The organism is Actinosynnema sp. NPDC037264, assembly GCF_055603705.1.
Genome location: NZ_JBVJVK010000002.1, coordinates 283,929 through 395,611, shown reverse-complemented (window position 1 = coordinate 395,611; position 111,683 = coordinate 283,929). Strand labels below are relative to the sequence as shown.

Here is a 111,683-nt window from a genome sequence, read left to right as displayed (position 1 = left end):
GCTGCGCCCGTGAGGCGTTATCGTCCGACCATGATCCGCTTTCGGTGGTTGCCCGCCGTGGCGTTGCCGGCGGTGTTGGTGGTGGGCGGGTGCGGCACGGCCTCGGACGACCTGGCGCGGCGCGCGGCGGAGGAGTTCACCGCGGCGGTCGCCTCGGGCGACACCGACCGGGCCTGCGGGTTGCTGACCGAACGCGCGCGCGAGGACGTGGAGTGCTCCTCGCTCGACGTGCCCGGCGGGGCGGTGCGATCAGTCGAGGTCTGGGGTGACGCGGCACAGGTCCGCACCTCCGACGACGTGCTGTTCCTCCGGGACCTGACGGACGGGTGGCGGGTGTCGGGCGCGGGCTGCGAGTCGCGGGGTGAACGGCCCTACGAGTGCGAGGTGGGTGGACCGTGACGCAGCGCGGGATGTTCTACGCCTACCTGCTGGGCGTGCTGGGCCTGCTGGTGTACTTCAGCGTCATCGGGCTGGTGGGCCTGTGAAGAGGTTCCTGCGGGACAACGGCTTGGGGCTGGTGTTCGGCCTGCTGTGCCTGGCGACGCTGGTCGGCCAGGCGTTCTCCGGCAACGCCGACCTCAACGACCACCGGCTCACTGACGGCGGTGACCCGATCGGATTCTGGCAGTACGTGACGTCGTCGGACTTCGCCGTCGACGTGGCCGAGAACTGGCAGTCCGAGTACCTCCAGTTCTTCCTGTTCATCTTCGCCACGGTGTGGTTGATGCAGCGCGGCTCGCCCGAGTCGAAGCCGGCCGGCCGCATGGGCGCGGAGTCCGACGAGGACCAGCTGCTGGGCGCGCACGTGAAGGAGCAGTCGCCGCCGTGGGCGAAGGCGGGCGGGTGGCGCACGGCGCTGTACTCGAACTCGCTCGGCCTGGTGATGCTCGGCCTGTTCGTCGGCTCGTGGCTGACCCAGTCGATCGCCGGGCGCAGCGCGTACAACAACGACCAGCTCAACACCTTCCAGGACCCGGTGACCTGGTGGGACTACGTGCTGTCGGCCGACTTCTGGAACCGCTCGCTGCAGAACTGGCAGTCCGAGTTCCTGGCCATCGGCTCGATGGTGGTGTTGAGCGTCTACCTGCGCCAGCGGGGATCGCCGGAGTCCAAGCCCGTCGGCGCGCCGCACGACCGCACGGACGAGACGGGCTGACCGGACCCGCTCACTCGATGCGGTCCTCGTCGTCCACGTCGTCGTCCGCGATGGTGTCCCGGCTCCGCTCGCGCCACGGCCACGCGAACCACAACGTGCCGAACAGCACGGCCGCGAACGCGCCGAGCACGATGGCCGGCCAACCCCCGACGATGACCTCGGCGAGCAGCAGTATCGTGCCCGTCATGGCGACCGCGAGGCACGCCAGCCCGATGATGGCGAAGCGGTTGGCCACCTCGATCACGTCCTCCCGCCTGCCGCGGCGGAAGAGCAGCCGGTGCCAGGCGGCCGGCGCGGTCAGCAGCGCGACGGCGCACGCCGCGAACAGGACGGTGATCAGGTGGGTGGCGCGGATGTAGCCGCCGGCCGACGCGTAGCGCTCGGTGAACGCGATCGACAGCAGGAAGCCGAACAGGATCTGCACGCCGGCCTGCGCCACGCGCAGTTCCTGCAGCAACTCGTTGAGGTTGCGGGCCAACCTCCGCTGGTGTGATTCCTCAGCCTGACTCACCGCCACCACGTACCCAACGGAGGAGCGGTTCAACCATTACTACGGGTGATGAAGGACAGCCCGAAGTGGTTCAGCGTCACGGGCAGCGGCGCGCGCAGCGTCGGCACGTCCAGGTGCTCGCGCAGGGCGTCGAGCATCGTGCCGCCGGCGACCAGCACGAGGTCGCGCCCGGGGCAGATGCCCGGACCGCCGCTGAACGGCACCAGCCCGGGGTCGTTCGGCGCGGGCCAGTTCTCCGGCGCGTAGGAGTCGGCGTAGGGCAACCGGTCCGGGTCGCGGTGGAAGTACGGCACGAACACGACGAACGTGGTGCCGGCCGGCAGCCAGGCGCCGTGCCAGCGCGTGGGTTCGGTGCTCTCGCGCAGGATCACCGGCGTCGTCGGCCACAACCGCGCCGACTCCCAGATGCCGGCCTCGCCCTCGCCGCCCAGCGCCAGCGCCCGCATGGTCACGATGCCCGCCGCGTCGAACGCGAACAGCCAGTGCGGCGCCTGGCCCAGCAGCTCCTCCGGTGAGCCGAGGCTCGCGAGGCTGCCCGGCTCGCGGCGGGCCAGGTGCGCGCGCAACCGCCGCTCGAACCGCTCGCGCGGCGCGTCCCGGCGCGGGTGCAGGTAGGCCCAGTTGGCGTTGCCGCGCAACGTCTTCAGCAGGTCGGTGAGCTCGACGTCCTCGCGCGCGAACGACCCGAGCACGATCCGCCGCGCCGCCCGCCACCACGCCTGCGCGAACGCGTCCCAGGTCAGCACGCCCGTGCTGCGGACGTGCCGCAGCAACAGGTCCGCCTCGTCGGCCACGATCCCCGGCACGTCGATCTTGTCCGGCCGCAGCACGTCCTCGTTCACCGCGCGCCGCCGCGCCCGCTCCTCCCCCGTCGAGATCAGCACGCCGTGCGGCTGGAAGTGCGCCAGCGCGGCGGTCTTCTCCCGGGTGGCCAGGGCGAACGGCGACGGCGAGTCGGCCAGCAGCCGCGCCACGTCCACCGGGTCGAGCAGCAGCGCGACGCTGCGGCCCGTCACCCGCAGTCGCAAGGGCTCCGGGCCGTACCGCGCGCGCAACCGCCTCATGGTGGCCACCGCCGCGGCGTCCACCCGCGCCTTCTCGGCCATCGCCGTCACCGCCGGCCGGCGCACGATCACGCCCTTGGCCAGCGTCGGCAGCAGCACCTTGGCGAACACCCGTCCCGTGTCGAGCCGGGACGCTACGGCCACGACCCCTCCTCGGCGTGGGCGACGACGAGCTCGCGCACCTCGCAGCCCTCGGGCTGGCGCAGCGCGAACACGATCGCGTCGGCGACCCGCTCGGGCGGGTTCAACTTGCTGTCGTCCGGCGGCCGGTACTGCTCCGCGCGGTCGTCGAAGAAGTGCGTGCGCATGCCACCGGGGATCACCAGCGTGACGCCGACCCGCCCGGCGGTCTCGGCGGCCAGCGCCCTGGTGAAGCCGACGACGCCGAACTTCGAGGCGCAGTACGCGGTGGCGTCGCTGACCGCCTTGATGCCGAGCGTGGACGCGATGGTCACCACCCGGCCGCCCTCCAGCAGGGGCAGCGCCGCCCGCACCACCGCCGCGGTGCCGAGCAGGTTCACCATCACCACCCGGTCCCAGTCCGCGCCGGGCACGTCGTCCAGCCGGCCGCACGCGTCCGTGCCCGCCGCCGTGACGACGGCCCGCAGGCCGCCGTTGCGCTCGGCGATGGCCTTCACCGCGCGTTCCGCCGCCCTGGTGTCGGACAGGTCGACCGACTCGAAGTCGGCCACCTCCGACGACGCCGGCGCGGCCTTGTCCAGCACCAGCGGCTGCCCGCCCAACTCGTGCACCGCGTGCACCACGGCCGCGCCCAAGCCGGACGCGCCTCCGGTCACCAACACCTGGCCGAGCATCAGCCCCTCCTCGACAGCATCTCGGTGGTCGAGCGGCCCCGGTGGTAGGGCACGACGACGGTCCGCCCGCCCCAGCCCCGCACCAGGTCCGCCTCCGGCAATGAATCAACGGTGTAGTCGCCGCCCTTGACCCACACGTCCGGGCGCAGGGCGGCCAGCACGCGCTCCGGCGTGTCGTCCTCGAACACCACCACGTCGTCCACGCAGCCCAGCGCGCGCAGCACCTCGACCCGGTCCTGCTCCTTGGTGACGGGCCGGTCCGGGCCCTTGAGCCGGCGCACGGACGCGTCGGAGTTCAGGCACACCACCAGGCAGTCGCCGAGTGACCGGGCGGCGCGCAGGGTGCGGACGTGGCCCGCGTGCAGCAGGTCGAAGCACCCTCCCGTGGCGACGACCGTGCCGCCGCGCGCCCGGATCGCGTCCACGGTGGACAGTCGGTCCACGGGCCGGAAGCCCGACGCGCCGCCGCAGCGCAGGAACTCGGCGGCGGAGGTCACGGCGTCGGCGACCGCGTCGTCCATCGCCGCGCCCTGCATGAGCCGTGCCGCGGCCGTCGCCGCGAACCGGTCGCCCGCGCCGCACGGGTCGACCACGGGCACGCGTGGCGCGGGCACGGCGACCGGCGTGCCGCCGCCGTGCAGCAGCGCGCCGTCGGCGCCGAGCGTGACGACGACGGCCCGTGCCCGCCACCGGGCCCGCAGTGCTTCCAGGGCGTCCATCGGGTCGGAGAGGCCGCTGAACGCCTTCGCCTCGGCGGCGTTCGGCGTGACCAGGCGGGCGCCGGGCACCGGGTCCGGGCCGCGCGGGTGCGGGTCCCAGACCACCGGGCGGCGGGCGAGCACGGCGCGCAGCCGTTCGTCGCGCACCAGTCCGCGGCCGTAGTCGGAGACGAGCACGCAGTCGGCCTCCAGGACGGCGTCGAGCATGTCGTCGGTGGCGTGGGGCGTGCCGGGGCCGCCGCCGCGGTCGAGCCGGGCGATCGACTGGTCGCCGCAGCGCAGCCGGGTCTTCACCGGGGTCGGCGTCGGCGAGGGGCCCAGCACCGACGGCACCCGGGCCAACTCGTCACGCAGCCGGTGACCGTCCTCGTCGTCGGCGACGGCGGTGACGAGCGTGACGTCCACGCCGTCGGCGGCGGCCAGGGCGGCGGCCAGTCCCGCGCCGCCGGGTCGGGCGCGTTCCCCGGTCACGTCCAGGACGGGCGCGGGGGCGTCCGGGCACAGGCGCTCGGCGGTGCCGAGCACGTCCACGTCGAGCAGCGAGTCGCCGACGACCACCAGCTTCACGATCTCTTCACCTCCAGGTCATTCCCACCACCGCGAGGTCGCGTCTGTCGTTCGCGACTCGTCTCCCGGTGATCACGCTCTCGATCGTCGGGGAATCAGGCGCCGGCGGCCTGCCCGCCGCGGAGCGGCCACTCCGGCTCCAGGCAGGCGACCGAGCCAGCGACCCCGGAGGCGGCGCCATCCAACGCCGCCTCGAACGCGGCGCACAGCGCGTGGACCGCGACCAGTTGGGCCTCCTGCACGTTCGCGGGCTCGCCGGGCAGGGCCAGCACCTCGTCCACCGCCTCGGCCAGCGGGTTCGGGGCGGGGCCCGTCATCGCCCACACGTGCGCGCCCGCACGCCTGGCCGCCTTCGCCGCCCGGATGAGGTTCGGGCTGCGCCCGCTGGTCGACAGCAGCACGACCACGTCCTGCGGCCGGGCGTGCGCGGTGACCTGGCGGGCGAACACCTCCTCGTAGCCGTAGTCGTTGCCGATCGCGGTGACGCTGGAGGACTCCGCGCACAGCGCGATCGCCGAGAACGGCCGCCGGTCGTCGCGGAACCGGCCGACGAGCTCGGCGGTCAGGTGCTGCGCCTCGGCGGCCGACCCGCCGTTGCCCGCCGCCAGCAGCCGCCCGCCGTCGGCGAGCCGGCGGGCCAGCACGCCGCCCCAGCGGGTCAGCCGCGGCGCCTGGGCGCGCAGCCCGGCCAGCGACTGGGCCAGCCCGTTGAGGTGGGTCTCGACGCTCATCGCGCACCTCCCACGGCCACGGCCCGCGGAGCCATGACCCGCTCGTAGACGCGTTCGGTGTCCTCGGCGATCCGGCTCCACGTGTAGCGGACGCCGACCCGGTCCAGGCCCGCCAGCCCGCACGCCTCCCGCCGGGCCTGGTCGGTCAACAGCGCGTTCAGGGCGCGGGCCAGCGCGGACGGGTCGCGCGGCGGCACGAGCACGCCGGTGACGCCGTCCACCACGGTGTCGATCAGGCCGCCGACGGAGCTGGCCACCACGGGCACGCCGCACGCCATGGCCTCCAGCGGCACGATGCCGAAAGGCTCGTACCAGGGCACGCACGCCACCACGTCGGCCGAGCGCAGCAACTCGGGCATGGCGTCCCGCGAGACCTGGCCGGCCAGCCACAGCCGAGCGCGCACGCCGACGCGGTCCGCGTGCTCGGCCAGCCGCCGCGCCTCCAGGTCGGACTCGACGTCCACCGGGCCGCCCGCGATGACCAGCTCGGTGTCCGGCAACGACCGCAACGCGGTGATCAGGTCCTGGAAGCCCTTGCGCGGCACCAGCCTGCCGACGGAGACGATCCGGTGCGGGTGGCGGCGGCGGGCGGCCGGGCCGTCGGGCCGAAAGCGGGCCGGGTCCACGCCGCACGGCACGACGGAGATCCGCGACCGCCGCACGCCCATGCGCATCAGCTCGGTCACCTCGTCGTCGCACGTCGCGGCGATCCGGTCGGCCTCGCGGCCGATCATCCGCTCGATGCCGATCCGCTCGGCCGGGCTGGTGTCGTCGGCGCCCTGGTGGCGGCGCTTCACCGTGCCCAGGGCGTGGTAGGTCTGCACGACGGGCACGCCGACCTTGCGCGCCGCGAGCACCGAGGCCAGGCCGGACATCCAGAAGTGCGCGTGCACGACGTCGGGCCGATCCTCGTACCACCGCTGCTCCAGGAAGCGGGCGAACTCGCCCATGTGCGGCAGCAGCTCGTCCTTCGGCACCGTGCGGGCGGGACCGGCGGGCACGTGCACGACCTCGTAACCCTGCTCGGCGCGCACCCGCTCGGGCAGGCCGGGGTCGTCCCGACGGGTGTACACCACCACGTCGTGCCCCAGTGCCGACAACGCCGACGACAACGCGGCGACGTGCACGTTCTGCCCACCGGCGTCGACACCGCCCAGGGCGGCCAACGGGCTGGCGTGCTCGGACACCATCGCGATCCTCATCCGCTCACTCCTGTCAGCAACCGGTCCCAACTCCGCAGGAAGGCGTCGAGCCCGTACCGGGCCAGGGCGAACTCCCTGGCCTGTTTTCCCTTCTGCCTGGCCAGCGCGGGGTCCGCGACCAACTCGGACACGGCCCGCACCAGCTCGTCCACGTCGGTGGACACCACGCCCGCCTCCGGCGGCACCGCGCGCACCACTTCGGTGCACGCCAACGCCACCACCGGCATCCCCAGGTGCATCGCCTCGATCAGCGACAGCCCCAACGACGTCCACCGCACCGGGTGCAGGTAGAGCCGTCGCAGGGCCAGTTCCCGGTGCAGCGACTCCAGGTCGTGGTCGCCGCGCCCCATCGCGCCCAGCTTGCGGGTCTTCATGCCGTAGACGTCCACCGGCGCCGCCTCGGCGAACCGGGGCAGCAGGTCCGTGCCGACCACCCGGCCGCGCCGCACCGGCTCGTTGACCACGACGGCGGCACGGGGCAGCTCACCGGTGTACCGGGGGCCGGGGTCGACCACGCCGTGCTCGATCACGACGGTGCGCGTCGCGCCGCAGTCCCACATCAGGTCGTTGAAGTGGGTGACGTGGACGATCGTGCCGGACCAGTCCTTGAGCGGGTGCGCCTGGTTCGGGTACTTGGGCGTGTTGTGCTCCAGGTACACGACCGGGATCCCGGCGGGCACCAGGCCGACCTCCGCCGGCCGTTGCAGCACCGCGATGTCCGCGTCGGCTTCGGACACGTCGACCTCGCGGGCGGCGGGCCAGTCGCGCCCGGACAGTCCGATGCCCTGGGGCGGCCCGGGGATCAGGTACTCGTGACCGCCCCGGACGAACGCGTTCGTCCACGAGCCGTGCACGTGCCACAGCAGGATCTTCACGTCCGCACCCCCACGAGTTCGGCGACGGCGGTGACGACCTGGTCGGCCGTCACCCGGTCAAGGCACGGGTGGCCGGGCACCGGGCACTCGCGTGCGCGCGAGTCGCGGCACGGGGCGCCCTGGTCGCCCAGCAACACGTGCGGCCCGTGCGGCGCCCACCGGCCGGCGGGCACGACGGGTGAGAACAAGGACACGACCGGCGTGCCGACCGCGGCGGCGAGGTGCGCCGGTCCGGTGTTGCCGACCACGACCGCGTCCGCGCGGGCCAGCAGCCCGGCCAGTTCGGCGAACGTCGTCCGGCCGCCGAGGTCGACGCCGCGCGTGCCGGCCACGTGCCTGGTCAACGCGGTCTCGCCCGGTCCGCCGGTGACCAGGACGCGGTGCCCGGCCTCGGTGAGCGCCGTGACGGCCTCGGCGCACCGGTCGGGCGACCAGGCGCGGGCGGGCACGGAGGCTCCCGGGTGCAGGACGACGTACGGCCCGATCTCGGCCGGTTCCGGTGGGGTGGTGATCGCCAACTTCCCGTCGTCGCCCGGCGGGAGCTCGAAACCGGCGGCGCGGGCGACTTCCAGCGCACGTTCGGCTTCGGGGAGGTCGGGGTCGTCGCGCAGCCGGACGTCGAGGAGGGAGCCCGGGTAGTCCGTGGAGCGGGCCACGACCTTCGGCACGCCGGCGAGCTTGAGGAGCAGGGCGAGCGGCAGCGGGCTCTGGTGGAAGGAGGTGAGGACCAGTGCCACGTCGGCGCGAATCCCCTTGAGCAGGGCGACGATCCCCTCGACGTCCGGGGTGCGGACGTCGGGCGCCGGGTAGGCGATCCACGGGCAGTCCCACCGCACGACGCGCCGCACGCCGGGCAGCAGCTCGGCCGCCTGCGCGCCGGAATGACCGCACAGCAGCACGACTTCGCCCGCGTGCGCGGCGGCGCGCACGGCCGGGCCGGCGAGCAGCACGTCGCCGTCGCTGTCGAGTCGGGCCACCAGTGTCCTCATAGGACCATCGCCACCGCGGACCGCAGATCGGGTGCCGTGTGGGGCGCGCGGTCGACCTCGTCGGGCAGGGTGGCGGGCGTGGGCACGAGGATCGGGGTCGCGCCGGCGGCCAGGGCCGCTTGGACGTCCGCCTCGATGTCGCCGATGAAGTAGGTGCGCTCGGGGCGCGCGCCGAGGGCCGCGCAGGCGCGGAGGATCATGGTGGGCGCGGGTTTGCGGCACTCGCAGCCGTCGTCGGGGTGGTGCGGGCACACCTGCCACGTGCCGAACCGGCCGAGCCGGGCCTCGACCTCGGCGTTCACCGCGTCCACTTGGGCGCGGGTCAGCAGACCGCGGCCGATGCCGGACTGGTTGCTGACGACCCCGGTGCGGACCCCGTGCGCGCGGAGCACCCGGAGGACGTCTCGCGCACCGGGCATCGGGCGCACCCGCTCGGGGTCGCCGTTGTAGGGCACGTCGGTGATGAGCGTGCCGTCGCGGTCGAAGAGAACCGCATCGGGGTACTGGTCCACAGAGGAGACTTAGCCGGTAGCAGGAGAAGCAAACACTTCTCCGAGAGGCGCTACTCACGGTCACCCTTCGGGGGAGCGAATGTGTGTGAGGCCGCCCGGACGGGTAACCGGATGTCGAACTCGATTCCCCGAGGAGAGGTTGTTGCAGTGACGACGATCGAGAAGTCCGTGGACGTCGAGGTCCCGGTCACGACCGCGTACAACCAGTGGACGCAGTTCGAGTCGTTCCCGCGGTTCATGGAGGGCGTCGAGCGCATCACCCAGGTCACTCCCACCCGGACCCACTGGGTCACCAAGATCGGTGGTGTGACCAGGGAGTTCGACGCCGAGATCACCGAGCAGCACCCCGACGAGCGGGTCGCCTGGCACACGGTCGACGGTCCGCCGCAGGGTGGTGTGGTGACGTTCCACCGGCTCGACGACCGGCGGACGCGAGTCCACGTGCAGATGGAGTACGACCCGCAGACGCTCACCGAGAAGGCGGGTGCGGCGGTCGGCGTGGTCGGCCACCGCGTCTCCGGTGACCTGGAGCGGTTCAAGGAGTTCATCGAGGGCCGCGGCCTGGAGACGGGCGCGTGGCGGGGTGACGTGAGCCGACCGCCGCAGGCCGGCGAGACGCGCCACGACCTGCCGGACGCCGGTCGCCCGGGTGATCCGCTGCGATGAGCCCGAAGGCGGTTCGGGAGCCACGGGATCGGAGCCGGTCACACCCTCCGATCCCCCACCCCCGGCCGCCGGTCGACGACGGTTGACCGTCCCGGTCGACCACCGTCGCGACCGACGTGAAGCGAAGGCCCCGCCGACTCCGGTCGGCGGGGCCTCTTCGTGCCCAGTGCAGTTCTTCGTGCCCAGTGCAGTAGTGGGGGTGGGAGCGCAGCGGTGGCGGTCGGGCTTCTGGCCTGGAATGCGAAAGGCCCGCGGGTGCGTGGTACCCGCGGGCCTTTCGAGGGGTTCCTCCAGGCGGCATTCCTCAGCCGTGTCCTCCCGGCCGTGTCCTCCCGGCCGTGTCCTCCCGGCTGTGTTCTGCCGGCTGTGTTCTGCCGGCCGTCCTAGCCGTTCTTCAGTCGTTCGAACAGCTGTCCCACCGACCGTCGCAGTGCCGAGGCCGCGTCGCCGAGCAGCGAGCCCGACTCGGGAGGGCTGCCGTTCACCGGCCGGTCGGTCCCCTCCGCGCTCTGCGGCTCCACGTCCTGCGCCAGCAGCTCGCGCAGCACCTCCAGCACCACCTCCGGGTGCCCGAGCGGCACGGGGGCGGCGAACGTCTGGGCGGAGCTGATCAGGTCCTGGTGCCGCCGGATCAGCTCCCCGACGCCCGCGCCGGCCGCCGCGCCCGCCACCAGGTGCACCGGCACCTCGCGGTCGGCGAACTCCGACAGCACCTCGTCCACCTCGTGCCACGGCTCGTCCGCCGCGGGCAGCCGGCACCACATGACCTGCAGGTGCTCGGTCAACGGCCGCCACGTGCCCGGCAGGTCGCCGTGCCTGCCGACGCCGGCCGGGTCGAGCACGATCACCGCCGGCGCGTCGGGCGGGCCCGCCCACACCACGGACGGACCGCCGGCCCTGGGTTCCTCCTGCATGCGGCTACACCTCCACCACGGCTGGTTCCACGCAGTAGACCGTGTACGCCGACCGGATGACCGGCTGCGCGACGTTGCGCACCCGCACGCCGCCGGGTGTCATGCCGTGCTCGTTGCCGAAGTGCGCGTGCCCGTGCACGGCCAGCTGCGCGTCGTTGGCGTCGATCGCCTCGCCGAGCAGGTACGAGCCGAGGAACGGGTAGATCTCCGGCGGCTCGCCGCGCAACGTGTCCGGCACCGGCGAGTAGTGCGTCAACGCCACCTTCACGTCGGTGTCGAGGCTGCCGAGGGCCGCCGCGAGCGAGTCGGCGATCTCGCTGGTGTGCCGGATGAACGCCTTCATCTCCGGCTCGCCGAACGCGCTACCGCACTTGCCGGCGAACCCGCCGCCGAAGCCCTTCACGCCGGCGACGCCCAACGTGTGGCCGTCCACGCCGATCGTGGTCGCCTCGCCCTCCAGCACGGTGATACCCGCGTCGCGGAGCACGGAGGTGACCTCGTCCGGCTTGTCGTCGTGGTGGTCGTGGTTGCCCAGCACCGCGACCACGGGCACGGCCAGGCCGCCGAACTCGTCGGCCACCACCCGCGCCTCGGACACCGTGCCGTGCCGGGTCAGGTCGCCCGCCAGCAGCAGCACGTCGGCGCAGCCGCCCAGCTCGTCCAACGCGGGCCGCAGCCGACCGCGCGCGTCTTCGCCCAGGTGCACGTCACCCACCGCGGCGATGCGGATCATCGAAGCTCCTCTCGGCCGACCGGCGCGTCGGACGGCACCACCTTCACGTCGTCGAGCACGGTCAACTCCGGCGCCACGTCGTGGATCACGGCTTCGAGCTCGGCGCGGCGCTCCGGGCTGGCCACGTCACCGGACAGCAGCACGTGGTCACCGCGCACGGTGACCCGCACGCCCAGCTCGGTGGTGCGCGGGTCCTCGGCCAACGCCTGGCGCAGCCGGGCGGAGAGGTACTGTTCAGCGGTCATCAGGCGCTCCTGGTCATCGGTGAGGGCAGGAGGTCGAGGCGTTCGGCGAGCACGAGGAACGCCTCGGCGTACGGGGAGTGCTTGGTCGCCGCGCGGACGTGCTCCCAGTCGATCTGCTCGCGCAGCGCGCGGGCGAACGGCAGCAGCTCGCTGAAGTCGCAGCGGTGGCCGTCGAGGACCAGCAGCTTGCCGATCAGGACCTCGGTGGCCGGCATGACCGGCAGCACCACCGAGCCGACCTGCAGCTCCTCGGCCCGCGACAGCGTCGCGTCGGTCACCGGCACCTCGTTGGGACGGAACAGCAGGTCCACGAGCGAGTCGCCGTCGTAGACCTTGAGCAACCAGTCCTCGGGCGGCGTCGCGGCACGCATGCCGACCGAGACGAGCGCGCTCACCGCCGCACTGGCGTCCTCCTCCCGAACCAGGATGTCCACATCGTGCTCCGTCGCGGGACCGCCTCTGGCGTACACCGCGCACCCGCCCGCCAGGGCGAAGGGGATGTCGTGCGCGCGCAGGGCCTTGGCGACTTTCGTCAACGTGCGCAGCAACTCGTCTTGGACACCGCTCATGCGTGCTGATTACCCGTACGGCTGGGTCTTCACACGGCCGCGGGTAGCGCCGTCCACACGGGGTAGTCCACTCGGCATGACTGCCACACCGCCCGACCCGGACCCGGACCGCACGCCCGGTCTCGAGCCCGGTGGCGGGGTCGCGCCCGGCGAGACACCGCCCGACTCGGGTCAGACCTCCGGCCTGTCCCACCCGCAGCCGATGCCCTCGCGGCGCGGCCCGATCATCACGCTGGTGGCCGTGCTCGTCGTGACGCTGCTGGCGCTGGCGTTCGTCGTGGCCCAGGTGATGGGCTGGACGAACCTGTTCGAGGGCTACTGACGAGGTCGGGCGGTCAGGGCTTCAGCGGAGGGCTCGGGCGCAGGCCCTCCTTCCGGCCGAGGCCCTCCAGGAGTCGGGCCAGGGTGTCGCGGGCGTTGTGCCGAGGTGCCCAGCCGAGCCGGGCGAACGCCTTGGTGGCGTCCAGCAGCGGCGCGGTGAGGGCCAGGTCGACCCAGCCGTGCGAGGTGGGTTGCAGGCGCAGGCGCCAGCTGATCCGGGCGGCGTTGCGGAGGACGGCCGGCGGGATCGCCACGTGCCGCGTGCCCATGACCTCGGCGAGCACCTGGGGCGTCACGACCGGCTCGGAGACCAGGTTGAACGCGCCCTCGGCCCGCGTGGTGAGGATCTTCACCAGGGCGTCGGCCACGTCGTCGGCGTGCACGAACTGCAGCACCATCGTGCGAGGCAGGGGCAGGACGGGCAGCTTGGCGAGGACGCCGGGCCGGAACAGGGCGTGCGGGACCAGGGGCCCGAGGAAGTACCGCTTGATCTCGGCGGCGGCCGCCGGTTGCAGCACCAGGCCGGGCCGGACGCGGGTGACGACCAGTCGGGGCTGTTCGCGTTCGACCTGGTCGAGCAGGTGTTCGACGGCGGCCTTGTGCCGGCTGTAGTAGGAGTTCGCGAGGCCGTCGGTCGGCCAGGTCTCGTCCACGGTGTGGTCTTTCGAGGCCGGCGAGTACGCGCCGACCGACGACATGTGGACGAGGTGCGGGACGCCTGCCTTCGCGACCGCGGCGAACACGCGCTCGCTGCCGGCGACGTTCGTCCGGTAGAGGAGGCGCTCGTCGTGGCCCGGTTGGATGCGCCAGGCGAGGTGCACGACGGCGTCGGCGTCCCGGAAGGCCTCGGCGAGGGGTTCCTCCGCGCCTTCGCGGCTGAGGTCGACCGGGGTCCACGTGATGGTGTCGTAGGGCGGTTCGACGCCCGGCGGACGGCGGGAGGTGCCGTGCACGGCGATGTCCGGTTCGTCGGCGAGGCGGCGCAGGAGCGCGGTGCCCAGATTGCCGGTGGCGCCGGTGACGACGATCCTCATGGCGGTCGGGTACCCGCGCGGGCCGGGTGCGACACGGGGAGGCCGGGTGTTGCAGGCGGCGGGGTGGGGGTTGCTGGCCGGGTCGGCGCTGGTGCTCGGCGCGCTCGTGGGCTACCTGGTCCGGGTGCCGCGAGGTGTGGTCGCCGCGGTGATGGGGTTCGGCAGCGGCGTGCTGATGTCGGCGGTGTCGTTCGACCTGATCGACGAGGCCCACGAGCTGGGCGGACTGCTGCCGACGGCGTCCGGCGCCGCGCTGGGCGCCCTGGTCTACACCGCGGCGAACGTGGCGCTGGCCAAGCGCGGCGCGCGCCACCGGAAGCGGTCGGGCGGGTTGCAGCCGTCGGAGTCCGAGCAGAGCGGGTCGGGTTCGGCGATCGCGGTCGGCGCGCTGCTGGACGGCATCCCGGAGTCGGTGGTGATCGGGGCGAGCCTGCTCGGCGGCGGCGGGGTGAGCGCGGTGACCGTGGCGGCGGTGTTCGTCAGCAACGTGCCGGAAGGGCTGTCCTCGGCCGCGGGGATGCGGCAGGCCGGTCGGTCGCGGACGTACGTGTTCGGCCTCTGGATCGCGATAGCGCTGGTGAGCGGCCTGGCGGCGATGGCGGGCCGCGGCCTGCTCGCCGACGCGCCGCCGCAGTGGCTCGCCGCGATCACGGCGTTCGCGGGCGGCGCGATCCTGGCGATGATCGCCGACACCATGATCCCCGAGGCGTTCGACGACGCCCACCTGCTGGTCGGCGTGGTCACGGTGGCGGGTTTCCTCAGCGCGTTCGCGCTGTCGCACATCTGAGCGGCCACCACGTGCACGAACGTTCGTGCACGTGTCAGCCGCTCGACGGCGGGGCCGGGATCGGGGACTTCGCCAGCGCCTGGGCGACGGCGTGGAGGTTGGCGGCCATGGCTTCACCCGTGCTCTTCGACCAGTCGTGGCCGTGGACGGTGTCCGGGTAGCTCGGGCCCGGCCCGGGACCCATGTTCCAGTAGGTCCACGCCTGGCCCGGGATGGTGTAGCCGATGTCGCCCAGGGCGCCGGCCACCTCGCTGATCACGTGGTGCGCGCCGTCCTCGTTGCCGGTCACCACGACGCCCGCCACGCGGTTGTACGCGACCGGCCGGCCCTCGTCGTCCTGCTCGGAGATCATCGCGTCCATCCGCTCGATCACGCGCTGCGCGACGGACGACGGGTGGCCGACCCACGTCGGCGTGGCGACGACCAGGATCTCGGCGTGGAGCAGCGCGTCGTGCAGCACCGGCCACTCGTCGCCGTCCCCCAGGTCGGTCACGACGCCCGGCGGCACGTCGTGGTCCACCACCCGGAACGTCCGCACTTCCACGTCCCGCTGTTCGAGGGCTTTGACGACGACGTCCGCCAGCATCTGCGTGTTGGACGGGTCGGGCGACTTCTTCAACGTGCAGTTGAGCACCACGGCCCTCATCACGGGCACCTCCGCATCCGGTCGGCCAACCGCCGGGATACCCGCGCCGAACCGGAAAATGCGTTGCCCGGCACGCGGGGTGATCGGGAGGGTGGCGGGATGGTGGACATCTCCCCGCGCGACGGTCGTGCCGGTATCGACGCCGGGCTGGTGCGGCGGCTGATCGCGAGCCAGTTCCCGCAGTGGGCCGGACTGCCCGTGACGCCGGTCGAGGTCGACGGGTGGGACAACCGCACGTACCGGCTGGGTGACGGCATGACCGTGCGGCTGCCCACCGGCGAGGGTTACGCGCCGGCCGTGGAGAAGGAGCACCGGTGGTTGCCGGTCCTCGCGCCGGCGCTGCCGGTGCCGGTGCCCGTGCCGCTGGCGCTGGGCGCGCCGGGTGAGGGCTATCCGTTCCCCTGGTCGGTGCGGCGGTGGTTGGCCGGGCGGACGGCGTCGCCGGAGCGCGTCGAGGACCTGGTGGCGTTCGCGGAGTCGATCGCCGAGTTCCTCCGCGCGTTGCAGCGGGTCGACGCGGCGGAGGGGCCGCGGGCGGGTGCGCACAGCTTCTACCGGGGCGCGCCGCCGGGCCACTACGACGACGGCACGCGGCGGGCGCTCGCCGTGCTGGAAGGGCGCGTCGACACCGCACGGGCAGCTGCGGTGTGGGACGACGCGCTGAACGCGCCGGGGTGGTCGCGGCCGCCGGTGTGGTTCCACGGCGACATCGCGCACGGGAACCTGCTGGTCGACGGCGGGAAGTTGACCGCGGTGATCGACTTCGGCACCTCGGGGGTCGGGGATCCGGCCTGCGACCTCGTGATCGCCTGGACGATGTTCTCGGGCGAGAGCAGGCGGGCCTTCCGCGAGGCGGTCGGGCTGGACGACGCCACGTGGGCGCGTGCGCGTGGTTGGGCGTTGTGGAAGGCCCTGATCACGCTCGCCGACGGCGACGACCGCGACGACGGGCCGCGGCGGGTCGTGGCGGAAGTGCTCGGTGACTCGCCGTGGTGAAAGGGGGCGCCCCCGCGGCCGGAGGCGCCCCCTTTCACCCCTTGCGTCAGCGGTTGACGGTCAGGTCGCGCGCCGAGGCGTAGCGGTCCCGGACCCACGGGGTCGGGTCGGCTTCGACGGAGGTCGAGGCCAGTTCCGACCAGTGGGGCGGGGTGTCCGCGCCGCCCGCCGCCCACGCCGCCTGCCTGGCGGCGCCGTCGGCCACGTACTCGCTCGGCGCCGGTACCAGGACCGGGCAGCCGAAGATCGCGGGCGCGAGCTGCCGGACGGCGGGCATGCGCGCCCCGCCGCCGATCAGCAGCACGCGGGTGACCGGCATGCCGAGCGCCCGCAGTGCGTCGATCGCGTCCGCCAGGCTGCACAGCAGGCCCTCGACCGCGGCGCGCGCGAGGTGCGCCGGGGTCATGGTGTCGAGCCTCATGCCGTGCAGGGCGCCGGTGGAGTCGGGCTTGTTCGGCGTCCGCTCCCCCTCCAGGTAGGGCACGAAGACCAGGCCGTCGGCGCCCGCGGGCGCGGTCAGGGCCAGGTCCGACAGGTCCGCCAGGTCGACGCCGAGCACCGACGAGGTCGACGTGAGCACCCGGGACGCGTTCAGGGTGCACACCAGCGGCAGGTGGCCGCCCTCGGCGTCGGCGAAGCCGTTGACGATGCCGGTGCCGTCGGCGACGGGGTTCGGCCAGCGCGCGAACGCCGTGCCGGACGTGCCGATGGACACCACCACGTCACCGGGCTGCGCCTGCACGCCGAGGGCCGCCGCCGCGTTGTCGCCCGCGCCCGCGCCGAACCGGCCGTCGACCAGTTCCGCCGGGCCCACCACCCGCGGCAGCGCGACGACCTTGCCCAGGGCCAGTTCGAGCAGGTCCGGTCGGTAGTCCTCTGTGGACGGAGACCAGTACCCGGTGCCGCTGGCGTCGCTGCGGTCGGTGGTCAGCGCGTCCAGCGACGTGCCGCCGGCCAGCTTCCACGTCAGCCAGTCGTGCGGGAGGCAGACCGCCGCGGTGCGGGCGACCGACTCCGGCTCGTTGGCCGCCAGCCACCGCAGCTTGGTCACCGTGAGCGAGGCGACCGGCACGCTGCCGATCGCCTCGGCCCACCGGTCCGGACCGCCCAGCTCGGCGGTGAGGTCGGCCGCCGCCGGCGCGGAACGGGTGTCGTTCCACAGCAGCGCCGGCCGGACCACCTCACCGGCCTCGTCGAGCGTCACCATGCCGTGCTGCTGCGCGGCCACCGACACGGCGGCCACGTCGTCCAGGCCGCCCGCGTCCGCGATGGCCGTCTGGAGCGCGTCCCACCAGGCGGCGGGATGCACCTCGGTGCCCGTCGGGTGCGTCGCACGCCCTTGCCGAACAAGGGCGCCGGTGTCCGCGTCGCGGACCACAACCTTGCAGGACTGGGTGGACGAGTCGACGCCCGCGACGAGCGCCATCAGCGCGCGCCCAGCAGGTGCTCGGTCGCCAGCTGCGCCAGGCGCACGAAGCCGAAGCCGCGCTCGGCAGCGGTGTCCGGGTCGAAGTCCTCGCCCTTCAGGAAGTCCTCGATCGACTCACCCGGGTTCAGGGTCGGCTCGGCCAGCTCGTACACGCCGCTGACCTTCATCGCCTCCTGCACCTCGGGGTCGGCCCGGAACGCCGCCGCCCGCTCGCGCAGCAGCGTGTAGGTGCGCATGTTGGCCGCCGCGCTCTCCCACACGCCGTCGAGGTCCTCGGTGCGCAGCGGCTTGTAGTCGAAGTGCCGGGGCCCTTCGTAGCCGCCGTTCTCCAGCAGGTCGACCAGGAAGAACGCGGACAGCAGGTCGCCCTGGCCGAACACGAAGTCCTGGTCGTAGCGCGGGCCCTTCTGGCCGTTGAGGTCGATGTGGAAGAGCTTGCCCTGCCACAGCGCCTGGCCGATGCCGTGCACGAAGTTGAGGCCCGCCATCTGCTCGTGGCCGACCTCGGGGTTCACGCCGACCAGCTCGTGGTGCTCCAGCGTCGAGATGAACGCCAGCGCGTGGCCGATCGTCGGCAGCAGGATGTCGCCGCGCGGCTCGTTCGGCTTGGGCTCCAGCGCGAAGCGGAAGCCGTAGCCCTGGTCGACCGAGTACTGCGCGACCGTGTCGACGGCCTCGCGGTAGCGGTCGAGGGCGGCGGACACGGGCTTGCCCGCGTCGACCTCGGAGCCTTCCCGGCCGCCCCACATCACGATGGTCTCGGCGCCGAGCTCGGCCGCCAGTTCCAGGTTGCGCAGCACCTTCCGCAGCGCGAACCGCCGGACCGTGCGGTCGTTGCTGGTGAAGCCGCCGTCCTTGAACACCGGGTGGGTGAACAGGTTGGTGGTCACCATGGGCACGACCATGCCGGTCTCGTCCAGCGCCGCGCGGAACGCGGCGACCCGCTTGCCCACCTCGGCCGCGTCGGAGCCGAAGGGGAACAGGTCGTCGTCGTGGAACGTGATGCCCCACGCACCGAGCTCCGAGAGCTTGCGCACCGCCAACGGCGCGTCCAGCGGCGGGCGGGTCGCGTCACCGAACGGGTCGCGTCCCGGCCAGCCGACCGTCCACAGGCCGAAGCTGAACTTGTCCACGAGGGCACCTCCAATAAGTTTGATGCCTGAACTTATCGCACTCAGCCGCTAGGATCCAGTGGTGTCCAGACCGCAGCCCGCGAGCCAGCACACCGTGCGACGGCACAACTCCGCCCTCGTGCTCGACGCCATCGCCGAGGCGCCCGGGTCGTCGCGCGCGGCCGTGGCCGCCCGGACGGGCTTGACCAAGGCCACCGTGTCGAGCCTGGTCGACCGGATGATCGGCGCCGGGCTCGTGGCCGAGGGCGAGGCGCAGGCCAGATCCGGTCCCGGGCGGCGCGGCACGGCGTTGCACCTCTCGCCGACCGGGCCGCACGGGCTCGGGGTGGAGGTCGGGGTCGACTACCTGGCCACGTGCCTGGTCGACCTCACCGGGCGGGTGCGGGCGCGCTGGGTGCGGCCCAGCGACAATCGTGCCTCCTCCCCCGCCCGGGTGCTGGCCAAGGTGGCGACGGCGGTGCGCACGGCGGCGAAGCAGGACGTGCCGATCGGCGGGGTCGGCGTGGCCGTGCCGGGCCTGGTGGAGGTGGCCGGCGGGTCGCTGCGGGTCGCGCCGAACCTGGGCTGGCGCGAGGTGGACGTCCGGGGCGAGCTGACCCGCCGGGTCGAGCTGGACGTGCCGGTGCTGGTGGGCAACGAGGCGAACCTCGCCGCGCTGGCCGAGCTGTGGCACGGGGACGTGGCGACCGACTTCCTGCACATCTCGGGCGAGATCGGCATCGGCGCGGGCCTGGTGGTGGGCGGCGCGCTGTTCGAGGGCGTGTCCGGGTTCGGCGGCGAGATCGGGCACCTGTCCGTCGACCCGCGCGGGCCGCGGTGCGCGTGCGGGTCGCGCGGGTGCCTGGAGCGGCTGGCCGGGCAGGACGAGATCGTGCGCGCGGCGGGCGTGTCGGGGGTGGACGAGCTGCTGGTCAGGCTGGCCGCGGGCGAGCGGACGGCCACCACCGCGGTGCGCTCGGCGGCGCGGTGGCTGGGCGTGGCGCTGTCGGGCGCGGTGAACCTGCTCGACCTGCCGACGGTGGTGCTGGGCGGCACGTACGCCCGCCTGGAGCCGTGGCTGCAGGAGCCGTTGCACGCCGAGCTGGACCGGCGGGTCGTCAGCGCCGAGTGGTCACCCGTTCGGGTGGTCGCCTCGTCGCTGGGCGCGGAGGCCGCCATGCGCGGCGCCGCGACCACCGCCGTCCGCGCGATCCTCGCCGACCCCGACCCCTACGTCACCACCGCCCTGACCTGACCCCGCGCCTGCCCTGCGTCCAGAACGGCCAGGAGCGCCTCATAGGTGTGAGCCGGGTCACCTTCGACGGAGCGGATGAGGGTGGGGCCGCGCGTGGCGATGACGGCTTGCAGGTTGTCGTACATGGCCGAGAGCTCGGCCGGGGTGGCCTGGATCGTGCCGCGCTCGGTGAAGCGGCGGATCGCGTTGTCCTTGGTGTCGATCAGGACGACCTCGTAGTAGGCCGCGCCCACCTCGGCCGCCAGGGCGGCGAGGCGGTCCAGGAACTCCGGGCGGCCGAGGAACTGGGGCACCACCACGTCGTGGCCGGACGTCAGGTGCACGCGGGCGGCGGCGACGGCGATGTCGCGCGCCAGGCGGCCGGCCTCGCCGAGGTCGCCCGCGATCAGGTCGCGCACCCGGTCCACGTCCAGCGCCAGCGCGGGCGGGTGGTCGTCGGCGTAACGGCGCGCGATGGTCGACTTGCCGCACCCTGGCGGACCGTTCAGAGCGATCAGGCGAGGCACTCCGCCGAGCCTAGCCCCGGGTGGCGACCGGGACCGCTTCCAGGCCGTAGACCTGCACCGGAGCACCGGACACCCGCCCGCGAGCCCACCCCGCCGCGCCTCAGGCCGGAGCCCGCACGCACACCGGGCGACCTGCCCCGGACCGCTTCACCCGAATGCAGTCCCCCGAAGCGGGCGCGCCGCGGGACCTCGCATGACAGCCTGGACGGCACGTTTGTCACTGCGGACAATCGTGGTGAGACTGCCAGGGGGGTGGACCGGTTGCCGCGCGGAGAACGCCCGTTGGACGTCGGTGACAGCCCGCTGCTGAAGTTCGCCGCCGACCTGAGGTCGTTGCGGGACAAGGCGGGCGGGCACAGCTACCGGCAGTTGGGCGCGCGCGCCCACTACTCGGCGACCACGTTGTCCGACGCGGCGGGCGGGCGCAGGCTGCCCACGCTCGCGGTGACGCTGGCCTACGTGCGCGCCTGCGAGGGCGACGTGGCCGAGTGGGAGGACCGGTGGCGGCAGGTCGCCGCCGAGGTCCTGCCCAGCTCCGACCCCGCCCCCGACGAGGGCCACCCGCCGTACGCGGGCCTGGCCGCCTACGGCACCGAGGACGCCGAGTGGTTCTTCGGCCGCGACCACCTGCTGGACGACCTGGAGCAGCGCCTGGCGCACCGCCGGTTCATCGCGGTGTTCGGCGCGTCGGGCGCGGGCAAGTCGTCGCTGCTGCGCGCCGGCCTGGTGCCGAGGGTGGCCGGCCGGGTCGTGGTCACCGCGCCGAGCGAGACCGCCGACCCGGACCTGGACGCCGACCTGCTCATCGTGGACCAGTTCGAAGAGGTCTTCACGCTGTGGCCGGACGCCGACCGGCGCACCGCTTACGTCGACGCCCTGCTGGCCGCCCGGTGCAAGGTCGTGGTCGGCGTGCGGGCCGACTTCTACGGTCACTGCGCGCAGCACCCGGCGCTGGTCGAGGCGCTGGCCGACGCCCAGCTGCTGCTCGGGCCGATGGGCGCCGAGGAACTGCGCCAGGTGATCATGCAGCCCGCCGTGAAGGCGTCGTGCACGGTGGAGACGGCGCTGGTGTCCCGGCTCATCGCGGACGCCACCGGTCAGGCGGGCGTGCTGCCGCTGATGTCGCACGCGCTGCTGGAGACGTGGCGGCGACGGCGCGGCACCACGTTGACGCTGGCCGGCTACGAGGCCGCGGGCGGCGTCCAGCACGCCATCGCCCAGACCGCCGAACGCACCTACACGTCCCTGGAACGGCACCAGCGCGCGGTGGCGCGGCAGGTGTTCCTGCGGCTCACCGCGCTCGGCGACGGCACCGAGGACACCAAGCGCCGGCTGCCGCGCGCCGAGCTCGACCACGACGTGGACGTGGACGTGGTGCTCGACCGGCTCGCCCACGCCCGGCTGCTCACCCTGGACCGCGACAGCGTGGAGATCGCGCACGAGGCGCTGATCCGCTCCTGGCCGCGGCTGCGCGGCTGGCTGGCCGAGGACCGGGAAGGGCTGCGCACCATGCGCCGGCTCACCGAGGCCGCGGCCACCTGGGAGTCGCTCGGCCGCGACCCGGACGCGCTGTACCGGGGCACGCGGCTGGACACCGCGGTCGAGTGGACGCGGCGCGACGGCGTGCGCACCAGCGCGCAAGAGCGCGACTTCCTGGCCGAGAGCCTCCAGGCGCGCGACCGGGAACGGCTGGTCACGCAGCGGCACACCCGCAGGCTGCGCCAGCTCGTGGCGCTGCTGGCCGTGCTGCTCGTGCTCGCCGGCACCGCCGTGGTGATCGCGATCAGCGCGCAGAAGGAGGCCGCGGCGGGCTGGAACTCCTCGGCCGCCTGGTACGTGGCCAACCAGTCGCAGAGCCTGCGCAGCAGCGCCTCGGAGCTCGCCGACCAGCTCGCCCTGGTCGCCCACCGCCTCAACCCGAACGACGAGACGCGGGACGGCGTGCTCAGCGCGCGGGCGAGCAGCGAGCTCAACGAAGCCGCGCGCGCCGCCTTCGCCTCGGCCCTGGCCCGCAGCCCGGACGGCGAGCAGCAGACGACGCCCGCCCGGGTGCTCGGGCCGGCGAACGAGACCGTGACCTCGATCGCCGTGAACCACGCCGGCCAGGCGTTCGCCACGACGCTGGTGGACGGGCCCGCGAAGGTCTGGGACGTCACCGACCTGACCCCGGAGATCGTGCACACCTTCGACCCCCGGGTCGACCGGATCGTGTTGGACCCAGCCCGCGCCCGCACGCTGGTCACCGTGTCGGAGCCGTCCGGTGTCGCGGTGTGGGACTGGTCGGACCCGGCCGAGCCGGTCGAGGTGGCACGCCTGACCGACCACCCGAACCAGGTCGTCGGCGTCGCCTACAGCCCGGACGGCCGCGACGTCATCACCTTCGACGTCATGGGCGTGATCCGGCTGTGGGACGTGTCCGACCCGAAGAGCCCGAAGCCGGTCACGCGGCTGGACACCGCGCGGGACGTCACCGCGGTCGCCGTGTCGCACGACCACCGCACGCTGGCGTACGGCACCGCGAAGGGCGAGGTCCGGCTGTACGACGTGACCGACCGGGCCAAGCCCGCGGAGCTGTGGTCCGGCCGGGCGCACCGGGGCGCGGTGCAGGCGCTCGGCTTCGACAGGTCCGGTGACGCGCTCGCCACGGTCGGCACGCAGGACGTGGTCGCGCTGTGGGACGTGTCGGACCCGCGGCGGACCTCGGGGCGCGGCCGGATCAACGGGGTCACCGAAGGCGTCTACGCGGTGCGGTTCGACGACACCGCGACCAGGGTGGTGACCTCGAAGTCCAACGGCACGACGCGCGCGTGGGAGTTCGACTTCGACACGGCGGTGCGCGAGATGTGCGCCGGCGTCACCGCACCCATCACCCAGGAGGAGTGGCAGCTCTACGTCGGCGCGCTGGAGTACCGCCGCCCGTGCGGTTGATTGGCGGGCCGGCGCGGGCGGGCAGATAATCACCGCGTGACCACTCCGCGTGACGACGACCGCACCCAGGCGCCGCCGACGAGCCCGATCCCGGGCGGTCCGCCGCCGGCGGGTCAGCCCGGACCGGGCGCGGTCGAGCCCTCGGTGACCGACGTGCCGGAGCGGAAGGCCGGGCCGCAGGCCAAGCTGAAGCCGACCAGGATCAGCGGCACGTGGGTCGCCGTGCTGGCGTCGATCGTGGTGCTGATCGTGCTGCTGGTGTTCATCCTGCAGAACCTCGCCGACGCCACGATCCACTTCTTGGGCGCGGCGGGCACGCTGCCGCTGGGCGTGGCACTGCTGTTCGCGGCGATCGCCGGCGCGATCCTGGTGGCCCTGGTCGGCGCAGCCCGGATAATGCAGCTGCGCCGCCAGGCCAAACGAGGGCTGCGGTAGTCGACGGCGTCACCCTGCGAGGCAGGGCCTGCCGTTCAGCGTGAAGCCGGTGGGTGCGACGTTGCTGCCCTGCCAGCTCGCCTGGAATCCGAATTCCACCGTGCTTCCCGCCGCGATGGTCCCGTTCCAGCCCTCGTTGCTCACGGTCACGGCGGCGCCGGTCTGCGACGCCTTGCCGTTCCAACTGTTGGTGATCTTCTGGCCGTTCGCGAACGACCAGCCCAGGTTCCAGCCCGTGACGGCCCTGGTGTCCCGGTTGGTGATCCTCACCGATCCGGTGAAGCCACCTCCCCACTGGGAGGAGACCCGGTACTGCACCGAGCAGCCGGGTGGCGGCTGGTCGGTGACCGTGGTCGTCCCGGAGGTGGTGCTCGACGTGGTGTTCGGGATCGTGGTGGTCGTGGTGGGGAACGGCTCGGTGGTCGAGATGTTCCCGGCCGGGTCGGCGACGAGGATGCCGCGGCCGTTGGTGCCCAGGTAGACGCGCCCGTAGACGCGCGGGTCACCGGTGATCGCCTCGCCCATGTTGCCGTACTGCTGGTTCACCCCGGTGTTGATGTGCACGAACCCCGCGGCCAGGCCGTCGAAGCCGAAGCCCTCCATCCGGTAGACGCCCAGGCGGCCGTCCTCGAAGGCCAGCACGGTGTACATGGCCGGGTAGGTCTTGCCCTCGGCGGCCTTGCCGAACCCGACGCTGACCGCCTTGGTGACCCACTTGTTCTTCCGGACCGTGGCGCCGGAGTCGGTGGACCGGAACAAGCCGTCGCCGGTCAGCCAGAGGTCGCCCTCGTGGCCCGGCACGGCCTTGAGCCTGGTCGCCGCCACCTCGGGCCCCGCGGTGAACGTCGCGCCGCCGTCGGTGCTGGCGTAGAGCCGGCCGCCGGCCAGGCCGTAGAACTTGTTCGGGTTCACCCGGTCCGACTCGACGACGGCCCCCGCCGGGATGCCGGTGGACGGCGCCCAGGTGGTGCCGAAGCCCACCGAGTGGTGCACGGCCGCGCCGGCCGGGCTCCACACGAACCGCGAGCCGTCCGCCGACGCCGCGACCGTGCCGCCGCCGGTGACGCCGCCCGGTTCGGAGCCCGCGAACCAGTTCGCGCCGCCGTCGGTGGAGAACGCCACGTGCGGCGAGCCGTCCACGTTGCCGGAGCGGACGATCACCGACGGGTTCTTCTCCGCGTAGTCCAGGCTGGTGGTCGTGGTGAAGTTGGGCTGCTGGAACATCAGCGGCGGCACCTTGGTGATGTCGGTGTGCCGGAACCCGCCGATGTCGCCGAGGCCGCTGATCAGCGGCGCGCCGGTGGGCGGGCTGATCAGGTCGAGCACCGCGGTCTCCTCCAGCCCCGCGGCGGTCGGCTTGATCGTGATCTTTCCGCCGTCGTCCCACTTGAGCAGGTCCGTCGTGCCGTAGATGGTGGCGCCGGTGCCGTACATCATCCGGTTGGAGTCGAACGGGTCGATCTCCAGCGACTCCACCATCCAGCCGAGCTTCGGCGAGGTCTCCGGCGGCTGCGGGTTCGCGCCCCAGCTCAGCCACGGCGAGGAGCCGATGTCCATGGTGTAGCGGAAGCTGCGCTCGGGGTAGCTCGTGAAGTCCCACGCCCGCGTCCACGTCGCGCCGCCGTCGGTGCTGCGGAAGATGATGACGTCCGGCCACCAGGAGATCTGGGTGGCGACCATGAGCGTGTCCGGGTTCTGCCGGTCGATGGTCAGGCCGCTGTAGCCGAAGTAGGCGTCGGAGCTGGTGGACGGGACCGGGCTGATCCGCGTCCACGCGCCGGTGGCGGTGTCGTACTTCCACACGTCGCCCTTGCCGCCGTCGTACGGGCCGCCGGTGTCGCTGGTGGCCAGGTAGAGGAAGCCGCCCTCGGCGTCCAGCTCGCCCTGGTGGGCGAGGTAGCCGGTGGGCTGGCCGGCCAGCCGGGTCCAGGTCGCGCCCGCGTCCGTGCTGCGGTAGACCGTGTTCTCCTTGTCGGCCACGCCGACGTAGATCGTCCTGGACGGGCTGCCCGCGGTCGAGGAGCGCGGGTCGTAGGTCACCCAGACCACGCCCTGGATGTCGTTGGAGTAGCCGTTGGGGTCGTTCGGGTCGGCGACGTAGTTGCCCGGGTTGGGGAAGCTCGTCACCTGCGCCCAGGTCACGCCGCTGTCCGCGCTGCGCCACAGCCCCTTGCCGCTCGGCGCGCCGAAGTACAGCACCCGCCCGTCGTTCGGGTCGACCGACAGCCGCTCACCCATGCCGCGACCCGGCATGTTGCCGCCGACCTTGAACGGCAGCTCGGTGCGCTGCCACGTGGCGCCGCGGTCCGAGGAGCGCAGGATCGCGCCGTTGTTCGGGTCCCAGCTGTTGGTGTACATGCCCACGGCCGCGTACACCTTGTCGGCGTTCTTCGGGTCCGGCGCGATGCTCGCCACGCCGTTGTAGCCCCACTTGTCCCAGCCGACCCAGTCCAGCAGCGGGACCCAGCGGCCGGTGGCCTGGTTCCACCGGTAGGCGCCGCCGATGTCGGTGCGCGCGTAGACCAGGTCCTTCTCCGCGGGGCTGAACACGATGCCCGGCACGAACCCGCCGCCCGCGATCTCCACGTTGCGCCAGTCGTGCGGCTGCACGATGCCCGAGGCGGACAGCGGCGGCGAGGACGCGGGACTCGCCGCGGCGGTCACCAGCACCACACCGAGCGCGGCGACGGCCGCGGTGGTCAACGCGAGAAGGCGCTTCATGACTCCACTCCCCCATTCGTGACCGGCGCGGCCGTGACCGGCGCGCTGGTGATCGGCCGGACCCGCCCGACCTGTCCGAACGCACCGGCCCCGACCGGGTTCGCGGTCGAGGTGGCGTCGGGGTGGTTCCCGGCACGACGGCCCGCGACTCCCACCGGGCCCGGCGGGGCTGCCGCCGTGAACGGGGTGCGACGGGCCATCGGTGCTGCGCTCCTTCGCGCGGGGTGGGAGGAGGCGGTGGGCGAGAGGGATCCGCCTCCCCCCTGGCTGGAAGTCGGGGTACTGGAGGTCGTGCGGTCCGGGCGCGCGGGAGGCCGTCCGGGTTACCAGTTCTGGGAGCGCTCCCAGATCGGGCAGGATTGGACCGTAGCCAGGCTGATCGACTCACGGCAAGGGTCGGGGCTACGCCATCCGAGTGAACTGTGCGCTCAGGCCCACCGGATTGGGTCGAACGCGTCGAACGAGACGTCGAATCGCTTCGAAATACCGCGACCCGGACCGAAGGCCCGGGTCGCGGCAGTGTTCCTCCGAGAGCGACTCAGGCGCTCGAACGGGTGACCATCGAGGTCGGGAGGAGCAGGAACGGCGGGAGGTTCTCCTCGCCGGCCAGCTCCGCCATGAGACGCCACGTCATGGTGCGACCCAACTGCTCCACGTCCTGCCGGATCGTGGTCAGCGGCGGCACCGCGGTCGAGGCGATCATCAGGTCGTCGAACCCGACCACGGCGACGTCCTCGGGCACCTTCTTGCCGTGCGCGTGCAGGGTCTGCAACGCGCCCAGCGCCATGATGTCCGCGCCGACGAACACCGCGTCCAGGTCCGGGGCCTGCTCGAGCAGGTCGGCCATGGCCGCGGCGCCGCTCTCCGGCGTGAAGTCGCCGTACGCGACCAGGCCGGTGTCGACCCTGGCCTGGCTCAGGCCGCGCTTCCAGCCCGACAGGCGGTCCATGCCGACCGCCATGTCCCGGGGGCCCGCGATGGTGCCGATGCGCTTGTGACCCCGCGCGACCAGGTAGCGAGCCGCTTCCATCGCGCCGTTGAAGTTGTCCGAGTCCACATAGGGCACTCCACCGGCGCCGAGGGGCCTGCCGCAGACCACGGTCGGCAGGCCCGCGTCGGCGAGCGTGCGGGGCAGCGGGTCCTGGCCGTGCAGGCTGATCACCAGCACGCCGTCCACGTGGCCACCGCACAGGTAGTTCACCAGGTCCTGCTCGTCGCCCTCCTTGCTCATCATGAGGACGAGCTGGACACGCTTGCCCGCGAGCTCGGCGTGCACTCCGCGCAGCACACCGGCGAAGAACGGGTCGTTCAGCACCCGGCTGCCCTGCTCGGACACGACCATGGCGATGCAGTTCGCCCGGCTGCCCGCGAGCGTCCGGGCCGCCTGGTTCGGGCTGTACCCGAGCTTGCCGATGGCCTGGTGGACGGCTTCACGCGCCCTGGAGCTGACGTACGGCTCGCCGTTGATCACCCGGGAGACGGTCGACTTCGACACCCCGGCTGCCCGAGCGACCTCCTCGAGCCGGGTGTTGGGTCGTCGCGCCTTGGGCGGGTCAACGGCATCTGTCACGGAGCGACCGTCGCCGCGAGAACGTTGCCACGGGCAACCTGTGAGTACCACATGGCACTCATCTTAGGCGTCCGCACCTGGGTCTCGTAGTCGACATGCACGATCCCGAACCGCTTGGCGTAGCCCTCGGCCCATTCGAAGTTGTCCATGAGCGACCACGCGAAGTAACCGCGGAGGTCGACACCCGCCTCGATGGCCGCGTGCGCGGCCCTGAGGTGCGACTCGATGTAACCGAGGCGCTCGGGGTCGTTGATCGACCCGTCGTCGTTGACGGAGTCGACGTAGGCCGCGCCGTTCTCGGTGACGTACAGCGGAATGCTGGGGTAGTCCTGGTGCACCCGCATGAGGACCTTGAACAGGCCGTCCGGCTGCACCTCCCAGTCCATGTCGGTGCGCGGCAGGCCGCGGCTGGGGAACGACACGTGCTCGGCGCCCACCCAGGGTGACCCGGTCGGGCGACGCCCGTTGGTCTGGACCTCGACCTCCGGCTCCGGCGTGCCGCTCACGAAGTGCTCGGCGTAGTAGTTGACGCCCAGCTGGTCCAGCGGCGCGGAGATGATCTCCAGGTCGTTCTCGCGGATGTGCTTCGAGAAGCCGTACGGCTCCAGGTCCTCCACGATGTCGGCCGGGTACTCGCCCTTGAACAGCGGGTCCAGGAAGATCCGGTTCTGCAGGCCGTCGAGCCGGCGGGCGGCGTCGAGGTCGGCCGGGTCGTCCGGGTTCGCCGGGATGATCGGGTACATGTTGAGCGTGATGCCGATCTTGGCGTTCGGCGCCTGCTCGCGGATCGCCGAGGTGGCCAGGCCGTGGGCCAGCAGCAGGTGGTGCACGGCCGCGACGGCGGCCTCCGGCTCCTGGCGGCCGGGCGCGTGCACGCCGGCGGCGTAGCTGAGCAGCGACGAGCACCACGGCTCGTTGAGCGTGGTCCAGTTGTCCACGCGGTCGCCGAGGGCGCCGACGACCGACTCGGCGTACTCCGCGAAGCGGTACGCGGTGTCGCGGTTGGCCCAGCCGCCCTCGTCCTCCAGCGTCTGCGGGAGGTCCCAGTGGTAGAGCGTCAGCCACGGGGTGATGTTGTTCTCGAGCAGCTTGTCGACCAGCCGGGAGTAGAAGTCCAGGCCGGGCTGGTTGACCGGACCGGCGTCCGGGCGGATGCGCGGCCACGCGGTGGAGAACCGGTAGGCGTGCAGCCCGAGGTCGACCATCAGCTGGACGTCCTCGTCCACGCGGTAGTAGTGGTCGGCCGCGGGATCACCCGTGTCACCGCCCACGACCGCGCCCGGAAGCTGGCAGAACGTGTCCCAGATGGACGCGGTGCGACCGTCCGCGGTGGTCGCGCCTTCGATCTGGAACGCCGCGGTCGCGGCGCCCCACACGAATCCCTCGGGAAAGGAAATCGACTCCACAGCTACCCCTTCACAGCACCCTGCATGATCCCGGCGACGATCTGCCGACCGAGTACGAGGAAGACGATTAGAATCGGGACCGTGGCCATCGTGGTCCCGGCGAGCACGAGCGTTTTGTCGACGTAGTAGCCGCTCTGCAACTTCTCCAGGGCGACCTGCATCGTCGGGTTGTCCGCGTTGAGCACGATCAGCGGCCAGAGGAAGTCGTTCCACGACATCATGAACGTGAAGATGCCCAGCATGGCGGCCGCCGGGCGCACCGCGGGCAGGCACACGTGCCAGAACGTGCGGATCATGCTGCACCCGTCCATGCGGGCCGCCTCGATCAGCTCGTCCGGCACGGCGTCGGCGATGTACTGGCGCATCCAGAACACGCCGAACGCGGTCACCAGGTTGGGGACGATGACCGCGCCGAGGGTGCCTGACCAGCCGTACTCCGCCATCACCATGTACAGCGGGATGATGCCGAGCTGCGTGGGCACGGCGAGCGTGGCGACCACGAACACCATCAGCGGACCGCGGCCCTTGAACCGCAGCTTGGCGAACGCGAACCCGGCCAGCGTCGAGAGCACCACGACGGAGATCGTGACCGTGCCGGAGACGATGATGCTGTTGCCCAGCGCCTTCCAGAACGGGATCGTGTCCAGCACGCGGCTCGCGTTCTGGAAGAAGTTCCCGCCCGGCAACATCGGCGAGTCCTTGGTGAAGGTCGCGTCGTCGTGGCTGGCCACCAGGAACGACCAGTAGAACGGGAACGCCGAGCCCAGGATGAAGGCGATCAGGATCCCGTAGACGACGAAGCTCGGGCGCCGCTCGGAGAGCGACACCGCCTTCGAGCGCCTCCGCTTGACGGGCTTGGACCCGGCCGCGCTCGGCGCCGGGCGATCGGTGATGGTGGCCATCACGCCTCCCCACTGGACGCGAGCTTGCGGGTGAGCAGGAAGTTGATCCCCGCGATCGCGATGATGACGATGAACAGGATCCAGGCCATCGCCGAGGCGTAGCCGAGGTCCTGGCTCTGGAAGCCGGCTTGGTACATGTAGAGCACGACCGTCTGGTACTGGTGGGTCGCGCCGCCGTTGGCGCCCGCCGAGGGCGAGAACAGCAACGGCTCGGTGAAGATCTGCAGACCGCCGATGGTCGACGTGACGATCACGAAGATCAGGGTGGGGCGCAGCATCGGCAGCGTGATGCTGACGAACTGGCGCACCTTGCTCGCGCCGTCGACCCAGGCCGCCTCGTAGACGTCGCGCGGGATGGCCTGCATGGCGGCCAGCACGATCAGGGCGTTGTAGCCGGTCCAGCGCCAGTTGACCATAGTGGCGATGGCCACGTGGCTCCACCAGCGGTCGGCCTGCCAGTCGATCCGGTCGAAGCCGAACAGCTCGATGATGTTGTTGACGCTGCCGTACTGCACGCCGAACAGGTCGCCGAAGATGATGGTCAGGGCGACGAGGCTGGCCACGTAGGGCAGCAGCACGCCCATGCGCCAGCCGGTGCGCCCGCGCAGGGCGGTGTTGAGCAGCGCGGCCAGCAGCACCGCGATGATGACCTGCGGGATCGTCGAGATCGCGAAGATGCTGAACGTGTTGACCATCGCGTTCCAGAACTGCGAGTCGGCCAACAGGTTGGTGTAGTTCTCGACGCCGATGAACGGCTGCTCGTCCGCGCCGAGCTCCCACTCGAACAGGGAGATGTAGGCCGTGTAGAGCAGCGGGAACAGGCCCACGACCGCGAACAGGACGAAGAACGGGGCGATGTACAGGTAGGGCGAGAACTTCACGTCCAGCCGGTTCAACCGGTAGCGCCAGCTCAGCTTGCCCGTGCCGATGTCATCGTTGTCGTCGCGCCGCGGCGGGCGGGGCTCGGCGCCCCGCCCGCGCGCGACCGAAAGCTCGGTCGTCATTACTTGGCAGCCTTCTTGGCTCCCTCGACGACCTTCGCCCACGCCTCGTCGGGCGACGTGCCCTGCTCGACCGAGGTCAGCGCCGGGGAGACCACGTTGTCCTGGATCTCACCGTCCTGCGGGCCCTTGTACTGGGCCGCCGCGACCTTGTTGGCCTGCTCGGCGAACAGCATGCCGACCTTCTCGCCACCGAAGTACTCGCTGGTCTGGTTGAGCAGCTCGGGGGAGATCAGGCCCTCGGTCTGGCTCGGGAAGGTGCCCTTGGCCTTGAACGCCTTGATCTGCTGCTCGGGCGCGGTCAGCCACGCGGCCAGCTTGGCGGCCTCGGCCTTGTTCTTGCCCTGCTTCGGGACGGTCAGGTACGAGCCGCCCCAGTTGCCGCCGCCGCCGGGGAACGCCGCGGTGACGGCCCACTTGCCCTTGTGGTCGGGACCGGCGTTGCCCTCGATGACACCCAGCATCCAGGACGGGCAGGTCTTGGTGGCGAACGCCGACTCCTTGAAGCCGGTCTGCCACTCCGGGCTCCACGCGGAGAGCTTGGCCGACTGGCCGCGCGCGACCGCGCCGGTGACCTGGTCCCAGATCTTCTTGTCGTCGTTGGTCTCGATCACGAGCTTGTCGTCGCGGTCGAAGTAGCCGGTCTCGGCCTGGTTGTGCATCGGGTTGAAGATCTGCGCGGCCGAGTCGAACCACGGCTTGCCGGTCGCCTTGACGTACTTGTCACCGGCCTCGAAGTACGAGTCCCAGGTGGCGAACAGGGCCTTGACGCCCTCGGGGTCGGCCGGCAGGCCGGCGGCCTCCAGCATGTCCTTGCGGTAGCACATGGCCAGCGGGCCGATGTCGGTGCCGTAGCCGATGAGCTTGTTGTCCTTGGTCGTGACGGCGTCGACCTTCCACTGCAGCCAGCGGTCGTCGCGGACGTCCTTCGGACCGATCTCCTTGAGGTTCTCGAACTGGCCCGACTTGGACATGACCTGGCTCAGGAAGCCCTCTTCGACGGCCTCGACGTCGGCGAGGCCGGAACCCGCGCCCAGCTTGGTGAACAGGTTCTGGTGGTGCGGCGCGGCCTGGCCGGTCTTGCGCTGCGTGACCTTGACGTTCGGGTTCGCGGCTTCGTACTCCTTGAGGAGCTCCTCGTACCCGAACTCGTTGAAGGTCGCGATGGTCAGCTCGACCTTGCCGTCGGATGCCCCTCCGGAACCTCCCGAGCCACAGGCCGTGGCGACAGCGGCAAGCACTGCGGTGCAGGCCAGGACTTTGGCCAAGCCTGCTCGACGGTAGCGCACGAGAACTCCTCAGTTGATCGGCGGTGAACGTTCTGGGAGCGCTCCCAGGTTTTGGGGGAGTGTGGTTCGCGCCACGGAGTTGTGTCAAGCTCCCGTGTCCGCGCTGTTACCGACGTTGCGTCATTTGCCTTGCTGGACCGATTCTGCTAGCCGCTGGTCCAGTGGTCCGTTCAGGCACTGTTCGTAGACCGGTCGGACACGCTCGGTTCATCTCCGCGCCGAACGGCCCGAAAAGATTCCCGAGTCGCGAACCCGCTCACCCGCCACCAGTCTGCACCGGAAGTGCGCGCGTGTCCGGCACCGCCCCACGGCGAGTCGCGGGGAGTGGCGCGCCGAGTCGTCCGGACGGGTAGCGCGAGTCGGCCGACCGGGTGGCGTCACCGGCCGGCCGAGTCACCTCCGGACGTCCCGCGGCGCGCGGCGGGACGTCCGTTCCGGGCCAGTGATTCACCGAAGTGTTTCGTCACGCGCGCGGCGCCCGGGGATATAGGGGTACCCCTCATGATCGACGCGTTTCCGCGACGTTATAGACGGCGTCGTGGACCGCGGGCGGGCGGCCCGAAGGCTCAGCCGCCGTCCTCCAGGTCGCCCTCGGTTTCCAGGTACGCCTTTCGCAGCGCTTCCAGCGTCGCGGGCTCCGGGTGCTCCCACATACCCCGCTCGGCCGCCTCCAGTAGCCGTTCGGACATGCCGTGCAGCGCCCACGGGTTGGACCGGGCCAGGAACTCCCGGTTCACCGGGTCCAGCACGTAGCTCGCCACGAGCTGCTCGTACATCCAGTCCGCGACCACGCCGGTGGTGGCGTCGTAGCCGAACAGGTAGTCGACGGTGGCCGCGAGTTCGAACGCGCCCTTGTACCCGTGCTCGCGCATCGCGGCCAACCACCTCGGGTTCACCACGCGGGCGCGGAAGATCCGGTTCGTCTCCTCGTTCAGCGTTCTGGTGCGCACGGCATCGGGCCGCGTGCTGTCGCCGACATAAGCGGCGGGCGCTTTTCCGGTGAGCGCGCGCACGGTCGCGATCATTCCGCCGTGATATTGGAAGTAGTCGTCGGAATCGGCGATGTCGTGTTCACGCGTGTCGATGTTCTTCGCCGCCACCGCGATGCGCTTGTAGGCGCTCTCCATCGCCGGCCGGGCTTCGACGCCGTCGAGTTCGCGGCCGTAGGCGTAGCCGCCCCACACCGCGTACACCTCGGCCAAGTCGGCGTCGTCGCGCCAGTTGCGGCTGTCGATCAGCGGGAGGAGGCCGGCGCCGTACGCACCGGGTTTGCTGCCGAAGATCCGCATTGTCGCCCGGCGCGGGTCGTTGTGCTGCGCGAGATCGGCTTGGGCGTGCGCCCGGACGTAGTTGTCCGAGGCCGACTCGTCCAAGTTCGCGACCAGTCGCACCGCGTCGTCGATCAGTGCCACGACGTGGGGGAACGCGTCGCGGAAGAAACCGCTGATCCGGACCGTGACGTCGATTCGCGGCCGGTTCAGCTCGGCGAGCGGGATCACTTCCAGTCCGGTCACCCGGCGGGACTGCTCGTCCCATTCGGGCCGCACGCCCAGCAGGGCCAGCACCTCGGCGATGTCGTCACCCGCGGTGCGCATCGCGCTCGTGCCCCAGACCGACAGGCCGACCGACGGCGGCCACTCCCCCGTGTCGGCGCGGTAGCGCTCCAGCAGCGAGTCGGCCATGGCCTGGCCGGTCTCCCAGGCCAGCCGGGACGGCACCGCCTTGGGGTCGACCGAGTAGAAGTTGCGGCCGGTCGGCAGCACGTTCACCAGGCCGCGCAGCGGCGAGCCGCTCGGACCGGCCGGCACGTACCCGCCGTCCAGGGCGTGCAGCACGTTCGCCAGCTCGTCGGTGGTGCGGGCCAGCCGGGGCACGACCTCCAGCGCGGCGAACTCCAGGATCCGCGCCACGTCCTCGTCGTCGGTGAGCGTCCGGGCCGCGTTCACGTCCCAATTGGCGTCTTCCATCGCCTGGACGAGCGCGCGGGCCTGTTCCTCGACCCGGTCGGTGGCGGTCCGGTCGTCGCCGGACTCGCTCAGGCCCAGCGCCTCGCGCAGGCCGGGCAGGGCGGCGACCCGGCCCGCCCACATCTGCTTGGCCTGCAGGATCGACAGCACCAGGTTCACCCTGGTCCCGCCGGTGGGCGCCTGGCCCAGCACGTGCAGGCCGTCGCGGATCTGGACGTCCTTGATCTCGCACAGCCAGCCGTCGACGTGCAGGATCAGCTCGTCGAACCCGTCGTCCTCCGGCCGGTCGGCCAGGCCGAGGTCGTGGTCGAGCTTGGCGGCCTGGATGAGGGTCCATATCTGGGCCCGGATCGCCGGCAGCTTGGCCGGGTCCATGGCGGCGATGGTGCCGTGCTCGTCCAGCAGCTGCTCCAGCCGGGCGATGTCGCCGTAGCTGTCGGCCCTGGCCATCGGCGGCACGAGGTGGTCGACCAGGGTGGCGTGCGCCCGGCGCTTCGCCTGGGTGCCCTCGCCCGGGTCGTTGACCAGGAACGGGTAGATCAGCGGCAGGTCGCCCAGCGCCGCGTCGGGCCCGCAGCCCGCCGACAGGCCGACGGTCTTGCCGGGCAGCCACTCCAGGTTGCCGTGCTTGCCCACGTGCACCACGGCGTCGGCGCCGAACTCGTCCTCCAGCCAGCGGTAGGCGGCCAGGTAGTGGTGGCTCGGCGGCAGGTCCGGGTCGTGGTAGATGGCGATGGGGTTCTCGCCGAAGCCGCGCGGCGGCTGGACCATGACCACGACGTTGCCGGAGCGCAGGGCGGCCAGCACGATCTCGCCGTCGGGGTCCCGCGACCGGTCCACGAACAGCTCGCCGGGCGCCTCGCCCCAGTGCCGCTCCATCTCCTCGCGGGTGTCCTCGGGCAGGGTGGCGTACCACTGCCGGTAGCGGGCCGCCGGCAGCCGCACGGGGTTGCCCTGGAGCTGCTCCTCGGTGAGCCAGTCGGCGTCCTGGCCGCCGGCCGCGATGAGGGCGTGGATCAGCGCGTCGCCGTCGAGGTCGGCCACGCCCGGCAGCTCGTCGCCGATGTCGTAGCCGTGCTCCGCCATGGCGGTGAGCAGCCGCACGACGCTGGCCGGCGTGTCCAGGCCGACCGCGTTGCCGATGCGGGAGTGCTTGGTCGGGTAGGCCGACAGCATCACCGCGATGCGCCGTTCGGCCGGCTGCACGTGGCGCAGCCGGCCGTGGCGCACGGCGATGCCCGCGACCCGCGCCGCGCGCTCGTCGTCGGCGACGTAGACCGTGAGGCCGTCCTCGTCGACCTCCTTGAACGAGAACGGCACCGTGATGATCCGGCCGTCGAACTCCGGGATCGCGACCTGGGTGGCGGTGTCCAAAGGGGACAGCCCGTCGTCGTTGCCGTCCCACGCGGCCCGGCTCGTGGTCAGGCACAGGGCCTGCAGCACCGGCACGTCGAGGGCGGCCAGCGCGCCCACGTCCCACGCCTCGTCGTCACCGCCGGCCGACGCGGAGGCGGGCTTGGTGCCGCCGGCCGCGAGCACGGTCACCACCAGGGCGTCGGCCTGGCCGAGCACGGCCAGCAGCTCCGGCTCGGCGGTGCGCAGCGAGGCGCAGAAGACCGGCAGCGGACGGCCGCCCTTGGCCACGATCGCGTCGCACAGCGCGTGCACGAACGCCGTGTTCCCGGCCACGTGGTGGGCGCGGTAGTACAGGACGGCGATGGTCGGGCCCTCGCCCGCGTCCTGCCGTTCGAGCACGCCCCAGGTGGGCGTCGGTGCGGGCGGCGCGAAGCCGTGGCCGGTGAGCAGCACCGTGTCGGACAGGAAGTGGTGCAGCTGGGCGAGGTTCGCCGCGCCGCCGTGCGCCAGGTAGGCGTGCGCCTCGGCGCAGACCCCGCCGGGCACGGTCGACAGCTCCATCAGCGGCGCGTCGGGGTTCTGCTCACCGCCCAGCACGACGACCGGCAGGCCCGAGGCGAGCAGCCGGTCGAGCCCCTCCTCCCACATCCGGCGTCCGCCGAGGATGCGCACGACCACCAGGTCGACGCCCTCCACCAGGGCCGGCAGGTCGTCGACGGCGGTGCGGGCGGGGTTGGCCAGGCGGTAGTCGGCGCCACTCGCGCGGGCGGACAGCAGGTCCGTGTCGGAGGTCGACAACAGCAGGATCACGTGCGGGCTCCATCCCTCGGGGGTCCTCGCCCCGGTCGTGGGTACGGCGAGCGGAGTTCCTGACTCCCGGGGCCTCCCCCGGTCACAGTGGCGGGACCGCGCCGGATTCACACCGGCTTCCTCCTGCTGCTTCGCCGTTCGGAGGTCACCCTAACGGCAGTTAGCATCCAGTCCATGCCCACGGATCGAACTCACCCGGACGCCTGCCCCGGCGCGGTCGACGTGCACCGGGCCGCCGACGGCGGGCTGGCGCGCGTGCGGGTGCCCGGCGGGACGTTGGAGGCCGGGCAGGTCGACGTGCTCCGGTCCGCCGCGATCGAGCTGGGCGACGGCGTCCTGGAGTTGACCTCGCGGGCGAACCTGCAGATCAGGGGCTTGGCGCCGGGGGCGGAGCACGAGCTGGGCGCGCGGTTGCGCGACGTCGGCCTGCTGCCCTCGATGAGCCACGAGCGGATGCGGAACATCGTCGCCGCGCCGTTGGACGACAACCAGGCGCTGGTCGACGAGATCGACGCGGCGTTGCTGGCCGTGCCGGAGCTGGCGTCCCTGCCAGGGCGTTTCCTGGTCACGGTGGGTGGCGCGGTCAGCGGCCTGGGAGGTGACGTCGGGCTGGTCGGCGACGCGTTGTTCCTGGCAGGCCACGATTCAGGGCTGCGCGTGGCCGATCCGGTCGCGGCCGTGGTGACCGCCGCGCGGCTGTTCGGCGAGCTCCGCGGCGACGCGTGGCGGCTGTCCGAAGTGGACGGCGGTGTGCGGAAGATCACGGCGGCGTTGGGCGTTCCGGGTGACGTCCGGATCGAGCCGGATGTGACGCCCGTCGCACCGGGGCCGCACGGTTCCGCGGTCGTGGCGGGCGTGCCGTTCGGGCGCTGGGACGCACGGCTGCTGGCCGGCGTGCCGGTCCGGCTCACGCCGTGGCGCAGCGTGGTGCTGCCGGCCGGGAGCGACACCGGCGGCCTGTTCACCTCGCCGGACTCCCCGTGGCACGGCGTCAGCGCGTGCACCGGGCGGCCGGGCTGCGCCAAGTCGCTGGCCGACGTGCGCGCCGACGCGACCCGCTGGCTCGACACCCGGTCCACGCCGGGCCGGGTGCACTGGTCGGGCTGCGCACGCCGGTGCGGCAGGCCGGCCGGCGACGTGGTGGAGTTCGTCGCGACCGGCGACGGGTACGAGGAGATCAATTGACCAGCTACGTCAAGGACGGCGCGGAGATCTACCGCCGCTCCTTCGCCACCATCCGCGCCGAGGCAGACCTGGCGCGGTTCCCGTCGGACGTGTCCCGGGTGGTGGTGCGCATGATCCACGCCTGCGGGATGGTCGACCTGGTCGCGGACGTCGACTTCTCGCCCCACGTGGTGCGCGACGCGCGGGCCGCGCTGGTGGCCGGTGCGCCGATCCTCTGCGACGCGCAGATGGTCGCGGCGGGCGTGACGCGGCGGCGGCTGCCCGCGGACAACGAGGTCGTCTGCACGTTGGGCGACCCGCGCGTGCCGGACCTGGCGGCGGAGCTGGGCACCACGCGCAGCGCGGCGGCGTTGGAGCTGTGGCGCGACCGGCTGGACGGCGCGGTGGTCGCCATCGGCAACGCGCCGACCGCGTTGTTCCACCTGCTGGACATGATCGCGGCGGGCGCGCCCCGGCCCGCCGCCGTGCTGGGGGTGCCGGTGGGGTTCATCGGCGCGGCCGAGTCGAAGGACGCGTTGGCGGACAACGACCTGGGGTTGGAGCACCTGGTCGTGCGCGGTCGGCGTGGCGGCAGCGCCATGACCGCGGCGGCGCTCAACGCGATCGCGAGCGAGGAAGAATGACGGGCAAGCTGTACGGGGTCGGGGTGGGTCCGGGCGACCCGGAGCTGGTGACCGTCAAGGCGGCGCGGCTGATCGGCGAGGCGGACGTGGTCGTCTTCCACAGCGCGCGGCACGGGCGCAGCGTCGCGCGCCGGATCGCCGCGCCGTACCTGCGGGAGGGGCAGGTCGAGGAGCAGCTGGTCTACCCCGTCACGACCGAGGACTCCGACGACTACCAGGGCGAGATCGACGCGTTCTACGAGGAGTGCGCGGCGCGGTTGGCCGCGCACCTGGACGCCGGGCGCACGGTGGTGGTGCTGGCGGCCGGCGACCCGTTCTTCTACGGCTCCTACATGCACCTGCACAAGCGGCTGGCGCACCGGTACGAGGCCGAGGTCGTGCCCGGCGTGACGTCGGTGAGCGCGGGCGCGGCGGTGATCGGCCGGCCGCTGGTGGAGCGGGACGAGGTGCTGACCGTGCTGCCGGGGACGTTGTCGGCGGACGCGCTGGTGGAGCACCTGGCCGGCGGCGACCCGGTCGCGATCATGAAGCTGGGGCGGACGTTCCCGCAGGTGCGGGAGGCGTTGGCGCGCGCGGGGCGGTTGGACGAGGCCTGGTACGTGGAGCGGGCGACGACCGGCGCGCAGCGGACCGCGCCGCTGTCCGAAGTGGACGCCGAGGGCGTGCCGTACTTCTCGTTGGCGTTGCTGCCGAGCAAGCCCGCGGCGCGGCCGGCGCCCGAGGGCCGGGTGGTGGTGGTCGGGCTCGGCCCGGCCGGGCCGGAGTGGTTGACGCCGGAGGCGCGGCGGGCGCTGGCGGAGGCCGACGACCTGGTCGGCTACGTGACCTACCTGAACCGGGTGCCGGTGAACCCGCGGCAGCGGCGGCACGCGTCGGACAACAAGGTGGAGGCCGAGCGGGCGGCGTTCGCGCTGGACCTGGCCAAGCGCGGGCGGCGGGTCGCGGTGGTGTCGTCGGGCGACCCGGGCGTGTTCGCGATGGCCAGCGCGGTGCTGGAGGTGGCGACCGAGGAGCAGTTCGCGGACGTGCCGGTGACGGTGCTGCCGGGGTTGACCGCGGCGCACGCGGTGGCGAGCCGGGTCGGCGCGCCGCTGGGGCACGACTACTGCGTGGTGTCGTTGTCCGACCGGCTCAAGCCGTGGGACGTGATCGAGGAGCGGCTGGAGGCGGCGGCGAGGGCCGACCTCGTGCTGGCGATCTACAACCCGGCCTCGCGCAGCCGCACGTGGCAGGTGGACAAGGCGCGGGACGCGCTGCTGCGGCACCGCTCCCCCGACACGCCGGTGGTCGTCGGGCGCGACGTCGGCGGGCCGGAGGAGTCCGTGCGGGTGGTGCGGTTGGCGGACCTGGACGCGTCCACCGTGGACATGCGGTGCCTGTTGCTGGTCGGGTCCTCGCAGACGCGGGTCAGCGCGCGCGGCACGGTGTTCACGCCGCGCCGCTACCCCGGGTGAGCCAGTCGACGGCCTCGGCCACCGTCTCCACCAGCGGCGCCGGTGGCGGCGGTGGTCGGCGCACGACGACGACGGGGATGCCGAGGTGACGGGCCGCGGTCAGCTTGGCCGCCGTCATCGGACCGCCGCTGTCCTTGGTGACCAGGACTTCGATCCGGTGCTCGCGCAGGAGCGCCAGTTCACCGTCCACTGTGTACGGTCCGCGGTCCAGCACGAGGTGCACGTGCGGGTTCGGCGGGTCGGGCGGGTCGACGGTGCGCGCGACACCGCTGGTGAACGCGGCCAGCTCCTGGCGGCCGGTGGTGATGAACGCGCGGCGGCCGGCGACGAGCGCGGCGGCTTCGGCGACGCTGTCCACGTAATGCCAGTCGTCCTCCGGCGGCCAGCCGGGGCGGCGCAGCACGAGGAACGGCGTGCCGGTCGCGGTGGTGGCGGCGAGGGCGTTGGCGGTGATGCGGTCGGCGAACGGGTGCGTGGCGTCGACGACGGCGTCCACGCGTTCGGCCCGCAGGTAGGCCACGAGCCCGTCCACGCCGCCGAAGCCGCCGATCCGGACCTCGCCGGCGGGCAGCTTCGGGTCGGCCACCCGGCCGGCCAGCGACGAGATCACGCGGACGCCGGTGAGCGCGGCGGCCAGCGCGCGGGCCTCGCCCGTGCCACCCAGCACCAGCACGGTCCTCACGGCTGTTGCATCCTGTCGTCGTGAGCACGAACCTGCGCTTCGGCTGGACCACCGGCGCCTGCGCCACCGCCGCGACCACGGCGGCGTACACGGCGTTGCTCACCGGCGAGTTCCCCGACCCGGTCGGGATCGTGCTGCCGAAGGGTCAGACGCCGTCGTTCGCGCTGGCCCGCGAGGAGTTGGGCGAGGGCCGGGCGTTCGCCGCGATCGTGAAGGACGCGGGCGACGACCCGGACGTCACGCACCTCGCGCTGGTCGGGTCCACCGTCCGGCACGGCGCGCCGGGCAGCGGCGTGGTGTTCGAGGCGGGGCCCGGTGTCGGCACGGTGACCAAGCCCGGCCTGCCGCTGGCGGTCGGCGAGCCGGCGATCAACCCCGTGCCGCGGCAGCTGATGCGCGAGCACGTCGCGCGGGTCGCGGCCGAGCACGGCGGCAGCGGCGACGTGGTCGTGTCGATCTCGGTCGAGCACGGCGAGGAGTTGGCGCGCAAGACCTGGAACCCGCGGCTGGGGATCCTGGGCGGGCTGTCGATCCTGGGCACGACGGGGATCGTGGTGCCGTACTCGTGCTCGGCGTGGATCGACAGCATCCGGCGGGGCATCGACGTGGCGCGGGCGCAGGGCTACGAGCACGTGGCCGGGTGCACCGGGAGCACGTCGGAGAAGGTCGCGGCGGCGCTGCACGGGCTGCCGGAGGACGCGTTGCTGGACATGGGCGACTTCGCCGGCGCGGTGCTGAAGTACCTGCGCCGCCACCCCGTGCGCCGGCTGACCGTGGCGGGCGGGATCGGGAAGCTGTCCAAGCTGGCGGACGGGCACCTGGACCTGCACTCGGGGCGGTCGCAGGTGAACCTGGGCTTCCTGGCGTCGCTCGTGGCCGACCCGGCGCTCGCCTCGGCCGTCCTCGAAGCGAACACGGCGCTCGGCGCGTTGCAGGTGTGCCAGGCGGCGGGGGTGCCGCTGGGCGACCTGGTGGCCGAACGCGCCAAGGCGACGGCGGACGACGTGCTGCGCGGCGCCCCGGTCACCGTGGACGTGATCGTGATCGACCGCGCGGGCGCCGTCGTCGGCCGGGCCTGACCCCGTCACGACCGGCTGCGGGTGGTCGAGTAGAGGTGGCTGTCCGGGAAGCCCTCGGCGGTCAGCACCCGGCCCACGACGATGACGGCGGTGCGCTTCACGCCCGCCGCGCGCACCTGGTCGGCGATGTCGGCCAGGGTGCCGCGCAACACCAGCTCGTCGTCGCGGCTGGCACGGGCGACGACGGCGACCGGGCAGTCCGCGCCGTAGTTCGGCAGCAAATCGGCGACCACCTCCAGGATCCGCTGCACGGCCAGGTGCAGCACGATCGTGGCGCCGGGGCGGCCGAGCGTCAGCAGGTCCTCCCCCGGCGGCATCGCGGTGGCGCGGGCCGCGGTGCGGGTCAGGATCACCGTCTGCCCGACGCCCGGCACGGTCAGCTCGCGGTTCAGCGACGCGGCGGCTGCGGCGAAGGCGGGCACGCCCGGCGTCACGTCGTAGGCGATGCCCAGGGCGTCCAGCCGGCGCATCTGCTCGGCCATCGCGCTGAACACCGACGGGTCGCCGGAGTGCAGGCGGGCCACGTCCTGGTCGGCGGCGTGCGCGGCGGCGAGCTCGGTCGTGATCTCGTCGAGGTCCAGGTTCGCGGTGTCGACCAGGCGCGCGCCGGGCGGGCAGTGCTCCAGCACCTCGGCCGGCACCAGCGCGCCCGCGTACAGGCAGACCGGCGACTCGGCGATGAGCCGCGCCGCGCGCAGGGTGAGCAGGTCGGCCGCGCCGGGCCCGGCGCCGATGAAGTGGACGGTCACGAACGCTCCTTGGTCACTAGCCACGTGGTCACGGGCATCTGCGGGCGCCAGCCGGTGAAGCCGCCGATGGCGGTCGCCCGGCTCACCTCGATCCGGCTCAGGTCGCCGCCCAGCCTGCCGTGCCACCGGGTCAGCACTGCCTCCGACTCCAGCGTCACGGCGTTGGCCACCAGCCGCCCGCCGGGCTTGACCGCGTCCCAGCAGCGCTCGACCACGCCCTCGGCGGTGAGGCCGCCGCCGATGAACACCGCGTCAGGCGCCTCCAGGTCGAGCGCGCCCGGCGACGAGCCGACGACGACCTCGATGCCCGGCACGCCCCACTTGGCCGCGTTGCGGGTGATGCGCGCGGCCCGCTCGGGGTGCCGCTCCACCGCGATGGCCCGGCAGCCCGGGTGGGTCCGGCACCACTCGACGGCGATGCTGCCCGCACCCGCGCCCACGTCCCACAGCAGCTCGCCGGGGCGCGGCGCGAGCAGCGCCAGCGTCACCGCCCGCACCTCGCGCTTGGTCAACTGCCCGTCGTGCTCGTACTCCTCGTCCGGCCGGCCCGGCGTCAGCGACGCGCCGTCCGCGCCGCACTCGACCGCGAGCACGTGCAACGGGTCGGCGTCGTCGAGCGAGTGGTGCACCCGCTCCCCCGGCCCGCCCAGCTGCTCCAGCACGGTCAGCCGCGCGTCCGGGGCCAGGGCCGCGACCTCGCGCGGGTTCCCGCCGAGCACGAGCACGCGCCGTCCGGGGTGCAGGTGCGGCACGACGAGCGCGGCGGGCTTGCCGACCAGGCTCACCACGGCCACGTCGTGCAACGCCCACCCCAGGCGCGCGCACGCCAGCGACACCGACGACGGGTGCGGCACGACGCGGACCCGTTCGGCGCCCAGCAGCCGCACCACGGTGGCGCCGATGCCGTGGAACATCGGGTCGCCGCTGGCCAGCACGCCGATCCGCCGTCCGGCGTGCCGGGCCAGCAGCCCCGGCAGCGCGGGCAGCAACGGCGACGGCCACGGCACCCGCTCGAACTCCCCCGGCACCAGGTCGAGCTGCCGGGCGCTGCCCATCAGCACCTCGCACGACGCGATCTCGTGCCGCGACGCGTCCGGCAGCCCGGCCCAGCCGTCGGCGCCGATGCCGACGACCGTGACGCTCACACCGTCCCCAGCACGCGGGTGACGGCGATCTCGATCACCACGCGCCGCGGGTTGGGCCGGGGCGTGCGGTAGCGGTCGGCGTAGCGCCGCTCGGCGTCCCTGACCACCTCCGGCTCGCGGCGGACGACCGCGTGCCCCTCCAGCGTCGACCACCGACGTCCGTCCACTTGGCACACCGCCACGGGAGCGCCGCCGGCGGCCAGGATCCGCCGCGCCTTGTGCGAGTCACCCGAGGTGATCACCCTGGCGGTGGCCGTCTCCACGTCCAGCGTGACGCCGACCGGCACCACGTGCGGCGTGCCGTCGGGGCGGATCGTGGTCAGCGTGCACAGGTGGCGCTCGGTCCAGAACGCGCGGAAGTCCTCGCCCTTGCTCGACAACATGCGTGCATCATGCGGCACGCGCGGGCTATCGTGGAAAACGTGACGCGCCGATTTAGCCGCCCCCGGCCGGGAGACCCGGCCGCTGGGGCCTGCGGCGTGCGCTAGTTCACGCGGTCCCGGTGGCGGACCGGCTCGGGGGATTCCCCCTCCAGCCGACGTCCACCACCTCCGAAGGGACCACCCGCCGTGCCTCGCGACCTCAGCGACCTCAGCGACCCCACCTACGGGCCGCACGCCATGCAACTGCTGGTCGACGACGTCCTCGCCGCCCTGCCGGGTGAGCCGCGCGTGCTGCGCGACCACCCGGAGGTGTCGGTCGACGACAACTACACCGCGCTGGGCTACCCGCCCGACGCCGTCACCCGCGACGCCCGCTACACGCGCTACACCGGCGAGAACCGCATGCTGCGCAGCCACACCACGGCCATGGTGCCGCCCGCGTTGCGGCTGCTCGGCACGCAGGACGGCTGGGACGACGTGCTGCTGGCGTGCGTGGGGATGGTGTACCGCCGCGACGCGGTCGACCGGGTGCACTCGGGCACGCCGCACCAGCTCGACCTGTGGCGGATCTCCCACCACCGGGCCGACCTGGACGAGTTGATCGACGCCGTGATCACCACCGCCGTGCCCGGTCTGCGGTACCGGACGACGCCCGCGACCCACCCGTACACCACGGCGGGACGGCAGGTGGACGTGCTGGTGGACGGCGAGTGGCTGGAGGTCGCCGAGTGCGGCCTGGCGGCCCGGCACGTCCTGCGCCGGGCGTGGCTGCCCGACGACGTGCACGGCCTGGCGCTGGGCGTCGGCCTCGACCGGCTGCTGATGCTGCGCAAGGGCGTCCCGGACATCCGGCTGCTGTCCTCGGACGACCCGCGCGTGGCCGCCCAGATGCTGGACCTCACGCCCTACCGGCCGGTGTCCAGGCACCCGCCGGTCATGCGGGACATCTCCGTCGCGGTCGGCGCGGACGCCGATGGCGAGACGATCGGCGACGTCGTGCGCGCCGCCGTCGGCGACCTGGTGGAGGAGGTCACCGTGGTCGGCGAGACCCCGGTGTCCGACCTGCCGCCGGCGGCCGTGGCGAGGCTGGGCGCGCGACCGGACCAGAAGAACGTGCTGCTGCGCCTGGTCCTGCGCCACCCGACCCGCACCCTGACCGACGACGACGCCAACGCCGCGCGGGACGCCGCCCACGCGGCCGTGCACGAGGGCAGTCAGCCCCTGACCTCGTTGAGGTAGTTGTAGATCGTGTACCGGGTCACGCCCAGCACGCCGGCCAGGTAGTCGATCGAGTCGCGGATCAGGAAGAGGCCCGCCTCGTCGAGCACCCGCACCACCTGGGACTTGTGCGACTTCTTCATCAGCTCCACGGGCACGCCGACGGCGGTCACGGCGCGTTCGACCAGGAGGCGTTGGAGGGTGTCGACGTCACCCGGGAAGGCCTCCACCGCCGGTGCACCCGACACCGCCTGCTCCGGGCGCCGGTTCGGACCCGGGTCGCTGTTCACGCACAGGCAGCCGACCGCCACGCCGTCGGCGTCGCGCAGGAACACGGTGGACGAGTGGATCACCCGCCCGTCCGGCGCGTAGGTCTCGTAGCCGGCGAGGTCCTGCGTCGTGCCGCGGCGGACGAGGCCGAGCAGCAGGTCGGTCATCGGGCCGCCGACCTTGCGGCCGGTCAGCTCGCCCGCGATGGCGATGATCGAGTTGGGCAGGGCGCCGAGGTCGTGCAGCACGACCTCGGTGCCCGGTCCCAACGCGGTGGCCAGGCTGTTCACCGTCGGGATCAGCGCGGTGAGCACCTCGGAGGTCACCGCCGGAGCGGGCGCGGGCACTTCGACGACGACCGGCTTGCGGATCTCCTTCAACGCGGTGGCGAAGCGGGCGACGGTGTCGGCCGTCGTGGAGGCGTGCGGCGACAGGCGGACGTGCTCCGGCCGCACGGTCGCCGCCACGCCCGCGTCCGCCAGCGCCGCGCCGATCACCGACGGCGCGTGCTCGGGCAGCGTGAACGCGAGGATGCCCGCCCGGCGGTCCGGCGCGGACACGACCTCCCCGCCGGCCGCGCGGATCGCCTCGGCCAGTTCGCCGGATCGTTCAACGATCCTCGCGTGGATGGCCTCGACCCCGGCCACCTCGACCAGCTCCAACGCCGCCGCCAGCGCACCCGAGGCGATCGGGCTCAGGTTGGTGATCGACCAGCCCGCGGCCCCCTCGCCGACCGGGTGGATGCCGTTGTCGAACAACCCGGGGTCCTCGGCGCCCGTCCAGCCCGACAGCACCGGGTCGAGCCTGCCCAGCGCCCGGTCCGACAGCGTCATGAACCCCGTCGACCAGCCCGCCCGCAGCCACTTCTGCCCGCCGACCACCAGCACGTCGGCCACTTCCCACGGCTCGTCGACCACCCCGAAGCCCTGGATGCCGTCCACGACCAGCAGCCGATCGCCGACCACCTCGCGCAGCGCCGCCAAGTCGGCCCGGTAGCCGGTGCGGAAGTCCACCGCGCTCACGGACACGGCGGTCGTGCGGGGCGTCAACGCCTCCCGCACCACGTCGGCCGTCACCGGGCCGGGCGGCAGCCACGACACGTCGACCGACGGCGACCGCGCCCACGGGTAGGTGTTCGCCGGGAACTCCCCCGACGACACCAGCACCTCGCCGGTCACCCCCAGCGCGGTCTGGAACAGGCCGGTGCTCGTGTTCGGCAGCAGCGTCACGTGGTCGGTGTCGCCGCGGCACAGCCGGGCCACCGCGGCCTTCGCGCGCAGCTCCTGGCGCATCAGGTCGTCCACCGTGGACGGCCCGGCCGACACCGAGGCCTCCACCAGCCGCGTGGAGGCGTCCACCACGGCGAACGACGGCGGCCCGAAGCGGGCGAAGTCCAGGTACCCCTCCGGCTCGTGGAACTGGACGAGGTAGGACGACGGGATGCGCATGACCACCTAGAGCACCTTCGCGAGGAACTGCTGCGTGCGTTGCTGTCGCGGATTGTCCAGCACCTGACCCGGCGGCCCGGTCTCGACCACCGCGCCGTCCACCATGAACACCACCGAGTCGGCGACCTGCCGGGCGAACCCGATCTCGTGCGTGACCACGATCATGGTCATGCCGTCGCGGGCGAGGTCGGCCATCACGTCCAGCACCTCGCCGACCAGCTCCGGGTCCAGCGCGGACGTCGGCTCGTCGAACAGCATGAGCTTGGGCCGCATGGCCAGCGCCCGCGCGATCGCCACCCGTTGCTGCTGGCCGCCGGACAGCTGGTGCGGGTAGGAGTCGGCCTTGTCGGCCAGCCCCACCCGGTCCAGCAACGCCCGCGCCTCGTCCACGGCCGCCTTGCGTGGCGTCCGCAGCACGTGCACCGGGCCCTCGGCGACGTTCTCCACCGCCGTGCGGTGCGGGAACAGGTTGAACCGCTGGAACACCATGCCGACACCGCGCCGCTGCCGCGCCACCTCCCGCTCGCGCAGCTCGAACAGCTTCCCGCCGCGCGCGGTGAACCCGACCGGCTCGCCGTCCACCCAGATCCGGCCGGCGTCGATCGTCTCCAGGTGGTTCACGCAGCGCAGGAACGTCGACTTGCCCGCACCCGACGGCCCGAGCAGGCACACCACCTGCCCCGCGGCCACGGACAGGTCGATCCCGCGCAACACCTCGGTGGACCCGAACGACTTGCGCACGCCCACCGCCCGCACGAGGGTCACCGGGCCACCCCCTTGCCGTAGTAGCGCTCCAGGAAGTGCTGCCCGACGCTCGCCACGCTGACCACGACCATGTACCACGCGGCGGCGGCCAGCAGCGTCTCCATGATCTGGAGGTTGCGCGAGGCGATGTTGTTGGCGGCGTGGATCAGCTCCAGGAACCCGATGACCGACGCCATGGACGTGCCCTTGAGCATGTTGATGAAGTTGTTGCCGGTCGGCGGGATGATCACCCGCATGGCCTGCGGCAGCACGACGCGCCGCAACGTGGTCGCGGGCGTCATGCCGATCGCCTTGGCCGCCTCGACCTGGCCGTGGTCCACGCTGTTCAGCCCGGCCCGCACGATCTCGGCCATGTAGGCGCTCTCGTTGAGGCCCAGCCCGAGCAGCGCGGCCACGAACGCGGTCACCAGGACGTTGGTCTTCTCCTCGAACACCCCCGGGATGGAGATGTTCTCGAACACCAGCGCCAGGTTGAACCACAGCAGGATCTGCAGCAGCACCGGCAGGCCGCGGAACAGCCACACGTACCCGGCGGCGAACCAGCGGGCGACCGGGTTGGCCGAGCGGCGCAGCAGCGCGATCAGCACGCCGAGCACGATCGCGCCCGCCTGCGCGGCCAGCGCCAGCACGACCGTGTTGACCAGGCCGCGCAGCATGATGTCGTGGGTGAAGAACCCCGGCACCGCGGCGTAGTCGATCTTCGCGCCGGCCAGCGCCCAGACCAGCGCGCCGAGCACGGCCAGGATCGCCGCGCCGACGACCCACCGCCCCCAGTGCCGCAGCGGGACGACGACCAGCTCGTCGGTGTCACTTGCCATTGACGGTCGCCTTCGTGACGGCGCCCTGCTCGACGTCCCAGGCTTCGAGGATCTTGCCGTAGGTGCCGTCGTCGATCAGCGCCTGCAACGCCTTCCGCAACGCCCCGGTCAGCTCGGGGGTGTTCTTGTTGACGCCGATGCCGTACGGGCCGCCGTTGATCGGGGCCAGGTCCACGACCTCGAAGAACTCGCCGTCACCCGCGGTCTTGGCCACGTACACGGCGGTCGGCAGGTCGTTGAGGATGGCGGCGACGCGGCCGGTGCGCAGCTGGTTCTGGTTCTGCGTGTCGCTGTCGGTGGCGGTCACCCCGATGGGTTCGCCGGACAGGCACTGGAACTCCTTCGCGTAGGTCTCCTGGCTGGAGCCGAGGTTGACCGCGACGGACTTGCCGCACAGGTCGTCGGGGCTCTTGATGCCCGCCGGGTTGCCCTTCTGCACCATGATCGTGATGCCGGAGGTGAAGTAGTCGACGAAGTCGATCGCCTGCTGCCGCTCCGGGGTGTCGTTCATCGCGGCCATGGTCACGTCGATCCGGCCCGCCTGCAGGCTCGTGATGAGCGAGCCGAACGCCATGTCCTGGTGCTCGACGGTCAGCCCGAGCTTGGCGCCGAGCGCCTTGGCCAGGTCGACCTCCGAGCCGACCGGGGTCTTGCCGTCGGCGGCGTAGAAGTTGTTCGGCGGGTTCTGGATGTTCGAGCCGACGCGCAGCTTGCCCGATCGGGCGATGGCGGCCGGCAGGGTCGCGGCCAGGGCGTCGTCCTTGGTGACCGCGTCGACGATCGCCGAGGACGACGGCAGGTCGTCGCCGGCCCCGGCCGGCGGGTCCTCGGCGGGCGAACCGCACGCCACCAGCGCGAACAGGGACAGGGCGAGGGCTGCGGTCCTGCGCACGGGCACCTCCTGCATTCGGGTGAACCGAAAGCTACAACGTTCTGTTGAAGGCGTCCACTGCTTGTTGAAGGGAATTGTCGGGGAGTGGTCATCGTTGCTCCGGGTACAAGGGGGGCGACCCCCGTGTCCACAGCAAGGAGGACCTATGGCCACCGTGGAGCTGACCGCGGAGAACTTCGACGAGGTTGTCGGCGGCTCCGAGATGGTCCTGGTCGATTTCTGGGCGGGCTGGTGCGGGCCGTGCGTCCAGTTCGCCCCGACCTACGAGAAGTCCGCCAAGAAGCACACCGACATCGTGTTCGGCAAGGTCGACACCGAGGCGCAGCAGCAGCTCGCCGCGGCGTTCCAGATCCGGTCGATCCCGACCTTGATGATCGTGCGCGACGGCGTCGTGCTGTACGCGCAGCCGGGCGCGCTGCCCGAGGCGGCGCTCGAGGACCTCATCGAGCAGGCGCGCAAGGTCGACATGGAAGAAGTGCGCAAGCAGGTCACCGAGCAGCAGGCCTGAGCCCACGCGGGTAGGTCGCCGGCGGCTCAGTCCATCGCAGCCGTGTCGCGGGGCGGGGCCACCGGGTCCCGCCCCGCGGGCTGTCCGGCCTCCATCCGCCTGCCCCGCTCCAGCTCCGCGTCCAGCTCGGCGCCGAGCAGCAGGGCGAGGTTCGAGATCCACAGCCAGACCAGGAAGATGATCACACCGGCCAGCGAGCCGTAGGTCTTGTTGTAGGAACCGAAGTTCGCCACGTAGAACGCGAAGCCGAGCGAGGCCGCGACCCACACCACCACGGTCAGCAGGCCGCCGGGCGTGATCCACAGGAAGCTGGGCTGCCGCACGTTCGGCGAGGCCCAGAACAGCAGGCCGATGGCCAGGCTCGCGAGCACGAACAGCACCGGCCACTTCGCGATGTCCCACACGGTGACGAACGTCGAGCCGAGCCCGAGCACCTCGCCCAGCCACTCGGCCACGCCACCGGTGAGCGTCACGCCGAGCGCCGTGAGCGCCAGCAGCACCACCACGCCGACGGTCAGGCCCAGCCGCAGCGGGATGACCTTCCAGAACGGCCTGCCCTCCTCGACGTCGTAGATCGAGTTCGACGCGCGCATGAACGCGCCCACGTAGCCGGAGGCCGACCAGAGCGCCGTCACCAGGCCGACGATCGCCAGCACGCCGCTGGCCTGTGACTTCCGCAGGTTCTCCAGCGCGCCCGCGACGGTGTCCTTGGCCTCGCCCGGCCCCAGCGCGTCCAGGCTGTCCACAATGGACTGCGTCGCGTCCGGGCCGAGCAGGCCCAGCAGCGCGGTCAGCAGCAGCAGGCCGGGGAACAGCGACAGCACCGCGTAGTAGGTGAGGGCGGCGGCCCAATCGGTGAGGTTGTCGTCGTCGAACTCCTTGACCGTCCGCTTCAACACGGCCCACCACGAGCGCTTCGGCAGCTGGGTGGGCGCCTCCGGTGCGTGCGACATGGGCGACGGGTTTCCCCCGAACACGGTGCGTACACCCACGCGTTTCCGGGTAGTCGGAGGGCGAGTGGAGAGAGGAGACGGCCATGAGTCACGTCGCCGCCACCCGCGCGGCTGACGCGGGCACCGATCGGGTTACGGCGGGTGCCGCCGCGCGGGAACCGTCCACCGCGGAACTGGTGAACAGGCTGTCCGAGCAGGTGAGCAGGCTGGCCAGGGACGAGATCCGGTTGGCCGTGTCCGAGATGCGCACGAAGGGCAAGCGCGTCGGCACGGGCGCCGGGCTGCTCGGCGGCGCGGGCGTGCTGGCCTGGTTCGGCCTGATGACGGTGATCGCCGGGCTGGTGCTGCTGCTGGCGACCGTCATGCCGGCGTGGATCGCGGCGTTCGTCGTCGCGGTGGTCGTGCTCGCCGTCGCGGGCGTGCTCGCGCTGGTCGGCCGCAAGCAGCTCGAACGCGGCACGCCGCCGCTGCCGGAAGAGGCCATGGCGGGTGTCAAGCAGGACATCGCCACCGTGAGCGAGAGGGCACACCGATGAGCGGCAAGGACGGCCCCACCGACCCGGACGAGTTGCGCGCCGACGTCGAGCAGACCCGGCGGGAGCTCGGGGACACGGTGGAAGCGCTCGTGCACAAGACCGACGTGCCCGGGCGGGTGAAGGACAAGGCGCACGAAGGAGTGGAACAGGTGAAGGAGACCGCTACGCGGGCCAACGCGGCGGTGTCGGCGGCGGCGGGCAAGGCCACCGCCAAGGTCGGCCACGCCACCGACAAGGCGGGCGAGCAGGTCGGCAAGGCGGGCGCGGCGGCGAGCGCGGCCGGTGCGGCCGTCGGCGAGAAGGCGGCCGTGATCGGCGAGAAGGCGGGCGCCGTGGCCTCCCAGGTCGGCCACAAGGCCGGCGAGGTGGCGGAGCAGGTCGGCCACAAGGCGAGCGAGGTGGCCGGGCAGGTGAGCCAGAAGGCCGGCGAGGTGGCCGATCAGGTCAGCCTCAAGGCCGGGGTGGTCGCGGAGCAGGTCGGCACGAAGGCCGCGCTGGCGGTCGAGTCGCTGCCGCCGCCCGTGCAGCACCGCGTCGATCAGGGCGTGCAGCAGGCTCGCCGGCACCCGGCGGCGGTCGCGGCGGGCGTCGCGGCGGTCGTGCTCGTGCTGTGGAGGCTCCTGCGGAGGGGGCGGTGAACGTGAACAAGCTCCTGTACCGGCCCCTCGGCATGCTGTTCGGCGTGCTCGGCGGTCTGGCCGCCAGCGCGTTGTTCGGCCAGGTGTGGAAAGTGATCACCGGCACCAAGGAGGCGCCCACCCCGACCCAGAAGGACCGGGGCTGGGGCGAGGTGCTCCTGGCCGCGTCCGTCCAGGGCGCGATCTTCGGCTTGGTGAAGGCCGCGATCGACCGGGGCGGCGCGACCGGCTACGACAAGCTCACCGGCGAATGGCCCGGTGACACGAACAAGTACGACGACTGACCCTCCCGGAGGGCCCTCCCGCCCGCCGGGAGGGCCCTCTCAGGAGGGCGGCTCGTCCTCCTGCCCGCGCCGCTCGCCCTCGTCGAGGAACTGCTCCGGGTCCACGTCGAGGTCGGGCGGCTCAGGCGTGCCCGGCGAGTGCGGCGGTTCGGGGTTGATGTGCTGGTCCGGGTCGTTCGGGTCGCCTTCGAGCGGGTGTTCGGTCATGCGGTCGAGGTACCCGCATGCGGCGTTTCAGAACCTCGGCGCCCGCTTCTCCAGGAAGGCCGCCACGCCCTCCGCGTACTCCTCGCTGTGCACCGCTTCGTCGTACAGCGCGCGCACGGCGTCGTCCTCGTCGTGCTGCCCGTCGGTGATCCGGTTGACGATCTGCTTCGCGCCGCGGACGCTGACCTGGGCGCGTGCCGCGATGGTCTCCGAGAGCTGCTTGACCCTGGCGTCCAGGGCCTCGGCCGGGTGGACCTCGTTGACCAGGCCGATGCGCAGCGCGGTGGCCGAGTCGACGATCTCGCCGCCGAACAGGATCTGCTTGGCCCAGGCCGGGCCGACCACGTCGACCAGCTGCTTGGTGGACGTGAAGTTGTAGACGATGCCGAGCTTGGCGGGCGTGATGCCGAACCGGGCGTCCGCCGCCGCCACGCGCAGGTCGCAGGCCAGCGCGATCTCGCAGCCGCCGCCGATGCAGAAGCCCGTGATGGCGGCGATGGTCGGCTTGCCGAGGGTGGCGATGGCGCGTTCGCCGTTGTGCACGGCCTCGCCGTACCTCGCCGCGCCGTCCGCGCCCTTGCGGAGAGTGGAGAACTCGCTGATGTCCGCGCCAGCCGAGAAGTGCTCGCCGCCGCGGACGACCAGCACGCGCACGGCGTCGTCGTGCTCGACCTGGGCCAGCAGGCCGGGCAGCGCCGACCACATGGCGTAGCTCATGGCGTTGCGCTTGGCCGGGCGGTCGATGGTCAGCGTGGCGACCGGGCCTGCGGTGTCGAGCCTCAGCGTCATCACCGGAGGGTAAGTCCTCGACGGCGGTGACCGGGCGTAACCACGCTCACACTGCCGTGAGCAGCCAGAACACCGTGCCGCCGACGATCGCGCCGAGCGCCGTGCCGACGGTGACCTGCGCCGTGGTGTGGTCGCCGAGCACGACCGCCACCCGAGCCACCGGACCCCTGCCCACCGACACCCCGCCCACCGAACCCCTGCCCGCCCCCGTCACCACCGAACCTCAAGCCGCGCGCCTCGAACGCCCAGGTCCCGCGTGTCCTACGTCCGAGACACGCGGGACCTGGAGGTTCGACTCGCGCGGTCAGCGGTAGGAGTTGCGGGTGTAGGTCAGGCTGAAGGTGCCGCGGTTGGCGAAGTAGACGGAGACCAGGTAGGCCGGGTCGGTGGCCAGCAGGCCCCGTTGGAGGTCGCTGCCGTCGTTGCCGTCGTCCCAGCCCCACGCGCTGTTCGCGGAGTTGTCCTTGCCGTTGTCGCCCCGGAACGTGCCCCAGCTCGCGAACGTCGCGGAGCTGTTGCGCTGCGCCCACAACCCGCCCGCCGCGAAGGTGTCCACCAGCCGGTACCCGACCGAGCGGTCGTTGCCGCCCGACGGCACCTCACCCGTGGCGCTCGGCACGTACACCACACCGTCCCCGCCGGGGAACTCCGCGCCGTTCCACGCGTACAGCCCGTGCCCCTTCGCCTCTTGGCGCGTGGTCGGCCGGGTGCCCGAGAGCCGCAACGTGCCGTCGATCCCCTCACGCCCCGACGTGAACGTGCTGCCGGCCGGCACGTACGAGTAGAAGTCGCTGTGCGCCACCGTGATCACCGCTTCGAGCCTGCCGAACGTCGAACCGTCCTTGCGCACGGTCGCCAGCAGGCCCTCCATGTCGTTCTCGTGCGTGAACTGCTCGAACGGGTCGGCGAAGTCCTCCCAGTCACGCGGGTGGTAGAAGCTGTAGACCAGGAACCAGTGCGTCGACGTCTCCACCACCGAGTAGTACGCCGCACCGGTGAGACGCGCCAACGAGTCGTCCTGCGCCTCCCAGTTGTCCACCGTGCTCCAGTTACCGTCGAAGTCCACAGTGGACAGGTAGTCGGCGTCGTAGTCGGACGAGTCGGTGTCCTGGTAGTGCACCGGCGCCCAGTGGAACGCCAGTTCGGCGTCGGTCGCCGCGTGCGCGGGGGTCGTCAGGAACACCGAGAGCGTGGCCGCCGCGAACAGGGACGCGGCGAACTTGCGTGCAGGGAACATGCTCCACCTCCGTCAGGGTTGCCCGTCGGAGCCAACGGGCCGCGCTGAACCCTGGGGTGAACCGGTGGTCGACACAAGGGGTGAAACAGGTGATCATTGCGCCCGACGCGCCTGCCGGGCGCGGCAACCCTTCGGAACGCCGCAGCCCGCGGTCGGAGAGCGGTGCGAGGCCTCGGGTCAGGCGGCCGGGAACATCCGGGACATGCCCGGCGGCGGGCTGAACGGGCGCCAGCGGTTCCGGCGTTGGGCGAGGCGGTCGGCGATCAGCCAGAGGACGGTGGCGTTGTAGCCGTAACCGAGGTGGCTGGAGTTGACGGCGACGTTCTCCTGGCGGGCCGCGGGGGTGCAGACGCACGTCTGCCAGGCGACGATGCCGTCCGACTTCGAGTAGACCGACGTGGACGGCACCGGGAAGGGCGGCCGGGTGTGCTCCGGCGGCGGCATGTCCGCGCCGGCGACGTAGAACCGGGCCAGGAGCCGGTACACCGGGTTGACCCTGGTCTGCCGGAGGTCGGTCATCGCGTACGGACTGCCCAGCGTGATCACCTGGCGGACCATGCCGGGATGGTCACGGGCCAGTTCGCGGGCGAAGATGCCGCCCAGGGACCAGCCCACGATGCTCACCTTGCCGCTCACGGCCAGTTCACTCAGCAGCTCGCGCATGCCGCGCACGACGCCGACCGAGGGGCCGATGTTCAGGCCGAGACCCCAGCCGTGGACGTCGTAGCCCAGGCCAGTGAGGAACTTGCGCAGGGTCGCGGTCGAGGCGTCGGTCGCACCCAGACCCGGCAGCACCAGGACGGTGTGGCCGTCGCCGCTGGGAGCGGCGCGCAACAACGACCGGGTGGCCGCGAACTGGCCGATGGCGACGGCGGTGCGGGTCGGTTCGGTCAGGTACCAGAGCAGGCCCGGCGCCGACCCCGGCTCGGAGGTGTGCTCTTCGTGCAGGTCAGGGTGATCCGGTGGGACGTGCGGCAGTGCTGACATGGCCCCTCCCCCGCTCCGCGTCGAGCGCGAACCCCAGGTAACCATGATGTTTCCTGGCGGTTGATTCCGCCAGTACGGGGAAGTCTCGATTCTTGCGCGGTCGCCGTCCTGGACCGCCGGGTCCGTGCGGGCCTACGGTCGGGCGATGGACCGGATGAGCGCGATCGACGCGGGTTTCTTCTTCATCGAGGACGAGAACGTGCCCATGCACGTCGGGTCTGTCCTGGTGTTCGAAGGTCCGGCTCCGTCGTACGGCGACGTGGTGCGGTTGTTCGCCGCCAAGCTGGACACCGTGCCGCGCTACCGGCAACGGGTGCGGGCGCTCCCGCTGCACGTCGGCCGACCGGTGTGGGTGGACGACGAGCACTTCCAGATCCTCTACCACGTCCGGCACACCGCGGTGCCGTCGCCGGGCGCGGACGACCAGCTCCGCAACCTCGCCGGACGGCTCTTCGCGCAACGCCTCGACCTGGCCAAGCCGCTGTGGGAGGTCTGGTTGGTCGAGGGCCTGGAAGGCGGCCGGTGGGCGATCATCTCGAAGGTCCACCACTGCCTGATCGACGGCGTCGCGGGCAGCGACCTCATGCAGGTGCTGCTGGACTGGCGCGAGGACGCGCCCCTGCCCGAGCCGGTGCGGTGGCGGCCCGCCGCCGGCCCGTCGACCCTGGACCTCGTCGCGGACGGCGTGCGCGACGCGGTGTTGACGCCGGTCACGCACCTGGCCAAGTTCCCGGCGCTGGCCAAGCGGTTGCGCAGCGGCTCGGAGGTGCTCGACGTCGGCCGTGCCGTGCTGGGCAGCCTGCCGACGACCGCCCGACGACTCGCCGTCGGCACCCCGAAGACCTTGAACGGGCCGATCGGACCGCACCGGCGGTGGGTGTGGGCCCGCGCGGACCTCGCCGAGATCAAGGCCGTCCGCCGGGTCACCGGTGGCACGGTGAACGACGTCATCCTCGCGGCCGTGACGCGCGGTTTCCGCGACCTGCTCGCCAAGCGCGACGACCTGGCCGACGGTCAGGTGGTGCGCAGCATGGTGCCGGTGTCGATGCGGTCGTCCGCCGAGCGCGGCGTGCTGAACAACCGGGTCAGCGCGGTGCTGGTGAACCTCCCCGTCAGCGAGTCGGACCCGTTGGCGCGCCTGGCGTCGATCCGGGAGCAGATGGACGACCTCAAGAGCAGCCGCCAGGCAGCCGGCGCGGACGTGCTCACGAACCTGTCGAACTTCGCCGCGCCCACCCTGCTGGCGCTGGGCTCGCGCACCGCCATGCGCTTCCCGCAGCAGCTGTTGCAGACGGTCACGACGAACGTCCCCGGCCCCCGCATCCCGTTGTTCATGCTGGGCAGGCGGCTGTCCGAGATCTACCCGTACGTGCCGATCGCCAGCACGATGCGCGTCAGCGTCGGCATCTTCTCCTACCTCGACCAGATCACCTTCGGCATCAACGCGGACTTCGACGGCGTGCCGGACGTCCAGGTGCTCGCCGACGGCATCCGCGCGGGCTTCGACGAACTGGTCACCTCGACCGCGAGCTGACGTGATCGGCCGCCACCGCGCCCGCCAACTCGACCGCCTCCGCCGCCACCTCGCTGATCCTGCTCAACGCCTTCGGATCGATGAACAGCTCCACGTCCTGACCGATCTTGAACACCACCGCCCCTCCGCCCGGTTCCACCTCGTAGTTGATCCACACGTCACCCGGCACCTGCGCCCACAGGTGAACTTGAGCGCGCCCCATATCCGCCTCCCACACCGAGTCAACATCCGCTGCTACCATTCTGGCTGCTTTTACTGATATCAGCAACGGACTTCACCCGATTGGGGCGGCATGGCACCCTCATCACCCACGGTCGCGGCATGGGAACTCGGACTGCGCCTGCGAGAGCGCCGCGAACTCATGGACATCACGGCGGCGTCGGCGGCGAAGGCCATCCACACTGGTCAGTCGTTCGTGTCGGGCGTCGAAACCGGTCGGGTCAAGATCAACGCGCGCAAGCTGGGCGAACTCGCCGCCGTCCTCGACTTCGACCAGGACGAGACCGAGGAGCTGCAGGAACTCCGCGAGGCCGCGGGCAAGCGCGCCTGGTGGAGCCCTTACTCCGCCATGTTCAGCTCGGACGTGCTGCGGTACTTCGGCTTCGAGCACGGCGCCGAGGGCATCCGCGCCTACAACGCAGGGCTGATCAGCGGATTGCTGCAGACCCAGGCGTACGCCCTGGCGGTCATGCACGGAGGCGGGCCGAGCATCCGGCTCGCCGAGGCGAACCGCCGGGTCGAGGTGCGCCTGAAGCGGCAGGAACGCCTGGACGACAAGGCGGATCCGCTCCGGTTCACCGCGATCATCACCGAGTCCGCGCTGCGGCAACAGGTCGGCGGGCGCGAGGTGATGGTCGAACAACTCCGCCACTTGGCCGACAAGATCGAGCAGCTCCCGGACACCCTGGACGTCCGGATCGTCCCCTTCTCCGCCGACTACTACAACGCCCTTGGCGGTTCGAGCTTCTACATCTTCGGCTTCGCCAGCAGCCGGCTGCCCGAGCTGGTGTGGCAGGAGACGATCACGTCCACGGATCTGATTGATCAGCCGATGCGGATGCGCGAGTACAGTTTGGCGCACGACCAGGCCTTGAGCTATGCCCTCGGCCGGACCGAATCCCATGGTCTGATCGAGCAGATCCGCAAGGAGCTTGAGTGAGCGAACGCATCGACCGCGGTGGTTGGTTCAAGTCGAGCCGCAGTGCGGACAACCCGGCGTGCGTCGAGGTCAGGTTCGTGCCCGACGCGATCGACGTCCGCGACTCGAAGAACCCCGCCGGGCCGGTGTTGTCCTTCCCGCGCCACGCCTGGGCGAAGTTCCTCAGCCGCCCGGGTTCGTCAGCCAGTCCTTGATCCGCGACGCCACCAGCTCCGGCACCTCCAGCTGCGGCACGTGGCCGACCCCCTCCAGGACCTCGAAGCGCCACGACGGGTTGCGGCGGGCCGCTTTCCGGGACGACGCCACGGGGACCAGCCGGTCCTTGTCGCCCGCCATCAGGTACACCGGCACGCGCACCCGGCTCATCGCCGCGTAGTACCGCCGCCTGGTGGCGCCGGTCCACACGACCGAGCGCGCCGCCGTCAGGAACGCCTCGTCCAGCCCCGGGATCTCGGCGCGCTGCTCCAGCAGCGACATCGACGCCAGGACCATCTCCTCCGGCACCGACCTCGCGTTGGCGCACACCAGGTTCAGCACCCGCTTGACCTGCCGTCGCGTCGACACCCCGGCCCGCGACTTAGCCAGGAACCACTGCCCGAGCCCCGGCACGGCGTACATCGTGAACGCCGCCGCCACCTGCGGGTCCAACCTCGCGCCCAACGCCAGCGGCACGGCGGGGTCCAGCAGCGCCAGCGCCGTCACCGACGCGGGACGGCGGGCGGCGTGCAGGATCGAGATCATCCCGCCCATCGAGTTGCCGACGAGCACGGCCGGCTCGCCGACCACCTCGGCCAGGAACCGCTCCAGCAGCCGCGCGTTGGCGGGCACGGTCGTGGCACGTCCCTCGGGGTGGGTGAGCCCGAACCCGGCCAGGTCGACGGCCAGCACGCGGTACCGGTCGACCAGGTGGGGTGCGAGCAGGCACCAGTTGAGGTGCGAGCCGCCCAGGCCGTGCACGAGCACCATCGGCGGTCCGTCGCCGCCGAAGTCGACGTAGTGCACCGGAGCACCGTCCAGGTCGACGTGCCTGCTCGTGCCGCCCCAGTGGTCGAGTGTCGTCATACCGGTCAGTATGTCCCGGCCCGACCCACGTCCCGACGGGGGCCCGAAGTCGCCTAATGTGGTGAACATGATCGTGTGGATCAACGGCGCGTTCGGCGCGGGCAAGACGACCCTGGCCGAGGAACTGCGCCGCCGCCTGCCGGACGCGCTGTCGTTCGACCCGGAGCACGTCGGCTACCTGCTCCAGGTGTCGGCTCCCCCGTCCGGGACCGGCGACTTCCAGGACCTGCGGGCGTGGCGCAAGCTCACCGCCGAGGTCGCGATCACCCTGCACCACGAGTACGGGCGGCACCTGATCACGCCCATGACCCTGGTCGAGCCGGCGTACCGGGAGGAGATCTTCGGGCTCCTCGCCGACGCGGACGTCCCGCTCCGGCACGTGTTCCTGGACGTGCCCGCCGAAGAGCTGCGCCGCCGCATCGACAACCAGGTCCTGGACCCGCACAACCCGGACGCCGACGCCCAGGCCCGCGCCTTCCGCCTGCGCAACGTCGACCGCTGCGTCGCCGCACGGGCCGCCCTGCCCGCGGACACGTTGGTCCTCCGAGGCGACCGGCACACCCCTGAGCAGCTGGCGGACCAGGTCCTCGCCGCGCTCTAGGACGACGGCGGCCCGGCGGCGATCCGGTCGCGCACGGCGTCGACCGTGGTCTCCCAGTTCGACTCGACCCACCAGGTCGCGCCCGCGTCGGCCCACTCGCCCACGCTGGTCGCCACGCCCTCGGCGATCACGTCGAACCCTTCCCACGGCAGCCCGAGGGAGGTGCGCAGCTCCCGCGCCTGCGCCACCACGGCCGCCAGCTCCGCCGGGTTCGCCGGGCCACGCGCCTCGCCACCGTCGATCAGGTTCGGCAACAACCCGTCCCACGCCACGGCACGCCTCATCGACACGGGACGGTCGTAAGCGCCCACCACCCACACCGGCACCCGCGGCCGCTGCACGGGCGGCGGAGGAGGGAAGAAGTCGGTCTCCCGCACGTCGTAGCGCTGCCCGCGGAACGAGAACGGCTGCCCGCGCATCAGCCCGTCGTACACCGCGAGACCTTCCTCCAGCAGCAACGCCCGTTCCGCCCGACCGGTGTCGCGCTCGAACGCCGTCCACCCGGGGTGCAGCGCGCCCAGCCCGACCGACAGCTGCACGCGTCCACCGGACAGCCGGTCCAGCGTCGCCGCCTTGGACGCCACGTCCCACGGCTTGAGCCGGGGCAACGGCGTCAGCATCGTGCCCAGCCGCACCGACGACGTGCACATCGCCGCCGCGGTCAGCGCCACCCAGGCGTCGACGCCCCACACCGCCTCGGCCAGGAACACGCCGTCCCAGCCGCACTCCTCGGCCAACGCCGCGCACGACGCCACCTCTGGCGCGTCGAAGAACGGCAGCACGATCCCGCAACGCATGCCGGCAGCCTCCCACACGCGATCACGTCGCCTCCGCCAGGTTCGACGCGGTCCAGGTGCCGAGCGCGATCTCCGCGGTGATGCCGGGGCCGAAGCCGGCGATGATCCCGCGCGCGCCGTGCCCGGCCCCGCCGTCGGCGAAGAGCCGGTCCAGGGCGTCGAAGATGACGACGCTGGCCACGTTGCCGCGTTCGGCGAGGGTCATCCTGCTGTACCGGAACGTCTCCGGCGGCAGCCGCAGGTGCTTGCCGAGGTCGTCCAGGATCCGCGGCCCGCCCGCGTGCACGATGTAGAAGTCGAGGCCCGCGATGTCCCAGCCGTGCGGGTCGGCCATGTCGCGCATGGCGGGCGCGAGCATCGACATCGTGCCGGGCACCCGCTTGTCCAGCAGGAAGTGGAACCCGGTCTCGCGGACCTCGTAGGCGATCCAGTCCTCGGTGTCGGGCACCAGGCGCGAGCTGTTCCGCTCGACCCGCACGCCCTCGCCGCCCTCGCCCCGCATCACGGCCGCGGCCAGCGCGTCGCCGAACAGGCCGTTGGACAGCAGGTTGCCGACGCCGAGGTCGGTCGGCTGGTACAGCAGCGAGCAGAACTCGCAGGCCACGATCAGCACGTTGGACCGGGGGTAGGCGGTGCAGAAGTCGTGCGCGCGGTTGATCGCCGCACCGCCCGCGGCACACCCGAGCTGCGCGATCGGGAGTTGCCGGGTGGACGACCGGAACCCCATCGTGTTGATCAGCCAGGCCGTCAGCGAGGGCATCGTGAACCCGGTGCACGAGACGTACACGATCAGGTCGATCTCGGTCGCGGGCAGGTCGGCGTGGTCGAGCGCCCGCCGCACCACCTCCGGCACCCTGGACTTGGCCTCCTTCTCGTAGAGGGCGTTGCGCACGGCGAAGCCGGGGTGCCTGAGGGTGTCCTCGATCGGCTGGAGGATGTGCCTGGTCTGCACGCCGGTGTTGCCGATGAGCCGCAACGCGAGGTCGAGTTGCGGGTGGTCGCGGTGCAGGGTCCTGGCCAGTTCCAGGGTCTGCTCGCGGGTGATGAGGTGCTCGGGCACCGCGACGGCGGGCCGGCAGAGGGTGGCCACGACCCGGCCCTCACCAGGCGACGGGCAGCACGAGCGGGTACCGCCAGATCGAGACGGTGTTCCACCGCACGTCCCGCGCCGGCACGGCCAGCCGCAGGGTGGGGAACCGGTCCAGCAGCCCGCCGATGGCCTCTTGGAGGACCATGCGGGCCAGGTGCGAGCCCAGGCAGTGGTGGCTGCCGTGGCCGAACGCCAGGTGCGGGGCGGGGTCCTCGCGGTCGAAGTCGATCTCGTCGGGCCGCTCGTAGGCGGACCCGTCGCGGTTGGCGGTCAGGTACGACACGTGGACCGCGTCGCCGGCCTTGATCGTCACGCCGCCGACCTCGACGTCCTCCAGCGCGACGCGCGGGATGCCGACGCCCTGGCGGAACGGGATGAACCGCAGCAGCTCCTCGATGGCGCGGGGCAGCGACTCGGGCCCGGACCGCAGCCGTTCCAGGTGCTCGGGGTGCGTGAGCAGCGTGTACGTGATGTTCCCGATCTCGTAGGTGGTGGTGTCGTGGCCCGTGACGACCAGGAGCATGACCAGCACGGACAGCTCCGCGTCGGTCAGCACCTCGTCGCTCGCGCGGGCCGTGGCCAGGGCGCTGACCAGGTCGTCGCCGGGGTCGCGGCGGCGGGCGGCGGTGAGCCGGTCGAAGTAGGCGCGCATCCCGGTCCTGGCCGCCGCGGCGGCGTCGCGGTCGGCGGGGCTCATCGCCATCATCGCGGTCGCCCACCGCCGCAGCGCGGGCCGGTCCGGCTCGGGGATCTCCAGCAGCTCGCAGATCGTCATCAGGGGCAGCCGGTCCGCGAGGTGCTCGACCACGTCCGCCGGCGGGCCGTGCTCGACCATGGTGTCCAGCAGGGCGTCCACGGTCCGCCGCACCCACGGCCGCAGCGCTTCGACCTGGGATGTGGAGAACGCCTTGAGGACCAGCCGGCGGACCCGGTTGAGGGCGGGCGGGTCCATCAGGTTGATCGCCTCGCGCTGGGCGATGGGGGCCGGGGTGATGCGGGGGAAGTCGCGGTCGACCAGCGCGGCCCGGCTGAACCGCCGGTCCGAGGTGACCGCGCGGACGTCGTCGTGGCGCGTCACCAGCCACGCGTCGCCCTCGCCGTAGGGCAGGCGGACCCTGGCGACCGGCGACTCGGTCCGCATCCGGGTCAGGAAGGGGTCCGGTTCCAGGGCCTCGTCGTGACGAAAGGGACAGCTCGGCACGGCCTCTCGGTCGTGCGTCTGGGCGTTCACGACGACGTTCCCCTCTGCGGCGGCTGCGGCGAAAATCCAATGCCCTCCATCAGACACGCCGCCGCACCGCCATGTCCCGGCCCCGGGCGCGGTTTCATCAGTTGTCGCGGTTCTCCCACCGGTTCGTGACCGGTGATCGCGCGCCCACTAACTCTCCGAGCCGGCCCTTTCCACTCATTCAGGCGCTCAAACGCCCTCCATGGAGCACAGGTCCGGTGTGCCACAACCGCTCAAAGTAGGTCAGCAGGACCCGCAACCGGCGTCGACGGCCGGATCCGCGAACGGGATCGGGCAGGACGGGGCGTGCGCGCACGCGACCAGGTCGTCGCAGCCGAAGTCCAGGGCGGTGCGCAGCGTCTCGCGGATCACCTCCAGGTCGGTGATCCTGGCCTCCACCTCGGCGAGCTTGACCGTCACCCGGTCCCGCAACCCGGGCTCGCGGCGGGAGCCGAGCCGCCGGCGGCGCACGTCGAGCAGGTCGGAGATCTCGTCCAGGGTGAACCCGAGCCGCTGCGCCGCCTTGATCACCCGCAGCACGGTGAGCGCTTCGGGCGGGTAGAGGCGGTGGCCGCCCGGCGTCCGCTCCGGTTCCGACAGCAGGCCCCGGCGCTCGTAGTAGCGCAACGTCTGGTGGTTCACGCCGGCGGCCTCGGCGAGCTGCCCGCTGCGCAACGCGGTCACGTCGCCCCACCCGCCCGCTGCTGCAGGGCGTCGAGCACGTCGACGTGCGCGTCCGTGACGGTGACGTCCAGCCGCACCCGCCCGGCCGAGGCCACGACGGCGAACGTGAAGAACGAGCAGCACGTGGTCTCGCGCACGGCCAGCGCCGCCGCCCGTGCCGCCGTCTCCGGCGTCGGGTCGAGGGTGATGCGCAGGTGGGTCGGGTCCGGGCGCTCCACGCCGCCGGTGGTGAACAGCGCGTCGAACTCCGCTTCCCGCAGCGGGCGTTCGGCGGTCGGCAGCGTGCACGCCGCCGGCGCCCAGCGTTCGTCTGTGCTCATGACGCCACGGTAAGCCTGTACCGCGGTACCGGTTTCAAGGTCGGCCGCGGTGTGGCGCCCAGGTGGTGGCGAACGCGGCCCACACGAGCGGTGAGCAGGTCGGGTCGCCCGTTTCCTCCCACCGGGTGGCCGCGGCGCGTTGCCAGTCGTTGAGCGCGGTCACCGGGTCGGGCGCGCGGTGGGCGGCGTCGATGGCGAGCACGGTGGGCGCGAGGACGGGGGTCGGCGGGAAGCCGGTCACCAGTCGGCGCAGCCCTTCGTCGGTCGGCAACGTCCACCTCGTCGCGGTCACGTGCTCCGCGCCACCGTGCACCATGGCCGTGACCAGGCCGGACGGTTCGGCGAAGCGGACGTCGCCGCCGCTCTCGCAGGCCACCAGGGCGACCCGGGCCGGTATCCGCCACGGGCGCACCGGGCCGGGCCGGTGACCCAGCACGATGTCGGCGGCGGCCAGGGGGCGGTGCGCGCCCAGCGGTGCGGCCCGGCCCGTGGTGGCGGCCGTGCAGGACAGGTGCAGGCGTGCGTCGAGGCCGTGCCCGCCGGTGGTGACGTGCCCGACGTAGAGGAAGCGCGAGGCGGTGGCCAGCTCCCGTTCGAGGTGGTCGCGGTCGATGTCGGCGCGGCGCAGGCCGCCGGGCGCGAGCGCGGTCAGCTCCGGGGTCGGGTGGCCGAGCACCGAGCCCAGGCCGGACGCGTCGGGGAAGCCGGGCACGACGGGGTCCAGCACGCGGACGACCGGTCCGCGGGGGTCGAAGGGGTGCACCCGGCGTGCCGCGGCGTTGCCGACGGTCGCCGGGGGCAGCACCGAGATGGCGGTCTCGTGCACCGCCCGCCGTCCTTCGTCGACCCGCAGCGCTTCCCAGGGCACCAGGGCGGTCGAGGGGGACGGCTGGACGCGCAGGTGCGGCCGGATCCCCTGCGCCAGCCAGGAGTTCAGCTCGGCCGCCAGCCGGTTCGGCACCAGGGCGCGCGCCAGCCGCGTCGCCAGGTCGAGTTCGCGCGCGTGGTCCACGAGCGGGCCGTTCGTGAGGGCGCGCCGCAACGCCTGGTCGGCGGTCTCGCCCGGCAACGGCGACGGCACCGCCGCGGCCCACTCGTCCAACGTGGCCCGCACGAGGTCGCGCGGCACGGCGATGACGCGGGGTTCGGCCGGTTCGTGCTCCCACCGCCACGACGCGTACAGGTCGCCCGCGTCCACGAACTTGAGCTGCACGGTCACCACGACGCCACCGCCCGTTCCGATCGCACCGCGAACCCGTAGCGCTGCTCGGCCACGTCGATCCAGGCGTCCAGGGCGGTCGGCGTGGCGGGGTCGAGCCGGACCCTCGGCGGCAGTTCGAAGCCGATGGCGGGGAAGGCCGGGTCCGTGCCCGTGGCGAACCCGGAGGCCGCGTAGGGCAGGTGCGCGCCGGTCGTCGGGGGTTCGGGCAACGTGAGCAGGTCTCCGCGTGCGACGGGTGTCGTGGCCCCCTCGGCGTGCAGGGACACCGCGCCCGCGACGTGGTCGATGTACTCGGCCGCCAACGTCGAGTCACCGAGCGCCCGGATGGCCAGGAACGCCGACCGGGTGGCGGGTGCGGAGGCCAGTGCGACCCACCGTTCGCGCAGGGGGCCGTGCGGGAACCGTTGCCGGATCGCTTCCGCGGCGAGCGCGGCGGGCAGCGCCAGGTCCAGTGCGCGGCGGCCGAGCTGCTGCCGTTGGTCGCCGGTGGTGGCGGCGGCCCGGCGGATCAGGGCGTCCGCGCGCCACCACGCCATGCCCAGCGCGACGTGCCACAGGCCGGCCGCCTCGCACAACGCCGCCGCTTCGGCGTAGCAGGACTCGGCCTCGGCGAACTCCTGCGCCGCCTCGAACGCCGAGCCGCGCACCTGGTGCAGGGACAACGATTCCAGCGGGGTCGCGGTGTCCAGGAGCGCGAGTGCGCGGTCCGTCAACGCCAGGGCTTCGCGGGGCTCGCCGCGCAGGACCGCGACGGCGGCCCGGCCGTGCAGGCACGCGGCTCGTCGGCGGGGGTCGTCGGCGAGGAGGGCTTCGGCCTCGTCGTACAGCGCGTCCGCCCGGTCGGTGTCGGAGGCGAGGTAGGCCAGGCGGGCGGAGCTGATCAGGGCGGTGGCGACGCCGGGGAGGTCGCCGGTGGCGGCGCTCAGGTCGCGGGCGAGGGCGAGGTGTTCGGCGGCGCCGGGGAGGTCGCCGGTCGCGCTCGTGATCTCGGCCAGCGTGGCGTGGACGGACGCGGCCAGGGCCGGGGCGGCGGTGTAGGCGAGGTCCAGCGCGGTGCGCGCTTCGTCGGCGGCTTCGGCGAACCAGCCCCCGGTGGCGAGGACGCGGGCGCGGGTGGCGCGGACGGTGGCTTCGACGGGTTCGGCGTCGTCGGCCTGTGTGACCAGGTCGAGGGCTTCGTCCAGGTCGGTGAGGGCGGCGGGGAGGTGGGTCTGGCCGAGCCGTGCCGCGGCTCGGGAGATGAGGGCGTTGACCAGGACGGAGGCCGAGCCGTAGGCGTCGCCGACGAGCGTGAGCGCCGTGCGGGCCGCCTCGATGGCTTCGGTGCTCCAGCGGACGGCTTCGCGGGGGTGGTCGGCGACTCCGGCCAGGTTGCCCGCGACCCCCGCTCGGCAGACCAGGGCTTCGACGTCGTCCACGGTGGCCGGTTCGGCTCCGGCTCTGGCGGCGGCTGCCGGGTCGGCCGTTGCGGGGTCGGCCGTTGCGGGGTCGGCCGTTGCGGGGTCGGCCGTTGCGGGGTCGGCCGTTGCAGCGCCTGCCGGGTCGGTCGTCGCGGCGGCTGCCGGGTCGGTCGGGTCGGCGTTCGCGGCGGGTGGTTGCTTCGCAGGGGTCCCCGCCAAGGGGACCCCTGTTTTTATTGTCCCAGAAGGGTCTGACAATTCCGGGGCCTCGCCGTGCGCCAAGTCGGGCGCCCGGTCGGACGGCTCGCGGGTGGCGGTACCGGGCGCGTCGTGAAGCGCGCCCTCGAACGGTTCGCGCTGCGGGACTTCGAGCGCCTCGCGGTACGCGGCGGCGAAGGCGGCCTTGGCGGCGGCGCGGTTGCCCGATGACAGCAGCACGGCGCCCTCGGAGTTCAGCGCCACGAACCGCTGCCACCGGGGTCCGAGCGGTCGGCGGCCGGGGTTGTCCGACAGCAGCCGGTACATCGCGGCGCGATCCCCGTCGCCCGCCTCGTCGGCCAGGACCGCCAGGTTCGAGTAGAGGTTCTCCAGGTACTCGGGCGCGTGCAGCCCGGCCAGTTCGACCGCCTCGACGGCCTCCGCCTCGGCCTCCGCGAGGTGACCGGCCATCATCAGCAGCCCGACGCGCGTCGTGCGCAGCACCACCTGCTGCGCCGGCTCGGCGCCGACGAGCGCCTCCTCGACGTCCCGCCACCCCTCCTCCCACCGGTCGAACCAGGGCAGCAGGTCCGCGCGCGCCGCGACGGCCGTCAGCCGGACCGCCCCCTCCCCCACCGCGATCGCCTCGGTCAGCAGCTCCACCGCGTGCGCACGCTCGCCGGCCATGTCCACCACGTGCGCCAGGTTCACCAAGACCTGCGCGCGGTCCTCCGCCGAGGACGCCGCGAGCGCCGCTTCGAGCGCGGACCGCGCGCCGACCAGGTCACCGGCGCCGGCCAGTCGCACGCCTTCGTCGTTCAGCTCCGACGGGTCGTTCACCGGGCCGTCCGCTCGGTGACGGTGGCGGTCGGCGAGCCGATCCGGGACCGGGCATAGGAGATGATCGCCGCACGGCGCGACGCGGCGTCCGGGTCGGGTGCGGTCGGCTCTGCGAAGTCCGGTGCGTAGACGGTCAGCGCGCGCCGGTCCGGCGGCAGCAGCAGCACGGCCGCCGACACCGGCGCGGACCCGGTGAGCCACCCCGTCGCGTCGACGTCCAGCGCCACCTCGACCTCGCCGAACCCGAACCGTGCCGCCAACCGCGACCCCGGAGTGGGTCCGGGCACGACGGACACCTCCAGCACCGTGCTCCCCTGCCGCCGCACGACGGCCCACCGGGCGGGCGCGGCGGCGTCGACCGCGCCGTGCGGCACCAAAGCCCAGTCCACAGTGGACGTCCCGGACAGGGCCGTGACGCCGGTGCCGCCGTCCACCCCTCCGGCGGCCAACGCGAACCCGGCCCTGCCCGGGGCCCGCGCCGGCCGCAGCTCCACCCCGTAGTCCTCGGCCAGCGCGGCGACCCGCTCGGCCAACGCGTCCACCTCCGGATCGGACGTCGGCACGTCGAACGACCCGACCGAGGCCAACGCCCGCTCGACCGCGTCCGGGTCGTCCAGCAGGTGCTCCACAGTGGACACGGCGACCGCGCGTTCCGCGTGCAGCACAGCGGGATCCAACGCGGGCACGCCGGCCGTGACCGACGCGGGCCACCACGCGCCCGCCCAGTTCAGCTGCGCCACGCGGCGGCAGGCGTCCCGGACGCCCCAGTCACCGCCATCGGGCACCTCCACCTCCGCCGCACCACCGAGGATCGCCTCGGCCGCGTCGCCGTAGACCTCCCACAGCCACTCGGCCGCGCGCTCCGGGTCGTGCACGCGTGCGGCGGGCGCGGCGGCGTCGGCCAGGACGTCCCAGGCGAGCGAAGCACCCGAGCCTTCGAGCAGCGCCACGACCTCGGGGGACGTGGGCCAGTCGCCGACGACGAGATCGGCCGCGCGCGTCACCCTCACGCCACCGCCTCCCGCTCCAGCGCGGACCGCAACCGGTCGCGCTGGTCGAGGATCACCGAGCGCAGCACGCCGTCGAGCACGTCCCACACCTGGTCGAACGTCACGGTCTCGTGCCGCAGCTCGCGGCCGTGCAGGCGCACCCACAACCGCCGCAGGTAGGCCTCCCGCACGCCGCGCACGTCCGCGCGGACCTCCGGCGGCACGGCCGACGGCATCCGCAGCACGCGGTGCACGTACGCCTCGCGCTCCCACCTCGACCGCAACCTGGCCGCCGCCGAGCCCGCCGAGCCCGCCCCGCCCACCGGCGGGCCCGCGAGGTCGGCGGACGCGTCCCGGCCCAGCACCACGACGAGCCTGCTCTCCTCCTCGGCGAGCTGCCACGGCCCCGCCGACCGGGTGATCTCCCGCCGCACCAACGTCGGCACGTCCGCCAGCCCGGCCCGCTGGAAGGCGTTGGTCAGCGGCGCGAACAGGCGTTCCACGATCGACCGGTCGAACGGCCTGGGCAGGTTCGCCTTCGACGCGCCACGGCCCAGCTCGGGGCGCACGGGCCGGTCACGCGAGGTCAGCCCGTGCGCCAGCGCCACGCCCGGCCGGTCGAGGTCCGCCGCGCCCGCGCTGCCCGCCAGGCCCGCGACCAGCGCCCCGAACAGGGTCCGGTCTGGTGCGACGGCGCAGGTGGCCAGGAACTCCGAGGTCGCCGTCGACACCGCGGCGGCGGGGCGGCGCGCGGCCCACGCGGCGTCGAGCAGCCGGGTCAGCTCGGCGGCGTTGACCGGGTCGGTCACGAAGTCGCGCAGCGCGGCGACGGTCGGCCCGTCCTGCTCGTGGACCTCCGCCAGCACGGTCGCGGCGACGTCGGCGGCGTCCGGCCCGGGTTCGCCGTGCACCGTGGCCAGTTCGAAGCAGCGTTGGAAGTACAGGTCCTGCGGGTTGCCGTCGGTGATCCAGCGGCGGCGGCGTTCCTTCTTCAGCACGGCGAACCAGCTCGCGGTCGCGGCCAGCACGGGGCCCGCGTCGGCGATCCGGGCGGTCAGGGCGTCGGCGTGCTCGGCGGCGATCGCGCCCGCGGCGAACTCCGGGTTGAGCACGGGCCGCAGCACGAGCGGGTCGAGGATCAGCTTGACCGTGCGGGTCAGCGGGCGGCCGGCGGCGTTGCTCAGGGGCGCGACCGCGTCACCCAACCCGGCCCACGCCCGGGCGACCAGCGCACCGCGCGGAAGCGTCGCGGCTCGGACGGTGCTCACCGACCCGAGCCTAGTCGACCGGGATCACCGCTGGTGGCGGACTCGCGCACCCGGTTCCTGGGACCGGTAGGCGAGGTGTCCGGCCGATGCTTCCCCCACCACGACCGAACGGGGGAACCATGTACGGGACACCGCAGCAGTACTCGCCGATGACGCCCTACGAGACGCCGTCGCCTCGGCGGCGACGCGTCCTGCCGCTGTTGTTGTTGCCGCCGGTGTTGTTCGCGCTGCTGTTCTTCGGCGGGTCCTACGCGGTCTCGCCGGAGCCGGACGTGGAGATGCAGGACGGGTTCGCGTTCGCCGAGGTCGACGGGCGGGACGTGGTGCTGGCGCCGTACGCGCGGCACGGCGTGCGCGGGATGTTCCAGCTGATGACGCAGGACCTGTTCCAGGTGCGGCTGGCGGCCACGGACCCGGCCACCGGCGACGTGCTGTGGGACACGCAGCTGTCGGACCAGCTGGTCTGGGAGGCGTCGGTGCTGGCGGCCGGGCAGCGCTACGCCTACCTGGCCACGGATTCCGGGCTGGTCGTGGTCGGGCTGGCGGACGGTTCGGTGGTGGCCGAGGGCGCGGGCGTCCAAGGGCTCGGCGACGCGTTCGCCACCGCGCGGACCGCCTACGCGTACGACCGGGAGAACCGCCGCCTGATGGCCATGACCGCCACCGGAGGGGTGTTGGCGATCAGGCTCGACGAGGTGGTGGCCGAGCCGGTCGACCCGCAGACCGCCGCGACCTGGTCCGGCCGGCTCTCCGTGCAGCGCGGCCCGGGCGCGCCGACCGCCGCGACCGGTGCCGAGGCCGCCTTGGCCGGCGGCGAGCGGATCGCGCTGCGGCAGGCGCCGGGTGGCACGCCGGGCAGCGTGCTGGTCCGCGTCACGGCCGACGGTCGGGAGGTCCAGGTGGGCGCGACCGCGTTCCCCGACGCCCGGCTGGTGGTCGACGGCGTGACCGCGGTCGCGACCACCACCGGGCACGTGCTGGTCGAGCACCAGCGCTCGGTGAACGACCCCGGCGTCGCGCTGAGCCTGGTGTCCCTGGCGACCGGGCAGGTCACGGCCACGTTGACGGTCGACTCGCGGGTCGGTCGAGCGCTCGTCGGCCCGGACGGCGTCACGGCGCTGACGGCGGGCGAGGTGTTCGCCGCGGTCGTCGGCGACGGCCGGGTCCTGTCCCTCGACGTCGGCCTGGCCGACTTCTTCGGCTCCCACCGCTGACCCCGGCGCTCGCCTCCGAAGTGGACGACGACCACCGCGCACGGACGACCCCGGCCGGGTCGCGGTTGATCCGGCCGGGTGAGGGGCTCCCCGACCGATCGGCGGCCGGGCCCGGTCGGGGTGCCCGAACGTGGCCCGGCGGGCAGGGCACAATGGCTCGCTGTGACCACAGCCATTCACCAGAGGATCGCCGACGAGCTCGGGGTGCGGGCCGGGCAGGTCAGCGCCGCCGTCGACCTGCTCGACGGTGGTTCCACCGTTCCCTTCATCGCCCGCTACCGCAAGGAAGCGACCGGCGCGCTCGACGACACCCAGCTCCGCACGCTGGAGGAACGGCTGGGCTACCTGCGGGAGCTGGAGGACCGCCGGGCGGCTGTGCTCGAGTCCATCCGGTCGCAGGGCAAGCTGGACGACGCGCTGGAGGCGTCGATCCTGGCCGCCGACTCCAAGGCCCGGCTGGAGGACCTCTACCTGCCGTTCAAGCCGAAGCGGCGGACCAAGGCGCAGATCGCGCGCGAGCAGGGCCTCGAACCGCTCGCCGACGGCCTGCTGGGCGACCCGACGCAGGACCCGCAGGAGGTGGCGAAGGCGTTCGTGACCGAGGAGGTCGCCGACGTCGCCGCCGCGCTGCTGGGCGCGCGGGCGATCCTGGTCGAGCGGTTCGGCGAGGACGGCGACCTCATCGGCGAGCTGCGCGAGCGCATGTGGGCGCAGGGGCGGCTCGCGTCCAAGGTCCGGGAGGGCAAGGAGGAGGACGGCGCGAAGTTCGCCGACTACTTCGACTTCTCCGAGCCGTTCGCGAAGCTGCCCTCGCACCGCATCCTCGCGCTGCTGCGCGGCGAGAAGGAGGAGGTGCTCGACCTCCAGTTCGACCCCGCCGACTCCGACGAGCCCACCGGCTACGAGGCGCGCATCGCGTCCCGCTTCGGCGTGGACGACCGGGGCCGGCCCGCCGACCGGTGGCTCGGCGACACCGTGCGCTGGGCGTGGCGCACCCGGATCCTGGTGCACCTCGGCATCGACCTGCGGTCGCGGCTGCGGGCGTTCGCCGAGGACGAGGCCGTGAAGGTGTTCGCGTCGAACCTGCGCGACCTGCTGCTGGCCGCGCCCGCCGGCACCCGCGCCACGATGGGCCTCGACCCCGGTTTCCGCACCGGCGTGAAGGTGGCCGTCGTCGACGCGACCGGCAAGGTCGTCGACACCGACGTGATCTACCCGCACGTGCCCGCGAACCGGTGGGACGAGTCGATCGCCAAGCTGGCGGTGCTGGCGAAGAAGCACGACGTCGAGCTGATCTCCATCGGCAACGGCACCGCGTCGCGCGAGACCGACAAGCTGGCCGCCGACCTGCTCAAGCGGCACCCCGAGCTGAAGCTGACCAAGGCCGTGGTGTCGGAGGCGGGCGCGTCGGTGTACTCGGCGTCGGCGTTCGCGTCGGCCGAGCTGCCGGGCATGGACGTGTCGCTGCGCGGCGCGGTGTCCATCGCCCGCCGGCTGCAGGACCCCCTGGCCGAGCTGGTGAAGATCGACCCGAAGTCGATCGGCGTCGGCCAGTACCAGCACGACCTGTCCGAGACGAAGCTGTCGAAGTCGTTGGACGCGGTGGTCGAGGACTGCGTGAACGCGGTCGGCGTGGACCTGAACACCGCCTCGGTGCCGCTGCTGACCCGCGTCTCCGGCATCACCGCCGGGCTGGCCGAGAACATCGTGCAGCACCGCGACAGCAACGGCCCGTTCCGCTCGCGGCGCGCCTTGAAGGACGTGGCGCGGCTGGGCCCCAAGGCGTTCGAGCAGTGCGCGGGCTTCCTCCGCATCCCGAACGGCGACGACCCGCTGGACGCCTCCTCCGTGCACCCCGAGGCGTACCCGGTGGTGCGGCGGATGCAGGAGCGCGCGGGCGGCGAGCAGCTGATCGGCAACACGGCGGTGCTGAAGGCGCTGCGGCCGCAGGAGTTCGTGGACGACACGTTCGGCCTGCCAACGGTCACCGACATCCTGCGCGAGCTGGAGAAGCCGGGGCGCGACCCGCGGCCCGCGTTCAAGACGGCGACGTTCGCCGAGGGCGTGGAGAAGATCGCCGACCTCAAGCCCGGCATGGTGCTGGAGGGCGTGGTGACGAACGTGGCCGCGTTCGGCGCGTTCGTGGACGTCGGCGTGCACCAGGACGGCCTGGTGCACATCTCGGCGCTGTCCAACACCTACGTCAAGGACCCGCGCGACGTGGTCAAGTCCGGTGACGTGGTGCGGGTGAAGGTGCTGGAGGTCGACATCCCGCGCAAGCGGATCGGGTTGACGCTGCGGCTGGAGGACGAGCCGGGCCGCAAGCCGCCCCGCGAGCAGCGCGAGCCGCGCGGCGGTCAGCGCGGTGGCGGCGCGCCCCGCGGTGGCGGCAAGCCCCGGCAGCAGGAGCGCCCGCCGGCCAACGGCGCGATGGCCGAGGCGCTGCGGCGCGCGGGGCTTGGCGGCGCGAAGTAGGGGTACCCGGCGGCCATGAGGGTCGTCGTCACGGGTGCCAGCGGCAACGTGGGGACGGCCCTGCGCCGCGTGCTCGCGGACGCGGGCGACCCGGTGGTGGGCATCGCGCGGCGGATACCCGTCGGTTCACCCGATTGGGTGAGTTGCGACGTGGGCGCGCCGGCCGCCGAGGTGGTGCTGGGCAGGGCGTTCGCGGGTGCGGACGCGGTGGTGCACCTGGCGTGGGCGGTGCAGCCCACGTCGGGTGAGCCCGCCATGCGGCGCACCAACCTCACCGGCACCGCGCACGTGCTGCGTGCGGCGGACCGGGCCGGTGTGCCGCACGTGGTGGTGATGTCCTCGGTCGCCGCGTACACGCCCGCTGCCACGCCGGTGGACGAGTCGTGGCCGTGCGGCGGGGTGCCCGGCAGCGCGTACAGCGCGCAGAAGGCCGAGCTGGAGCGGTTGGTCGCCGGTCGCCCCGGGGTGGCCGTGCTGCGGCCGTGCGCGATCGTGCAGCCGGACGCGGGCGGTGAGCTCGGCCGGTGGGTGCTGAGCCCGTTGGCGCCCGCGCGGGTGGTGGGGCGGCGGTGGCTGCCGGTGCCGTTGTGGCGGGGGTTGCGGGCGCAGGTGGTGCACGCGGAGGACGTGGCGCGGGCGGTCCAGGTGGTCCTCGCGCGGCACGCCGTCGGCGCGTTCAACGTGGCCGCCGACCCGCCGTTGGACGCGCGTGAGCTGGCCCCGTTGTTCGGCGGGTTCCTGCTGCCGGTGCCGTTGGCCCTGTTGCGGGCGGTGGCCTGGCCGACGTGGCGGCTGGGCCTGCAGCCCGTGCACCCCGGGTGGTTGCGGCTGGCGGATCAGGTGTCCGTTGTGGACAGTTCACGGTTGCGGGCGTTGGGGTGGGTGCCCGCGCACCCGCCGCGGGAGGCGTTGGCGGAGCTCGTGGTGGCGGTCGCGGAGGGGCGCGGCACGTGGGGCCCGCTCGCGCCGCGCGATGTGGGACGGTGGCGGGGGTTGCGGTTCGGTCGGCCGGTGCAGCAGAGCCAGGGAGACGTGCGTTGAGCGATGTCGTGGACGCGGTGGTCATCGGTTCCGGCCCGAACGGGCTGGTGGCGGCGAACCTGCTGGCGGACGCCGGGTGGGACGTGCTGGTGCTGGAGGCGGCCGACGAGCCCGGTGGGGCGGTGCGGACGGCGGAGTTGACGGAGCCGGGGTTCCGGCACGACCTGTTCAGCGCGTTCTACCCGCTGGGCGCGGCGTCGCCGGTGATCTCCGGGTTGGACCTGGGTCGGCACGGGTTGCGGTGGCGGCGGGCGCCGGAGGTGCTGGCGCACGTGCTGCCGGACGACCGGGCCGTGGTGCTGTCGCGGGACGTGGACCGGACGGCGGCGTCGGTGGAGGCGTTCGGCGCGGGTGACGGTGACGCGTGGCGGGCGGAGTTCGCGCTGTGGCAACGGGTCCGGGAGGAGTTGGTCGAGGCGCTGATGCGGCCGTTCCCGCCGGTGCGCGCGGGCGCGGGGTTGGTGGGTGCGCTGGGCGCGGGTGGGGCGTTGCGGTTCGCGCGGTCGTTCCTGCAGTCGGTGCGGGCGTTCGGGGACGAGCGGTTCTCGGGTGAGGGCGCGCCGTTGTTGTTGGCGGGCAACGCGATGCACACCGACCTGGGGCCCGACCAGGCGGGCGGCGCCGCGTTCGGGTGGTTGCTGTCGATGCTGGGGCAGGACGTGGGGTACCCGGTGCCGGAGGGCGGTGCGGGCGCGTTGACGCGGGCGTTGGTGCGGCGGCTCGGCGGTGTGGTGGAGTGCGGCCGGGCGGTGGAGCGGGTGGTGGTCGCCGGTGGGCGCGCGCTGGGGGTGCGTGACGCCGCGGGTGGGTACGTGCGGGCGCGGAAGGCGGTGCTGGCGGACGTGCCGGCGCCGGCGTTGTACCTCGGGTTGGTGGGGGCGGAGCACCTGCCGCCGCGGTTGGTGTCGGACCTGGGCGCGTTCGAGTGGGACGACGCGACGATCAAGGTGGACTGGGCGTTGGACGGGCCGGTGCCGTGGACGGCGGGTGCGGTGCGGGGTGCGGGGACCGTCCACTTGGGAGGGGACTTCAACGGGTTGTCGATGTCCAGCGCGGAGATCGCGTGCGGGCGGCCGCCGCGGACGCCGTTCGTGATCATGGGGCAGATGACGACGACGGACCCGAGCCGGTCACCGGTCGGCACGGAGACCGCTTGGGCGTACACGCACGTGCCGCGGGGTGAGCAGTGGTCCGCCGACCGGGTGCGCCGCCGTGCCGACCGGGTGGAGCAGCTCGTCGAGCGGCACGCGCCGGGGTTCCGCGACCTGATCCGCGCCCGTGTGGTGCACGGGCCGTCCGACCTGGAGACCCGCAACCGCAGCCTGGTCGGCGGTTCGATCAACGCGGGCACCGCCGCCGTCCACCAGCAGCTGGTCTTCCGCCCGACCCCGGGCCTGGCCCGTGCCGACACCCCCGTCGACCGCCTGTACCTGACGTCCGCGTCCGCCCACCCCGGTGGCGGCGTCCACGGCGCACCGGGCGCGAACGCCGCCCGTGCCGCCCTGACCCGCAACGCCCTGGCCGGCGACGCCTACCGCCTCCTCCTCCGCACCCTCCACCACCACCTCTACTGACCCGCGTCCAGAGGTCCTGAGCGTTCGACGCGCGGGGTCAGGTGGGTTTGCGGACGGCTCGGGCGGTGAGGCGGGCCAGGGTCTCGCGGTTGCGAGGGGTCAGGAAGAGGGACTGGGCCGGCTCGGGGAGCAGGGAGAGGGGGCCCTTGATCGCCTCCTCGAGCATGGTGACCTCGCAGCCGTCCGAGGTGGCCTTCAGGTCGAAGCGGATGCGGGCCGCGCCCAGCGGCCACAGGCGGGCCTCCAGCTCCAGCATCCGGGGCGGGTCGACGTCCAGCACCGTGGTCACGTCCTGCACCGACAACGGCCACGCGCCGACGCTGTGGTGGATCCGCGTGCCGGTACCCGGCCACCCCGCGTCGACCTCGCGGATGTGCGCGGCGCCGACCACCCACCCCGCGTAGGACCAGCCGTCGGCCAGCACCGCGAACACCCGCTCCACGGACGTCGGCACCGTCGTGCGCACCTCGATCATGCGCCTCGGATTCCCCGCGCGGACCGGCGGAAACTACCCGCCAGGGCTACTTGGCGCGCGTGCCCTTGAGCTTGACCAGCTCGGACTCGAACAGGTCTGCGACCACGGCCAGCCCGCCGGGTGTCGCCGGGTCGGGCCGCGCGATGTACGACTGCGTCGCCGACGGCCGCCCGACCAGGGAGAACCGCAGCTGCCCCGTCAGGCTCCTCGTGTCGACCTTGTTGGTGTCCTGGAACGCCCGCAGCACCCCGTCACGGGTCAGGTCGCGCTCGCCGCACGCCTTCTCCAGGATCGCCGCGAACGCCATCCCGATCACGTACCCGTGGTCCACCGACCCGGTCGGCTCCAGCTCCGGGAACTTCCGCGTGAACGCCTCCGCCACCGCGCGCGGCCCCGGCAGGTCGGTCGCGAACGGCGCGATCGGCGACACCACCTGCACCCGCTTCACCACGGCCGCCGCCGCGGGCGACTGGAGGATCAACGGGTCGTACCCCACCGCGTTGACCAGGAACGGCACGTCCCAGCCGAGCCGCTCGGCGGTCGCGACGGCGGTCGCGGTCTGCTGCGGCGACGTGCTCAGGAACACCGCCTTCGCCCCCGCCGCGCGCAGCGCGCCGACCTGCGCGGCCACGTCCGCGGTCTCCGGCACGGCCTTCGCGACCAGCTCCATGCCCCACTGCTCGGCGGCGAACGTGCTGCCTTCCAGCGCGTTGCGGCCGTAGTCGCTCTCGACGTGGATGTGCCCGATGGTGTCACCGGGGCCGATCAGGCCCGAGCGCTTGGCGTGGTCCAGTCCGTTGATCACGTCGAGGTCGTAGGTCGTGCCGACGATGACCATGTGCGGGTTGCCGAGCAGGCTCGCCGACCACGACGCGGGCGCGGCGATGGCGCGGGTCTGCATCAGGTCCGGCTCGATGGCCTCGGTCATCGGCGCGCCGGTGACGTCCATGAAGCCGAGCACCTGCGGCTCCAGCTCGAAGTACGCCTGCAACGCGCGGTCGACGTCGTAGCCGTGGTCGGCCTGCTTGAGCTCGACCTTGCGCCCGCAGATGCCGCCGCGCTCGTTCAGCTCGGCCAGGAACAGCTCGTAGCCCTTGATCCGGATGAGCGACGTGGCCGAGAACGGTCCCGTCATGTCGGTCAGCACGCCGAGCGAGATCGTGTCGTCGGTGACGCCGGGGCCCGTCTTGACCGGCGATTCCTCCGCCGCGCCGCACCCGGCGGCCAGCACCGCGACCACGGCGGATCCGACGACGAAGCTGCGCACCAACGGGACTCCCACCACTCACGTTACCGACGGGTAAGGAGTATTGACAGAAGTCACCCGAATCGCCTAATCATGTGACATACCGCACGGTCGGTGACGATTCCGGTATCGGTTCCGCACCCCGTTCGCCACGTTTGCCACCCGATCAGCCGCCATAACGCCACCGAAGCGCGGGAGCGTGCCGATCACGACCGCGGCCCTGCCCGAACCGGGAAACGCCGTGAGGCCGACGGGGGTCTCCCGTCGGCCTCACGGCCTGTCCATGACCGGTACGTGCGCTACAGGTACGAGCGCTGGCCCCACGGCATCGCCGCGGCGAGCTGCGCCCGCCTGCCGATGTCGAGCTTGCGGTAGATGCGGGTGATGTGGAGTTCGACGGCCCGGGTCGACACCGAGAAGTGCTCGGCGATCTGCCGGTTCGTCATCCCCTCCAACATCATCAGCGCGATCCGGTGCTCGTGCGGCGTCAACGGCTCGCGCGAGCGCGCCTCGGCGCTCTGCCCGTCACGCGGCCGGACGATGCCCGGCACGCGCTCACCTTCCGGCACACCCAGCAGCACGTGCCACTGGCGTATGCGCACCTCTGCGATCGACTGCGATCGCACGTACGGGTCACCGCGCACCAGGTCCCGGGCCGCGGCGTCGTCGGGCACCTGAACGATGAGCAGCACGCCGGAACCATCGGCCCACGGGCCGGTTCCGACGAGCACGCCCTGCTCGGCGAGCGGACGCCAATATTCCCGGTGTGCGAGATGAATGGATCTCCGCACCTGGCGCGCATCACGAAATGTCAACTCAACGGCGAAAGCCACTGGACTGATCCCCATTTCATTCCGCGGCCGACTTTCGCCACATACTCAACTGTGACGTTTATTCAGTGTCAAGTGAGACACATCACAACGGTGATATGGGAACCCAATGGCCCCTATAGCCGCTTTTCGAACCAGTGCTCCGCATAGCGGTCGTCGTTGAACGCGGGCACCTCACGGTAGCCGTGCCGCGCGTACAACGCCCGCGCTTCGACCAGGTCAGTACGGGTGTCGAGGCGAATGGCCGCAGCACCAAATGAGACAGCCGCCTCCTCGACCGCCGCGAGCAGCGCCGCTCCGCCGCCGGTGCCGCGAGCGGCCGGATCGACGAACATCCGCTTCATCTCCGCCATTTCGCGGTCAACCATGCGGAAGCCGACGCATCCTCGCACCGCCCCGTCGCGACGACCGACGAAGAACCCCGCCAGGTCGTCGGTCGGGTCGTCGGCGATCGCCCGGTCGACCTCCTCGGGCACGGCCGGTCGGCCGTAGTAGCGCCCGATGATGTCGGTCAAGTACGTGCGGATCACCGCGACCGCGGTCGGGCTGTCAACCGGTTCAGGCTGAACGGTCCAGGAACTCATTGGCAGATTCTCACCTGCGCTGGGCCATTCGGACACGTGGTTTTCGCCATTCCGGACGCGTGTAAAGTCCCCGCCTGTGGCAGCGCAACAGGTCCGGCTGGAGCGGGACGCCGTGGGGCTCGCCGTCCTCACCGTGGACGCTCCCCCGCTGAACCTCTACACCGCCGAGTTGCACGACCTGCTGGAGGCGGCGGTCGAGGACCTGGAGGAGCGGCCCGCGCGTGCGCTGCTGATCCGCTTCGAGGGCAAGGTCGTCAGCGGCGGCGTCGACGTCGGGCTGTTCGCCGCGCAGGAGACGTCCGCGCGCGCCAAGGTCCTGCTCGACCAGATGCTGGAGCTGACCGAACGGGTGGCCGCGCTGCCGTTCCCGACCGTGTTCGCCGCGCACGGGCTGTGCCTGACGTGGGCGTTCGAGGTCGCGGTGGCGTGCGACCTCGTCCTGGCCGCGCGGCGGGCGACGTTCGGGTTGGTGGAGAAGGTCGTCGGGCTGACCCCGACCATGGGCGGCACGCAGCGGCTGGCCGCGCGGGCGGGCGTCGGTCGAGCCAAGGAGCTCGTGATGACCGGCGAGCGCTACGACGCGGCCACGCTGGAGCGGTGGGGCGTGGTCAACCGCGTGCTGCCGGACGAGGGCTTCGACGACGCGGCGCTGGAGTTCACCGCGGCGCTGGCGACCGGGCCCACGGTGGCGCACGCGGCGACCAAGCGGGTGATGGCGCACTTCGAGAGCGGCGGCGTGGCCGAGGCGAACGAGCACGTCACCGCGATCGCGGCCGAGCTGTTCGAGACCGAGGACCTGCGCGGCGCGGTGCGGTCGTTCCTGGCCGACGGCCCGGGCAGGGCGACGTTCAGCGGTCGCTGATCCGCCGGAACTCGCCCCACCGGGTGTTCTGGCGGTCCCAGATCGCCTGGTACTCGGCGAACAGCTCGGCGACCTTGGCGGCGTCGACGCGGTCGCTCGGCGTCGCGGCGAGGTAGTGCCTGACGTCGTCGTGCAGCCGGTGGAAGCGGGAGATGGACTCCTCCATCAGCACCCACAGGGGCCGCCACGCGAAGTACGGCTCCAGCACGGCGAACACCGTGGTCAACGCGACCAGCGAGAACGCCAGACCCGTCCAGAAGTCCAGGTCCTGCCAGCCCAGGATGATCGTCGCGGTCGCGGACATGGTCAGCAGGCCGACCTTGAGCGCGGTCGCCCGGCGGCTGAACCGGGCCGCGCGCTCCCGGCCGTAGTCGCGGGCGCGGTCGATGCGGCCCAGCAGGTCCAGCGCCAGCTCGTGCGGGCTCAGGCCCGACTTCACCGGCTGCTCTTCAGGCTCGTCCACGGCGGGCACCCTATCGGGGGTCGTAGGCGGCGGAGCCGTACCAGGCGAGGGCGGAGCGCAGCTCGACCACGTCCCGGTCGCGGCGCTTGCGGTAGCGCTCGTGCGAGATCGGGTAGACGCGCAGGCCGCCCTTGTGCTTGGTGAAGCTGCCGCGTCCCAGCGTGTCCGGGGTCTTGGCGGCGGCGACCAGCCAGACCACGAGCCACGGGCGGGCGTGGTGCGCCTCCACCTTCACGCGGGCGATCGCGTACCACGGGAGGCGGCGCGACTGCTCGCCGTTGGACAGCGTGATGCCGTCGGGGCCGACGTCGAGGGTGAGCGGCGAGCGCGCGACGCCGACCAGGAGGCGGATGCCGGCCAGCGCGAACGCCAGGAACCCGAGGAACGCGGCCGCCCGCACCGCGTCGGGCGCGCCGGAGGCGGCGTCGGCGATCGAGCCCGTCACGACGGCGGCCAGCGCGTTCGCACCGGCCCAGCTCAGGCCGACCGCGCGGGAGGTCTTGAACCGGACGCCGGTGGGGCGGACCTCCTTGGGCGCGGGGTCGATGCGGACGGGCGCCGCGGTCGGGGTGCGTGGCTGCACCGGCGCGGGGGTGACGAGGGTCGGCGGTTTGGGCGGCGGGTCGTCCACCAGCACGCGGGTCGGCGGCTTGGCGGGCAGCTTGCCCAGCTCGGTGTGCCGTTGCTCGACCATGGTGCGGACGCGTGCGGGGAGCCAGGACGGTTCGGCGGACGGCGGGCCGATCGCCTCCAGCAGGCGTGCGGGCGTCGGGCGGTTCGCCGGCTCCCGGACCAGGCACGGCACGATCAGCGGCACCAGGCCCGGCGGCACGCGGGAGAGGTCCGGGTCCTGGTGGACCACGCGGTAGACCAGCGCGGACGTGGCGCCCTCGCCGAACGGCCCACCGCCCGTCGCGGCGTAGACCAGCACCGAACCGAGCGCGAACACGTCACTCTGGGTGGTGATCTTCTGACCGACGACCTGCTCGGGTGACAGGTAGCCGGGGGTGCCGAACACGATGCCCGCTTCGGTGAGCGCGGAGTGCTCCAGCGCGCGGGCGATGCCGAAGTCGATCACGCGGGGGCCGTCGTCGGCCAGCAGCACGTTCGACGGCTTGAGGTCGCGGTGCACCAGGCCCGCGCCGTGGATCGCGACCAGCGCTTCGGCCAGGCCGCCGGCGAGGCGGCGCACGGCGCGTTCGGGCAGGGGGCCGTGGTCCTGGACGGCCTGCTGAAGGCTCGGGCCGGGGATGTACTCGGTGGCCATCCACGGCCGGTCGGCGTCGGGGTCGGCGTCCACCACGGTGGCGGTCCAGAAGCCGCCGACCGCGCGCGCCATCTCGACCTCGCGGCGGAAGCGCTCGCGGAACTCGGGGTTGTCGGCCAGCTCGGCGCGCGAGACCTTGACCGCGATCGGCCGCCCGCCGCGTGACCGCGCCAGGTAGACCGACCCCATCGCGCCGCGGCCGAGGGCGGCGAGCAGCGTGTAGTCGCCGATCCGCGACGGGGCGTTCGGGGGCAGTGGCTGCACGACACCCACACTAGATGCGCCGGCCACCCCTCTTGGGCAAGACGGCGAGGTTCGCGGCGCAGCACACAGCCGCGCAACCTCAGACCGGGTCGTGGAGTCGAGGGTCCCTCGCGGTGGTCAGGGTGAGGAGGGTCAGGGTGCGGGCGTGCCAGGAGTGCGGTTCGACCGAGGCGCGGAGGGCGTGCGGCGGCAGCAGGGAGCCGGTCGCGAGGGTGGTGCGCAGGGCGTCGACGAAGTCGGCGTGGGTGCGGGCGGCGCGGACGCGGTCGGTGTAGCCGGCCAGCTCGGCGAAGTCGGTGCTGACCACCGGGAGGCCCAGGGCCAGGTACTCCTTCAGCTTGATGGGGTTGGACCGTTTGATCCAGTCGTTGTCCTGCCAGGGCATGATCGCCACGTCGAACGCCGAGCCGTAGGCCGGGATCGTGGTGTAGGGGCGGAAGCCCAGCCAGTGCACGTTCGGGTACTTGTCGAAGCGCTCCATCGGGTGGGTCGCGTCGCCGATCAGCACCAGGGACGCGTGCGGCAGCTCGGCGGCGACGCGTTCCAGCAGGTCGAAGTCGACCACGAAGTCGTCCAGCGCGCCGAAGAAGCCGATGCGCGGGCCGGGGATCGCGCGGACGTCCGACGGCCACTCGTGCTCCGGCCGCGCGGTGAAGTGGTCGACGTCCACGCCGTGGTCGAGGAAGTGGGCGCGGGAGCCGGTGCGCGGCAGCTCCTCGTCCATCAACGCGTGGCTGACGTACACGACGTGGTCGGCGTTGGCCAGCAGCTGCTCCTCCAACGCCTCGATGGACGCGCGGTCGGCCTCGGGGAAGTCCGAGTGCCGGTCCGAGCGGTTGAACACCAGGCTGTGCCGGCGCATCGGGGCGACGACGTCCCAGGCGGTGGGGATCGTCACCATGATCACCGGCGTGCGCAGGCCCAGCGCGAGGGCGACCAGCCGCACCTGGGCGCGGACCAGGACGGCGTTGACCTTGCGCAGCAACGGCGAGCCGTAGAACGGCAGCGGCAACGGGGACATCACGTAGAAGTCCGGCATCGGCCGGCGCACGAACTTGGCCACGCTGCGCAGCTTGCGCAGGACGCGCCGGGCCACGTGGGTGCTGTTGCCGCGGGTCGGCATCCGCATGCCGATGCTGTTGACCACGAGCACCCTGCGGTGCGCGGCCATCGACCGCATCAGCTGGAAGTCCGAGTGCGCCCGGTTGTGGTACCACCAGTCCTGCGCGGAGAAGCACACCCAGCCGGGTTCGGGGTCCGCGCCGGGGCGGGCCGGCCACCGCCGCCAGCGCAGCAGGTCGCCGACGGCCTTGCGGTGCTTGGCGCCGCGCGGCACGCGCAGCAGCTCGTTCAGCAGCACGGCGCACCACATCGCGAAGGCGGCCGGGCGGCCGTCGCGCTCGCGGACCGCGCGGACCCGGTTCGTGGTGGCCATCGACCACAGCACCGGCGACGTCGACTGCTCGCCGCCGAGGTGCACGGCACGCGCCCGCGGCTCGTAGCGGATGGCGTAACCGCGCTCGCCCGCGCGCACCATGTACTCGGTCTCCTCCGAGTACAGGAAGTACCGCTCCTCCAGCACGCCGGTCGCCTCGCGCGCCTCGCGGGAGATCAGCCACGCCGCGCCGGTCGCCCAGTCCGCCGTGCCGGCCGTCTCGTACCGGAGGGGGTCGACCACCAGCTCGCCGAGCGCCTCGGACCGGCCGGCCCGCGTGCCGCCGAGGAGCGCTTCGCCCAGGGCGCGCAACGGGTTCGGCGCACGGCGCAACGACAGCTGCGGCGCTCCGTCGGGACCGGCCAGCCGGGGCACCGCGATGCCGGTGCCGGGCAGCGCGAGCGCGGCGCGCAGCAGCGTGACGGCGTCGCGGTGCAGCCGGACGTCCGGGTTGAGCACCAGCACGTCGCAGTCCGGCGCGGCGGCGAACCCGGCGTTGACGCCCGCCGCGAAGCCGTCGTTGGACGCGCGGGCGACGACTTGGGCGTGCGGCGCGACCCGTGCCACGACCGCCAGGGTGTCGTCGGTGGAAGCGTTGTCCACCACCACGACCCGGCTGTCCGGAATGGACTCCAGCGCGATCGCCACGGACTTCAGGCAGTCCTCGACGACGTCCGCGCTGTGGTAGGTCACGACGACGACGGCTAGCGGCACTTCTGCTCCCCGGGCTGGTCGCCGACTCCGTCGGCGGTCGAGCGGCGCAACCGGGTGCGCAGCGCGCCCCCGAGCAGGCGGAACGCGAACGGCAGGTCGTCGCGCAGGTAGCGCCTGGCCAGGCGGCGCGGTTCGAGCGCGAGGCGGTGCAGCCACTCCGCGCCCAGCTTCTGCACCGCGCCCGAGGCGCGCCGGAACTCGCCCGCGGCCATCGGGATGCCCGCGCCGCAGCCGAGGAACCAGGACGCGGGCAGCTCGGCGCGCAGGAGTCGGATCAGGCGTTCCTGCTTGGGGAAGCCGAGGCCGACGAACACCAGGTCCGGCTTGGCCCCCACGGCCTTGGCGACGGTCCCGGCGGTGGCCGCGGCGGAGGTCTCGAACCCGAACGGCGGCGAGTCCGTGCCCACCACGCGCAGCCCGGGGTACTGGGCGCGCAGCGCGTCGGCGGCCTTCTCCGGCACGCCCGGCTCACCGCCGAGCAGGTAGAGCGAACGGCCCTCGCGGGCGGCGGCTTCGGCGAGGGTGAACACCAGAGACGACCCGGTGACCCGTTCGGGCACCGGTACGCCCGCGAGCCTGCCCGCCCACACGACCGGCATCCCGTCGGCGACGACCAGCTCGGACTCGGCGATCAGCGCCGCGAGCTCGGGGCTGCGGGTCGCCGCGCGCACGATGTCCACGTTGGCCGTGACGATCGCGCCGCCCTCGGCCCGTCGCCAGGCCTCGGCGACGTGGTCGGCCACACCGGACTCGCGGACGGACCACACGTCGACGGCGCCCACGCGAACGCGGGCCTGCGCTATGTCCGGCATACCCGCGTCATCGGGTTCCGGGTGGTCCCCGTTACGACGTGCCCGAACGGCGGTAACGGTTACCGCACGTGACCGATATCGGGGGCATGTACGTTGCGTCCGTCCGGCCCGGCGAGCGGGTCAGGGGCAGGGTTCCCGGCACGGTCGTCGCGTTGGGCGCGGTGAGCCTGCTGACCGACGTCTCGGCCGAGATGGTCACCGCGTTCATGCCGGTCTACCTGCTGTTCACGCTCAACCTGAGCTACGCGCAGTTCGGCGTCCTCGACGGCCTGTACACCGGTGCGACGGCGGTGCTGAGGCTCGTCGGCGGGCACCTGTCGGACCGGACGCACCGGCACAAGGCGGTCGCCGCGGTCGGTTACGGGCTGTCGGCGGTGACGAAGCTCATCTTCCCGCTCGTGGGCGCGTCGGCGTTCGGGATCGGCGCGACCATGGCGGCGGACCGCGCGGGCAAGGGGCTGCGCACCGCGCCGCGGGACGCGCTGATCTCGTTGGCCACGCCGCCGGACCGGTTGGGCGCGGCGTTCGGGCTGCACCGGAGCATGGACACGGTGGGCGCGCTGCTCGGGCCGTTGGTGACGTTCCTGCTGCTGTACTGGGTCGGCACGGTCGCGGGCCCGGTGTTCGTGGTGAGCGCGTGCTTCGCGGTGGTGGGGCTGATCGTGCTGGTGGCGTTCGTGCGGGAGAACCCGCGCCCAGCGCCGACCGGGCCGCGGCCGTCGGTGAAGGCGGGGCTCGCGCTGCTGCGGGAGGCGGGGTACCGGCGGCTGGCGGTCGCGTCGGCGGTGCTGGGCCTGGCGACGTTGTCGGACGCGTTCGTGTTCATCCTGGTGCAGAAGGCGACGAGCGCGCCGCTGCACCTGTTGCCGCTGTTGCCGTTGGGCACGGCTCTGGTGTTCCTCCTCGCCGCCGCGCCGGTGGGACGCCTGGCCGACCGGATCGGCCGGTGGCCGGTGTTCCTGGGCGGGCACGTGCTGCTGCTGGGCGTGTACGTGCTGCTGCTGGCCGCCGGCACCGGTTACGCCGGGGTCGGTGCGGCCCTGTTGCTGCACGGGCTCTTCTACGCCGCGACGGACGGCGTCCTGTCCGCCCGCGTCAGCGCGCTCGTGCCGGAGTCGTTGCGGGCGTCCGGGCTGGCGGTGGTGCAGACGGGGCAGGCGTTGGCGCGGCTGGTGTCGTCCGTCGCCTTCGGCTTCCTGCTCCAGTTCGCCGCCTTCGGCACGGCCGTGCACGCGGCCATCGGCTCGCTGCTCGTCGCGGTCCTGGTGGCGGCCGGGCTCTGCCGGGTCAGAGCAGGGTGAGGGCGATGGAGCCGTGCGCGGCGGAACGGCCGTGGGTCAGGTCGCCCGCGTGGCTCGCCGTGTAGCCCTGGAGCAGGGTGGCCAGGCCCACCAGCAGGGGTACGTTGGCGTCGCACTGCGCCTTGCCGTAGGCGTTCGTGGTGGCGGTGCAGAGCGGGTGGCCCTTGACCGTGCGGAAGGTGATCTGCTTGCCCGCCACCGGTTTGCCCGTGTGGGACTCGGTGAGGGTGGCGTCCAGGCCGCGCGCGGTGAAGCCGAGCAGGCGCAGCTGCAGCTGGGCGTGGCCGGCGGTCAGCTTGGTGGGTGCCGGGGGTACGGCGTGGATCGCGATGCCGACCGGGTTCGCGCCCACGGGGACCGTGCCGACGACCGCCAGCGTCGCGGTGTCCACGATGGACACGGTGCCGCTGTTGTAGTTCGTCACGTAGGCCTTCGCGCCGTCCGGGGTCAGGGAGACGCTGATCGGCCTGCTGCCCACCGGGATCCGGGCCACCTGCGTCAGCGCGTTGAGGTCGACCACCGACAGGCTGTGGCCTTCGCTGTTGGTCACGTAGGCGCGCGCGCCGTCCGGGGAGATCGCGACGCCGTGCGGGATGAAGCTGACCGGGACCGCGCCGATCACGGCGTTGGACGCGGTGTCGACCACGGACACGGTGTTCGACAGCTTGTTGACCACGACGAGCTTCGCGCCGTCGGGGGTCACGGCCACGGCGGTCGGGGTGTTGCCGGTCGGGATGTCGGCGACCTTCGCGTTCGTCGCGGTGTCCACCACGGAGACCGTGCCGGGGCCCGCGACGTCGTGGGCGACGTAGAGCCGCCTGCCGTCCGGCGCGATCGCGATGCCGTCGGCGTTCGCGCCGACCGGGATGGTCTCGGTGGTCGTCGCCGTGGCCGCGTCCACCACGGACACCGTGCCCGCCAGGTAGTTCGACACGTACACGTGCCCACCCGACGGCGACACGACGACGCCGGCGGGGCCGTCGCCGACCGGCACGGACGCGTCCACGGTGTTGGTCGGCGTGTCGATGATGGTGAGCGTGTCGTCCCGGACGTTCGTCACGTAGCCGCGCGTGCCGTCGAACGCGACGCCGACGCCGTAGGGCGAGTCGCCCGCGGAGTCGACGAGCGTGGCGGTGACGGCGTTCGTCGCGGTGTCCAGCACCGACACCCCGCCGCCGTTGTTGGCGACGTAGGCGAGCACGCGCACGGGGGCCGCCACGGCCGTCCCGGACGGTCCGAGCAGCAGCGCCGCTCCCAGGGCGACCGCGCCGCACACCGCCGGCGCCTTGCGGATCTGTCTGAGCACGATCGGCCTCCGTGGGTTGGGGTCCACTGCCCCCATCGCCGGCCGGCGCCCCGCCGTTAGCCGTCAGAACCGGTACACGTGGACTTGGTACGGACCGAAGTCGTCCACGATCCGGCCGTCCACGATCGGCACGCTCCGGTCCTCGTCCACCACCGTGGCCGTGCCCGACGACACCGGCACGGTGAGCGTGACGCGGGCGGCGAGGCTGCGGGGGTGGTCCTTGGTGCCGTCGGTCTGCGCCAGCACCCACCGGGTGTCGCCGAGCTGCTTGTGCAGCACGGGGACCGGGATGCCGTTGTCGCTCGACGCGGTCACGCCCGGCGCGTTCGGCGCGTTGAGCACCGGCGCCAACGACTTCAACCGCGCGTTCACGGCGGCGACGCGGGCGGTGATCTCCGGGCGGGTCAGGATGCTGGAGTACTCCCCCGTCCCGTCGGTGTAGAAGCTGTGCGCGAAGTAGTTGATGCCGGTGGCGCCGTGCAGGATCGTGTTCCACACCGCCGATTCGAGCTGGTCGGGGTCGATGATCTCGCCGCGGTCGTGCGGGTGCCCCGTCTCGACGAACCCGTACAGCGGCTTGTCCGGGCCGCACCACTTGCGCATCGTGTCGATGACCTGCCCGTAGCTGTACGCGCCGACGGTGTGGTTGCGGTCCGGGTGCGTCCAGCCGTAGTAGTCGGCCGACGCGATGTCCGCGGCCGAGCAGTAGGTCCGCATGTCCTCTTCGTAGGACTCCTCGATGTAGCCGTAGCCGATCTCGCCGGTCGGCGTGCCCATCCACGGGCTGAAGTTGAGGTACGTCGGCCGGGACGGGTCCTCGGCGCGCACCGCGTCGGCGGCCTTCACGATCGCCGACGGCTGCATGTCCGGGTGGAACACGTCGCCGTAGACCTTGGTCATGTCCGGCTCGTCGGCGATCAGGTAGCCGACGTAGTTGCGTGCGTGCGCGGTGTCGGCCAGGACCGCGTCGACGCGCGTGCCGTCCACGTACACGCGCCAGTCGGTCTCGTGCAGCCCTTCCTGGCGGAGGTACCACCACTCGTCCTCCCAGAGCCCGATGCCGAAGTCGACGCCGATCTCCGGGAACGCCCGGCCGAGCTTCTTCCCGTTCTCCACGCCGGACGGGTCCTGCATCCAGACGTTGATCGGGAACACGGCCGGGTCGCCGGTCGGGTTGGGTCCGTTGGCCCACTGCTTGTAGTAGTCGACGGACGGGCCGGCGAGGACCGGTGGCGGGTCGGCCGGCCGTTGCGCCTCGGCCGTGCACGCGGTCGCGACGAGGGCGAGCGCCAGCGCCGCACGGGTCGGCTTCACCTCGACGTCCGCGCGGCCAGCACCCGTTTCGCCTTCTCGAAGCCGTCCGGGCCGAGCAGCCGCATCGCCGCGGTCTTGACCACGTACCGGGCCCCGTCACGCGCCGACCGCAGCGGGTGACCGACGAACCGGTCACGGGCCAGCACACCGCCGGCGGGCTCCGGCACGTCGTCCAGCGCCGCGCCAAACAGCTCCCGGTGCGGCGCGGGCGCGACCAGCCTGCCGCGGGTGCGGTTGCTCACGTTCCCGCCGTGCACGACCTGGAGCCAGCCGGGCGGTCCGCCCAGCGACACCACCTCGGCGTGCCGGTGCAGCCGGTTGTGCCAGTCGGCCCAGCACGTCACCGGCGCGTCCCAGCTCTCCCGCATCGAGGCGAACGCGTTGTCGCGGTCGTGGTGCGCGAACAACCCGGTCGGGCTCTTGACCAGCCCGTTCGCCAGGTACAGGGCGGTGCGGCGACCGGTGGAGGGCTGCGCCTGGAGCCGGGCGACGAAGTCCGCGGCGAGGCCGTCGTCGTTGTCGAGGTTGGTGGTGATCAGCTCGTCGCCCTTGACCGGGAAGAGCTTGGCGATGTCCTCGACCAGCTCGTCGCGGCTGACCTGCGTGCGGAACACCGGCGTGTACGCGTCGCCGTGCGCCTCGATGCGGTCCTTGAGCCACCGCGGGCTCTCCGGGTCGAAGTAGACGAGCCACCGGAAGTCCGAGGACGTCTGCGCCGCCACGGACGGCAGGCAGTACCGCTCGAACAGCCCGACGCGTTCGGTCAACCACCCCTCCCGCGCCCGCACGACGCTCTCCGCCCCGACGGACGGCAGGTTGAAGCGCGTCAGCACGACGTGGTCCATGGAACCCCTTCCCTCGTGTCCCGTACATCGGGATCGGGGCCGCGCCGTTAACGATCCGCGGTCGCGCACGATGAGTAGAGCGTGACTGAGCCCCCGGCACGACCAACGGTCGACGTCGTCATCCCGTGTTACAACTACGCGCGGTTCCTGCGCGCGTGCGTGAAGAGCGTGCTCGACCAACCCGGTGTCGACGTGCGGGTGCTGATCATCGACGACACGTCCACCGACGAGACGCCCGAGGTCGTGGCCGAGTTGACGCGGGACCCCCGGGTCGAGGGCCGCAGGCACGAGGTCAACCAGGGCCACATCGCGACCTACAACGAGGGCCTGCTGGAGTGGGCCAAGGCCGACTACACCGTGCTGCTGTCCGCCGACGACCTGCTCGCGCCGGGCGCGTTGGCCCGTGCCGCCGAGGTCTTCGAGGCGAACCCGAACGTCGGCATGGTGTACGGACGTGTTGTTTATTACACCGATCACGACAACCTGCCGTCCGTGATCGCCCCGCCGGCCGGCCGCACGGTCTGGTCCGGTGTGGACTGGATCGAGGCGCGATGCCGCACCGGGCAGAACGTGCTGTCCTCGCCCGAGGCCGTGGTGCGCACGTCGGTGCAGCAGGCCGTCGGCGGCTACCGGCCCGACCTGCCGCACGCGGGCGACCTGGAGATGTGGATGCGCATCGCCGCGGTGTCCGACATCGGCTACGTGCGCGGCAAGCCCGCCGCGTACTACCGCGTGCACCAGCAGAGCATGATGCGCACGCAGTTCTCGTCGCTCTTCGCCGACCTGGAGCAGCGGCAGGCCGTGTTCGAGCGGTTCTTCGCCGAGCACCCCGACCTGCCGGCGCGGCTGCGGGCGCTGGCCGACCGGTCGATCGCCAAGGACGCGCTGTGGCGGGCGGTGCGCGCCTACGACCGGGACCGGCTCGACGAGATCCCGGTGGACGAGCTGGAGGCGTTCGCCCGGCGGGTGTTCCCCGACGCGGCGCGGTTGCCCGAGTACCGGGCGTTGCGGCGGCGACGGGCGGTGGGGCCGAGGGTGTGCAGCCGCACGCAGCTGTTCGTCGGCAGCCACCTGGTCAAGCGCGGCGCAGGCGTCGTGGGCAAGCAGGTCTGGAAGTGGCGCGGCCAGTGACCGCCGAGGTGGAGCCGCCGGTGACCGGGCGGCCGGAACTGCGGCGCAAGGTCGGTTCGGCGATCCGGTGGAGCGTGGTCAACAGCCTGGTGCAGCGGTTGGGCCAGGTGGGTGTCGGCGTCCTGCTGGCCCGGCTGATCGCACCGGAGCAGTTCGGCGTGTTCGCGGTCGCGCTGGTGGTGCTCAACATCGTGATGAGCGTCAGCGAGATGGGCGTGAGCGTCGCCCTGGTGCGCAGCGAACGCCCGGTCGAGGAGCTCGCGCCCACGGTGACGACGCTGTCCATCGCGTCCGGCGCGCTGTTGGCGCTGCTGTGCGTGCTCGGCGCGCCGTGGTTCGCCGAGGCGATGGACACGCCGCAGGCGACGGGCGTGATCCAGCTCATGTCGTTGTCGCTGGTGGTCGCCGGCGCGTCGGCGGTGCCGGGCGCCGTGCTGCAACGCGAGTTCCGGCAGGACCACAAGTTCGTCGCGGACACGTCGGCGTTCGTCGTCGGCACGGCCGTGGTGGTCGTGCTCGCGCTGCTGGGCTTCGGCGCGTGGAGCCTGGCGTGGTCGCGGATCGCCACCAACCTGGTCGCCGCGGTGGTGATGTTCGCCTACACGCCGAAGCGCTACGGACCGGGGTTCGACCCGGCGCGGGCACGGGAGGTGCTGGCGTTCGGGCTGCCGTTGGCGGGTGCGAGCCTGCTCGTGTTCGGGGTGCTCAACGTCGACTACGTCATCGTGGGCGGCGTGCTCGGCACGGTGCCGCTGGGGTTCTACCTGCTCGCGTTCAACCTGGCGAACTGGCCGGTCGGCGCGTTCTCGCAGCCGGTGCGCAGCGTGTCACTGGCGGCGTTCGCGCAGGTCAGAGATGATCCGGAGCTGTTCGCGCGTACGTTCGCGCGTGCGTTGCGGCTGCTCGCGCTGGTGACGGTGCCCGCGTGCGTGCTGCTGGCGGCGCTGGCCGACCCGCTCGTGCGCACGGTGTACGGCGAGCGGTGGGCGCCGGCCGCGCAGGCGTTGGCGTTGCTGGTGCTGCTGGGAGCGCTGCGGGTGGCGTTGGAGCTCGGGTACGACTACCTGGCCGGCGCCGGGCGGTCGCGCGCGATCCTGGTCATCCACCTGGTGTGGCTGGCCGCGCTCGTGCCGCTGCTGGCGCTGGGCGCGCACCTGGACGGCATCCGGGGCGTGGCGCTGGCGCAGAGCGTGGTCGTGCTCGTGGTGATCGTGCCCGCGTACCTGATCGCCTTCCGGCCCTACGGGTTGCGGGCGCGGGCTTTGGGCGCGGCGGTCGCGCGGCCGGTGGCCGGCGGTGTGGTGATGGTCCTGGTGGCGTCGGGCGTGCAGTGGGTCCTCGACGGCGCCCTGTGGCGGCTGCTGGTGGGCGGCGCGTTGGCGTCGCTGGCGTACGCGGCCGTGGTGTTCCCCCTGCGCCACGAGGTGCTGGGCCTGTTGCGGAGGAGTGGCGCGTGAGGGTCGTCCGGCAGTTGCGACGGCGGGCGCACCAGGTCACGCGCATCATGCGCGAACAGGGTGTGCGTCAGGTCGGCGCCCGCGCGCTCGGCCGTGCGGCACGGCGGTTCGGCGCGGGCGCCGAGGTGTTCCCGGTGCGCCTGGAGGACGTGCGCGCGGCGGACATCGGCGCGCGGCGGCCGGTGGTCGTGCCGCCGGTGCCGGAGGACGGGCGGCTGGTGGTCAACTGGGTCAGCACGCCGCCCTCACCGGGCTCCGGCGGGCACACCACGATGTTCCGGCTGATCGAGCACCTGGAGTCGGTGGGGCACACGTGCCGGCTGTACCTGTACGACGTGTACGGCAGCCGTGCGGCCGACCACGAGCAGGTGATCAGGTCGGCGTTCCCGGGCTTCCGCGGGTCGGTGCACGACGTGGCGGACGGGATGGCCGACGCGCACGCCGTGTTCGCCACCGCCTGGATGACGGCCTACCCGGCGTTCAACGACCCGTGCGCGGGCAGGCGGTTCTACCTCGTGCAGGACTACGAGCCGTGGTTCTTCCCGGTCGGAGGGCTCTCGGCGTTGGCGGAGAACACCTACCGGATGGGGTTCCACGGCTTCACCGCCGGCCGGTTCCTGGCCAACAAGGTGCGCGCCGAGACGGGGATGGCGGCCGACCACTTCGACTTCGGCTGCGACGCGGACCGCTACCACCTGACCGAGGGCGTGCGGCGGAACGGCGTGGTGTTCTACGCGCGCCGGCTGGCGCCCCGGCGGGCGATCGAGATCGGGTTGCTGGCGTTGGAGATCTTCGCCGAGCGGCACCCGGACGTCGTGATCCACACGTACGGGGAGAAGATCGGCTCGCTGGGCCCGCGGCACGTCGACCACGGGCTGGTCACGCCCGACCGGCTCAACGAGATCTACAACCGGTGCTACGCGGGCCTCACGCTGTCGATGACGAACGTCTCGCTGGTGCCGCACGAGATGCTGGCCGCCGGGTGCCTGCCGGTCGTCAACGACGCCGTGCACAACCGGGTCGTGCTGGACAACGACCACGTCCGGTACGCGCCCGCGACACCGCACGACCTGGCCCGCGCGCTGTCCGACGTGGTCACGTCACCGGACTTCGACGCGGTGGCCCGGGCCGCGTCGGCGAGCGTGTCCGGCCGGTCGTGGGACGCGGCCGGGCACGAGTTGGAGAAGGTGCTCAGGCGGGAGCTGCCGGCCTGAGCAGGCGGCGCTGCGCCGGCCGTTCGACGAGCCGGTGCAGCAGCCACGCCAGCCCGAGCGAGACGCCCAGGACGGCCACGGCGATCCCGATCGCCCCGGCCAGGGCGACGTCGTGCGGCCCGAGTTCCTCCGCCGCCCGCATCACCACCTGGTGCACCAGGTAGAAGGCGAACGAGACCTCGCCGAGGAACACCGCCGTGCGGCCGCGCCACGGTGACCGCGCGCCGGTGATGTCGGCGACCGCGGCGGCCGGGATGAGCAGCGCCAGCGGGACGACCGTGCCGGCGACGTAGCCGAACGTGCCCGGCAGGTGACCGGAGCCGACGTACCCGGCGACCGCGAGCGCGCCCGCCCGCCACAGGGGCAGCCGGGGCCAGCGGCCGGCGCGCACGATCCGGGCCAGCGCCATGCCCAGCACGAACTCCAGCGCCCGGGTCACCGGGAAGACGAAGACGAACCAGTACTCCAGGTCCGCGGGCAGCGGCAGGGCGATCACCGGGACCAGGACCACCGCGGCCATGAGGCCGAGCGCGAGCGCCCAGAGCCTCTGCCGCGGCACGCGGTCCACCCGTGCCAGGAGCCAGGCGAACGCCGCGTAGAACGCGGCCTCGCACGACAGCGACCACGCCGGCGTGTTGACGCCGAAGTAGACCGACTGGACCGGCACCCAGGCTTGGAGCAGGAACAGCCCCACCACGCCCGAGAGCACGGACACGCCGCCCAGCCAGGCAAGGCCGGCGAACACCACGACCCAGACCACCACGTGGTTGGGCAGCACCCTGGCCGCCCTGCGCCGCCGGCCGACGCTCGCCGGCACGCCTTCCCGCGCGGACCACGTGAGCACGAAACCGGACAGGAGGAAGAAGAACCCGACCCCGGTCGCGCCCTGCCCGAACACCGCTTCGAGGACGCCTTCGGCTCCCGTGCCAGCGAACAACCCGCCGGCGTGCAGGTGGAAGCCGAAGACGACGAACGCGGCGAGGAAGCGCAGCCCGGTGAGCGAGGGCAACCGGACCGGCGGCAGTGGCGGGATCGCCGGGGCGGACGACGGGAGCGGCGCCGGCGCATTCGTCATCGGCGGTTGGCCCGACCGGCGGAGCGGGGTGTGCCACCGTTGCCGCGTAACACGATTCTTGCGGTCGAATATTCGTTTCCCGCAAAGAATAACAACTTCCGCCTCCGATGCAGCAGGATTTCCTTCGACCACAAGGAAATCGCGGTGCCACGAGAGGCGTTAGCCGAAGATCAGAGCGGGGACGGCGAGGTGGCATCGGAGATCATCAGCACGGCGGCGGCCGAGCCGTCGGCGGGCACGACGTGGATCGAGGCGAGCTTGGCGTCCTTCGGCACGGCGGCGAACGCGATCCGCTCGTCGTCCAGCCAGGTGGCCTGGTCGTCGACCCCGGCGGTGCCCGGCAGCCTGCGCTCCTCGCCCGTCTCCAGGTCCAGCACCGCCAGCTCCCACGGCCCGAGCCTGCCGATGCGCTTCTTGTAGGCGACCTTCGTGCCGTCCGGGGACAGCGACGGGCACTCCGCGTCACGCCGCAGCGACTCCAGGCGACGTTCCGCCAGGTCGCCCTTCACCAGCCAGGTGTACCCGCCCGAGGCCAGGGTCGCGTAGAACGTCCGGTCGTCGGCGGCGACCGTGAGCCCCCAGTAGTTCACGTCCTGCGCGGCGTGCGGCCGCCCCTCGACCACGGCGGCGAAACCCTCCAGCGACTCCACCGCCTCGCCGGTCCGCAGGTCCAGGTACCCGGTGCGGGTGGAGAACCCGCCGGGCACCGAGTACGAGTCGCCGGTCACGAACGACGTCCACGTGACCACCTGCCCCGACGCCGACACCTTCGCCCGGCTCGGCACCCCGGGCAGCGGCACGGTCCGCGCCACGCCGCCGTCCCGCGTCACCTCGGCCGCGTAGGTCGGGCCCGGCCCGGCCAGCTTCAGGCACACCGTGGTGCCGGCGGCCCGGTACACCCGTTGGCACGTCATCGCGGTCGCGCTGCGGGCGGCGGGATCGGCGAGGCGCGCCTGCTCGACCCGGCCGCGCCCGTCGGCCAGCGCCACGAACATCAGGTCGCCGTCGACCGCGGCCACCGGCACGGGCGGGGTGTCGCGCGCGACCGACGTCACGTACGCCACCGAGGCGCCGACGACCAGTACGATGGCCACGACGGCGAACACCACGCGCCGGTGGGTCAAGTCCATCACCACCTGTAACGACTGGGCGCGAGTCGGCCGATTTCAGAGTAACAACACCCCGCGCGCACGCCCGCGGGGTAGACGTGGATCGGGGAGCGGATGGACTTCTGGGGCGCCGTGCGAACGCTGCGCAGGCGGTGGTACATCGCCCTGCCGGCGGCGATCACGGCTGTCGCCGTGGCCGCCGGCGTGTTCCTGTCCATCCCGACCCGCTACCAGTCCACCGGGGTCATGGTGTTCACGTCGCCGTCGGCCGGCGGCTCGTTCTCGGAGAACATCTCGCCCGAGGACGCGGTGCGGGTCAACCCGCTGCTGTCGTTCGACGGCAGCCTGACGACCACCGCGCAGATCATCTCGCAGATCCTGGCCGACCCGAAGACCCGCAAGGAGTCGCTCGGCCTCGACAAGGACTCGACGGAGAACTTCACCGCGGCCGGTGGCGGCATGGGTGGCCCGTTCCTGTTCGTGACCGCGGACGGCGCCACCCCGGAGGCGGCCGAGCGGCTGGTCACCACGGTGATGGAGTTCGCGGCCAAGGAGCTGGACGAGCAGCAGACCGCGCTGAAGGCGCCGGCGTCGACGTTCATCACCTCGCAGGTGATCGTGAACCCGACCGAGGCCGAGGCGCAGATCGGCGGCAAGGTCCGGTACGCGGGCGCGGCGTTCGTGCTGCTCATGCTGTTGACGACGGCGGCCACGTTCGGCGGCGACAGCGTGCTGAACCACCTGCGGCGACGTCGTGAGGCGCGTGAGGGCGACGCCGCGGACGACGCCGTGACGCCTCCTCCGGCCACCGCCACCCCGCCGGCTGCCGCTCCCGCTTCTCCCCCGCCCGCGCCCAACGGCGTGCCGCGCCGTCCGCCCGGCCCACCGGTCCGCCGACCGCAGCCGACGGCCAGCGAGCAGACGGTGAAGATCGCCGCGCCGGGTCCGCGCAACCTCGGCAACCCGGGTGCCCCGGCGTGGCCGACCAACGACGACAAACCCTGACCGTGGCCGAGCGGTTCCCGCCGGAGCGGCCCGTGCGGCGGCGGGCGGACGGCGCCACGTTGATGAGCGCGTTCCTGCTGGCGCTGCTGATCATCCCGGCCCGGCTGGTGCTGTCGTTCGTGCCCATGACCCTGCCGCCCGCGCTGGTGGTGGCGTTGCTGCTGGGCGTGCTGTGGGTGTCCGGGCAGATGGTCGACGACGTCGGCATGGGCAAGGGGCGCAACGTCGTGCGGACGGCCGTGGCGCTGTACCTGGCGTCGCACCTGGCGACCTACGGCGTGGCGACCCGGCGCTGGCTGCCGACCGACGAGCTGACCGTGGCCGACAGCAGCATCATCCGGATCACGTCGATGATCGCGGTCGCGGTGTTCGTGTGCGACGCCGTGCGCACGAAGGAGCGGCTGGACCGGGTGCTCAAGCTGCTGCTGGGCTGTGCGGCGGTGATCGCGTTCGTCGGGCTGGTGCAGTTCGGGCTCGGGGTGGACCTGGCCTCGTACGTGTCGCTGCCGGGGCTGCGCGTGCAGGACAACGGGTACTCGGCGATGGAGGCGCGGTCGATCTTCCGCCGGCCGACCGGGACCACGAACCACCCGATCGAGTTCGGCCTGGTGTGCGCGATGGCCGTGCCGCTGGGCGTGCACTACGTGTTCAAGGCCCGGGACGACGGCACGCCGCACGTGCGCTGGTTCGTGTGCCTGGGGCTGGTGGGGCTGGGCGCGTTGCTGTCGTTGTCGCGGACGGCGCTGCTGTGCATGGCGGTCGGGGCGGTGATCATGATCATCACGTTGCCGAGGCCGCGCAAGGTCGCCACGGCGGTGGTGGGCGGTGGGGCGTTCCTCGGTGCGACGCTGGTGGTGCCGGGGCTGTTCGGGACTTTGCGCGGGATGTTCTCCAACATCGAGGACGACCCGAGCGTGAAGGCGCGCACGGCGGACTACGAGGCGGCGTGGGAGCAGATCGACCTGAACCCGTTGCTGGGGCGCGGGTTCGGCACGTACCTGCCGACGAAGTACACGATCCTGGACAACCAGTTCCTGCTGACGTTGATCGAGAACGGCTACCTGGGGCTGTTCGCGCTGGTCGGGATGTTCCTGGCGGCGGCGTTCGCGGCGATCCGGGTGCGGATGATCAGTGAGGACGAGCAGCTGCGGAGCCTGGCGAGCGCGCTGGTGGCGGCCGTGGTGTCGGGTGGGATCGCGTCGGTGACGTTCGACCTGCTCGGCTTCGGCGTGGCGACCGGGCTGGTGTTCACCATGATCGGCGCGACGGGGGCGTTGCTGCGGGTGGCCAGGGAGCAGCGGCGGCGCGCCGCGGCGGAACCGGCCACCACGGAGGCGTGAAGGCGCAGGTCAGGCGGTCGGGGTCAGGCCGGTGGCGGTGGTGGTGTGGGTGATGTGGCAGTCGGGGCAGGTGAGGGTCGGGTCCAGGCGTTGGCCGCACGCGCACACCCAGCCCTTGTGGGTGGCCGGGTTGCCCGCGACGAACGCGTGGGCCGGGACGTCCTTCGTGATCACCGACCCGGCGGCGGCGAAGGCGTGCTCGCCGATCTCCACCCCGCAGACGACCACGGTGCCCGCGCCCAGGGTCGCGCCCCGGCGGACCACTGTGGACAGCAGGGCGTCGCCGGTGCGCCTGATCGCCGCACGCGGCCGGAGGTCGTTGGTGAACAGCACGTTCGGGCCGAGGAACACCTCGTCCTCGCACACCACGCCGTCGTACACGAGGGTGCCGTTCTTCACCGTCACCCGGTCGCCGAGCACCGCGCGACCCTCCACGAACGCGCCGTCGCAGATGTTGCAGTCCCGGCCGACCCGCGCGCCCGGCAGCACGTGCGCGAACGCCCACACGCGCGTGCCGTCGCCGACGTCGGAGCTCTCGCACAGGCCGTTCGGGTGCACGAAGACGTCGCTCATCGCACGGCCTCCCGCAGAGCCGCCACCACGCGCTCCTGCTGCGCCACGGTGATCTCCGGGAACAGCGGCAGCGACACGATCTCCCCCGCCACCGCCTCGCTGACCGGGAAGTCGCCCGGCGCGTGGCCCAGGTGGACGTAGGCGCCCGTCAGGTGCACCGGCGTCGGGTAGTGGATGCCCGCGCCGATCCCGGCCTCGTGCAACGACGCCAGCACCCGGTCCCGGGACGCCACCCGCACGACGTACAGGTGCCACACCGGCAGGTTGCCCTCCAGCACCACCGGCAGCGTCACGCCCGGCACGTCGGCCAGCAGCGACGAGTAGCGGTCGGCCGCCGCACGCCGCAGCTCGTTCCACCCCTCCAGCCGCCGCAGCTTCGCCGACAGCACCACGGCCTGCAGCGTGTCCAGCCGGCTGTTGAACCCGACCACGGAGTGCTCGTACTTGCGCGGCGACCCGTGCTCGCGCAGCAGCCGCACCGCGGAGGCCAGCTCGGCCGACGTGGTCAGCACCGCACCGCCGTCGCCGTACGCGCCGAGGTTCTTGCCGGGGTAGAAGCTGGTCGCCGCGAGGTCGCCGAGTCCGCCGACCGGCACGCCGTGCCGCCGCGCGCCCTGCGCCTGCGCCGCGTCCTCCACGATCGGCACGCCGAACGACCGCAGCTCCTCCACCGGCGCGGCCTGCCCGTACAGGTGCACCGGCAGCAACGCCTTGGTGCGCGGCGTCACGGCCTCCGCGACCTGCGAGACGTCGATCAGGCCGGTGTCGGCCACGCAGTCGACGAGCACCGGCGTGGCCCCCGTCCGCGCCACCGCGCCCGCGGTCGCGATGAACGTGTTGGCGGGCAGCACGCACTCGTCGCCCGGCCCGATGTCCAAGGCGCGCAACGCCAGCTCGATGGCGTCGGTGCCGTTGCCGACGCCGACGCAGTGCGGCACCTCCTGGTACGCGGCGAACTCCGCCTCGAACTCGGCGACCTGGCGGCCACCGACGAAGGAGGTGTGCTTGAGCACGTCCGCCCAGCCGTCGGCTACCTCGTCGGCCACCTGCTCGTGCTGCGCGCGCAGGTCGACCAGCGGGATGTCGATCACGAACCGTTCCCCTCTCGCAGTCGCCGGGCGGGGTTGCCCGCCCAGACCTCACCCGCGGGCACGTCGGCGAGCACCACCGAACCCATGCCCACCACCGCCCCCGCGCCGATCGACACGCCCTCGCGGACCGCACTGCCCTGCCCGAGGTACGCGCCCTCCCCCACCCGCACCGACCCGCCCAGCGACGCGCGGCCGGCGAACGTGACGCCGTCGCCCACCTCGTCGTCGTGCGTGACCAGCACGTGCGGCATGGCCACGACGTGCGCCCCCAAGCGCAACGGCGCCGTCACCACCGCACCGGCCAGCAGGACCGTGCCCGGCCCCACCTCCGCGCCGACGGCCACCGAGGCCGCCGGGTGGACCACGGTCGCCCACCGGTCCTCCGGCAGGCCGAGCCGGGCGACGAGGTCGAGCCTGCCGCGCGGCCGGTGCGCGTTGGCCACGCACACCAGCACCGCCGCGTCCGTCGAGTGCACGAGGTCCGTGCCGCCGAGGACGGGCAGGCCGTCGAGGTCCGCGCCGTGCCGCGCCGGGTCGTCGTCCAGCGCGCCCACGGGTCGCCACGCCGGCAGGAGACGGACGGCCGCGAGGACTTCGCGGGCCAGTCCGCCACCGCCCACCAGCAGCAGCGGTCGGGGTGCACTCATCCGGGCGGCGCTCATCCGGTGGTGAACACGACGTCGACCCAGTAGTTGCTGCCCGCGTACGACGACTCCGGGAACCCGGGACCGGCCCGGTAGACGCCGTTGCGGGCGCCCTCGGCCGTGGCCGGCGCGCTCAGCGGCGGGCTGGTCACCGCGTTGCCCATGAAGTACCCGGTGTCCACGGAGTACCGGCCGTTCGGCGCGGTGTAGGACGCCACGTAGGTGGTCCCGGCGATCACGGTCACCGGCGAGGAGAACGTGAGCGTCTGCCAGCCGGTGGCCGTCTCGTTCGCGAACGTGCCGGTGGCCAGCGGAGTGCCCGCCGCGTCCCACAGCGTGCCGGTGTGCGTGCCGGTGTTGCCCGCGCCCTTGTAGAACTTCACGCCGGTCACCGACCCGCTCACCGACGGCACGAACCGGACGCCCAGCTCGTAGGAGCCGGTGTCGTCGGCCGAGGTGACCGTCGGCGCGGTCGCCGAGCTGAACAGCGAGCACGGGCAGTCCCCGTCCGTGGTCGTGGTGAACGACCAGGTCGTGGGCGAGGTCATCAGGTTGCCGTAGACGTCGGCGACGCGCAGGCTCGCGGTGTAGGTCATGCCGCCGCCCAGCGGCGCGGCCGGCGTCCAGGTCACCTGCTGCTGGTTGGCCGACAGCGACAGCGTGCCCGCGATCTTCGCGCCACCGGAGTCGGCGAGCGCGAACTGGGCCGTGCTCAGGTCCACCGGCTCGTCGAATGACGCGGTCAGCGGCGACGTGCGGGCCACCTCGCCCGCGCCGTCGAGCGGCGTGCGCCCGTTGACGACCGGCGGGGTGTTGTCCTCGTTGGGCAGGAAGACGACGTCGACCCAGTAGTTGCCGCCCGCGTAGGAGTTCGTCGGGTGGCCCGCGCCCGCGCGGTAGACGCCGTTGCCGCCGTCCAGGCCCGACGGCGCGCTCAACGGCCCGCTGGCCACCGAGTAGCCGTCGAAGTACCCGGCGTCGACGGCGTAGTGGCCGGTGGTCGTGGTGTACGAGGCGGTGTAGGTCTGGCCCGCGGACACGAACACCGGCGCGGCGAAGGTCAACGTCTGCCAGCCGGACGCGGTCTCCCCGGTGAACGTGCCCGTCGCCAGCTGCTGACCGCTCGGCGACCACAGCGTGCCGGTGTGCGTGCCGGTGTTGCCCGCGCCCTTGTAGAACTTCACGCCGGTGATCCGGCCGCCCGCGGTCGGGGTGAACCGGACGCCCAGCTCGTAGGCGCCGCCGTCGTCGGCCGAGGTGACCGTCGGCACGGTCGCCGAGCTGAACAGCGTGCACGGGCAGATCACCACCATGGTGGTGGTGAACGACCACGTCACCGGGTCGGGCATCGGGTTGCCGTTGACGTCGGCGATCAGCGCGCTCGCGGTGTAGCGGGTGAACGGCATGAGCTTGCCCGACGGCGTCCACGTGACGGTCCGCTGGTCGCCGGACAGCGACACCGAGCCGGTCAGCTGCGCGCCGCGCCGGTCGGTCAGCCAGATCTGGGCGCTGGCCGGGTCGACGGGCTCGCTGAACGTCACCGTCACCGGGCTGCCGGCGACCACGTCCGTCGCGCCCGGGGCCGGCGTGCGGTCGGTGAGGGTCGGCGGGGTGGTGTCGCCGTTGAGGCCGTTGCGGTAGACGACGTCGACCCAGTAGTTCGTCGCGTTGTAGGTCGAGGTCGGCGCGAAGCCGCCGCTGCCGTAGCGGTAGACGCCGTTGGACCCGTCGACGCCGTCGGCGAGCGCCCGCAGGCCCGCGTAGCTCGCGCCCTTGCCCGCGAAGTCGCCGGGGGTGACCGAGTAGCGCCCGTTCGGCGCGTGGTACGACACGATGTAGGTGGTGTTCGCCTGCACGACCACCGGTGAGGCGAACGTCAGCTTCTGCCAACCGCTCGCGGTCTCGTTGGTGAACGTGCCGGTGGCCAGGAGCAGGCCGGTGGACGACCACAGCGAGCCGGTGTGCGTGCCGGTGTTGCCGGTGCCCTTGAAGAACCGGACGCCCAGCACCTCGCCCTTGCCGTTGAAGCGGACCTTGGTGCCGACCTCGATCGGCGTGGCGTCGTCGGCCGCGTACACGGCGGGCCGGGCGAAGTCGTCCCAGATCGTGCACGGGCACGTCGAGGGCCTGGTCGCGCCGGTGGTGAACGACCACGTCGACTGCGGCGTCTGGTTGCCCGCCGCGTCCGACACGCGCAGCGCCACGGTGTAGCCGGTGTTCGGGGTCAGCGCCTGGCTCGGCGTGAACGTGACGGTCTTGTTCTCGCCGGACAGCGCCGTCGAGCCCGACACCGCGCCGTTGGGCCCGGTCACGGTGAACTGGGCGGAACCGGGCGCGATCGCCTCGTCGTAGGTCGCGGAGATCACCGGGGTGAGCGCGACCGTGCCCTCGCCGTCGACCGGCGTGGTGGACACCCGCAGCGGCGCGCGCTGGTCGGGTCCGGGGTCCGGCGCCCACACCACGTCCACCCAGTAGTTGCTGCCCCAGTGGGACTGGGTCGGGAAGCCGGGGCCGCCGAACCGGAACAGGCCGTTCGGGCCGTCCTCGCCGTTCTTCGGGCCGGTGAGCGGTTCGAGGTAGCGGGGCTGCTGGAAGAAGTACTCCAGGTCGTACGAGTAGTGGCCGTTGGGCGCGAAGTACGACACGACGTACGTGACGCCGCCGGTGACGGCCACGGGTTGGGCGAACGTCAGCGTCTGCCAGCCGTTCGCGGACTCGTTGGTGAACGTGCCGGTGGCCAGCGGGGCGCCGTTCTTGTCCCACAACGTGCCGGTGTGCGTGCCGGTGTTGCCCGGCCCCTTGTAGAACCGCACGCCGCGCACGTAGCCGTCGCTGTTCGCCCGCCACTTCACGCCGAGCTCCAGCGGCGAGGCGTCACCGCTGTCGGGCACGTCGGGCGCGTCGGCGTTGGTCCACAGGCCGCACGGGCAGGTGCGCGGGTTCACGCCGGGCGTGGACACCACGGGGGTGGACAGGTTCGCCGAGTCGTCCACCGCGCGCACGCGCAGGCTCGCGGGCCCGGACTTGCTCGGCGTGTAGGTGTAGCTCCACGTCGTCTGACCGGCCTGCCACGCGGCCGGGTGCCAGCGGTCGCCGCCGTCGGTGGACACCTCGACGCCGCCGACCTGACCGCCCACGTCGGCCACCGTGCCGGAGAACGTGTACGCCGCGCCCACGGTCGAGATCGGCGGCACGGTCGTGAACGCCACCGCCGGGGCCTGGGTGTCGGTGCTCTTGGTCGCCTGCACCAGCCCGGCCTGCAACGTGCTCGCCTGCACGCCCATGTCGGCCAGGAAGTTGACCGTGGCCTGCTTCATCCGCACGTCGGAGGTCGGCGTGTTGGTGAGGAACGCGTGCTCGTCGTCCACGCCCCACGCCCACTGGACCGTGCCCGCGCCGAACACCAGCGACCCGCTCGGGTGCTTGTAGTAGGTGATGGCGTGGGTCTTGGTGTCCGGTGTGTAGAGGTCGCCGTGGTTCTGCAGCACGTACGGGCCGTCGGGCATGGTCACGGTGGTGCGGGACAGCTGCGCCACGCCGGGCGGCTGGAAGCCGTTGTCCTCCACCGAGTTCCACTCGTAGCCGAGCGTGCCGGGCTGGAAGGTGTACGTGCTGCCGGCGGCCAGGCTCTGCAACGACGTGTGCCGCCACAGCCGCATCTTCCCGTGCGCGGCCGGCACCTGGAGCGAGTCCTCCCGGCGGCCGTTGACCGTGAAGATGTTGCCGAGCAGGGCGTTCTCCGGCTTCCCGCCGTCCTGGTCGGGGTAGCGCGGGTCGCGCCAGGTGCCGGTCCAGTCGCTCAGGTTGTCGTTCTGGGTGCCCTTGGTCTCCTTGTAGCAGGCGACGGTGCGCCAGTCGGTCTTCGAGGAGTCGATGCTCTTCTCCCACCGGTGCTTCCAGAAGATCTCGTTGCCGGTGAGGAACGCCAGGTGGACGCCCGCGTCGCGGGCGGCCTCCACGTTGGCGCGCTGCTCCTCGGACCAGTACTCGTCGTGGCCGACGGCCATGAACACCTGGTGGTTGCGGATCAGGTGGCCGCGCCGGGCGGAGTCGGCGTCGGTGGTGTAGCTGACGTCGTACCCGTTGGCCTCCAGGAAGCGCAGCATCGGGTACTCGGCGTTGAAGATGAAGTTGTCGTCGCCGTCGCCGCCGGTGTACGGGCGGTTGTAGCTGACCTTGTACGCCTGCCCGCCCTGGCCGGGGCCGTCGCCGAAGTACAGGCTGTTGCCGCCGTAGCGGTTGTAGGCCACCCAGGTCGAGTCGGAGGTCTGGAACAGGATCTTCGAGGTGCTGGTGTCGTCGCGGACGACGAACACGATCTCGTTCTCCGCGCCGTTGTCGTTGCGGTGCGTGCGCGCGTAGTACAGGCCGGAGACCGCGGTGGTCGGCACGTTCCAGCTCAGCGACACGGCCCAGTTGCCGCAGTCGATCAACGCGCTGCCGTCCTCGCCGCGCAGGCACGGCGGCTGGTTCTGCGCGGTGTTGCGGGTGATCCGCTCCTGGAACCGGGCGCCGACGCCGCCGTAGTAGCCGAGCCGGTAGATGTCGACGTAGTAGGACGACGCGCTGGTGAGCATCTTGAAGTCGACCCGGCCGCCGGGGGTGGCGCTGATGTCGGTGGTGTAGCCGAGGATGGCGTCGTCCCGGTAGGACACCTGCCAGTCCGGCGTGCCGGGCTTGGTGTTCTCGCACGCCACCTTGTTGACCACGGGCACGTCGCACGGCGCGGCGGTGGCCTCGGGGGCGCGCAGCAGACCGACGACCGCGATGGTGGACGCCACGAGGGCGGCCACCACCGCCACGCGCAGCAGGGTCACCGCGAGAACGGGTCTGGCCCGCTTCCGGTCGGCGGTCATGGTTGCACCTTTCGAACACAAGCTGTCGTGACGGGTGGTGATCGCGTGCGCACTGCGTCGACCAGCGGAGCCTCGTTGCTCCGATCGTCGCTGGGAGCCGGCTTCGCGTTACACCACAACGGAGGGGATCCGCACCGCCGAACGCAGGTCGTGTCGGGCGTGCTCCCTAGTGCGACGGGAGCGGCAGCCGCAGCGCCGCGCCGAGCTCCTCCACCACGGTGTCCTGCTGCTCGGCCGTGAGGTCGTGGTAGAGCGGGAGGATCAGCGACCTCGTGGTGAACGCCTCCGTCACCGGCAGCTCGACGTGCGGGTGACCCGCGTACGCCGGCTCCAGGTGCGCGGCCATGATCCCCCGCCGCGCGGACACACCCCGTTCGGCCAGGCGCGCCAGGACGTCGTTGCGCGACACCGCGAGGTCGTCGGGGAGCATCACCCAGAACGACTGGTAGTTCGTCGTGCCGTGCTCCGGGTCGCGCACCGCGCGCAGCCCCGGCACGTCGGCGAGCAGCTCGTGGTAGCGGGCCGCCAGCTCGCGCCGGCGCCGCACGATCGCGTCCAGTTTGGACAGCTGCACCAGGCCGACGGCGGCCTGGATGTCGGTCATCCGGTAGTTGAACGCGGTCTCCAGGTAGCTCTCCACGACCGCGCCGCCACCGCTGTGCCGCTCGGCGGCGCTCACGCTCATGCCGTGCTCGCGCAAGCGCTTGGCCCGGGCCGCCCACTCCGGGCGGTTCGTGGTGAGCATCCCGCCCTCGCCGGTGGTGATCAGCTTGCGCGGGTGGAACGACCACGCCGCGATCTCGGCGTCCGCGCCGACCGGCACGCCCCGGTAGGTCGAGCCGGCGGCGCAGGCGGCGTCCTCCACCACCGTGACGCCGCGCGGCCCGCACAGCGCGCGGATCGCGTCCACGTCCGCGGGCACGCCGGCCTGGTGCACCAGGATCACCGCGCGCGTGCGCTCGGTGAGCACCGCCTCCACCGTGGCCGCGGACAGGTTGCCGGTCCCCGGCTCCACGTCGGCGAACACCGGCGTGGCGCCGCAGTAGCGGACCGCGTTGGCGGTGGCGATGAACGACAGCGACGGCACCACGACCTCGTCACCCGCCCGCACGTCGAGCAGGTGCAGCGAGAGGTGCAACGCGGTCGTGCACGACGACACGGCGACGGCGTGCAGGGCGGCGACGCGGCGGGCGAAGGCGTCCTCGAACGCGGCGACCTTCGGGCCCTGCGCGACCCAGCCGGACAGCACGGCGGCGGACGCGGCCTCGGCCTCCTCCGCGCCCAGCCACGGCTTCATCACCGGGATCACGGGGACACCTCGGCCCCGGGAGCGCCCACCATCGCCGACCGCCACCACGACACCAGCCCGCGCAGGCCGTCCACCAGCTCGATGTCGGGCTTCCAGCCGAGGTCGCGGGCGGCGGCGGAGATGTCGGCGAGGCGGCGCGTGACGCCGTTGACCGCGCGCTCCGGGCCGTGCTCCAGCGGCAGGTCGGAGTCCATCGCGACGAGCAGGGCGTGGGCCAGCTCCTTGAGGCTGGTCTCCCGGGCGCTGGCGATGTTGTAGACCTCGTCGGTCACCGGGGCCATCGCGGCCAGGACGTTCGCGCGGGCGATGTCGTGCACGTGCACGAAGTCCATGGTCTGCGCGCCGTCGCCGAAGATCAGCGGCGGCTTGCCGTCGGCGATGCGCTCCATCCAGCGGATCAGCACCTCGGTGTACTTGCCGTGCGCGTCCATCCGCGGCCCGTAGACGTTGAAGTAGCGCAGCGCCACGTAGTCCAGCCCGTGCATGGCGTGGAAGCTGCGCAGCATGCCCTCGTTGAACGCCTTGGCCGCGCCGTAGAACGTGTCGTTGTTGTACGGGTGGTGCCGCTCGGTGGTCGGGAACTCCTCCGCCAGCCCGTAGACCGACGCCGACGACGAGGCGATCACCTTCTTCACGCCCGCCGCGGCGGCGGCCTCGATCACCGTGAACGTGCCGTCGACCAGGCACTCCAGCGCGAGCCGCGGTTCCTCGGCGCACTGGGTGATCCGGATGGCGGCGAGGTGGAACACCAGGTCGGTCCCCGTGCTCAGCTCGGCCAGCAGGGTCCGGTCGTTGATGTCGCCCTCGACCACGGTGAGCCGCCCGCCCGCGAGCGCGGCGGCGTCGGCGAGGTTCTCCCGGCGGCCGCGGACGAAGTTGTCCAGCACGACCACCTCGGCGGCGCCGGCGGCGAGCAACCGGTCCACCACCGCGGAGCCGATGGTGCCCGCCCCTCCGGTGACGAGGGCCCGCTGGCCGGTGATCGGCTGAGCCGCGTCCGACATGGTGCTTGTTCCTTCCATCTGCTGGGTCACGCGGTGGCGAGCTGGAGCTCGGCCGGGTGGTCGAGTCGGGCGACGGTGACGAACTCGCCGCCCGCGGCGAGGCTCGCGGAGGCGGCTTCGAGGGTGGCCAGCACGCGCAGGCCGGACCAGCCGTCGGTGAGCGGCGCGCGCTTCTCGGTGATGGAGGCGGCGAACTCCGCCATCATCCCGCGCAGCGCTTCCTTCTCCGGCAGGGCGGGCGCCACGGTGTCGCCGCGCCGGTAGGAGATGATCGCCTGGCGGCGGTCCTCGTCGTCCTCGATCCGGTCGGCGCCCCGGTCGTGCACCGACAGGCGCTGCACGGCGTTCACGTCGTCCCACACGACCGTGCGGCGGGAGCCGCCGACGATCATGGTGCGGATCTTGCTCGGGGACAGCCAGTTCACGTGCACGTGCGCCATCACGCCGTCGGACAGCTCGAGCGTGAGGTGGCCGACGCACGCCCGGCCCGCGCCGATGGGGTCCGAGCCGTGCGCGGCGACCCGCGTCACGCGCACGCCGTCGGGCAGGATCGCGTCGAAGATCGACAGGTCGTGCGGCGCGAGGTCCCAGAACACGTCCACGTCCGGCTGCACCAGGCCGAGGTTGACCCGCACCGAGTCGAGGTACTGCACGGTGCCGATCTCGCCGCTGCGCACCAGGTGCCGCAGGTGCTGCACGGTCGGCGTGTAGACGAAGGTGTGGTCGAGCATCAGCGTGAGGCCCCGGTCCTCGGCCTCGCGGACGAGTTCGAGGCCGTCGGCGTAGTTCGCCGCCAGCGGCTTCTCCACCAGCACGTGCTTGCCCGCGCGCAACGCGGCCAGCGCGACCGGCAGGTGCGTGGCGGCCGGGGTGGCGATGGCGACCGCGTCGACCGCCGGGTCGGCGAGCACGTCGTCCAGCGAGCCGGCCACCCGGACGGTGGAGTACTCGCCCAGCACGCGCCGGGCCCGTTCCACGTCCAGGTCGCACAGGTAGCGCAGCTTCAGGCCGGGGGTGGCCTGTGCGTTGCGCACCAGGTTCGGCCCCCAGTAGCCGGCGCCGATCACGGCGATGCCGATCGGCTGGTCCATCTCGTCCCTCATCTCAGTAGGCCCCCTGGCCGCCGAACACGGCCCGGAAGGTCTTCCACAAGATCAACGCGTCCAGTGCGAGCGACCACTCCTCCACGTACCGGAGGTCGAGCCGCACGGACTCCTCCCACGACAGGTCGCTGCGCCCGGAGACCTGCCACAGCCCGGTCAGGCCCGGCTTGACCAACAGCCGGCGGCGCATGTCGGGGCCGTACTTCGCGCTCTCCTCGGGAAGCGGCGGCCGCGGGCCGACCAGCGACATGGCGCCGGTGAGGACGTTGAACAGCTGCGGCAGCTCGTCGAGCGAGTAGCGCCGCAGGAACCGGCCGACGGCGGTCACGCGGGGGTCGCGGCGCATCTTGAACAGCACGCCCGCGCCCTCGTTCACCGCTTGCAGCTGGGCGCGCAGCGCGTCGGCGTCGGTGACCATGGTGCGGAACTTGAGGATGGTGAACGGCACGCCGTCCTTGCCGACGCGGCGCTGCCGGTAGAGCACCGGCCCGCGGGTGTCGACCATGATCGCCACGGCCACGGCCAGCAGCACCGGGGTGAGCAGCGCGACCAGCAGGGTCGAGCCGACCTTGTCCACGGCCGTCTTGACCACGCGGCGGAAACCGGTGAACGACGGTTCGCTCACCCGCAGCAGCGGCATCCCGAGCACGCCGGTGACGTGCAGCCGGGGTCCGGCGAAGTCCATCAGGGCGGGCGCGACGACCATCTCGGTGCCGGTGCCCTCCAGGTCCCAGGCGAGCCGCTGGAGCCGGCGCGGCGTCCAGTAGGCGTCGGCGGTGACCGCGACGATCCGGTAGCCGCCGCGGCGGACCTGCTCGCCGAGGTCGCCGAACCGGCCGACGACCGGCACGCCGTCCAGCTCCAGGCCGATCTCGGCGCGGCCGTCGACCGTGCACACGGCGTCCACGCGCCAGCCGAGGTGGGGCGCGCGGCGGGTGCGGCCGATCAGGTCGGTGACGGTGTCGAGGTTGCCCGCGGCGAGCACCGGCAGCAGGCAGCGGCCCTCGCCCCGGGCGCGGTGCAGCGGGCGGCGCAGCAGGTAGCGGACCGGGAAGGCGACCAGCGCGACCGCCGGTCCGACCACGAACACCCACAGGCGGGCGCCCGGCAGCCCGGCCGCGAGCGCGCCGAGGCCCAGCGCGACGACGGACCCGAACAGGCCGCGGCCGAGGCGGCGGAACTCCTCCGCGCCCTGGCCGAGCACCATCGGGTTCCAGACGCGGCCGAGGAACAGCGATCCCACGATCACCGCGACCGTGACCGCTTGCAGCCCTAACAGGGACAGCGGGCCGACCGAGGCGTGGCGGGCGGACAGGACGAAGCCCGCGAGCACGACGACCAGGACGGTGCACACGATGTCGGCGGCGATGACGCCGTAGCGGTAGGCGGGTTCCCAACTGCCCACCGTGGGGCTGGTGGTGCGCTGGGTGGCGTGCTCGGCGGTGCGCCGGGTGGCGCCCTGGTCGGTGTCCTGGGCGGCGCCGAGCCCCGCGACCGGTCTGTGTCGTGTCGGCTGGACCTGCTCGCTCATCGTGGTACTCCCCGGGTTGGGCCGGTTCGGCGTTGCACGTTCGCAGGGCATCCCCGACGGACCCGCGTGGTGTACGGCAAATGTGTGGCCGGCGATTTCTCGCCTCGCCAAACCGTCATTCGTCGCGCCGGCGGCGCGCGTTACACACGGTGCACGTCCGCCGGAGGGCCATTCCCCGGCACGACGGTCGCCGCACACCGAGACGGGTCGTCGAGTGACTTCGGGTCACCGGTCCGTGCTGCGGAAAAGGCTTGCCCGAACACCGGGACGCCTCGGTCCACAGTGGCCGGTGATCGCTCGTGCGCACGCAGGACACGTCAATCGAATCTGGGACGGGTTCCGTTACAGCGAGTTTCCGGACGGGGTCCGAACCGGGCCGGAATGCGTCCGAATAAGGACTTAAGGCCCTGCACCCAGACCGCAGCGCAGCGGACTGCGATCACCCATTCACAGTGCGGCAGCAGCTATTCGGCGCAACGGATCGGGCACTTCGGGTGAGGAACTGTTCGACATTTACCGAAGCCGGTCGGTGGAGAGTGACCACGACCACTTTTCGGGCCACAATGGCCCCGTGGTCGTCGTGTCGGTGATCGCCGGACTGCTGGCCGCGTTCCACGGCGCGTGGGCGTGGCGGACCCGGCTGTACCCGCGCGGCTCCCGCGGGGTCGGGCTCGCCGTGCTGGACGCCACGTGGAGCCTGCCGAACACGGTGGCGGGCGCGGCGTTCCTGGCCTACGCGCTGGCGCGCGGCAACCGGGTGGACGCGGCGTTCAGCAGGCACCGGGGCACGCTGGGCCTGCGCGACGGGGTGATCGAGGGCTTCGCCACCACGGTCGGCCCGGTCCAGGCCGGCATCGCGATGGGCGTGGACGAGCACGAGGCCGTGCACGTGTTCCAGGCGCGCCTGTTCGGCCCCTTCTACCTGCCGCTGGTCGTGGTGAACTGGGTCGTCGCCACCGTGCTGCCCTACTGGCTGCTCTACCACGACCGCGCGACCGCCCCGATCGACGGCGTGGCGGCCTACTTCCAGCGAGGCGTCTACCCGCACTGCTGGCACGAGGAGTGGGCCTACCGCCGCCAGGGCACCCCGCCGCGCTGAGCACCCGGACCACGGCCATCACCGCGCCGCCGGCCGGCCATCACCGCGCCGTCGGCCCGACCGGGGGCGCGGAGCCGGTTGCGGGGCTCCGCAAGGCCCCGGTGCTAGCGACCGGTAACCAGGCGGGCCTTCTCCGGGC

The 111,683-nt window shown here is 72.7% G+C and carries 106 protein-coding genes and 1 riboswitch (2 of these 107 cut by a window edge); of the genes, 35 read left to right on the top strand and 71 right to left on the bottom strand.

Annotated features, from left to right (window positions below):
* From ACZ7GX_RS04315 to ACZ7GX_RS04305, 3 genes are all read left to right on the top strand, one after another.
* Nucleotides 1-13, top strand: the 3' end of a protein-coding gene (locus ACZ7GX_RS04315; protein ID WP_498772697.1) for a zinc-dependent alcohol dehydrogenase. It extends 1,160 nt beyond the left edge of the window; the window shows 13 of its 1,173 coding nt (coding positions 1,161-1,173); the start codon falls outside the window, past its left edge; the stop codon is at nt 11-13.
* A gap of 17 nt (nt 14-30) precedes the next feature.
* Entirely contained in the window at nt 31-399 is a 369-nt protein-coding gene (locus tag ACZ7GX_RS04310) for a hypothetical protein (RefSeq protein WP_498772695.1), read from the top strand.
* Nucleotides 400-481: 82 nt separating this feature from the next.
* Nucleotides 482-1,156, top strand: coding sequence for a DUF6766 family protein (locus tag ACZ7GX_RS04305; RefSeq protein ID WP_498772693.1), 675 nt, complete (start codon nt 482-484; stop codon nt 1,154-1,156).
* A gap of 10 nt (nt 1,157-1,166) precedes the next feature.
* On the opposite strand, the gene ACZ7GX_RS04300 is transcribed toward ACZ7GX_RS04305, so the two are convergent.
* The 9 genes from ACZ7GX_RS04300 to ACZ7GX_RS04260 all read right to left on the bottom strand — a co-directional run bounded on the left by ACZ7GX_RS04300 (nt 1,167) and on the right by ACZ7GX_RS04260 (nt 9,141).
* A complete protein-coding gene (locus ACZ7GX_RS04300; protein ID WP_498772691.1) occupies nt 1,167-1,667 on the bottom strand; it encodes a DUF6328 family protein in 501 nt (166 codons plus the stop codon).
* A gap of 29 nt (nt 1,668-1,696) precedes the next feature.
* A complete protein-coding gene (locus tag ACZ7GX_RS04295; RefSeq protein WP_498772689.1) occupies nt 1,697-2,875 on the bottom strand; it encodes a cytochrome P450 in 1,179 nt (392 codons plus the stop codon).
* The gene (locus ACZ7GX_RS04290) at nt 2,866-3,546 is read right to left on the bottom strand and encodes an SDR family oxidoreductase (protein ID WP_498772687.1); all 681 of its coding nucleotides are present in this window, start codon (nt 3,544-3,546) and stop codon (nt 2,866-2,868) included. The genes ACZ7GX_RS04295 and ACZ7GX_RS04290 overlap by 10 nt, the downstream gene beginning before the upstream one ends.
* A complete protein-coding gene (rfaE2, locus tag ACZ7GX_RS04285) occupies nt 3,546-4,835 on the bottom strand; it encodes a D-glycero-beta-D-manno-heptose 1-phosphate adenylyltransferase (RefSeq protein ID WP_498772827.1) in 1,290 nt (429 codons plus the stop codon). The genes ACZ7GX_RS04290 and rfaE2 overlap by 1 nt, the downstream gene beginning before the upstream one ends.
* A 92-nt stretch (nt 4,836-4,927) precedes the next feature.
* Nucleotides 4,928-5,563, bottom strand: coding sequence for a D-sedoheptulose-7-phosphate isomerase (locus ACZ7GX_RS04280; protein ID WP_498772685.1), 636 nt, complete (start codon nt 5,561-5,563; stop codon nt 4,928-4,930).
* On the bottom strand, nt 5,560-6,765 hold the full coding sequence (locus tag ACZ7GX_RS04275) for a glycosyltransferase (RefSeq protein WP_498772683.1): 1,206 nt from the start codon (nt 6,763-6,765) through the stop codon (nt 5,560-5,562). Before ACZ7GX_RS04275 ends, ACZ7GX_RS04280 begins: the two co-directional genes overlap by 4 nt.
* Complete coding sequence (locus tag ACZ7GX_RS04270; RefSeq protein ID WP_498772681.1) at nt 6,762-7,640, bottom strand: glycosyltransferase; 879 nt, start codon at nt 7,638-7,640, stop codon at nt 6,762-6,764. Before ACZ7GX_RS04270 ends, ACZ7GX_RS04275 begins: the two co-directional genes overlap by 4 nt.
* Nucleotides 7,637-8,629, bottom strand: coding sequence for a glycosyltransferase family 9 protein (locus ACZ7GX_RS04265; RefSeq protein WP_498772679.1), 993 nt, complete (start codon nt 8,627-8,629; stop codon nt 7,637-7,639). The genes ACZ7GX_RS04270 and ACZ7GX_RS04265 overlap by 4 nt, the downstream gene beginning before the upstream one ends.
* Nucleotides 8,626-9,141 (bottom strand): D-glycero-alpha-D-manno-heptose-1,7-bisphosphate 7-phosphatase, encoded by a 516-nt coding sequence (locus ACZ7GX_RS04260; RefSeq protein ID WP_498772677.1) that lies wholly within the window; start codon nt 9,139-9,141, stop codon nt 8,626-8,628. The genes ACZ7GX_RS04265 and ACZ7GX_RS04260 overlap by 4 nt, the downstream gene beginning before the upstream one ends.
* Before the next feature lie 147 nt (nt 9,142-9,288).
* Here ACZ7GX_RS04260 and ACZ7GX_RS04255 point away from each other — a divergent pair, with 147 nt between their 5' ends.
* Entirely contained in the window at nt 9,289-9,807 is a 519-nt protein-coding gene (locus ACZ7GX_RS04255; RefSeq protein ID WP_498772675.1) for an SRPBCC family protein, read from the top strand.
* Between the two features lie 383 nt (nt 9,808-10,190).
* On the opposite strand, the gene ACZ7GX_RS04250 is transcribed toward ACZ7GX_RS04255, so the two are convergent.
* Genes ACZ7GX_RS04250 through ACZ7GX_RS04235 form a run of 4 tightly spaced genes read right to left on the bottom strand, consistent with a single transcriptional unit; the run spans nt 10,191 to nt 12,268 of the window.
* On the bottom strand, nt 10,191-10,721 hold the full coding sequence (locus ACZ7GX_RS04250) for a hypothetical protein (protein ID WP_498772673.1): 531 nt from the start codon (nt 10,719-10,721) through the stop codon (nt 10,191-10,193).
* Between the two features lie 4 nt (nt 10,722-10,725).
* A complete protein-coding gene (locus ACZ7GX_RS04245) occupies nt 10,726-11,454 on the bottom strand; it encodes a metallophosphoesterase family protein (protein WP_498772671.1) in 729 nt (242 codons plus the stop codon).
* On the bottom strand, nt 11,451-11,699 hold the full coding sequence (locus ACZ7GX_RS04240; RefSeq protein ID WP_461120832.1) for a BON domain-containing protein: 249 nt from the start codon (nt 11,697-11,699) through the stop codon (nt 11,451-11,453). Before ACZ7GX_RS04240 ends, ACZ7GX_RS04245 begins: the two co-directional genes overlap by 4 nt.
* A complete protein-coding gene (locus ACZ7GX_RS04235; RefSeq protein WP_498772669.1) occupies nt 11,699-12,268 on the bottom strand; it encodes a nucleotidyltransferase family protein in 570 nt (189 codons plus the stop codon). Before ACZ7GX_RS04235 ends, ACZ7GX_RS04240 begins: the two co-directional genes overlap by 1 nt.
* 76 nt (nt 12,269-12,344) lie before the next feature.
* Between ACZ7GX_RS04235 and ACZ7GX_RS04230 the strand changes: the two genes are divergently transcribed.
* On the top strand, nt 12,345-12,590 hold the full coding sequence (locus tag ACZ7GX_RS04230; protein WP_498772667.1) for a DUF6480 family protein: 246 nt from the start codon (nt 12,345-12,347) through the stop codon (nt 12,588-12,590).
* 13 nt (nt 12,591-12,603) lie between these two features.
* Here ACZ7GX_RS04230 and ACZ7GX_RS04225 read toward each other — a convergent pair whose 3' ends face one another.
* Nucleotides 12,604-13,623, bottom strand: coding sequence for an NAD-dependent epimerase/dehydratase family protein (locus tag ACZ7GX_RS04225; RefSeq protein WP_498772665.1), 1,020 nt, complete (start codon nt 13,621-13,623; stop codon nt 12,604-12,606).
* Here ACZ7GX_RS04225 and ACZ7GX_RS04220 point away from each other — a divergent pair.
* On the top strand, nt 13,622-14,410 hold the full coding sequence (locus tag ACZ7GX_RS04220; protein ID WP_498772825.1) for a ZIP family metal transporter: 789 nt from the start codon (nt 13,622-13,624) through the stop codon (nt 14,408-14,410). The genes ACZ7GX_RS04225 and ACZ7GX_RS04220 overlap by 2 nt on opposite strands.
* Nucleotides 14,411-14,444: 34 nt before the next feature.
* Here the strand turns inward: ACZ7GX_RS04220 and ACZ7GX_RS04215 are convergent, their stop codons facing one another.
* Complete coding sequence (locus tag ACZ7GX_RS04215) at nt 14,445-15,056, bottom strand: flavodoxin family protein (RefSeq protein WP_498772663.1); 612 nt, start codon at nt 15,054-15,056, stop codon at nt 14,445-14,447.
* Nucleotides 15,057-15,155: 99 nt separating this feature from the next.
* Between ACZ7GX_RS04215 and ACZ7GX_RS04210 the strand changes: the two genes are divergently transcribed.
* The gene (locus ACZ7GX_RS04210) at nt 15,156-16,052 is read left to right on the top strand and encodes an aminoglycoside phosphotransferase family protein (RefSeq protein ID WP_498772661.1); all 897 of its coding nucleotides are present in this window, start codon (nt 15,156-15,158) and stop codon (nt 16,050-16,052) included.
* Nucleotides 16,053-16,098: 46 nt separating this feature from the next.
* Here ACZ7GX_RS04210 and xylB read toward each other — a convergent pair whose 3' ends face one another.
* Together xylB and xylA are read right to left on the bottom strand one after the other, a co-directional pair.
* On the bottom strand, nt 16,099-17,478 hold the full coding sequence (xylB, locus tag ACZ7GX_RS04205) for a xylulokinase (protein ID WP_498772659.1): 1,380 nt from the start codon (nt 17,476-17,478) through the stop codon (nt 16,099-16,101).
* Nucleotides 17,478-18,614 carry a xylose isomerase gene (xylA, locus tag ACZ7GX_RS04200; protein ID WP_498772657.1) on the bottom strand — a complete coding sequence of 379 codons (1,137 nt, stop codon included), beginning with the start codon at nt 18,612-18,614 and terminating at the stop codon, nt 17,478-17,480. The genes xylB and xylA overlap by 1 nt, the downstream gene beginning before the upstream one ends.
* 61 nt (nt 18,615-18,675) lie before the next feature.
* Here xylA and ACZ7GX_RS04195 point away from each other — a divergent pair, with 61 nt between their 5' ends.
* The gene (locus tag ACZ7GX_RS04195) at nt 18,676-19,848 is read left to right on the top strand and encodes an ROK family protein (protein WP_498772655.1); all 1,173 of its coding nucleotides are present in this window, start codon (nt 18,676-18,678) and stop codon (nt 19,846-19,848) included.
* On the opposite strand, the gene ACZ7GX_RS04190 is transcribed toward ACZ7GX_RS04195, so the two are convergent.
* Nucleotides 19,824-20,354, bottom strand: coding sequence for an AAA family ATPase (locus tag ACZ7GX_RS04190; RefSeq protein ID WP_498772653.1), 531 nt, complete (start codon nt 20,352-20,354; stop codon nt 19,824-19,826). The genes ACZ7GX_RS04195 and ACZ7GX_RS04190 overlap by 25 nt on opposite strands.
* 282 nt (nt 20,355-20,636) lie before the next feature.
* Here ACZ7GX_RS04190 and ACZ7GX_RS04185 point away from each other — a divergent pair, with 282 nt between their 5' ends.
* Both ACZ7GX_RS04185 and ACZ7GX_RS04180 read left to right on the top strand, forming a co-directional pair.
* Nucleotides 20,637-23,282: an nSTAND1 domain-containing NTPase gene (locus ACZ7GX_RS04185; RefSeq protein ID WP_498772651.1), complete on the top strand. Its 2,646-nt coding sequence runs from the start codon at nt 20,637-20,639 to the stop codon at nt 23,280-23,282.
* 87 nt (nt 23,283-23,369) lie between these two features.
* Nucleotides 23,370-23,717, top strand: a complete 348-nt coding sequence (locus ACZ7GX_RS04180) for a LapA family protein (RefSeq protein ID WP_498772823.1) — start codon at nt 23,370-23,372, stop codon at nt 23,715-23,717.
* Nucleotides 23,718-23,726: 9 nt separating this feature from the next.
* On the opposite strand, the gene ACZ7GX_RS04175 is transcribed toward ACZ7GX_RS04180, so the two are convergent.
* The 7 genes from ACZ7GX_RS04175 to cobN all read right to left on the bottom strand — a co-directional run bounded on the left by ACZ7GX_RS04175 (nt 23,727) and on the right by cobN (nt 36,739).
* Nucleotides 23,727-26,438, bottom strand: a complete 2,712-nt coding sequence (locus tag ACZ7GX_RS04175; RefSeq protein WP_498772649.1) for a cellulose binding domain-containing protein — start codon at nt 26,436-26,438, stop codon at nt 23,727-23,729.
* Between the two features lie 538 nt (nt 26,439-26,976).
* Nucleotides 26,977-28,008 (bottom strand): LacI family DNA-binding transcriptional regulator, encoded by a 1,032-nt coding sequence (locus ACZ7GX_RS04170; protein ID WP_498772647.1) that lies wholly within the window; start codon nt 28,006-28,008, stop codon nt 26,977-26,979.
* Entirely contained in the window at nt 28,005-29,405 is a 1,401-nt protein-coding gene (locus tag ACZ7GX_RS04165) for a GH1 family beta-glucosidase (RefSeq protein WP_498772821.1), read from the bottom strand. Before ACZ7GX_RS04165 ends, ACZ7GX_RS04170 begins: the two co-directional genes overlap by 4 nt.
* Nucleotides 29,406-29,416: 11 nt before the next feature.
* Complete coding sequence (locus ACZ7GX_RS04160; RefSeq protein WP_498772645.1) at nt 29,417-30,316, bottom strand: carbohydrate ABC transporter permease; 900 nt, start codon at nt 30,314-30,316, stop codon at nt 29,417-29,419.
* Nucleotides 30,316-31,320 (bottom strand): carbohydrate ABC transporter permease, encoded by a 1,005-nt coding sequence (locus tag ACZ7GX_RS04155; RefSeq protein WP_498772643.1) that lies wholly within the window; start codon nt 31,318-31,320, stop codon nt 30,316-30,318. The genes ACZ7GX_RS04160 and ACZ7GX_RS04155 overlap by 1 nt, the downstream gene beginning before the upstream one ends.
* Entirely contained in the window at nt 31,320-32,606 is a 1,287-nt protein-coding gene (locus tag ACZ7GX_RS04150) for an ABC transporter substrate-binding protein (RefSeq protein WP_498772641.1), read from the bottom strand. The genes ACZ7GX_RS04155 and ACZ7GX_RS04150 overlap by 1 nt, the downstream gene beginning before the upstream one ends.
* 566 nt (nt 32,607-33,172) lie before the next feature.
* Nucleotides 33,173-36,739, bottom strand: a complete 3,567-nt coding sequence (gene cobN / locus ACZ7GX_RS04145; protein ID WP_498772639.1) for a cobaltochelatase subunit CobN — start codon at nt 36,737-36,739, stop codon at nt 33,173-33,175.
* A gap of 33 nt (nt 36,740-36,772) precedes the next feature.
* Nucleotides 36,773-36,902: riboswitch (cobalamin riboswitch) on the bottom strand.
* Nucleotides 36,903-36,913: 11 nt separating this feature from the next.
* Here cobN and ACZ7GX_RS04140 point away from each other — a divergent pair.
* Genes ACZ7GX_RS04140 through ACZ7GX_RS04130 form a run of 3 tightly spaced genes read left to right on the top strand, consistent with a single transcriptional unit; the run spans nt 36,914 to nt 40,001 of the window.
* Nucleotides 36,914-37,924, top strand: coding sequence for a ferredoxin-like domain-containing protein (locus tag ACZ7GX_RS04140; protein WP_498772637.1), 1,011 nt, complete (start codon nt 36,914-36,916; stop codon nt 37,922-37,924).
* Nucleotides 37,921-38,547, top strand: coding sequence for a precorrin-8X methylmutase (locus tag ACZ7GX_RS04135; protein WP_498772635.1), 627 nt, complete (start codon nt 37,921-37,923; stop codon nt 38,545-38,547). The genes ACZ7GX_RS04140 and ACZ7GX_RS04135 overlap by 4 nt, the downstream gene beginning before the upstream one ends.
* Complete coding sequence (locus ACZ7GX_RS04130) at nt 38,544-40,001, top strand: precorrin-2 C(20)-methyltransferase (RefSeq protein ID WP_498772633.1); 1,458 nt, start codon at nt 38,544-38,546, stop codon at nt 39,999-40,001. Before ACZ7GX_RS04135 ends, ACZ7GX_RS04130 begins: the two co-directional genes overlap by 4 nt.
* Here ACZ7GX_RS04130 and ACZ7GX_RS04125 read toward each other — a convergent pair.
* Nucleotides 39,976-40,683 (bottom strand): cobalt-precorrin-6A reductase, encoded by a 708-nt coding sequence (locus ACZ7GX_RS04125; RefSeq protein ID WP_498772631.1) that lies wholly within the window; start codon nt 40,681-40,683, stop codon nt 39,976-39,978. The genes ACZ7GX_RS04130 and ACZ7GX_RS04125 overlap by 26 nt on opposite strands.
* 20 nt (nt 40,684-40,703) lie before the next feature.
* Between ACZ7GX_RS04125 and ACZ7GX_RS04120 the strand changes: the two genes are divergently transcribed.
* Nucleotides 40,704-41,762, top strand: a complete 1,059-nt coding sequence (locus tag ACZ7GX_RS04120) for a cobalt-precorrin-5B (C(1))-methyltransferase (protein WP_498772629.1) — start codon at nt 40,704-40,706, stop codon at nt 41,760-41,762.
* Between the two features lie 5 nt (nt 41,763-41,767).
* Here the strand turns inward: ACZ7GX_RS04120 and cobM are convergent, their stop codons facing one another.
* The 3 genes from cobM to ACZ7GX_RS04105 are packed head-to-tail and all read right to left on the bottom strand — an operon-like array spanning nt 41,768 to nt 44,039.
* The gene (cobM, locus tag ACZ7GX_RS04115) at nt 41,768-42,511 is read right to left on the bottom strand and encodes a precorrin-4 C(11)-methyltransferase (RefSeq protein WP_498772627.1); all 744 of its coding nucleotides are present in this window, start codon (nt 42,509-42,511) and stop codon (nt 41,768-41,770) included.
* Nucleotides 42,508-43,656 carry a precorrin-6y C5,15-methyltransferase (decarboxylating) subunit CbiE gene (gene cbiE / locus ACZ7GX_RS04110; RefSeq protein WP_498772625.1) on the bottom strand — a complete coding sequence of 383 codons (1,149 nt, stop codon included), beginning with the start codon at nt 43,654-43,656 and terminating at the stop codon, nt 42,508-42,510. The genes cobM and cbiE overlap by 4 nt, the downstream gene beginning before the upstream one ends.
* The gene (locus ACZ7GX_RS04105) at nt 43,653-44,039 is read right to left on the bottom strand and encodes a pyridoxamine 5'-phosphate oxidase family protein (RefSeq protein WP_498772623.1); all 387 of its coding nucleotides are present in this window, start codon (nt 44,037-44,039) and stop codon (nt 43,653-43,655) included. The genes cbiE and ACZ7GX_RS04105 overlap by 4 nt, the downstream gene beginning before the upstream one ends.
* Before the next feature lie 186 nt (nt 44,040-44,225).
* On the opposite strand from ACZ7GX_RS04105, the gene srmL reads away from it, so the two are divergent.
* Entirely contained in the window at nt 44,226-45,278 is a 1,053-nt protein-coding gene (gene srmL, locus ACZ7GX_RS04100) for a PheS-related mystery ligase SrmL (RefSeq protein ID WP_498772621.1), read from the top strand.
* On the opposite strand, the gene ACZ7GX_RS04095 is transcribed toward srmL, so the two are convergent.
* Genes ACZ7GX_RS04095 through ACZ7GX_RS04080 form a run of 4 tightly spaced genes read right to left on the bottom strand, consistent with a single transcriptional unit; the run spans nt 45,254 to nt 49,465 of the window.
* Entirely contained in the window at nt 45,254-46,975 is a 1,722-nt protein-coding gene (locus ACZ7GX_RS04095; protein ID WP_498772819.1) for an aminotransferase class V-fold PLP-dependent enzyme, read from the bottom strand. The two genes, srmL and ACZ7GX_RS04095, sit on opposite strands and share 25 nt — an antisense overlap.
* A gap of 6 nt (nt 46,976-46,981) precedes the next feature.
* Complete coding sequence (locus ACZ7GX_RS04090) at nt 46,982-47,740, bottom strand: amino acid ABC transporter ATP-binding protein (RefSeq protein ID WP_498772619.1); 759 nt, start codon at nt 47,738-47,740, stop codon at nt 46,982-46,984.
* Entirely contained in the window at nt 47,737-48,558 is an 822-nt protein-coding gene (locus tag ACZ7GX_RS04085; RefSeq protein ID WP_498772617.1) for an amino acid ABC transporter permease, read from the bottom strand. The genes ACZ7GX_RS04090 and ACZ7GX_RS04085 overlap by 4 nt, the downstream gene beginning before the upstream one ends.
* Nucleotides 48,548-49,465, bottom strand: coding sequence for an ABC transporter substrate-binding protein (locus tag ACZ7GX_RS04080; RefSeq protein ID WP_498772615.1), 918 nt, complete (start codon nt 49,463-49,465; stop codon nt 48,548-48,550). Before ACZ7GX_RS04080 ends, ACZ7GX_RS04085 begins: the two co-directional genes overlap by 11 nt.
* A 130-nt stretch (nt 49,466-49,595) precedes the next feature.
* On the opposite strand from ACZ7GX_RS04080, the gene trxA reads away from it, so the two are divergent.
* Nucleotides 49,596-49,958 carry a thioredoxin gene (gene trxA, locus ACZ7GX_RS04075; protein ID WP_498772613.1) on the top strand — a complete coding sequence of 121 codons (363 nt, stop codon included), beginning with the start codon at nt 49,596-49,598 and terminating at the stop codon, nt 49,956-49,958.
* 26 nt (nt 49,959-49,984) lie between these two features.
* On the opposite strand, the gene ACZ7GX_RS04070 is transcribed toward trxA, so the two are convergent.
* Entirely contained in the window at nt 49,985-50,911 is a 927-nt protein-coding gene (locus ACZ7GX_RS04070) for a YihY/virulence factor BrkB family protein (RefSeq protein ID WP_498772611.1), read from the bottom strand.
* Between the two features lie 83 nt (nt 50,912-50,994).
* On the opposite strand from ACZ7GX_RS04070, the gene ACZ7GX_RS04065 reads away from it, so the two are divergent.
* From ACZ7GX_RS04065 to ACZ7GX_RS04055, 3 genes are read left to right on the top strand one after another with little or no spacing between them, the layout of a single operon-like run.
* Complete coding sequence (locus ACZ7GX_RS04065; protein WP_498772609.1) at nt 50,995-51,447, top strand: phage holin family protein; 453 nt, start codon at nt 50,995-50,997, stop codon at nt 51,445-51,447.
* Nucleotides 51,444-52,085, top strand: a complete 642-nt coding sequence (locus ACZ7GX_RS04060; RefSeq protein WP_498772607.1) for a DUF3618 domain-containing protein — start codon at nt 51,444-51,446, stop codon at nt 52,083-52,085. The genes ACZ7GX_RS04065 and ACZ7GX_RS04060 overlap by 4 nt, the downstream gene beginning before the upstream one ends.
* Nucleotides 52,082-52,369: a DUF4235 domain-containing protein gene (locus ACZ7GX_RS04055; RefSeq protein WP_498772605.1), complete on the top strand. Its 288-nt coding sequence runs from the start codon at nt 52,082-52,084 to the stop codon at nt 52,367-52,369. The genes ACZ7GX_RS04060 and ACZ7GX_RS04055 overlap by 4 nt, the downstream gene beginning before the upstream one ends.
* Before the next feature lie 39 nt (nt 52,370-52,408).
* Here ACZ7GX_RS04055 and ACZ7GX_RS04050 read toward each other — a convergent pair whose 3' ends face one another.
* The 4 genes from ACZ7GX_RS04050 to ACZ7GX_RS04035 form a co-directional block, all read right to left on the bottom strand.
* Nucleotides 52,409-52,576 (bottom strand): hypothetical protein, encoded by a 168-nt coding sequence (locus ACZ7GX_RS04050; protein WP_498772603.1) that lies wholly within the window; start codon nt 52,574-52,576, stop codon nt 52,409-52,411.
* A gap of 27 nt (nt 52,577-52,603) precedes the next feature.
* Complete coding sequence (locus ACZ7GX_RS04045) at nt 52,604-53,365, bottom strand: enoyl-CoA hydratase/isomerase family protein (RefSeq protein WP_498772601.1); 762 nt, start codon at nt 53,363-53,365, stop codon at nt 52,604-52,606.
* A gap of 304 nt (nt 53,366-53,669) precedes the next feature.
* Nucleotides 53,670-54,602 (bottom strand): hypothetical protein, encoded by a 933-nt coding sequence (locus ACZ7GX_RS04040; RefSeq protein WP_498772599.1) that lies wholly within the window; start codon nt 54,600-54,602, stop codon nt 53,670-53,672.
* Between the two features lie 177 nt (nt 54,603-54,779).
* Complete coding sequence (locus ACZ7GX_RS04035; protein ID WP_498772597.1) at nt 54,780-55,589, bottom strand: lipase family alpha/beta hydrolase; 810 nt, start codon at nt 55,587-55,589, stop codon at nt 54,780-54,782.
* 145 nt (nt 55,590-55,734) lie between these two features.
* Here ACZ7GX_RS04035 and ACZ7GX_RS04030 point away from each other — a divergent pair, with 145 nt between their 5' ends.
* Nucleotides 55,735-57,123 (top strand): WS/DGAT/MGAT family O-acyltransferase, encoded by a 1,389-nt coding sequence (locus ACZ7GX_RS04030; protein ID WP_498772595.1) that lies wholly within the window; start codon nt 55,735-55,737, stop codon nt 57,121-57,123.
* Here the strand turns inward: ACZ7GX_RS04030 and ACZ7GX_RS04025 are convergent.
* On the bottom strand, nt 57,104-57,325 hold the full coding sequence (locus ACZ7GX_RS04025) for a hypothetical protein (protein ID WP_498772593.1): 222 nt from the start codon (nt 57,323-57,325) through the stop codon (nt 57,104-57,106). The genes ACZ7GX_RS04030 and ACZ7GX_RS04025 overlap by 20 nt on opposite strands.
* A 90-nt stretch (nt 57,326-57,415) precedes the next feature.
* Between ACZ7GX_RS04025 and ACZ7GX_RS04020 the strand changes: the two genes are divergently transcribed.
* Both ACZ7GX_RS04020 and ACZ7GX_RS04015 read left to right on the top strand, forming a co-directional pair.
* Nucleotides 57,416-58,282 (top strand): helix-turn-helix domain-containing protein, encoded by an 867-nt coding sequence (locus ACZ7GX_RS04020; protein ID WP_498772591.1) that lies wholly within the window; start codon nt 57,416-57,418, stop codon nt 58,280-58,282.
* Nucleotides 58,279-58,476, top strand: a complete 198-nt coding sequence (locus ACZ7GX_RS04015; RefSeq protein ID WP_498772589.1) for a DUF397 domain-containing protein — start codon at nt 58,279-58,281, stop codon at nt 58,474-58,476. Before ACZ7GX_RS04020 ends, ACZ7GX_RS04015 begins: the two co-directional genes overlap by 4 nt.
* Here ACZ7GX_RS04015 and ACZ7GX_RS04010 read toward each other — a convergent pair.
* The gene (locus ACZ7GX_RS04010) at nt 58,445-59,344 is read right to left on the bottom strand and encodes an alpha/beta fold hydrolase (protein ID WP_498772587.1); all 900 of its coding nucleotides are present in this window, start codon (nt 59,342-59,344) and stop codon (nt 58,445-58,447) included. The two genes, ACZ7GX_RS04015 and ACZ7GX_RS04010, sit on opposite strands and share 32 nt — an antisense overlap.
* Nucleotides 59,345-59,411: 67 nt before the next feature.
* Here ACZ7GX_RS04010 and ACZ7GX_RS04005 point away from each other — a divergent pair, with 67 nt between their 5' ends.
* Complete coding sequence (locus ACZ7GX_RS04005; RefSeq protein WP_498772585.1) at nt 59,412-59,945, top strand: P-loop nucleotide/nucleoside kinase family protein; 534 nt, start codon at nt 59,412-59,414, stop codon at nt 59,943-59,945.
* Here ACZ7GX_RS04005 and ACZ7GX_RS04000 read toward each other — a convergent pair.
* The 9 genes from ACZ7GX_RS04000 to ACZ7GX_RS03960 all read right to left on the bottom strand — a co-directional run bounded on the left by ACZ7GX_RS04000 (nt 59,942) and on the right by ACZ7GX_RS03960 (nt 69,981).
* Nucleotides 59,942-60,742 carry an LLM class flavin-dependent oxidoreductase gene (locus ACZ7GX_RS04000; protein ID WP_498772583.1) on the bottom strand — a complete coding sequence of 267 codons (801 nt, stop codon included), beginning with the start codon at nt 60,740-60,742 and terminating at the stop codon, nt 59,942-59,944. The two genes, ACZ7GX_RS04005 and ACZ7GX_RS04000, sit on opposite strands and share 4 nt — an antisense overlap.
* A 22-nt stretch (nt 60,743-60,764) precedes the next feature.
* Nucleotides 60,765-61,832, bottom strand: coding sequence for a type III polyketide synthase (locus ACZ7GX_RS03995; RefSeq protein WP_498772581.1), 1,068 nt, complete (start codon nt 61,830-61,832; stop codon nt 60,765-60,767).
* A gap of 10 nt (nt 61,833-61,842) precedes the next feature.
* The gene (locus tag ACZ7GX_RS03990; RefSeq protein ID WP_498772579.1) at nt 61,843-62,973 is read right to left on the bottom strand and encodes a cytochrome P450; all 1,131 of its coding nucleotides are present in this window, start codon (nt 62,971-62,973) and stop codon (nt 61,843-61,845) included.
* Between the two features lie 330 nt (nt 62,974-63,303).
* The gene (locus tag ACZ7GX_RS03985; protein ID WP_498772577.1) at nt 63,304-63,744 is read right to left on the bottom strand and encodes a MerR family transcriptional regulator; all 441 of its coding nucleotides are present in this window, start codon (nt 63,742-63,744) and stop codon (nt 63,304-63,306) included.
* Nucleotides 63,741-64,064 carry a hypothetical protein gene (locus tag ACZ7GX_RS03980; protein ID WP_498772575.1) on the bottom strand — a complete coding sequence of 108 codons (324 nt, stop codon included), beginning with the start codon at nt 64,062-64,064 and terminating at the stop codon, nt 63,741-63,743. The genes ACZ7GX_RS03985 and ACZ7GX_RS03980 overlap by 4 nt, the downstream gene beginning before the upstream one ends.
* 34 nt (nt 64,065-64,098) lie before the next feature.
* Entirely contained in the window at nt 64,099-65,283 is a 1,185-nt protein-coding gene (locus ACZ7GX_RS03975; protein ID WP_498772573.1) for a CHAT domain-containing protein, read from the bottom strand.
* Nucleotides 65,280-67,724: a hypothetical protein gene (locus ACZ7GX_RS03970; protein ID WP_498772571.1), complete on the bottom strand. Its 2,445-nt coding sequence runs from the start codon at nt 67,722-67,724 to the stop codon at nt 65,280-65,282. Before ACZ7GX_RS03970 ends, ACZ7GX_RS03975 begins: the two co-directional genes overlap by 4 nt.
* Nucleotides 67,721-68,734: a hypothetical protein gene (locus ACZ7GX_RS03965; RefSeq protein ID WP_498772569.1), complete on the bottom strand. Its 1,014-nt coding sequence runs from the start codon at nt 68,732-68,734 to the stop codon at nt 67,721-67,723. Before ACZ7GX_RS03965 ends, ACZ7GX_RS03970 begins: the two co-directional genes overlap by 4 nt.
* On the bottom strand, nt 68,731-69,981 hold the full coding sequence (locus ACZ7GX_RS03960) for a hypothetical protein (protein WP_498772566.1): 1,251 nt from the start codon (nt 69,979-69,981) through the stop codon (nt 68,731-68,733). Before ACZ7GX_RS03960 ends, ACZ7GX_RS03965 begins: the two co-directional genes overlap by 4 nt.
* A gap of 119 nt (nt 69,982-70,100) precedes the next feature.
* Between ACZ7GX_RS03960 and ACZ7GX_RS03955 the strand changes: the two genes are divergently transcribed.
* From ACZ7GX_RS03955 to ACZ7GX_RS03940, 4 genes are all read left to right on the top strand, one after another.
* Complete coding sequence (locus tag ACZ7GX_RS03955; protein ID WP_498772563.1) at nt 70,101-71,195, top strand: PA2928 family protein; 1,095 nt, start codon at nt 70,101-70,103, stop codon at nt 71,193-71,195.
* A gap of 162 nt (nt 71,196-71,357) precedes the next feature.
* Entirely contained in the window at nt 71,358-73,670 is a 2,313-nt protein-coding gene (locus ACZ7GX_RS03950; RefSeq protein ID WP_498772561.1) for a Tex family protein, read from the top strand.
* Between the two features lie 15 nt (nt 73,671-73,685).
* Entirely contained in the window at nt 73,686-74,711 is a 1,026-nt protein-coding gene (locus ACZ7GX_RS03945) for an NAD-dependent epimerase/dehydratase family protein (protein WP_498772559.1), read from the top strand.
* Entirely contained in the window at nt 74,708-76,285 is a 1,578-nt protein-coding gene (locus ACZ7GX_RS03940; protein ID WP_498772557.1) for a phytoene desaturase family protein, read from the top strand. Before ACZ7GX_RS03945 ends, ACZ7GX_RS03940 begins: the two co-directional genes overlap by 4 nt.
* Before the next feature lie 37 nt (nt 76,286-76,322).
* On the opposite strand, the gene ACZ7GX_RS03935 is transcribed toward ACZ7GX_RS03940, so the two are convergent.
* The 4 genes from ACZ7GX_RS03935 to ACZ7GX_RS03920 all read right to left on the bottom strand — a co-directional run bounded on the left by ACZ7GX_RS03935 (nt 76,323) and on the right by ACZ7GX_RS03920 (nt 79,420).
* Complete coding sequence (locus ACZ7GX_RS03935; protein WP_498772555.1) at nt 76,323-76,760, bottom strand: SRPBCC family protein; 438 nt, start codon at nt 76,758-76,760, stop codon at nt 76,323-76,325.
* 46 nt (nt 76,761-76,806) lie between these two features.
* The gene (locus tag ACZ7GX_RS03930) at nt 76,807-78,042 is read right to left on the bottom strand and encodes an ABC transporter substrate-binding protein (protein ID WP_498772553.1); all 1,236 of its coding nucleotides are present in this window, start codon (nt 78,040-78,042) and stop codon (nt 76,807-76,809) included.
* A gap of 263 nt (nt 78,043-78,305) precedes the next feature.
* Nucleotides 78,306-78,839, bottom strand: coding sequence for a LuxR C-terminal-related transcriptional regulator (locus ACZ7GX_RS03925; protein WP_236594835.1), 534 nt, complete (start codon nt 78,837-78,839; stop codon nt 78,306-78,308).
* A gap of 113 nt (nt 78,840-78,952) precedes the next feature.
* Nucleotides 78,953-79,420 carry a GNAT family N-acetyltransferase gene (locus ACZ7GX_RS03920; RefSeq protein ID WP_498772551.1) on the bottom strand — a complete coding sequence of 156 codons (468 nt, stop codon included), beginning with the start codon at nt 79,418-79,420 and terminating at the stop codon, nt 78,953-78,955.
* A gap of 76 nt (nt 79,421-79,496) precedes the next feature.
* Here ACZ7GX_RS03920 and ACZ7GX_RS03915 point away from each other — a divergent pair, with 76 nt between their 5' ends.
* Complete coding sequence (locus tag ACZ7GX_RS03915) at nt 79,497-80,282, top strand: enoyl-CoA hydratase/isomerase family protein (protein ID WP_498772549.1); 786 nt, start codon at nt 79,497-79,499, stop codon at nt 80,280-80,282.
* On the opposite strand, the gene ACZ7GX_RS03910 is transcribed toward ACZ7GX_RS03915, so the two are convergent.
* The 4 genes from ACZ7GX_RS03910 to ACZ7GX_RS03895 all read right to left on the bottom strand — a co-directional run bounded on the left by ACZ7GX_RS03910 (nt 80,269) and on the right by ACZ7GX_RS03895 (nt 85,237).
* Nucleotides 80,269-80,745 (bottom strand): SLATT domain-containing protein, encoded by a 477-nt coding sequence (locus ACZ7GX_RS03910; RefSeq protein WP_498772547.1) that lies wholly within the window; start codon nt 80,743-80,745, stop codon nt 80,269-80,271. The two genes, ACZ7GX_RS03915 and ACZ7GX_RS03910, sit on opposite strands and share 14 nt — an antisense overlap.
* Before the next feature lie 10 nt (nt 80,746-80,755).
* Nucleotides 80,756-82,276 carry a serine/threonine-protein kinase gene (locus ACZ7GX_RS03905; RefSeq protein ID WP_498772545.1) on the bottom strand — a complete coding sequence of 507 codons (1,521 nt, stop codon included), beginning with the start codon at nt 82,274-82,276 and terminating at the stop codon, nt 80,756-80,758.
* 79 nt (nt 82,277-82,355) lie between these two features.
* Nucleotides 82,356-84,425 (bottom strand): glycosyltransferase, encoded by a 2,070-nt coding sequence (locus ACZ7GX_RS03900; RefSeq protein ID WP_498772543.1) that lies wholly within the window; start codon nt 84,423-84,425, stop codon nt 82,356-82,358.
* Nucleotides 84,416-85,237: a WecB/TagA/CpsF family glycosyltransferase gene (locus ACZ7GX_RS03895; protein ID WP_498772541.1), complete on the bottom strand. Its 822-nt coding sequence runs from the start codon at nt 85,235-85,237 to the stop codon at nt 84,416-84,418. Before ACZ7GX_RS03895 ends, ACZ7GX_RS03900 begins: the two co-directional genes overlap by 10 nt.
* 86 nt (nt 85,238-85,323) lie before the next feature.
* Here ACZ7GX_RS03895 and ACZ7GX_RS03890 point away from each other — a divergent pair, with 86 nt between their 5' ends.
* Entirely contained in the window at nt 85,324-86,538 is a 1,215-nt protein-coding gene (locus tag ACZ7GX_RS03890; protein WP_498772817.1) for an MFS transporter, read from the top strand.
* Here ACZ7GX_RS03890 and ACZ7GX_RS03885 read toward each other — a convergent pair.
* From ACZ7GX_RS03885 to ACZ7GX_RS03875, 3 genes are all read right to left on the bottom strand, one after another.
* Nucleotides 86,525-87,844 (bottom strand): cytochrome D1 domain-containing protein, encoded by a 1,320-nt coding sequence (locus ACZ7GX_RS03885; protein WP_498772539.1) that lies wholly within the window; start codon nt 87,842-87,844, stop codon nt 86,525-86,527. The two genes, ACZ7GX_RS03890 and ACZ7GX_RS03885, sit on opposite strands and share 14 nt — an antisense overlap.
* Nucleotides 87,845-87,907: 63 nt before the next feature.
* Nucleotides 87,908-89,158, bottom strand: coding sequence for a hypothetical protein (locus tag ACZ7GX_RS03880; protein WP_498772537.1), 1,251 nt, complete (start codon nt 89,156-89,158; stop codon nt 87,908-87,910).
* Nucleotides 89,155-90,003 carry a glycosyltransferase gene (locus tag ACZ7GX_RS03875; protein WP_498772535.1) on the bottom strand — a complete coding sequence of 283 codons (849 nt, stop codon included), beginning with the start codon at nt 90,001-90,003 and terminating at the stop codon, nt 89,155-89,157. The genes ACZ7GX_RS03880 and ACZ7GX_RS03875 overlap by 4 nt, the downstream gene beginning before the upstream one ends.
* Nucleotides 90,004-90,084: 81 nt before the next feature.
* On the opposite strand from ACZ7GX_RS03875, the gene ACZ7GX_RS03870 reads away from it, so the two are divergent.
* Genes ACZ7GX_RS03870 through ACZ7GX_RS03860 form a run of 3 tightly spaced genes read left to right on the top strand, consistent with a single transcriptional unit; the run spans nt 90,085 to nt 93,805 of the window.
* Nucleotides 90,085-91,134 carry a glycosyltransferase gene (locus tag ACZ7GX_RS03870; protein WP_498772533.1) on the top strand — a complete coding sequence of 350 codons (1,050 nt, stop codon included), beginning with the start codon at nt 90,085-90,087 and terminating at the stop codon, nt 91,132-91,134.
* Nucleotides 91,119-92,591, top strand: coding sequence for a lipopolysaccharide biosynthesis protein (locus tag ACZ7GX_RS03865; RefSeq protein ID WP_498772531.1), 1,473 nt, complete (start codon nt 91,119-91,121; stop codon nt 92,589-92,591). The genes ACZ7GX_RS03870 and ACZ7GX_RS03865 overlap by 16 nt, the downstream gene beginning before the upstream one ends.
* On the top strand, nt 92,588-93,805 hold the full coding sequence (locus ACZ7GX_RS03860; RefSeq protein WP_498772529.1) for a rhamnosyltransferase WsaF family glycosyltransferase: 1,218 nt from the start codon (nt 92,588-92,590) through the stop codon (nt 93,803-93,805). The genes ACZ7GX_RS03865 and ACZ7GX_RS03860 overlap by 4 nt, the downstream gene beginning before the upstream one ends.
* Here ACZ7GX_RS03860 and ACZ7GX_RS03855 read toward each other — a convergent pair.
* Nucleotides 93,783-94,880, bottom strand: coding sequence for an acyltransferase family protein (locus ACZ7GX_RS03855; protein WP_498772527.1), 1,098 nt, complete (start codon nt 94,878-94,880; stop codon nt 93,783-93,785). The genes ACZ7GX_RS03860 and ACZ7GX_RS03855 overlap by 23 nt on opposite strands.
* A gap of 170 nt (nt 94,881-95,050) precedes the next feature.
* Complete coding sequence (locus ACZ7GX_RS03850) at nt 95,051-96,010, bottom strand: TolB family protein (protein ID WP_498772525.1); 960 nt, start codon at nt 96,008-96,010, stop codon at nt 95,051-95,053.
* A 93-nt stretch (nt 96,011-96,103) separates the two neighbouring features.
* Here ACZ7GX_RS03850 and ACZ7GX_RS03845 point away from each other — a divergent pair, with 93 nt between their 5' ends.
* Together ACZ7GX_RS03845 and ACZ7GX_RS03840 are read left to right on the top strand one after the other, a co-directional pair.
* On the top strand, nt 96,104-96,994 hold the full coding sequence (locus ACZ7GX_RS03845) for a hypothetical protein (RefSeq protein WP_498772523.1): 891 nt from the start codon (nt 96,104-96,106) through the stop codon (nt 96,992-96,994).
* The gene (locus ACZ7GX_RS03840) at nt 96,967-98,334 is read left to right on the top strand and encodes an O-antigen ligase family protein (protein ID WP_498772521.1); all 1,368 of its coding nucleotides are present in this window, start codon (nt 96,967-96,969) and stop codon (nt 98,332-98,334) included. The genes ACZ7GX_RS03845 and ACZ7GX_RS03840 overlap by 28 nt, the downstream gene beginning before the upstream one ends.
* A gap of 9 nt (nt 98,335-98,343) precedes the next feature.
* Here ACZ7GX_RS03840 and ACZ7GX_RS03835 read toward each other — a convergent pair whose 3' ends face one another.
* The 8 genes from ACZ7GX_RS03835 to ACZ7GX_RS03800 all read right to left on the bottom strand — a co-directional run bounded on the left by ACZ7GX_RS03835 (nt 98,344) and on the right by ACZ7GX_RS03800 (nt 110,445).
* Complete coding sequence (locus ACZ7GX_RS03835) at nt 98,344-98,907, bottom strand: acyltransferase (RefSeq protein ID WP_498772519.1); 564 nt, start codon at nt 98,905-98,907, stop codon at nt 98,344-98,346.
* Complete coding sequence (locus ACZ7GX_RS03830) at nt 98,904-99,998, bottom strand: DegT/DnrJ/EryC1/StrS family aminotransferase (protein ID WP_498772517.1); 1,095 nt, start codon at nt 99,996-99,998, stop codon at nt 98,904-98,906. The genes ACZ7GX_RS03835 and ACZ7GX_RS03830 overlap by 4 nt, the downstream gene beginning before the upstream one ends.
* Nucleotides 99,995-100,645, bottom strand: coding sequence for a NeuD/PglB/VioB family sugar acetyltransferase (locus tag ACZ7GX_RS03825; RefSeq protein ID WP_498772516.1), 651 nt, complete (start codon nt 100,643-100,645; stop codon nt 99,995-99,997). The genes ACZ7GX_RS03830 and ACZ7GX_RS03825 overlap by 4 nt, the downstream gene beginning before the upstream one ends.
* A gap of 11 nt (nt 100,646-100,656) precedes the next feature.
* The gene (locus tag ACZ7GX_RS03820; RefSeq protein WP_498772514.1) at nt 100,657-105,498 is read right to left on the bottom strand and encodes a DUF4082 domain-containing protein; all 4,842 of its coding nucleotides are present in this window, start codon (nt 105,496-105,498) and stop codon (nt 100,657-100,659) included.
* 166 nt (nt 105,499-105,664) lie between these two features.
* Nucleotides 105,665-106,807, bottom strand: coding sequence for a DegT/DnrJ/EryC1/StrS family aminotransferase (locus ACZ7GX_RS03815; protein WP_498772512.1), 1,143 nt, complete (start codon nt 106,805-106,807; stop codon nt 105,665-105,667).
* Nucleotides 106,804-107,811: an NAD-dependent epimerase/dehydratase family protein gene (locus ACZ7GX_RS03810; protein WP_498772510.1), complete on the bottom strand. Its 1,008-nt coding sequence runs from the start codon at nt 107,809-107,811 to the stop codon at nt 106,804-106,806. Before ACZ7GX_RS03810 ends, ACZ7GX_RS03815 begins: the two co-directional genes overlap by 4 nt.
* 26 nt (nt 107,812-107,837) lie before the next feature.
* Entirely contained in the window at nt 107,838-108,902 is a 1,065-nt protein-coding gene (locus tag ACZ7GX_RS03805; protein WP_498772508.1) for a Gfo/Idh/MocA family protein, read from the bottom strand.
* Nucleotides 108,903-108,915: 13 nt separating this feature from the next.
* Complete coding sequence (locus tag ACZ7GX_RS03800; protein WP_498772506.1) at nt 108,916-110,445, bottom strand: sugar transferase; 1,530 nt, start codon at nt 110,443-110,445, stop codon at nt 108,916-108,918.
* A 571-nt stretch (nt 110,446-111,016) separates the two neighbouring features.
* On the opposite strand from ACZ7GX_RS03800, the gene ACZ7GX_RS03795 reads away from it, so the two are divergent.
* Entirely contained in the window at nt 111,017-111,544 is a 528-nt protein-coding gene (locus tag ACZ7GX_RS03795) for a hypothetical protein (RefSeq protein WP_498772504.1), read from the top strand.
* Between the two features lie 104 nt (nt 111,545-111,648).
* Here ACZ7GX_RS03795 and ACZ7GX_RS03790 read toward each other — a convergent pair whose 3' ends face one another.
* Nucleotides 111,649-111,683: the end of an RNA-binding S4 domain-containing protein gene (locus tag ACZ7GX_RS03790; RefSeq protein ID WP_498772502.1), read on the bottom strand. Its footprint extends 187 nt past the window's final position; the window shows 35 of its 222 coding nt (coding positions 188-222); the start codon falls outside the window, past its right edge — the gene reads right to left on this strand; it ends in the stop codon at nt 111,649-111,651.

What these genes read in the sequence shown, in the direction of transcription:
- ACZ7GX_RS04310 (WP_498772695.1), top strand. Translation starts at nt 31, where the DNA reads ATGATCCGCTTTCGGTGGTTGCCCGCCGTGGCGTTGCCGGCGGTGTTG.
- ACZ7GX_RS04290 (WP_498772687.1), bottom strand. Translation starts at nt 3,546, where the DNA reads ATGCTCGGCCAGGTGTTGGTGACCGGAGGCGCGTCCGGCTTGGGCGCG.
- ACZ7GX_RS04280 (WP_498772685.1), bottom strand. Translation starts at nt 5,563, where the DNA reads ATGAGCGTCGAGACCCACCTCAACGGGCTGGCCCAGTCGCTGGCCGGG.
- ACZ7GX_RS04275 (WP_498772683.1), bottom strand. Translation starts at nt 6,765, where the DNA reads ATGAGGATCGCGATGGTGTCCGAGCACGCCAGCCCGTTGGCCGCCCTG.
- ACZ7GX_RS04265 (WP_498772679.1), bottom strand. Translation starts at nt 8,629, where the DNA reads ATGAGGACACTGGTGGCCCGACTCGACAGCGACGGCGACGTGCTGCTC.
- ACZ7GX_RS04250 (WP_498772673.1), bottom strand. Translation starts at nt 10,721, where the DNA reads ATGCAGGAGGAACCCAGGGCCGGCGGTCCGTCCGTGGTGTGGGCGGGC.
- ACZ7GX_RS04245 (WP_498772671.1), bottom strand. Translation starts at nt 11,454, where the DNA reads ATGATCCGCATCGCCGCGGTGGGTGACGTGCACCTGGGCGAAGACGCG.
- ACZ7GX_RS04240 (WP_461120832.1), bottom strand. Translation starts at nt 11,699, where the DNA reads ATGACCGCTGAACAGTACCTCTCCGCCCGGCTGCGCCAGGCGTTGGCC.
- ACZ7GX_RS04235 (WP_498772669.1), bottom strand. Translation starts at nt 12,268, where the DNA reads ATGAGCGGTGTCCAAGACGAGTTGCTGCGCACGTTGACGAAAGTCGCC.
- ACZ7GX_RS04230 (WP_498772667.1), top strand. Translation starts at nt 12,345, where the DNA reads ATGACTGCCACACCGCCCGACCCGGACCCGGACCGCACGCCCGGTCTC.
- ACZ7GX_RS04220 (WP_498772825.1), top strand. Translation starts at nt 13,622, where the DNA reads ATGGCGGTCGGGTACCCGCGCGGGCCGGGTGCGACACGGGGAGGCCGG.
- ACZ7GX_RS04225 (WP_498772665.1), bottom strand. Translation starts at nt 13,623, where the DNA reads ATGAGGATCGTCGTCACCGGCGCCACCGGCAATCTGGGCACCGCGCTC.
- ACZ7GX_RS04215 (WP_498772663.1), bottom strand. Translation starts at nt 15,056, where the DNA reads ATGAGGGCCGTGGTGCTCAACTGCACGTTGAAGAAGTCGCCCGACCCG.
- ACZ7GX_RS04210 (WP_498772661.1), top strand. Translation starts at nt 15,156, where the DNA reads ATGGTGGACATCTCCCCGCGCGACGGTCGTGCCGGTATCGACGCCGGG.
- xylB (WP_498772659.1), bottom strand. Translation starts at nt 17,478, where the DNA reads ATGGCGCTCGTCGCGGGCGTCGACTCGTCCACCCAGTCCTGCAAGGTT.
- ACZ7GX_RS04175 (WP_498772649.1), bottom strand. Translation starts at nt 26,438, where the DNA reads ATGAAGCGCCTTCTCGCGTTGACCACCGCGGCCGTCGCCGCGCTCGGT.
- ACZ7GX_RS04160 (WP_498772645.1), bottom strand. Translation starts at nt 30,316, where the DNA reads ATGGCCACCATCACCGATCGCCCGGCGCCGAGCGCGGCCGGGTCCAAG.
- ACZ7GX_RS04155 (WP_498772643.1), bottom strand. Translation starts at nt 31,320, where the DNA reads ATGACGACCGAGCTTTCGGTCGCGCGCGGGCGGGGCGCCGAGCCCCGC.
- ACZ7GX_RS04140 (WP_498772637.1), top strand. Translation starts at nt 36,914, where the DNA reads ATGCCCACGGATCGAACTCACCCGGACGCCTGCCCCGGCGCGGTCGAC.
- ACZ7GX_RS04130 (WP_498772633.1), top strand. Translation starts at nt 38,544, where the DNA reads ATGACGGGCAAGCTGTACGGGGTCGGGGTGGGTCCGGGCGACCCGGAG.
- ACZ7GX_RS04105 (WP_498772623.1), bottom strand. Translation starts at nt 44,039, where the DNA reads ATGTTGTCGAGCAAGGGCGAGGACTTCCGCGCGTTCTGGACCGAGCGC.
- ACZ7GX_RS04095 (WP_498772819.1), bottom strand. Translation starts at nt 46,975, where the DNA reads ATGCGCATCCCGTCGTCCTACCTCGTCCAGTTCCACGAGCCGGAGGGG.
- ACZ7GX_RS04085 (WP_498772617.1), bottom strand. Translation starts at nt 48,558, where the DNA reads ATGGCAAGTGACACCGACGAGCTGGTCGTCGTCCCGCTGCGGCACTGG.
- ACZ7GX_RS04080 (WP_498772615.1), bottom strand. Translation starts at nt 49,465, where the DNA reads ATGCAGGAGGTGCCCGTGCGCAGGACCGCAGCCCTCGCCCTGTCCCTG.
- trxA (WP_498772613.1), top strand. Translation starts at nt 49,596, where the DNA reads ATGGCCACCGTGGAGCTGACCGCGGAGAACTTCGACGAGGTTGTCGGC.
- ACZ7GX_RS04070 (WP_498772611.1), bottom strand. Translation starts at nt 50,911, where the DNA reads ATGTCGCACGCACCGGAGGCGCCCACCCAGCTGCCGAAGCGCTCGTGG.
- ACZ7GX_RS04065 (WP_498772609.1), top strand. Translation starts at nt 50,995, where the DNA reads ATGAGTCACGTCGCCGCCACCCGCGCGGCTGACGCGGGCACCGATCGG.
- ACZ7GX_RS04060 (WP_498772607.1), top strand. Translation starts at nt 51,444, where the DNA reads ATGAGCGGCAAGGACGGCCCCACCGACCCGGACGAGTTGCGCGCCGAC.
- ACZ7GX_RS04050 (WP_498772603.1), bottom strand. Translation starts at nt 52,576, where the DNA reads ATGACCGAACACCCGCTCGAAGGCGACCCGAACGACCCGGACCAGCAC.
- ACZ7GX_RS04045 (WP_498772601.1), bottom strand. Translation starts at nt 53,365, where the DNA reads ATGACGCTGAGGCTCGACACCGCAGGCCCGGTCGCCACGCTGACCATC.
- ACZ7GX_RS04040 (WP_498772599.1), bottom strand. Translation starts at nt 54,602, where the DNA reads ATGTTCCCTGCACGCAAGTTCGCCGCGTCCCTGTTCGCGGCGGCCACG.
- ACZ7GX_RS04035 (WP_498772597.1), bottom strand. Translation starts at nt 55,589, where the DNA reads ATGTCAGCACTGCCGCACGTCCCACCGGATCACCCTGACCTGCACGAA.
- ACZ7GX_RS04030 (WP_498772595.1), top strand. Translation starts at nt 55,735, where the DNA reads ATGGACCGGATGAGCGCGATCGACGCGGGTTTCTTCTTCATCGAGGAC.
- ACZ7GX_RS04025 (WP_498772593.1), bottom strand. Translation starts at nt 57,325, where the DNA reads ATGGGGCGCGCTCAAGTTCACCTGTGGGCGCAGGTGCCGGGTGACGTG.
- ACZ7GX_RS04020 (WP_498772591.1), top strand. Translation starts at nt 57,416, where the DNA reads ATGGCACCCTCATCACCCACGGTCGCGGCATGGGAACTCGGACTGCGC.
- ACZ7GX_RS04010 (WP_498772587.1), bottom strand. Translation starts at nt 59,344, where the DNA reads ATGACGACACTCGACCACTGGGGCGGCACGAGCAGGCACGTCGACCTG.
- ACZ7GX_RS04005 (WP_498772585.1), top strand. Translation starts at nt 59,412, where the DNA reads ATGATCGTGTGGATCAACGGCGCGTTCGGCGCGGGCAAGACGACCCTG.
- ACZ7GX_RS04000 (WP_498772583.1), bottom strand. Translation starts at nt 60,742, where the DNA reads ATGCGTTGCGGGATCGTGCTGCCGTTCTTCGACGCGCCAGAGGTGGCG.
- ACZ7GX_RS03990 (WP_498772579.1), bottom strand. Translation starts at nt 62,973, where the DNA reads ATGCGGACCGAGTCGCCGGTCGCCAGGGTCCGCCTGCCCTACGGCGAG.
- ACZ7GX_RS03980 (WP_498772575.1), bottom strand. Translation starts at nt 64,064, where the DNA reads ATGAGCACAGACGAACGCTGGGCGCCGGCGGCGTGCACGCTGCCGACC.
- ACZ7GX_RS03955 (WP_498772563.1), top strand. Translation starts at nt 70,101, where the DNA reads ATGTACGGGACACCGCAGCAGTACTCGCCGATGACGCCCTACGAGACG.
- ACZ7GX_RS03945 (WP_498772559.1), top strand. Translation starts at nt 73,686, where the DNA reads ATGAGGGTCGTCGTCACGGGTGCCAGCGGCAACGTGGGGACGGCCCTG.
- ACZ7GX_RS03935 (WP_498772555.1), bottom strand. Translation starts at nt 76,760, where the DNA reads ATGATCGAGGTGCGCACGACGGTGCCGACGTCCGTGGAGCGGGTGTTC.
- ACZ7GX_RS03920 (WP_498772551.1), bottom strand. Translation starts at nt 79,420, where the DNA reads ATGAGTTCCTGGACCGTTCAGCCTGAACCGGTTGACAGCCCGACCGCG.
- ACZ7GX_RS03895 (WP_498772541.1), bottom strand. Translation starts at nt 85,237, where the DNA reads ATGCCGGACATAGCGCAGGCCCGCGTTCGCGTGGGCGCCGTCGACGTG.
- ACZ7GX_RS03890 (WP_498772817.1), top strand. Translation starts at nt 85,324, where the DNA reads ATGTACGTTGCGTCCGTCCGGCCCGGCGAGCGGGTCAGGGGCAGGGTT.
- ACZ7GX_RS03875 (WP_498772535.1), bottom strand. Translation starts at nt 90,003, where the DNA reads ATGGACCACGTCGTGCTGACGCGCTTCAACCTGCCGTCCGTCGGGGCG.
- ACZ7GX_RS03855 (WP_498772527.1), bottom strand. Translation starts at nt 94,880, where the DNA reads ATGACGAATGCGCCGGCGCCGCTCCCGTCGTCCGCCCCGGCGATCCCG.
- ACZ7GX_RS03850 (WP_498772525.1), bottom strand. Translation starts at nt 96,010, where the DNA reads ATGGACTTGACCCACCGGCGCGTGGTGTTCGCCGTCGTGGCCATCGTA.
- ACZ7GX_RS03845 (WP_498772523.1), top strand. Translation starts at nt 96,104, where the DNA reads ATGGACTTCTGGGGCGCCGTGCGAACGCTGCGCAGGCGGTGGTACATC.
- ACZ7GX_RS03835 (WP_498772519.1), bottom strand. Translation starts at nt 98,907, where the DNA reads ATGAGCGACGTCTTCGTGCACCCGAACGGCCTGTGCGAGAGCTCCGAC.
- ACZ7GX_RS03825 (WP_498772516.1), bottom strand. Translation starts at nt 100,645, where the DNA reads ATGAGTGCACCCCGACCGCTGCTGCTGGTGGGCGGTGGCGGACTGGCC.
- ACZ7GX_RS03820 (WP_498772514.1), bottom strand. Translation starts at nt 105,498, where the DNA reads ATGACCGCCGACCGGAAGCGGGCCAGACCCGTTCTCGCGGTGACCCTG.
- ACZ7GX_RS03810 (WP_498772510.1), bottom strand. Translation starts at nt 107,811, where the DNA reads ATGTCGGACGCGGCTCAGCCGATCACCGGCCAGCGGGCCCTCGTCACC.
- ACZ7GX_RS03805 (WP_498772508.1), bottom strand. Translation starts at nt 108,902, where the DNA reads ATGGACCAGCCGATCGGCATCGCCGTGATCGGCGCCGGCTACTGGGGG.
- ACZ7GX_RS03800 (WP_498772506.1), bottom strand. Translation starts at nt 110,445, where the DNA reads ATGAGCGAGCAGGTCCAGCCGACACGACACAGACCGGTCGCGGGGCTC.